Raw genomic sequence first — 115,343 nt, 5'->3', positions numbered from 1 at the left:
CAGAACACAGCGAGCGCTCGAGGCAATAGTCTGGTGACATGACCAACTCCGCCACATCGTCCGCGTCGTCGAAGGCCCAGATCGGAGTCACCGGCCTGGCAGTCATGGGTTCCAACATCGCCCGCAATTTCGCTCACCACGGTTACACGGTGGCTCTGCACAATAGGTCGATCGCCAAGACCGATGCCCTCATCGACGAGCACGGTGGCGAGGGCGACTTCATCCGCACCGAGACGATGCAGGAATTCGTCGATGCCCTCGAGAAGCCGCGTCGCGTGCTGATCATGGTCAAGGCCGGCGATCCGACCGATGCGGTCATCTCCGAGCTCGCCGACGTCATGGAGGAAGGCGACATCATCATCGACGGCGGCAACTCGCTCTACACCGACACGATCCGTCGCGAGGCTGCGATGGCCAAACGAGGGCTCAACTTCATCGGTGCCGGCATCTCCGGAGGCGAAGAGGGCGCACTCAACGGCCCCTCGATCATGCCCGGTGGCCCGGCGGTGTCCTACGAATCGGTCGGCCCGATGCTCGAGAAGATCTCCGCGCATGTCGACGGCGAGCCCTGCTGTACCCACATCGGGCCCGACGGCAGCGGCCACTTCGTGAAGATGGTGCACAACGGCATCGAGTACGCCGACATGCAGCTGATCGGCGAGGCCTACGACCTGATGCGCCGAGGACTCGGCATGGCACCTGCGGAGATCGCCGACGTCTTCGCCGAATGGAACAAGGGCGAACTCGAGAGCTACCTCGTCGAGATCACCGCACAGGTCCTCGCGCAGGTCGACGCAGAAACCGGAAAACCGCTGGTCGACGTGATCGTCGACCAGGCAGGTCAGAAGGGCACCGGCCGATGGACGGTGAAGGCCGCGCTCGACCTCGGCATTCCGGTCACCGGTATCGCCGAGGCGGTGTTCGCCCGCGCACTGTCGAGTGCCGCCGATCAGCGGTCTGCTGCGCAGTCGCTCGCCTCCGGCACTCTCGCAGAAGCTCCGAAGGACAAAGAGCAGTTCATCGAGGACATCCGCAGGGCGCTCTACGCATCGAAGATGGTGGCCTACGCGCAGGGATTCGATGAGATCAGTGCCGGCAGCAAGGAGTACGACTGGAACGTCGATCGCGGGGCGCTCGCGACGATCTGGCGTGGCGGTTGCATCATCCGCGCCAAGTTCCTCAACCGCATCCGCGACGCCTATGCCGACAATGCCGATCTGCCGAGCCTGTTGCTCGCGCCGTACTTCACCGACGCGGTGGAGTCGTCGCTCGACAGCTGGCGCCGGGTGGTCGCCGCGGCGACCATGATGGGTGTGCCCGTCCCGGCGTTCGCGTCCTCGATCTCCTACTACGACGGGCTTCGCAGCGACCGGTTGCCCGCCGCCCTGACGCAGGGCCTGCGCGATTACTTCGGCGCTCACACCTACAAGCGGATCGACAAGCCCGGCACCTTCCACACACTGTGGGGTCAGGACCGGACCGAGGTGCAGACCGACTGAACTCCGACAACGTGTCCCGGGTTCTGGTGATCTCGCCGCACCTCGACGATGCGGTCTATTCGGCAGGGGCCGCGGTGTCGGCCTTCGACGATGCCGTCGTGGTGACGATGTTGGCCGGTCGTCCCGACCCGCCACAGCACACCGAGTGGGATCGGTCCACAGGATTCGCCTCATCGACCGAGGCCCTCGACGTTCGGCGCGCCGAGGACGAGAAGGCTGTTTCGGTTCTCGGCGCGCACGCGGTTCATCTCGACTTCCTCGACCAGCAATACGGCGGGGCGGATCCGGCAGCGCTCACCCGGGCGGTCGAGGAACAGATCGAGCGTCATCGCCCGGACCTCGTGCTCGGTCCTCTCGGCGTCAAGCACGCCGACCACAAGCTCGTGCGCAACTCCGTACTCGGGGCGCGGATACCGATTGCCCTCTGGATGTATGCCGACCTGCCCTACTGCAACTACAGCCGCAGCGACGAGATGGCGGCCCGCGACGCTTTGCGCTGGCGTGGATGCCGCCTCGACGACGTCCGTCCCCCCGCGGGTTCGATGGAATCCAAGCGGACGGCGGTCGACTGTTATGCGACTCAGAACACTCAATTCGATCTCGACAAAATCGTTGCGCGTGAGCGATTCTGGGCGGTCACCCGGGATCTGTGAGGGTCAACGACCGCGTAACACCCGCGCATACGCCGAGGGCGACGCGGCCATGCCGACCGCGAATGCCGCCGAGCGTAACTGGCCACCGGCCACCAACGGGACCACGTCGATCAGTCTCGATCGCCGCCGCGACTCGGCGAGCAGCGAACGCACGACATCGGGATCACCGGTGCCGGCCTGCGCTGCGCGCATCGCCATGTGTGCCGCGGGGATGAGGACCTCCCGATACCGGAACGCGCGGGCAAGCGCTCTGTTGCGGCTCGATCCCCACAGTGCGTCCGTGTCGACGAGATCGGGCGACAAACATGCCACCTCGTCGCCCATCGCGAAGACATCGGCGGTGTGGGTACACGTCACCTGCGACGTGGAGTCGGAATGTTGCCGGTATCGGAGCATCGGGTCGTCGACGAGCGCCACCCGGCGAGCGCGCAACGCGATGCGCAGGGTTGCCGCCATGTCCTCGTATGCGCGGCGCTCGTCCCAGGGGGCGTCGCCGAGAACGCTGCGCCGGAACAGTCGCGCGGGCGGATAGGCCTTCACCCTGCCCCGCATCAGCATCCGGGCGAACTCGACACCGGTGACCGACGCCCGCCGTGGGTGCCGTCGCTCGGCGACGACGAGCTCGCGCCCGTCGAGGTCGACGAACATCGTCCGACAGGAGGCGAAGTCGGCGTTCTCGCGCATCATCGCAGCCGCCATGTGTTCGACGAACGCCGGTGCAGCGAGGTCGTCGCTGTCGAAGAACCACACGACGTCGCCGGTCGACGCTCGCAGACCTGCGTTGCGTGCGAAACCCGCACCGTGGTTGCGATCGAGTGCGAGGACGCGGTAGTCGATACGGGCGGTCTCGAGGATGCCCGTCGCGATCGCCATCGATCCGTCGCCGCCGTGATCGTCGACCACGACGATCTCGTCGACGGGCCGCGACTGACCGAGGATCGCACGCAGGGACGCCTCGATGTATTGCGCGCTCCGGTACACGGGTACGACCACCGAGACACGCACCGTACCCGGGGCAGCCGCCACCTCTCCCACCTCGTCTCCCCGGATGCCGATCCGCTCACAGCGATTTCCCAGACAGGTTAGCCTACCCTTTATCGAACGTGAAGAGTCCGATCACCCGACGCCGCCGACGCGAACACCACGCAGGGCGCGTGACGTACCGACCGGTACAGTGTGTGTACGTGCGCTTTCTCTCGGGACACTCCCCCGCCTACGACCTCACATACGACGACGTGTTCGTCGTCCCCTCACGTAGTGAGGTGACCTCCCGCTTCGACGTCGACCTCGCGTCGTCCGACGGTTCCGGTACCACCATCCCCGTCGTCGTCGCCAACATGACCGCGGTCGCCGGCAAACGAATGGCAGAAACCGTTGCTCGACGCGGCGGTCTGGTCGTCTTGCCGCAGGATCTGCCCATTCCGGCGGTCGAGTCGAGCATCTCGTTCGTGAAGTCTCGCGACCTCGTCGCCGACACCCCGGTCACGCTCCGCCCGGACGATTCGGTCAGCGACGCGCTCGCGCTGATCACCAAGCGGGCGCACGGCATCGTGGTCGTCGTCGACAACGGCGGCCGACCCGTCGGCACCGTGGACGAGGCGGCGTGCACCGACGTCGACCGGTTCACCCGACTCGGCGACGTACTCGATCGCGGTTTCGTGTCGGTCGACGCGGGCACCGAGGTCCGGGAAGTATTCGAGATCCTCGACGCCGCGCACCAGCACGCGGCCATCATGCTCGACGGAGACGGTCGTCTCACCGGCGTGGTGACCAGGACGGGCGCACTGCGCAGCGGCATCTACCGACCGGCCGTCGACGACGAGAACCGACTGCGGATCGCCACGGCGGTCGGCATCAACGGGGACGTCGTCGGCAAAGCGAAGGCACTTGTCGCCGCGGGATCGGATCTGCTGGTCATCGACACAGCGCACGGCCACCAGGAGAAGATGCTCTCGGCACTCGAAGCCGTCGCAACGGCCGATCTCGGCGTCCCCCTGGCAGCAGGAAACGTCGTCTCGGCCGCAGGCACGCGCGACCTGGTCAACGCAGGCGCAGACATCGTGAAGGTCGGCGTGGGTCCGGGCGCGATGTGCACCACCAGGATGATGACCGGCGTCGGGCGACCGCAGTTCTCCGCGGTCGCCGAATGCTCGACGACCGCGACGGAACTCGGCAAGCACGTGTGGGCGGACGGCGGGGTACGGCACCCGCGTGACGTCGCACTCGCCATCGCCGCGGGTGCGTCGAATGTGATGATCGGATCGTGGTTTGCCGGGACGTTCGAGTCGCCCGGCGACCTGAAGAGCGATTCCACGGGCGCGCTCTACAAGGAGAGCTTCGGCATGGCGTCCAAGCGCGCCGTGGCCGCACGCACATCCGGCGACAGCGGATTCGACCAGGCCCGAAAGGCCCTGTTCGAAGAGGGCATCTCCAGCTCACGGATCAAGCTCGACCCCGAGCGTCCCAGCGTCGAGGACCTGATCGACCACATCTGTTCGGGCGTGCGCAGCACGGCGACCTACACGGGCGCGAGGTCGCTCGGCGAACTACGTGAGCGGGTGGTTCTCGGTGTCCAGTCGCCCGCCGGGTTCGCCGAGGGCAAACCGCTACCGACGGGTTGGTGAGCGGTCGCGGTCGCCGCACCTAGAATGGTCCCCATTGCCCACGGAGTGCACCGACTCCGTGCCGCACTCCCCGCCACTCGGTGCGTCATGGAGGGATGGCCTGTGCCACAGGCACCGGACGTGCCCGCTCCACCACTGCCCGAAGGTGATTCGTCGTGCAGGCATTGATCATCGTCGGCAGCCTGATCGGGTTCATCGCGCTCACGCTCGGTACCGCGATCTTCGTTGCCGCCGAATTCTCGCTCACCGCGCTCGAGCGGTCCGCCGTCGAGTCCGAGGTCGCCCAGCGTGGCGACCGACGTTCGCGCATCGTGCAGCGTGCGCACCGAACGCTGTCATTCCAGCTCTCCGGCGCCCAACTCGGGATCACGATCACGACGCTGATCACGGGCTACATCGCAGAGCCGGTGCTCGCGCTGATCCTCGAACCCGCGTTTCGGGCCATGGGTGTCAGCGAGTCGGTGGCTTCGGTCATCTCGTTGATCCTGGCGCTGCTCATCGCCACCTCACTCTCGATGGTGCTCGGTGAGCTGGTGCCGAAGAACATCGCGATCGCCCGCCCGATGGCTGTGGCGCGCGCGACAGCGGGCCCGCTCGCCTATTTCTCGCTGGCGTTCCGTTGGGTCATCAAGGGACTCAACGGTGCCGCGAACTGGATCGTCCGCCGATTGGGTATCGAGCCCGCCGAGGAACTCCGCTCCGCTCGGTCCCCGTCGGAATTCGGCTCGCTCGTCCGCAACTCTGCGAAGCAGGGGTCCATCGATCCGGAGACGGCGATGCTCGTCGACCGGTCCCTCAAGTTCGGTGAGCTCACCGCGGAGGATCTGATGACACCCCGGGTGACGGTCGAGTACCTCGACCGCGACGACACGATCCGCGACCTGGTGATGGCGACGTCTCGGACGGGACATTCCCGCTTCCCCATCGTCAACGACGGCGACCTCGACGACATGATCGGCGTCGTCCACATCAAGCAGGCGTTCACCGTGGCCCCCGAAGAACAACTGTCGACAAGTCTCTCGTCGATCGCGCGGTCGGTGCCGACCGTACCGACCACCCTCGACGGCGACGCCCTGATGGAGCAGATCCGCGCCGACGGCATGGAGGTCTGTGTGGTGATCGACGAGTACGGGGGTACTGCGGGGATCGTCACCACCGAGGATCTGATCGAGGAGATCCTCGGTGACGTCACCGACGAGCACGACGACGAGCGCGCGGATGTCCAGGTCGACGACAACGGCTACCTGCTGTCCGGGCTGCTGCGCATCGACGAGGTCGCCGACGCCACCGGCTACCGCGCGCCCGATGGCCCTTACGACACCCTCGGCGGGCTCGTCATGCACGAGTTGGGCCGCATCCCGACCTCGGGAGACTCGGTCGACCTACCCGTGGTGGTGACCCTGCGCGAGGACGACGAGGACGAGTCCGACGAGGAGTTCGACACCACCCCGTGGAACGCCACGGTGGTGCAGATGGACGGCCGCCGCGTCGATGTCGTGCGCCTGACACCGATCGCCGTGGCCGACGGCGGTGCCGACGTCTCGGAGGCGCGCGATGAGTGACATCTGGGCGGTCGTCCTCACCGTCGTGTTGCTCGCGGGCAACGCCTTCTTCGTCGGGGCCGAGTTCTCCCTGATCTCGGCTCGACGTGACCGTCTGGAGGCGCTTGCCGAGAGCGGGAAGTCGCGCGCCAGGACTGTGATCCGTGCGAGCGAGCATCTGTCACTGATGCTCGCTGCCGCTCAACTCGGCATCACGATCTGTTCGATCCTGCTCGGACGTGTCGGCGAGCCTGCCGTCGCGCACATCCTCGAACTGCCCCTCGAGGTGGCGCACGTCCCCGACTCGCTGCTGCACCCGATCTCGTTCGCCGTCGCACTCGGCCTGGTTGCCGTACTGCACATCCTGCTCGGCGAGATGGTGCCGAAGAACATCGCACTCGCCGGACCGGAGCGGGCGGCGATGCTCCTCGTCCCGATACACCTGGGATTCATCAAGATCGTCCGACCACTGATCGCGTTCTACAACTGGTTGGCCAACATCACCCTGCGTGCGCTGCGCGTCGAACCGAAGGACGAACTCGACTCGACCGTGTCGCCGGTCGAACTCGCACAGATGCTCGGTGAATCGCGCGAAGAGGGACTCATCGACGCCGAGGAACACGAGCGACTGACCCGTGCCCTGCGGTCGGTGGCGCGCACGGTGTCGGAGGTCATGATCCCGCTCGATCAGATGCGCAGCGTCGACGTCGAGGTCGACCCCGTCACCGGTGGCGTCGGCCCCACCCTCGGGTCGGTCGAACGAGCTGTCAGCGATACCGGGTTCTCCCGCTTCCCGGTGCGCGGCCTCGACGGTACGTTCACCGGCTATCTTCATCTGAAGGACGTGCTCGACGACATCCTCGACGACAACGTCGGTCAGGATACGATCATCGGCGTAGACAAGATCCGACCGCTGCCGGTCATCGGGGCCGACACCCCACTCGACGATGCGACGAGAGCCCTGCGGCGAACCAGCTCGCACCTCGGCGCGGTGGTCGACGACTCAGGACGCACGATCGGCATCGTGGCGCTCGCCGACCTCGTCGAGGAGTTCGTTGGCACCGTCCGCGATGAGACGCACCGGGTGTGACCGTGAGTCGGCCGACAACTGCTGCAGCCGGTACCCGCGGCATCGTCGAACTCACGTCGGAGGAGTGGCTTGCGCGTGTCGACGAGCACGCGGCGCGCGTCGAGGCCCTCGTCGGCCCATACCTGCGATCTCGGGCACGTGGCGAGGCGCACCCGGTCCTCGACTTCCTGTTCACGTACTACTCGGCGCGCCCCTCACACGTCCGACGCTGGCATCCGGGCCACGGGGTCATGCTGAACCCGCCCGATCATCGTGTCGGTCGGGGTGATCGGGCGACGCGCATCCTCGACGAGATGTCGACGCTGCGCGGGTACACACGGACCCCGTCGGGCGGGGTGACGGTCGACGCCGCCTTCCTCGACGCACGGCGCGGAGCGCTTCTGTCGACCTGCGCGCTCCTCGACGCGACAGCCGCCCGCCCCGCCCGCCTGGGATGCTTCGGTCTGCACGAGTGGGCGATGGTCTATCGCACCGACAGTCCGCGCCACGAGGTGCCGCTGCGGCTCGGACCGGCAGCAACCGACGCCGTCGTCGAATCGATGCCGCTGCGGTGCACCCACTTCGACGCGTTCCGCTTCTTCACCGACTCCGCGCGCCCCCGCAACGAGACGGCGTTGACCCGCGATGGTCAGATCGACAACGAGCAACCCGGATGCCTCCACGCCACGATGGATCTGTATCGCGCATGCATCACACTGGCGCCGTTGGTCCCCGCCGATCTGACGTTCGCGGCCTTCGAACTCGCGCTCGTAGCACGCGAACTCGACATGCGGGCGAGTCCGTACGATCTTCGTGCACTCGGCTACGCCGCTGTCGAGATCGAGACACCGGCCGGCCGCGCCGAGTACGTCCGCGAACAGTCCGACATCGCCGTCCGTGGTGCTGACCTGCGGAGTCGGCTCCGATCCCACCTCGGAGCGCTCCTCGACGCCTCCTGATGGCGCGATTTGCCTCCCGAGTAACATGGAGCGCGTTCACGATCGCCCCTGTTGTCCCGATGAGGGCTGATGACGTGCGCGGATTCGACACCGAAACCTCGGCGACAACAGCCTCCGGGCCACCGGAGAAGGAAGGCTCTTATGTCGGACTCGACCCCCGCCCTTGACTCCACCGCCCGCACGAACGTGGAGGGCCTGCAGGTCGCCACCGTCCTCTACGACTTCGTCAACGACGAGGCGCTCCCGGGCACCGGAGTGGACAAGGACACGTTCTGGAAGGGTGCGGCCGCGGTCATCAACGATCTCGCGCCCCGCAACCGCGAGTTGCTCGCGGTGCGCGACGACCTCCAGTCGAAGATCGACACGTGGCACCGCGACCACAAGGGCGCCGACTTCACCGATCCGGCGGTGTTCGGCGAGTACAAGCAGTTCCTCACCGACATCGGTTACCTCGCCGACGTTCCCGCCGACTTCCAGATCCGCACGAGCAACGTCGACCGCGAGATCGCCGAGACCGCGGGCCCGCAGCTCGTCGTCCCGATCCTCAACGCACGCTTCGCGCTCAACGCCTCCAACGCACGGTGGGGTTCGCTCTACGACGCCCTCTACGGCACCGACGTCATCAGTGAAGAGGGTGGCGCGGAGAAGGGCAAGGGCTACAACAAGGTTCGCGGCGACAAGGTCATCGCGTACGCAAAGGGTTTCCTGGACAAGTCCGTTCCGCTCGAGCAGTGCAGCTACACCGACGTCACCAGGTTCGCCGTCGTCGACTCGGCTCTGCAGGTCACCCTCGCCGACGGTACGACCTCGACACTCGCCGATCCCTCCGCGTTCGTTGGGTTCACCGGCGATCCCGCGTCGCCCTCGTCGGTTCTGCTGCGCCACAACGGCCTCTACCTCGACATCGAGATCGACCCGTCGTCACCGATCGGGCAAACCGATCCGGCAGGCATCAAGGACGTGGTGATGGAGTCGGCAGTCACCACGATCATGGACTTCGAGGACTCCGTCGCCGCTGTCGACGCCGACGACAAGGTTCTCGGCTACCGCAACTGGCTCGGGCTGAACAAGGGCGATCTGTCCGAGGAGGTCTCCAAGGGCGGCAAGACCTTCACCCGCGTGCTGAACCCCAACCGCACCTACACCGCACCCGACGGATCGACCTTCGATCTGCACGGACGCTCGCTGCTGTTCGTGCGCAACGTCGGCCATCTGATGACCAACCCCGCCGTTCTCGACGCCGACGGCAACGAGGTGCCCGAGGGAATCCTCGACGCGTTGTTCACCTCACTCGCGGGCATCCACGGGCTCAACGAGGACGGCCTGCAGAACTCGCGGACCGGTTCGATCTACATCGTGAAACCCAAGATGCACGGGCCCGACGAGGTCGCGTTCACCGTCACGCTGTTCGACCGGGTCGAGAAGGTCCTCGGTCTGCCGGAGAACACCCTCAAGGTCGGCATCATGGACGAGGAACGTCGCACCTCGGTGAACCTCAAGGCATCCATCAAGGCAGCAGAGGATCGGGTGGTGTTCATCAACACCGGCTTCCTCGACCGCACGGGCGACGAGATCCACACCTCCATGGAGGCCGGTGCGATGATCCGCAAGGGCGAGATGAAGAAGGCCAAGTGGATGCTCACCTACGAGGATTCCAACGTCGACATCGGCCTGCATGCGGGGCTGCAGCACAAGGCACAGATCGGTAAGGGCATGTGGGCCATGACCGATCTGATGCGCGACATGGTCGAACAGAAGATCGCGCAGCCAGAGGCGGGCGCGAGCACCGCGTGGGTGCCCTCGCCCACCGGCGCGACCCTGCACGCGATGCACTATCACCTCGTCGACGTGTTCGAGCGACAGGACGAGATCGCCAAGCGCGATCCGGCATCGGTCGACGACATCCTGACCATCCCGCTCGCACCGAAGACCGACTGGTCGGACGCGGAGAAAAAGGAAGAACTCGACAACAACTGCCAGTCGATCCTCGGCTACGTGGTCCGCTGGATCGATCACGGTGTCGGATGTTCCAAGGTGCCCGACATCCACGACGTCGCGCTCATGGAGGACCGCGCAACGCTGCGCATCTCGAGCCAGCTGCTGGCCAACTGGATTCATCACGGCATCGTGACCGCAGACGACGTCGTCGCAGCGCTCGAGCGCATGGCACCGGTCGTCGACCGACAGAACGCCGACGACCCCACCTACTCCCCGATGGCCCCGGATTTCGACACGAATATCGCATTCCAGGCCGCGAAGGAACTTATCCTCGAGGGAGCGAAGCAGCCGAGCGGCTACACCGAGCCGATCCTGCATCGCAAGCGCCGCGAGTACAAGGCTGCTGCGGCCAAGGCGTGAGCACGCGTGAGGTCCCGGACAGGCGCGAAGTCTGTCCGGGACCTCACACGCGACAACGGAGGCGGTAGTGGCGCATCATCGGGTGACCGGTGGCGGAAACGGAATCAGGCAGCGGGGGGTCAGCCGCGGGCTGGTGTTCGCGCTGCTCGCAATCGTGCTGATCGCCGCGGTGATCGTCGCCTGGCAGCAACTCGGCGACCACCTCGACGAGCAGGCCGACAGTGCCGCCGCAGCGTGTGTGGAAGGGCCTGCGACGGTCGACGTCGTGGCCGACGCCGATGTCGCTCCCGCACTCATCGAGATCGCCCGCGCTTTCGGTGCGAGCAAACCCGTCGTCCGCGACCACTGCATCACCATCGCCGTCCGAGCCGGTGATGCCAAGACCACGCTCGACGCGCTGACCGGGACCTGGGACACGGGCTCGATGGGAGCGTTCCCCGCTGCGTGGGTTCCGCAGTCGTCCGTCTGGGCGGCGGAGCTGACACAGGCGAAGCCGTCGACCGTGGAAGGAAATCCGTCGTCGTTGGTAACCTCGCCGGTCGTACTCGCGACGTCGGCCGAACTCGGCGGCACCATCGACGGGAAGATCGACTGGGGCCAGGTTCCGACGCTGCAACAACGCGACGGCAGCCTCCGCGACTTCGATCTCTCCGACTGGGGTTCGCTGCGGATGGCGATGCCGCTCGGGGCTCAGTCCGACGCCTCGTCACTGGCCGCACAGGCGGTCGCGATGCGTGTCATGCGCACCAGCTCCTCCCTGACCAACGACGACGCGTCGTCGTCTCGGGTGTCCTCGAGTGTCGCCGCGATGCTCGAAGGCGCCCCGCAGTCGCCCGACGGGACCCCCGTCGGGGCGGCGACGGTGATGCGTGATGCCGACGACGCGAGAACCTCACCCATTCACGCGGTTCCGATCACCGAGCAGCAGCTCTACAAGCTCACCCGGGAGGATTCGACCGCGCGACTGGCCGAGATCGTGCCGACCGGTCCCACTCCGCTCGCCGACTATCCGATCATCCGGCTGTCCGGCGACCAGGTCCCGCCTGTCGCCAGCGCTGCCGTCGCCGAGTTCTTCTCGTTTGCCCAGGACCAGAAACACCTGTCCCTGCTGACCTCACAGGGCTTCCGCGGCAATGCACCGCTGCCCCCCGCGACGAAGACGGTGAGCTTCCCGATCACCAGGGAGCCAATGCCCCAGCCGGAGAACTCGGCCATCGTGACGATCAACAAGCTCGTATACGGCAGCGACTTCGGTCCGGCTTCCTGACGCTCGCCGACACCCTCCCCGGAGAGAGTCGGCGGCTCGGCGAGATCAGTGGGCGCTCAGTGTGCGAACGCCTCAATCGGCGGGCATGAGCAGACCAGGTTGCGGTCGCCGTACGTTCCGTCGATACGTCGCACCGCCGGGAACACCTTGGTGCGTGCACCTGCCGAAGGGAGCCCCTGCGGGTAGACCGCTTCTTCACGTGAGTACGCGTGATCCCACTCGCCGACAAGGCATTCCGCCGTGTGCGGTGCACCGCGCAGCGGATTGTCGTCGACGGTCCAAGTGCCGTCGGCCACCTTGTCGATCTCGGCGCGAATCGCGATCATCGCGTCGCAGAATGCGTCGATCTCGTCGAGATTCTCACTCTCGGTCGGCTCGACCATGAGGGTGCCCGCCACCGGGAAGCTCATCGTCGGCGCATGGAATCCGTAGTCGGCCAAGCGCTTTGCGACGTCGTCGACCGTCACTCCGGTCTCCTTGGTCAAGGTTCGCAGATCGAGGATGCACTCGTGTGCCACCCATCCACCGTCGCCGGTGTAGAGCACCGGGAAGTGGTCGGCGAGGCGCTTGGCGATGTAGTTCGCCGACGCTATCGCCGTCAGTGTCGCGCGACGCAGACCCGAAGCACCCATCATCGCAATGTAGGCGTAGGTGATCGGGAGAATAGATGCCGAACCGTACGGTGCAGCTGAAATCGTTGCCGCACCGGGCAATTCGTCGGCCAGAGGGTGTCCGGGCAGGAACTGCGCGAGATGCGAACGCACCGCGATCGGGCCGACGCCCGGTCCGCCGCCGCCATGCGGGATACAGAACGTCTTGTGCAGATTCAGGTGGCTGACGTCGCCGCCGAACCGTCCCGGACGTGCGACACCCACGAGAGCATTGAGGTTCGCGCCGTCGATGTAGACCTGGCCGCCCGCGTCGTGGACCGCCGCGCAGATGTCACGGATATCGTGCTCGAACACTCCGTGCGTGGAGGGGTAGGTGATCATGATCGCTGCCAGCGACTGCCCGTGCTGTGTGATCTTGGCCCGGAGGTCGTCGACGTCGACGTCCCCGTTCTCGCGGCACGCGACGACGACGACGCGCATGCCTGCCATCACAGCCGACGCCGCGTTGGTGCCGTGTGCACTCGAAGGGATCAGGCAGATGTCGCGCTCGGCCTCGCCGCGACTCAGATGGTACTGACGGATCGCGAGCAGTCCGGCGAACTCGCCCTGCGAACCCGCGTTGGGCTGGAGGCTGACCTTGTCGTATCCGGTGATCGTCACCAACCACTGCTCGAGAGTGGCGATCAACTCACGGATGCCTGCGCCGTCGCCCTCCGGTGCGAACGGGTGCAGCCGGGTGAACTCCGGCCACGTGATCGGCTCCATCTCCGTGGTGGCGTTGAGCTTCATGGTGCAGGAGCCGAGCGGGATCATACTGCGGTCGAGCGCGATGTCCTTGTCCGACAGTGCACGCAGGTAGCGCAGCATCGACGTCTCGGTGCGGAAGCGGTTGAACGCGGGATGGGTGAGGAACTCGCTCGTCCGGTTCTCGATCGGCTGTGCGAAATCGCGCGGCTCGACACCCGCGGCCTCGAACACCCTCAGCACCGTCTCGATGTCGGCGGCCGTCGTGGTCTCGTCACACGCGATGGACACCGTGTCGGCGTCCACCGATCGCAGGTTCACCCCGGCCCGGTGCGCGTCGGCCACGATGGCCTCCGCCCGACCTTCCGCACGCACCTGCACGGTGTCGAAGAAGTTCGCGTGCGCGACACCGAAACCTGCTGCGGTCAGACTGTTGGCGAGACCGGCCGCGAAGTCGTGCACCCGGCGTGCGATGGCACGCAGTCCGGCGGGCCCGTGATATCCGGCGTACATCGCGGCGACGATTGCGAGCAACACCTGGGCAGTACAGATGTTGCTGGTCGCCTTCTCGCGACGGATGTGCTGTTCGCGCGTCTGGAGCGCGAGGCGGTAGGCGAGATTGCCGTCGGCGTCCTTGGACACGCCCACGAGTCTGCCGGGCAGCTGACGGGAGTGTTTGGCGTGCACGGAGAGGTAACCGGCGTGCGGCCCACCGAAGCCCATCGGGACCCCGAAGCGCTGGGTGGTACCGAAGCAGACATCCGCGCCCTGCTCCCCGGGCGGGGTGATGAGGGTCAATGCCAGCAGGTCCGCACCGACGGCCACGAGCGCACCGGACTCATGTGCAGCCTCGACGATCGGCGCGACGTCGAGAATCCGACCCGATGCTCCCGGCGTCTGCATGACGACACCGAAGAACTCACCATCGGGCAACCCGCAGTGCGGCAATTCGGGATTCAGCGAGGCCTCGACGACCTCGATGCCGAGCGGTCGTGCCCGCGTGTCGATGACAGCCCGTGTCTGCGGAAAGAGGTCGGAGTCGACGACGACCCGATTCGATTTCGACTTCCCCGCGCGGCGCATCAGTGTCATGGCCTCGGCGGCCGCGGTCGCCTCGTCGAGCATCGACGCGTTCGCGACCTCCATCGCCGTCAGATCGGAGACCATCGTCTGGAAATTCAGCAGAGCTTCGAGTCTTCCCTGGCTGATCTCGGGCTGATACGGCGTGTATGCGGTGTACCAGGCGGGGTTCTCCACGACATTGCGCAGGATGACACCCGGCGTGAGCGTGTCGTAATAGCCCAAGCCGATCATCGACCGGTTCACTGTGTTCTTCGACGCCAGCGCGGAGAGACGCTCGAGTGCCTCCTGCTCGGTCAGCGGAGCGTCGAGAGCGGACAACCCGTTGTCGGACGGGTCGTCGAGAATCAACGACGGCACGACTTGGCGCGCGAGGTCGTCGAGCGAATCGACACCGAGAAGCGCCAACATTCTCGCGGTCTCGTCCGCGTCCGGACCGACATGGCGATCGACGAAGGCGGCAGAGGTGAATGGGGTCTCCCCCATCGGATGAGTCGAGGCATCGGCAGACGTCATGGGGCGAACCTCTCGCGCGCACCGGGTGGTATCCGGCGGGTCGGTCCTCCCCCTCTGTCATGCCGCTGCGCGGCGCCTGAGAGATTCAGTCGGCGTGTCAACGATGACACGACAACCTTTCACCGTGGGCGGATGGCGCTGATCGGCCATCTCTTTCCAGAGGCGCCGTCGACATCACGGTCCGGGTGCCTGAGAGTTTGACGAGGAGGTGTTGCTCCTTCGGCGGCCATTCGAGATGACGCTCTCCCGTGATGCAGCGACGCGTCGTTCAGTCTACCCGTACGCTCATCCGGTTCGGCGGGTGCGGTTCTTGCGACGCGCGGCGAGTTCGTCTTCGGGCGCGGATTCGGTCACGCCACCGTCAGCACGTTCACCCGGGAAGTCGGCGATGGCACCGGTCAATTCACGCATCGCGCCGTTCACGGCGATACCGAACACCCCTTGTCCACCCTGGAGGAGGTCGACGACCTCCTCGGCCGACGTGCATTCGTAGACGGTCGTGCCGTCGGAGAACAAGGTGATACCTGCGAGATCTTCGACGCCGCGCTGGCGGAGATGGTCGACGGCGACCCGGATGTTCTGCAGTGAGATCCCCGTGTCGAGCAGACGCTTGACGATCTTGAGGACGAGGATGTCCTTGAAGGAATAGAGCCGTTGACTGCCTGATCCAGCCGCTCCGCGGATCGACGGCACCACTAGGGAGGTGCGCGCCCAATAGTCGAGCTGTCGATAGGTGATCCCGGCAATCTGGCAGGCGCTCGGGACGCGGTAGCCGACGAGTTCGTCGGGAACGGTGTCGTTGGGGAACAAGCCGGGCGCGATGTCATCGAGGCTGCCCTGGCCCGGCCGGCGACGCGGAGCGGGCTCGCTCGCCGCGTGGGCGTCCGTCGATTCGGTGTTCTCCGAGTGTCCTGCCCGGACACCGACCTGATCGTCGGACGTCACTCCGCTGTCTGACGGCTGACCTTCTTCACCGTCGAACGGCATATCGCCCACTGCAGACTCCCTCGCCACGCTCGGATCGGACCGGTGCGGACCTGCAACCACGATACGCCGCCGGACCCGATCTGCTCTCCCTCGTCGGGCGTGTCCCCGACGATCACATGCGTGACGCTATGCCGGAGCCGCTCAGGTAATCAACGCGACGCGCCCGAAGGCTCAACCTCAACTTGAGATCGAGATGAACGGTGATCAGTGGGATACGCAACCGTGATGTGTCGCTGCGTTGTCACGTCGACGGCGGGCGCCTCAGGCTCCGCCGCTCGCCTTGAAGTCGTCCGGCGAGACGTTGTCGAGGAACTCGCGGAACTTCTCCACCTCGTCCTCCTTCTGGTCGGGCGCCTCGTCGGAGTCTTCATCGGGGATCAGCAGGCCCGCTTCGGCGAGCACCTCCTCGTCGGCGATGATCGGCACCTCGGCCCGCATCGCGACAGCGATGGAATCCGATGGCCGAGCCGACACCCGGACATCACCCGAGAAAACCATCTCGGCATAGAAGGTGCCCTCTTGCATGTCGACGATGCGGACCTCGACGAGGGTCTGGCCGAACTCTTCGATCAGGTTCACGATCAAGTCGTGGGTAAGGGGACGTGGCGGCTCGATACCCTTTTGCCGCAACGCGATCGACGCCGCCTCACTCTGACCGATCCAGATCGGCAGGTAGCGTTCACCATCGACCTCGCGCAGCAGCAGAACCGGCTGGCTCTGCGGCGGCTCGACCCGAATGCCCACCACACGCATCTCGCTCATCTCGCACCTCCCGAGCCGTCAATAATTGCCATCGACGCTACACCGACTGCGCGGGCAGCGGGCGCGACGGCGCCGCACCGCGGATGGCGGAGTGTCAGTCGAGGACGCCGCGAACGGCCTGCTTGACCAATTGCGTGTGCAAGGTGACCGAGAGCGCGGCGATCTCACGGATGAGTTCCTCGGCACGATCACGGGCACCGGTCCCCTTGCCCTTGGCGATGGGGTTGGCGATCTGCGCGACGAGTCCTGCCTCGCGATCGGCCGACACCTTGAATGCGCGCAGATGCCTGGTCTCGACACCGTAATTGGCAAGCGCCGCGGCAGCTTCGACGAGTCGCACCGCGTCCTCGTCGAAGAATCCCGCAGGCCCGGATGTCAACAAGCCGTTGCGTTGGAGCTCGGTCACGAAGGCGGAATCGACTCCGGTGCGCTCGATGAGCGTCTCCCGGGACACCCGGCCTCCCCGCGCGGAGAAGTCGGTCGCCGGCGCCACAACGCTGCGCGCAGTCGACAACACCGGGGTGCCGCCCGAGCCGAACCCACCGTCGCCGTTGTCGATGGCGTCGAGCTGCTCCTTGATGACCTTCAGCGGCAGATAGCGATCGCGCTGAGCAGTGAGCACGAAGCGCAGCCGCTCGCAGTCGGACTGACTGAACCGGCGGTACCCGGACGGCGCACGTTCTGGCGTCACGAGCCCTTCGGCCTCGAGGAATCGAATCTTCGAGATGGTCACATCGGGAAAGTCCTCGCGCAGCAACGCGAGGACCGACCCGATGGACATCGATCCCCCGCCGCGCGCATCCGCAGTCGAGGCCGGCACGGTGTCAGGCGCCGGAAGCGTCGCGCGGACCGCTCAGGAAGACCAACCGGAACTTTCCGATCTGGACTTCGTCGCCGTTGCTGAGCGTCGCACTGTCGACGGGCTCACGATTGACGTACGTGCCATTGAGGCTGCCGACATCGACGACCTGGAATTCGTTGTCTCCCAAGCGGAATTCGGCATGACGACGACTCACTGTGACGTCGTCGAGGAAGATGTCGCTGTCGGGGTGCCTGCCCGCCGAGGTGGTCGGCTGGTCGAGCAGAAAGCGCGAGCCGGCGTTGGGACCGCGCTTCACGACGAGCAACGCGGTACCGGGCGACAGCCGCTCGACACCTGTGTCGGCGGGCTCGCTCGAGGTCGCCGCTCCCGCGTCGAGTTCGTTGATGAACTCCTCACGGAACACCGATGTGGTTTCCACCGGCGCCTCGTAGCCGTTGTCGTTATCGCTCACCGCTTCTCCTTCGTCCCTCATACGTTCGTCACCTTGAGTGCACTCACCATCGGCGTCCACGCTCACGCGACGCGAGGCTCGCACCCGGTCGACGACGCCGCGGATGCGACGTCGTTTCCGCTGAGCTAAACCGTACCGCCTGTGCCGAATCCAGCGACGTCCGACTCGACGAGACACCGATGATCATACGTTCCCGCACCGTCGGAATGGTCAGCCTTCGATCACGTCCCGGTAGCCATCCGCGTCGAGCATGTCGGCCAGTTGAGCGTCGAGCGCCGAGGCGTCGTCGACGCTGATCTCGACCAGCCACCCCGAGTCGTAGGGCTCGGAGTTGACCAGATCAGGCGACGAATCGAGTTCGTCGTTGACCTTCGAGATCGTCCCGTTGAGCGGACCGAAGATGTCGGAGACACTCTTGGTCGATTCCACCTCGGCGAACGACTCCCCCACCTCGACCTCGCTGTCGATCTCGGGAAGTTGCACGAACACGACATCCCCCAACTGACCCTGGGCGTAGTCGGTGATTCCCACCCGGACCGTCGTCGGCCCCACCTTGCGCACCCACTCGTGTTCCGGGGTGTAGCTCAATTCGGCCGGCACATTGGTATCGGTCACGTCGACCCCTTTCTAGTCCCCCGAGACTTTAGGCCATGCCGCCGGTGGTCGGCGCGCCAGCACGCGGCATCGTCCGGACCACGGCGATCGTCTGTGCCCAGTACAGCAGGAACGACCACACATAGAGGCCGACACCCCATATGAGGAACGCCCAGCCGATCGGATAGCAGATCGTGCCGACAACCGAATCCAATTGTCCCGCAAGCAACCACGGAAACGCGCTCATCAGGGCGAAGGTCGCCGCTTTGCCGATGTAGAGCACCGGCAACGCCAGCAGCCCCCGACTGCGCAGCAACGGACCGGACGCGAACAGCAGAACATCTCGGGCGACGATCACGGCGATGATCCACCACGGGATGATTCCCCTGATCGCGAACGCCACCGGAATGATCACGATGTAGAGCCGGTCGGCAAGCGGATCCAGCAGTTCCCCGAGCCGCGACGACTGGTTGAGCAATCTGGCGAGCTTGCCGTCGGCCCAGTCGGTGAAGCCGGAGAACATGAGGATCCAGAATGCCCAGCCGTCGGCCTTGACGTCGAGCAGCAACCACAGGAACAGCGGGATCAACGCCAGCCGCAGCACGCTCAGCGCGTTGGGCACGGTGGCGATCCGCCACCGTCCCTGCGTCTCCGTCTCCACCGGGACGTCCACCGTCAGCGGAAGATGCCGATGACGCCCTGCAGGGTCTTCGCCCCACCTGACGCGAAGAGGTTGTCGTGCACCATGTAGGTCCAGGTCGTGGTCGACCGGTGCAGGTCGGCGGAACCCAGGTCGACGCCGTCCGCGGTGATGGGCACCTCACGGAAGGTGCGGCGGGCGTTCTCGACCGCTTCGCTGGGCATCTCACCGAACTCGGCGAGGATCAACCTATGGAACTCGTCGAGCGGGCTCTCTTTGCCGATCGCGCGGAGGTGGATACTCGCGCGCACGTCGGAGACGAACGCCAGATGGTCGGCCCAGGCCCGGTCGAGGTGATACAGCATGATCTCGCGGGCCGCCTGGACGAGGACGTCGCGGTCGACAGGCTCGACGGGGATCGCCCGGGTCGAGTCAGCCGCGTCGTCGGCCGTATCGGCTGTCGTGTCACCGGCCTCCTCGTCAGCGCTCGTCTTGTCAGCGCTCGCCGTGTCAGCTGACACCTTGTCAGCCGTCGTCTTGTCAGCAGCGTCTGACGAGGGACTCGCGGCCTCGGTCAGTTCGGCGTAGCGTTCCGGCTCGAGATCGGCGAGCTCCTCGAGCGCGGTGTCCGTGGTGAGCAGCTTCATCCGACGCGCGACGACGATCTCGCGCTGCTGATTCACCAGCTTGTTGTAGCGCCAGGTGTTGGCGTGCAGTTCGAGCATCACACCCTCGGCCACCCGCTGTGCCTGTTCGATCAGGTCGATGCCCTTCTGGCCCATCGATCCGTCGGGCTCCTGTGACACCGGATCGCGCTTGAACGCCAGGTTCTTGGTCACGACCGGGTCCTCGAGACTGCTGAAGAACACAGCCGAGCCGGGGTCGCCCTGTCGACCGGCGCGCCCGCGCAGCTGGTTGTCGAGTCGTTCGGTGTCGTGGCGACCCGTACCGACGACGCACAGGCCACCGAGTTCGACGACCTCCTCACGTGCGGCGGGATCGTCGTCGGAACCGCCGAGCCGGATGTCGGTACCGCGACCTGCCATCTGTGTCGAGACCGTGACAGCGCCCTTCACGCCCGCCTCGGCGATGATCTTGGCCTCTTCGATGTCGTTCTTGGCGTTGAGCACCACGCTGGGAACTCCCGCCTTGTCGAGGAAGTATGCGAGCTCTTCGGACTCGGCGACGTCATGTGTGCCGATCAGGACGGGTTGGCCCGTCTCGTGGATCTCCTTGACATAGTTGACGATTCCCTCGACCTTGTTGGCCTTGGTGTCGTACACGCGGTCGGGCAGATCGGTACGGACGTTGGGGGTGTTGGGTGGGATCTGCGAGACACGCAGTTCGTAGAACTGTCGGAACTGCTCGCCGGCGGCCAGTGCGGTACCGGTCATACCGCACACCCGCGGATACCGACCGATGAGCGCCTGCACGGTGAGTGTGTCGATCACCTCACCCGAGTCCGTCTGCGCGAGACCCTCTTTGATCTCCACCGCGGCCTGGACACCGTCCGGCCAGCGCTGCAGTTGCGCGACACGACCGCGCGACGCGTTGATGAGGTGGACTCCGCCGTCGCGCACGATGTAGTGGACGTCCCGCTCGAGCAGGTAGTGCGCGTGCATGGCGATGTTGACATGCACGAGGGTCGTGCCCACGTGCTCCTCGTCGTAGAGGTTGATGCCGCCGAGTTCCTCCTCGACGAAGGACGCACCCTCGTCGGTGAGCGTGACGTTACGGCCCTCGGCGTCGATGTCGTAGTGCTTGTTCTTCAGGCGCGCGACGACCTCGTGGATGGCCTGATCGGGCACCTCGGCCTCGGTGGACCCTGCGAGCACGAGCGGGATGAGAGCCTCGTCCACGAGTACGGAATCGGCCTCGTCGATGATCGCGACGTCGGGCGTCGGCGAGACGAGTTCGTCCTCGGACTGCGCGAGTTGGTCGCGTAGCACGTCGAACCCGATCTCGTTGACCGATCCGTAGGTGATGTCGCCGGCGTAGGCGCGCTTGCGCTCATCACGGGTCGAATTCTCCGAGACGGCGCCCGAGACGATGCCGAACGAATCGAACAGCGGCTTCATCCACTCCGCGTCACGGGTGGCGAGGTAGTCGTTGACCGAGATCACGTGGACCTGGTGTCCGTCCAACACGTACCCCACGGCAGCGATCGCGCCCGCGAGGGTCTTGCCCTCGCCGGTACCCATCTCGATGACGTCACCTTCGAGCAGACGCAGCGCGCCCTGCAACTGCACGTCGAAGGGACGCAGGCCGAGCGTGCGGTCGGCCGCCTCGCGGGCGAGTGCGAGGAACCTAGCCCTGTCCTGCTCGTCGGCCCCGATCTCGAGCTTCTCGGCCTCGGCGCGGAAGTCATCGGAGTCCAAGGCCGCAGCCCAGTCGGTGTGATTGTCGGCTTCTTTGATCAACCCGAGTGACTTGGACTGGTTGCGTGAGGACTGGGCTCCCAGCAACCGCCACATGCTGTTCGTCAGCTTTCCCACCGAACGATTCTCCTACCTCGTCGTGTCATCCGAACTCCGACGTCACGGCCCGGATCGACCACCACGGTACGCGGCCGCGCGCACACGAATCACGACACGTCCGGTCGGTGGTTTGGGCTACCGTGAATCCCGTGAGCATCCGACGCGATGGTTCGACCGGACGTGACCTCCACATGTGTGGTTCGGCACCACCGTCTGCCCCGATGCCGTGCCACGCCGGGGAGACGCAGTCGTCGCGCCGGCCGGGGGCGTCACCGCCTCGTCTGGTGTCCCGTGCCGTTGCGTTCGCCTGTGTCGTCGCGGCTGTCTCGATCGCGACGGCGTGCGGCGACTCCGGGTCATCGTCGGGTCAACTCGATCCGAATGTGATGGTGGGCAAGAACTATTCGTCGACGTCGGTCACCGGTACCCAGATTCCCGGCGGCGGACCGCTGGAGGTGTCGTTTCCCGAAGCAGGACGAATCTCGACGACGGCGGGCTGCAACCGTCACAACGGGGCGGTGACGTTCACCGACGAAACGTTCCGCGCCAACAAGCTGGCGTCGACGATGATGGCGTGTCCACCGCCACGCGACGGTGCCGACAACTGGCTGAACGACTTTCTGTCGGATTCGGTGACCTGGAAACTGGACGGGGCCAACCTGACGTTGTCGCACGGTGCCACGAAAGTCGTCCTCGCAGAGACGTCCGACCAGACCTGAGAATCACCCCGGGCGCGTGCAGACACCGACGACGTCGACGATGTGCCGTCTCGACGCCCGATTCAGCCAACTCACAACCAGGACAGGAAGTCGAAGATGACAGACACTCCAGTGGTCGTCACCGTGACCGGGGCCGCAGGCAGCATCGGATACGCAGCGGTGTTCCGCATCGCCGCGGGTGACATGCTCGGACCCGACCAGCCGGTTCGGCTACGCCTGCTGGAGCTCCCCCAGGCGGTCCCCGCGGCGCACGGCACGGCCATGGAGTTGCAGGACGGCGCGTTCCCGCTCCTCACATCCGTCGATATCTTCGATGACGCACGAGCGGCGTTCGACGGTACCGACTTCGGGCTTCTCGTCGGCGCCAAGCCGCGCACGAAAGGCATGGAACGGGCCGACCTCCTGTCGGCCAATTCGGCGATCTTTGCAGGTCAGGGAGCCGTCATCAATGAGGTGGCGGCCGACGACATCCGCGTCATCGTGGTCGGCAACCCGGCGAACACCAATGCAGCAGTCGCCGCCGCGAACGCGCCCGACGTGCCCGCCGAGCGATTCACCGCTCTCACCCGGCTCGATCACAACCGGGCCATAGCGCAACTCGCTGCGCACACCGGTGCGCCGGTGCGCGACATCAGCAAGGTGAGCATCTGGGGCAATCACTCGGCGACCCAGTACCCCGACATATTCCACGCGCGGGTCGGCGGGCGCAGCGGCGCCGAGATCGCCGAAGACACCGACTGGCTCGTCGACGACTTCATTCCCACCGTCGCCGCACGCGGCACCGCGATCATCGAGGCGCGTGGCGCGTCGTCGGCTGCGTCTGCCGCCAATGCAGCGATCGATCATGTACGGGACTGGGTGGCGGGCACACCGGCAGATGACTGGACGTCGGCAGCGGTGAGCTCCCCGGGCGTCTACGGGGTGCCCGAAGGGTTGATGTGTTCGTTCCCGGTCCGCGCGGTCGGCGGACGCTGGGAGATCGTCGAAGGCCTGGAGATCAACGAGTTCTCGAGGACGCGTATCGACGCTTCGGTGGCCGAGTTGCAGTCCGAACTCGACGCGGTGGCCGCGCGATCCTGACGCGCCGACTGCAGCCCCGCTAGCGGCGGACGGGACAAGCACACGGCAGCGCGATCACCGCAGTGACTCCGTTCATCGTTCTCTCCCTCTCAAACGGTTACGGCAGCTTAAACTTCCGACATGTCGAAGAAGTCGAAGTCGGCCGGGAACAAGCCGAAGAAGATCCCCACCGACGTCTACGAGGCGGAGCTCTTCCGATTGCAGACCGAGATGGTGAAGCTGCAGGAGTGGGTGCGCGAAACGGGCGCCAGGGTGGTCATCATCTTCGAGGGACGCGACGCCGCTGGCAAAGGCGGCACCATCAAACGCATCACCGAATATCTCAGCCCGCGTATCGCGCGCGTGGCCGCGCTTCCCGCGCCGAACGATCGTGAACGCGGGCAGTGGTATTACCAGCGCTACGTCGCACAGCTGCCCGCACCCGGCGAGATCGTCCTGTTCGACCGCTCCTGGTACAACCGTGCCGGAGTCGAGAAGGTGATGGGTTTCTGCACCCCGGAAGAGCACACACGTTTCCTCCGACAGACGCCTATCTTCGAGCAGATGCTGATCGACGACGGCATTCTCCTCCGGAAGTACTGGTTCTCGGTGTCCGATGAGGAGCAGCTCCGACGATTCCGGGCCCGCATGAACGACCCTGTGCGGCAGTGGAAGTTGAGTCCGATGGATCTCGAGTCCGTCTATCGGTGGGAGGACTACTCCCGCGCCAAGGACGAGATGATGGTGCACACCGATACCGCGATGAGTCCCTGGTTCGTCGTCGAATCCGACATCAAAAAGCATGCGCGACTGAACATGATGTCGCACTTTCTCTCGACGATCGACTACCACGAGGTGCCGCGTCCGCAGGTGTCGCTACCGAAGAAGCCCATCGAGAGCGGCAATTACCATCGCCCGCCGCGGTCGTTGTCGAAATACGTTCCCGACCACGTCGCTGAGCTCATGGGTCACGATGACTGAGTTCCGCACGCTCGGCCCCGTGCGTAGCATGATCGACGATGTGGATCGGTATCGCTGAATTCGAGTTCCTGCTCGGTGACGTGCACTCGCTCAGGTCGAAACGATCGCTGGTGCGGCCGATCGTTGCCGAGTGTCGCCGACGTTTCGCAGTCTCCGTGGCCGAGGTCGATCACCTCGACGCACACCGACGAACGTCGATCGGGGTGAGTCTCGTGGCGCCCGATCGCGCGCACGTCGTCGAGGTTCTCGACTCGGTGGAGCGATTTGCCGCCGCGCGCCACGAGGTCGAGCTGCTGTCGGTGCGTCGACGCGAACTCTCGTCGACGGACATCTGACGACCGTCGTCTGCCCGAACGCCGAGCGGCGAGACCTCAGGGTGCGTGAGATCTCAGGGTGCGAGAACAGCCGCCGCCACCGCCACCTCCCGATAGGCCGCTGCGAGGCTGTCGACCGTCTCGTGTGCGTTGAGTCCACTGGGATTCGGGACCACCCAGATCCTGGTCTCGCCCCAGCGTTCGGGTTGCTCACCCGACGTCGCACGACGGTCACCAAATGCGCTGCGGTAGGCCGTGATCCCGGCGACCGCCACGACATCGGGACCGATCTGTTCGACGCGGTCGCGGAGGTGTCGACCGCCCACGACCAATTCGGTGGCGCTCAATTCCGCGGCTGTCGCCGTCGCCCTGGCGACCACATTGGTGATCCCCACCCCGCGGCCGATCAGGTACTCGCTGTCGGCATCGCTCATTCCCGACGACGCGTCGACGAGGTGGTCGGTGATGCCTGCTCGATAGAGCGCGGGCCAGAATCGGTTTCCCGGGCGGGCGAAGTGAGCGCCGGTCGCTGCACTCCACAATCCCGGATTGATGCCGACGAACAGCAGCCTGCAGTTCGGCCCCACCAGGTCGGGGACCAGACGGTCGCCGCATGCTGCCAACTCGGCTCGGGTGAAACCCATCCGTCACACGCTACGCCCGGTTGACGCTCGCGACCTGAGCACATTCGATGGACGCATGAGCGCAGACGATGATCGACCCCTGCTGGTGGTCGATGCCGCCAACGTCGTCGGATCCGTTCCCGATGGATGGTGGCGTGACCGACGGGCCGCGACCGAGCGCCTCCTCGACAGGATCGCGGAATTGCCAACGACAGGTCTGGCGGACCTACCCGGCCCCCTCGACGTCGTCGTGGTCGTCGAGGGCGCTGCGCGCGGCGTGTGTCCTCGACAAGGGACCCGCATCGTCGAGGCCCCCGGGTCCGGTGACGACACGATCGTCGATGTGGTGTCGGAGAACGGCGACCGAGCTGTCACGGTCGTCACCTCCGATCGCGGATTACGTTCTCGCCTAGCGCATCTTGGCGCTCACTCGGTCGGCCCCCGTTCGATACGCTGATCAGGTAGGACCATTCGGTGGTGAGCAGAGACGACACGCATAGGATGTTGGTACGGGGAAACGCCGGGGGGCGACGAGAGGATGACAATGGCCCGCTATGACCTGCCTACGCTTGACGATCTTCGCGAGCTCGGGACGCGACGAGACAACGCGATCACGATCTACGCCGAGACCTCTCCTGCACCGGATGCACGCGAAGGCAGCTACCTCAATGCGAAGAGCGCGTTCGACCGCGCAATCCGCGAGCTCCGCGAGGAGGGCATCAGACACGCGACCGAGACCGCGCTGCGCGATCAGTGGGAGAAGGTTCGCACGGACGAGGCCTGGACGCGCCTGTCGAGTTCAGTGGCCATCTTCCTCTCACCCGACCAACTGCAGCTGTTCGTCCTGCCCAATCGGCTCGAGAACCAGATGCAGACCGGCGGACACTTCGACCTGGGGCAGATCGTTCGTGCGGTGACCACGCCGCAGAGTGCGTTCGCGTTGACGCTGTCGGCAAACGGCTGGAATCTCTGGCAGGCTACGCCGACGACAGTGGCGACCGAGCTGGAGCTCCAAGGCGATCACAGCACGGATGTGGCCGACGCCACCAACAGGGCGACCATCCGCGACCGCGGTCACGTCCGCAGGCTCGTCGGAGACGAAGGCAAGAAGGTTCTGCTCGAGCAGTACGCCAATCGTGTCGCCGAAGCGGTCAGCGCCGAACTGGCACTGGTCGACCGCAGCGGAGAGCGCCCACTGTTCCTCTTCGCCACCGACCCGCTACTGGACATGTTCCAGGCCGCCTACACCGACCGCACCGTGGTGCCGGTGCCCGGCGCACCCGACGAGCTCCGCGCCGACGAGATCGGCACCGCGATCCGGGCCGAACTGCCTGCACTGAACGCCGCGCAGAACAATGCTGTCGTCGCGCGTCTGTCCGACGGAGTGAATCGCGGTCTGGTCGCCACCGACCTGGCCGAGATCAGCAAGGCCGCCTCCGCCGGCGCCGTGGCGACACTCGTCTACGACTTCACTCGCGACATCCCCGGCGACATCGACTCGGAGACAGGCGAATTGACCTATGACGACAACGGGTACGACGTCATGTCGTCGATCGTGGTCACCGTACTCGACCGCGGCGGAGAAGTGATCGCCGTCCGAGCCGACGAGATCGACTCCCCGCTGTGGAACGACACGGCCATCGCCGGCCTGCGATTCTCGCTGATCGACACCGCACAGTAGGCACTAGTTCCACCGACGCCGTCGCACGGCCTGTAGAGCACACTGCAGAATTGTTCCGTGCGGCGGCGCCGCCCGCATCGCCGTACCACGCGCGTGAGGTTGGACGCGCGTGCCGACCAAGGAGTGTGCACCGTGGCTCGAACCGTCGCCGACAACATCATCGAAACGCTCGACCAGTCAGGGGTGCACCGGGTGTACGGCATACCCGGCGACTCGCTCAACGGCTTCACCGATGCGCTGCGCCGAGACGGGCGCATCGAGTGGGTGCACGCCCGCCACGAAGAGGGCGCAGCCTTCGCCGCGTCGGCGGAGGCGACACTCACCGGAGAACTCGCGGTCTGTGTCGGCAGTTGCGGACCGGGCAATCTCCACTTGATCAACGGCCTTTTCGACGCACAGCGCAGTCGTGTGCCCGTGCTCGCGATCGCCGCTCACATCCCCGAAGCGGAGATCGGGAGCGGCTATTTCCAGGAGACACACCCCGAACAACTCTTCGTCGAGTGCAGCGATTTCTGCGAACTCGTGAGCAACGCGGAACAACTCCCCCGGCTGCTCGACATCGCGATCCGCACGGCTGTCGAACGACGCGGGGTCGCGGTGCTGGTCATTCCCGGCGAGATCTTTCTGGCAAAGGCACATGAGCGTCGGGCCGGAGGTGCCATCAAGGCCATCGAGAAGATCGTGCGACCCACCGACGCGCAGATCCGTGACCTCGCCGAGGTGCTCAACATCGCGGAGAAGGTCACCATTCTCGGCGGCGCCGGCGTTGCGGGAGCCCACGACGCCGTCGTCGAACTCGCGGGTGCACTACAGGCGCCCATCGTGCACGCGCTACGCGGCAAGGAATTCCTCGAGTACGACAACCCGTACGACGTCGGTATGACGGGTTTGCTCGGATTCAGCTCCGGCTACCGCGCCATCGAGAAGTGCGACACGCTCCTGATGCTGGGCACCGACTTTCCCTACCAACAGTTCTTCCCGTCCAAGGCAAAGATCGTCCAGCTCGACATCCGAGGTGAACAGATAGGGCGTCGAACGCCGGTCGATCTCGGGCTGGTGGGCTCTGTCGCCGACACGATTCCCGCCCTGCTGCCGCTACTCGACCGCAACCGCAGCTCGGATCATCTGCGTTCATCGCGCGAGCACTATCTCAAAGCGCGGGCATCGCTCAACGATCTCGCCGTCGACGACGGCAAGACGCCGATCCATCCGCAGTACCTGGCCAAGTTGCTCTCCGATCACGCGACCGACGACGCCGTGTTCATCCCCGATGTCGGCTCACCGGTCGTGTGGGCTGCGCGCTACCTGCAGATGAACGGGTCACGTCGACTGATCGGCTCGTTCACCCACGGCTCGATGGCCAACGCCCTGTCGCAAGGTGTCGGCGCCCAGGCGTCGTTCCCCGGGCGACAGGTGATCGCCATGGCAGGTGACGGCGGTCTGGCGATGCTGCTCGGCGAACTGCTGACGCTGACACAGAACGCGCTTCCGGTGAAGATCGTCGTGTTCAACAACTCGTCGCTCAACTTCGTCGAGTTGGAGATGAAGGCGGCGGGTTTCGTGAACTTCGGCACCGACCTCGAGAACCCCGACTTCGCCGCGGTGGCGCGTGCGATCGGGATCAAGGGCGACCGCGTCGAGAATCCCGGCGACCTCGACTCCGCCGTACGTGAGTTCCTCGCGCACGACGGACCCGCGCTGCTCGACGTCGTCACCGCACGTCAGGAGTTGTCGATCCCACCGACGGTCTCGGCGGCCCAGGCGAAGGGGTTCACCCTGTATGCGATCCGAACTGTGCTCTCCGGGCGCGGCGACGAACTGATGGATCTCGCCGAGACCAACGTGTTCCGCCGCCTGTTCGACTGACCCGCCGGGCGCTGGTCCGCCTTCGCGAGTCAGTGCGGAATCCGGCTCAGATCGGCGCGGATCAGCATCACGTTGTAGTCGCTCCACCGTGAGGCGTTGAAGAACAGTTCGGGCGACGACCCGACGACCGCAGGCGACCGCGGTTGGATCATCGGACCGTAGAGGACGACGGCCCCCTTCTCCACGAGGTAGGTCGGCGCACTCCAGGGGCCCTCCGGCCGGTCTGCGGTACGGATGCGGATCCCGTTGTCCCCGTCGAGCATCATGTATTTGTTCAGGTAGGGACTCCACGCCACGGACAGTTCGGTAACGGGCGCCGGCACCACGATCGCCGATCCGTCGTCGGGCACGCGAGTGATGTCGTCCACCCACCCCAGCTCGCGACCCGCCCAGTACTGGTACTTCCCGCGATCGAGGATGTCGCGCGGAGCGAATCGGGCGAGAAAACCTGCGCCGAATCGTCCGTTGGGAGTGCCGAATTGGTACACGTAGTCGCTCTGCGCACCGTGGCCACGAACGTAGGCGTTCTGCTGGAACTTGCCGTTGTTGGGGTCAGCAGGTGGCAAGCCAAACGGAAGTGCCACCGACACAGGAGAATTCACGAGGAAGGTGCTCTGGGGCGTCGTCCACGTCTGACCGTTGTCGTCGGAGTAGGCGATACCCGAATAGTTGGTCACCCAATGCCCTGCCGAGCCCCAGGAACGTACCGACATGAAGTTCATGAACTGCCGATGACCCGAGCCCCACGGCAACGAGATCGCCGCGGTCGGGATGGTCGTCACCTCGACCGGACTGAATCCCAGTGCGGGGATCAGCTCGCGGGCATACGTCGGGCGCCCGGCGTCGACGGGACTGCCGGACCCGACGTCGCCCGGCACACCGGGTGGAACGCTCACGCCGTCGCCGAGTGTGGCGTCACGCGTCCGCAGCAGGGTGTTGTGTCGCCACTGTTGGCCTGGCGCATTGCAATCACCGAAGGTGTCGCCGAATGCCATCAGCGTCTGTCCGGACCCGTTGTCCCACGAGATGCCCAAGTCGGTGCCGCTGATCGAGTATCGGCTGAAGGTGCGGTTCATGCTGCGCGGACCGGTCACCCACGCGACTGTGCGGGCGCGTGGAGTGAGGTAGACGGGTAGCGGGCCCTGGGTTCCCAGGCCCGGCCGCGCTCCCGATGAACCCGACGAACCTGCCGATCCGGTGCCCAGCGATCCCGTGCCCAGCGAACCGGTACCGCCCAGCGACCCCGACGCGCTCCCGAGATCCGGCAGTGAGCCGTTGCCGGCATTGGCACACGGCGCTGCTGCCGCGTGTCCCCCACCCGAAACGAGCAGAGCACTCGTCGAGACCGCGACCATCCCGGCGACGAGCAGTCTGCGAGCGGCTGATCGGTGTCGGAGCATGGGTGACGGTCCTCTCGGTCAGCAGGGCAACCCCGCGTGTGACATCTGTGATAGATGTGACTTAAGAGGCCAGTGTGAACTATGCGCATCACCGTAGACCGCCGTAGACGGTCACGATCACGTCTCGGAGCGGGAGAACTCCGACGCCCGCGCGACTTGGTCGACGGTCACGACCCTGCCGGTGTACTTCTCGAATTGCGCCGCCGCCTGCAGCGCGATGACCTGAGCACCGGTGATGAGTCGCTTTCCAGCAGACTCTGCCGCGACGACCAACGGCGTCCGTTCCGGCAAGGCGACCACGTCGAATACGATCTCAGCTGCGTCGATCGCGTCGTCGTCGAACGACTGCACCATCTCATCGGCACCACGCATTCCCAGCGGCGTGACATTGACCAGTACCGATGCGCCCGGGACGGGCGCCGTGTCGATGCTGCGGTAGTCGTAGCGGCTCGCCAGGGACCGTCCGGCCTCCGCGTTACGTGCCCACACGATGAGGTCGTCGAAGCCTGCCCCACGAAACGCGGCGACCACGGCTTTGGCCATACCGCCCGAGCCGCGCACCACGACCGGCAGCCCCGGGTCGACGTCGGTGATGAGTGTGGCGACCGCCTCGTAGTCGGTGTTCGACGCCGTCAGCCGCCCGTCATCGTTGACGATCGTGTTCACCGACTCGATCGCTTTCGCGGACGGTTCCATGTGGTCGACGAGCGGGATCACCGCCTCCTTGAACGGCATCGACACCGAGCACCCGCGGATACCCAGTGCTCGTACTCCACCGATCGCGCCGTCGATGTCGGTCGTGGTGAACGCCTTGTAGATGAAGTTCAGGCCGAGTTCGTCGTAGAGATAGTTGTGGAACCGCGTGCCGATGTTCGAGGGCCGCGCGGCAAGCGAGATACACAACGTCATGTCTTTGTTCAATATCGGCATGCGAGAAACCCTAGGCCCCGACGCGATGTGACAGCGGCTCAGCGGAGGTCGTAGCCTCGTCGGGGTGACGAGACAAAGTCAGGAGGTCGATCACTGTGTCATGGAACACATATGTGGCACTTGGTGATTCGTTCACAGAGGGGGTCGGCGACCCGGATCGCACCCGCCCGAACGGGCTGCGTGGATGGGCCGATCGTGTCGCAGAGCAGCTCGCGCTCGGCAATCCCTCACTGCGCTATGCGAATCTCGCGATCCGAGGCCGACTGCTCGATCAGGTACTTGACGAACAGATCGACCGTGCGGTGGCCCTCTCACCGGATCTGATCACCATCTACGCGGGCGGCAACGATCTCATGCGCGGCTCACTCGACCTCGACGCGATGATGGGTCGCTACGAACAGGCCATCGCCCGTCTGCGGGCGACCGGCGCCCGGGTGGTGGTGTTCACCGCATACGACGCGGGATGGGCCCCGGTGTTCCGGCTCACCCGCGGGCGGTGTGCCATCTACAACGAACTGCTCCGCGAGATCGCGGATCGACAGGGCGTCCACATCCTCGACTTCTGGCGGCTCCGCGGCTATGACGACTACCGTATGTGGGATACCGACCGACTTCACATGTCGTCGCTGGGACACACGCGTATGGCAGCCGAGGTGCTCGATCTGATCGGCGCGCCGCACCAGATCGACGTGCCCGCACTCGCGCCCGCTCCTACTCCGACACGCGAGGAGCGTCGACGCGACAACCTCGAGTGGGCGCGGACGTTCCTCTATCCGTGGGTCATGCGGCGTGTCCGCGGGGTCTCCTCCGGCGATGGAATCGCGCCGCGCTGGGCCGAGCCCGTCGCGGCCGCCGAAGCACTCAGCTGAGTCGACGCCGATCGCGTAACAGTGGAAGCACGTGATCGGCGAGCAGGGGCGCCAACAGAACTGCGGGCGCGTCGATGTCGATCCACCTCAGTTCTGCGATCTCGGCTGCGGGCGCGTCGACGCACACAGGGGGATGTTCGAACACGGTGGCCTCGACGAGGTACCCGGCCTCGTTGGCCGCATCGGCAAGGAAGACACCGAGCTCGACGAGGTCGTCGTCGAACAATTCGACCGACAATTCCTCGCGCGATTCACGCAGCGCCGTCTCGCGACGACTCTCGCCGTTCTCTGGCTTACCGCCGGGCAGCATGAACCGGACGGCCCCGCTCTTACGGACGGTCAACAACCTCCCGGCACGGTCGACGATGACCACGGCGGCCACCGTGATCACCGGCATCGGTGTGCTGCTCGGCCTCATCGGCCGCCAACCGGCTCATGCCACCGCATACTGCGCGCCGCGGACGCTGTCACTTTCCGAAGCCGGCGTCGCGCAGCGCCTGAGCCATCGATCCGTTGAGGGGTTGGGACTCACGACGACCCCTGCCCTGACCGCCGCGTGTCTGACCGCCACCCTTCTGTGCACCATTCTTCTGGGCACCATCCTTCTGTGCACCATTCTTCTGGGCACTACCCTTCTGGCCGCCCGACCGTCCCCGTTCGGCCTGCGCGTTGTTGCGCCCACGTGCCGGCCCGCCAGACTCCTGGCCCTTGCGCGCGTCTGCGCGCCGCGCACCGCGGTCGGCGCCGGGGGTCCGGACCTCATCGTCGAGCCGCAGACTCAAGCCGATGCGCTGACGGTCGACGTCGACCTCGACGACCTTGACCTTGACCACCTGCCCTGATTTGACCACCTCGTGCGGGTCGGACACGAAGCGGTTCGCCATGGCTGAGACGTGGACCAGACCGTCCTGATGCACCCCGACGTCGACGAACGCGCCGAAGGCTGCGACGTTGGTGACCACACCCTCCAGCACCATTCCGGGTCTGAGGTCGGCGACCTTCTCGACTCCGGCGGCAAACGTCGCGGTGCTGAACGCCGGGCGCGGGTCGCGTCCTGGCTTCTCGAGTTCGCCGAGGATGTCGGTGATTGTCGGGATCCCGAATCTCTCGTCGGCGAACTCCGCGGGCTTGAGCGACTTCAGTGAACGCTCGTCACCGATCAGCTCGGCGAGTTGCAGGCCGGTACGCTCGAGGATCCGTCGGACCACCGGATACGCCTCGGGGTGCACACCGGAGGCATCGAGCGGATCGTCGCCGTCGGTGATCCGCAAGAATCCTGCGCACTGCTCGAATGCCTTGGGGCCCAAGCGCGGAACGTCGAGAAGCGCGCCTCGACTGCGGAAGCGACCGGCGGCATCCCGATGGCCGACGATCGCCTCGGCCAACCCGGGTGTCACCCCCGAGACGCGGGCGAGCAGGGGTACCGACGCTGTGTTCAGGTCGACGCCGACAGCGTTCACCGCGTCCTCCACCACCGCGTCGAGGCTGCGCGCGAGCGTGCCGGGCGTGACGTCGTGCTGATACTGGCCGACGCCGATCGACTTGGCGTCGATCTTCACCAGTTCAGCGAGTGGATCCTGCAGCCGACGCGCGATCGACACAGCCCCGCGCAGTGAGACGTCGAGGTCGGGAAGTTCGTCGGACGCGTACTCCGACGCCGAGTACACCGACGCGCCGGCTTCACTCACCGTCGCCTTGACCGGCGGCTGCGCTCCGGACGCCTTGATGTCCGAGAGCAGTTCGGCGGCAAGCGAATCCGTCTCCCGCGACGCGGTCCCGTTGCCGATCGCGATCAGTTCGACGCCGTGCCGTGCAACGAGTGCGGCCAACGTCGCTTTTGCGGCGTCCCACTGCTTCTGCGGTTGGTGCGGGTAGATCGCGCACGTGTCGAGCACTTTGCCCGTGCCGTCGACCACAGCCACCTTCACGCCGGTCCGGAAGCCCGGATCGAGGCCGAGAGTGGTCCGGTTGCCCGCGGGGGCAGCGAGGAGAAGGTCCTTGAGGTTCTTCGCGAACACCGCGACGGCGTCGTCCTCTGCGCGCTGACGCAGACGCACCCGCGCGTCGACAGCGGTGCTGATCATGAGTTTCGTCCGCCACGCCCAGCGCACGGTGGTGGCCAGCCAGTTCGACGCCGGCCCGTTCCCGGACAGGTCGACGCCGAGACTCGCCGCGACCATCGCCTGATAGCCCTCGTCGTCACCGCCGGTGAAGTCAACGGCGAGGACGCCTTCCTTCTCGCCGCGGAGCACGGCGAGGACTCGGTGCGACGGCATCTCCTCCAGCGGCTCGGAGAACTCGAAGTAGTCGCGGAACTTCTGACCCGCCGCACTTTTCGCGATCTCCTCCGAGCGTGGAGCGCTGCTGCACGACCCCTGGCGCCAGAAGGTCTCGCGCACCTCACCGACCAACTGCGCGTCTTCGCTGACCCGCTCGATGACAATGTGGCGCGCGCCCTCGAGTGCTGCGGCGGCATCGGTCACCGTGTCGGAGACGTACTCGGCAGCGACGACAGTCGGGTCGAGCGACGGATCTTCGAGCAGTCGGTCGGCCAGCGGTTCGAGGCCGGCTTCGCGCGCTATCTGCGCCTTCGTCCGACGCTTCGGCTTGTACGGCAGGTAGATGTCCTCGACTCGCGACTTCGTGTCGGCGGCCAGCAGAGCGTGCCGCAGTTCGTCGGTCAGCTTGCCCTGCTCCTCGATGGAGGCGAGCACCGCGGCTCGTCGTTCGTCGAGTTCACGTAGGTAACGCAGTCGTTCGTCGAGTTGGCGCAGTTGCGCGTCGTCGAGCGAGCCGGTCACCTCCTTGCGGTAGCGGGCGATGAACGGGACCGTCGATCCCTCGTCGAGGAGCCGGACCGTCGCGGCCACCTGATGCTCGCCGACCTGGAGCTCTTCGGCCAATCGCGCGTTGACCGACTTGATTCCGGAAACAGTCTCGGATGCACTCGAAGTCACTCGGAGCACCCTACCGAAGGGCGCCGACAGCGATTCGTGTGGAGGAGATGCGTGTCGCGGATGTCCGCGACGGCCCACAGGGGACGCGTTTTCGACCCGCGCTTCCGACACCGGCCGTAAAATCCCACGGTGGGGGTCATGTCACGACCGTCGCCCACTAGCGAGAATCGAGCCCCATGGGATTCCTGATCGGCTTCTCCCCCTGGATCATCTACTGGATACTCGTCGGCAACGCATCGTTTCGGGTCGCCGTGATCGTCGCACTTTGTCTCGCAGTCCTGGCCGTTCTCGTTCAGCGACTCCGCCGACAGCCCTGGCACACCCTGGAGATCGGGGCGGTGGTGGCGTTCGCAGCCTTCAGCGTCCTCGCCTTCACCGTCAGCGATTCCTTTCTGGAGCGCTGGCTGCAGCCGCTCGGAAACGCTGCGATCTTCCTCATCGTTCTCGTCGGCATGCTGATCCGACGGCCTTTCGTCCGCGAATATGCACGCGCGACGGTCACCGACGACGTCGCGCGCAGCGACGGGTTCCGCGTGATCACCGCCGCCATGACCTGGATGTGGATAGCCGTCTTCGCGATCATGACCGTTGTGTCACTGATCCCACCTCTCGTGCAGGGTGACGCGACCATCCACGACGGCGCATCGACGTTGTCGATCATCTGCTACTGGGTGATCCCGTTCACGATCATGGGCGTCGCCGGGACCGTCTCCGGGGTGTTTCCGGCATGGTTCTCCTCCCACACCGATGCAATCGACAAGCGCCAGGCTTCCGCTCGCCCCGGCGAGCCGGTCGCCCAGCCGACAGCACCCCCAGACGAGCTGGATCCACGTGTCGTCGTCCACGCGCCGTCGACCAGTCGCCACGACGAACCCTTCTCCATCGGCGTCGACGCACCGGGGATCGCCACGCTCGGCGTCACCGTCTCCGGTCAGGATCTCTACGGACGACTCTGGCGTTGGCAGGGCAGGCTGGCAGGCACCGGACAATCCGTCGACGACATCCTCTGCGGCATGGCATTCACAGGTGAACCCGATCGCGCCGACCTGTTCGTACCACCGGTAGAACCGTGGCAGGTGCGTATCGAAGTGAGCGGCGAACAGCACCGGACGGCGGTCACCCGGCTACGCTCGTCGACGGCCCCCGGCGTGCACGTGACCGAGGTCGACGTCGACGGACGTCCCGGCCTCCTCGCGCTACCGGTAGGCGGGCGCGCTCGTCAGGCAGTCGTCTGTTTCGGCGGATCCGAGGGCGGCTACGACTCACAGCGCGCCGCCATCTCGGCGCTGGCGTCGCGCGGCTTGGTCGCCCTCGCATACAACTGGCTCGACGCCGACCCCGAAGCAGTCCCCGTCGCGAACATCCCGCTCGAGCGTTTCGCCACCGCGATCTCGTGGCTGGCGGCACGAGCGGAAGTTGAATCGAACACGGTTGTCGCACTTGCTATTTCACGCAGCTCCGAGGGCGTGGCGGCTACTCTCGCACGCGAGCCAGACCTTCCGGTCAGCGCATTGATCCTGGTGAGTCCCAGCTCGGTGACCTGGCAGGCCATCGGCGCCGGCGGCGAGATACCCGACACCTCGTCGTGGACCCACCGCGGGCATCCGTGCCAGTACGCACCGCTACCCAGCGGAACCCTCATGCCGCAATTGGTCAGCAATGCCTGGCATCTCTCCCGCGACATCGCCCGGCACGAGCCGACGCTGCTGAGACTGGCGCCCGCCTACAGTGCCGGTCTCGACGCGCTGGGACGCAGCAAGACCGCAACCGGAGTGATCATCTCCGCGGAGAACATCCCGTGCCCGATCCTGTGTGTCAGCGGGTCAGACGACCACCTCTGGCCGTCTGAGCAGATGGCCGACACCCTCCTCGCCCGCCGCCAGACGGCATCGGACAAACACATCCGCTACGACGGCGCAGGTCACCTGCTCCGGCCGGGGCTCTATCCGTCCACAGTCCAGGTGGTCGGCGGCATCGACCTCGGCGGCCGACCCCGCGAGCACGGCCTGGCGTGCCTGGCCCTGACGGACGAGATCGTCGGGTTCGTCGGTTCGGCAGGCAACGTCGACGCCGTGCGCTCAGCGCGGTAGCCATCTCGCGCTCAGCGCGGTGACCACCCGAGCGCAGGGCCGAGGTGCTGTGCCATGTCGGTGATGATCTGCTCGTAATCCTCCGCGTCGAACGTGAACGGCAACGCGAAGGCAACCTCGGTGGCACGCTGGAATCCGGCGTGCGAGAACAACGTCTCGGCGAGTTGTGCCGAGCTACCGACGTAGTCGGGCGAGAACAACATCCCGCGCGGACCCTGCGGAGTGAGCGTGCGCTCGAAGCGGGCCGCCGCGTAGGCCTCGTACTTGCGTACCTGCTCAGGCGTCGCCGAGTCCGTCGGAATGACGACGAGACCCTGTGACACCCGCGCCGATGCCGGGTCGGCGAGGTTCGCCCGGTAGGCGTCGATGTGTTCGCCCTGGATCGTCGCGAAGTCGCGCGACGTCGTGCCCTCGGTGGTGACGACCGAGGAGGTGAGGTAGTTGAGGCCATTGCGCGCAGCCCATTTCGCCGATTCGAGACCGCCGCCGTACCAAACGCGATCGGCCAGTCCTGGCGACTGTGGCTGGACCTTGCGTGAGAACGTCTCGATACCGACAGTGCCCTCGAACGAACTGACCGGCTCGCCGCGCAGATGGGACAACAGTCGCAGGACGCGGTTCTTGGAGAAGTCCTCGAGCTCGTGGGTATCCGGATAGAGAGCGGTCTTGAAATCGTCGTAACGCATCGGAGTGCCCACGGACACGCCGGGATTGACGCGGCCACCGGAAAGGAGATCGACGGTCGCGAGGTCTTCGGCGAGACGAAAAGGGTTCTCGAGTCCGAGCGGGATCACCGCGGTGCCGAGTTCGATCCGACTCGTGCGCATCGACGCTGCGGCGAGCATCGCGACGGGCGACGAGATTCCGAACTGCAGGTGCCGGTCGCGCAGCCAGACGCTGTCGAATCCGAGTTCCTCTGCCGTCTCGATGGTCCGTAGCGTCTCGAGATGGCCTGCCCTCGGATCGGCTTCATCGAAGCGTCCGATGGTGAGGAACCTCATCTTCTCCAACCGTTGACCCTCGCGTGGCATCGTCTCTCCGATCGTGCTCGTTCTCTCGTGACAGTGATACCCGCTCACGCGGGTCTACGCGTCATCGATCTCCCGCCGCACACGACGCCGGACCGATGAGCGGCGGTGACCGCGCCGGACTTTGGCTCATGGGCGTCGAAAAGTCGGCGTCGACGCGTCAGCTCCGTTACGGTGCCGGGAATGACCAGATGTGCGACGGCCGGGTCGCGACCACGAGTACGCGTCGCCCCGAGGTCGATTCTGCTCGCCTGCGCTCTCGCGATCGGCACCGCGACCCTGCTGTTCCCGGCAGCTGCCGGCGCGGCAACCGAGGACGTCTACGCCCTCGCCAACACCTGCGTACAGATCACTGATCCAACGGGGACTCAGGTGGGCGGCCGGTCGGCTCCGTTCACGGCCAAGGCCGCAGGTCTGGGCAGCTACCTGTTCTCCGGGCGGGACGGCCGACTGCTCACCGCGTCCGCGGCCGGCGCTCCGACACTCGTAGCTGGCGCGACTCCCCGCGCCCAATGGAACGTCACCGGCAGCGGGCGTGACTTCACGTTGAGACCCGCGGTCTCGGACAGCGGCGGCGCGCACAACGTCCGCCTCACTCCCGCGACAGGATGCCGGGCGTTTCCCGAACCCGAGATCGACGTGACCGGGCCCGTCATGCGCGGCACCGATCCGCAGGGCAACCTCCGCGGTTTCGTCGATTCCCATGCACACCTGCTCTCCGAGCAGTTTCTCGGCGGAGAGCTGCACTGCGGCAAGCCGTTCGACCCGCTTGGGGTGACCGTCGCACTGCGCGACTGTCCCGACCACGACCCCGAGGGCATTCCGGCGGTGTCCGAACAGGTGCTGTCCCGTCCCGGCCCCCACGCAACCGACGGCTGGCCGACGCTGTCGCAGTGGCCGAGGTGGGACTCACTGACCCACGAGCAGACCTACTACCGCTGGATCGAGCGGTCATGGCGGTCAGGTTTACGCATGATCCAGAACTACTACGTGCAGAACCGCGTCCTCTGCGAGAAGTACTGGCGCGGCGATCAGCCGTGCGACGAGATGGAATCGGTACGTATCCAACACAAGCTGCTCCACCAACTCGTCGACTACGTCGACGCCCAGAACGGCGGCCCTGGAAAGGGTTTTCTCCGGATCGTGTCGTCGGCGGCTGATGCGAGGCGCGTCATCGCCGACGGCAAGGTCGCGGTCACACTCGGTATCGAGATCTCCGAGCCATTCGGATGTCGGGAGGTCTCCGGACGCTCACTCTGCTCGCGTACCGACATCGACCGCGGTCTCGACGAACTGAGGTCCATGGGGATCCGTCAGGTGATCCTCACCCACAAGTTCGACAACGCGCTCGGCGGAACACGTTTCGATCAGGGCGTCACCGGCGCCGCGGTCAACACCGGCGAGCAGATCTCCACCGGCCACACCTGGCAGGTCGAGAAGTGCCGCACCGCGGAGAAGGACAATCCGGTGCTCGGTTACCCGGGTGGGCAGCGCTGCAACGTCCGCGGCCTGACCGATCTCGGCGCGTACGCCGTCAACGGTCTCATCGCACACCGCATGGCCGTCGACGTCGACCACTTCAGCGCGAAATCTGCCGAAGCCGTCCTCGACATCGCCGCCGGGCGCCACTATCCGGGAGTGATCTCGTCACACACCTGGACCGACCCGCACAATTACCGACGTATTCTCGACGCGGGCGGGATCGTCGGACTCTTCGCGACGCCTGCCGAGGCCAGGCCTCGCGAAAAGGGACGCCACGGCGATCTGCCGCCCGATTTCCTGTCGGCGTGGCGGGTTCTCCGCGCGCAACGCGGCCCCGACCACTTTTTCGGCGTCGGCTTCGGTCCGGACATGGGCGGACTCGGTGCGCAGGCACACCCTCGACCGTCGGCGGCACGCAATCCGGTGCGGTATCCGTTCCGCGGCGCCGATGGGGTCACCGCGATCAGCAGGCAGGTCTCCGGACAGCGGGTGTTCGACGTGAATGTCGACGGCACCGCCCACTACGGTCTGCTCCCTGATTGGATCGAGAGTCTGCGCATCCAGGCAGGACCCGTCGACGGACCGCGCGTCGTCGGCGATCTGTTCGCTGCGGCCGAGGCCTATACCCGTATGTGGGAACGAGTCGAGGCCTACCGTGGGTGACCGATCGAACACAGCACCCGACCCCGACACGATCGGTCGGCGAACGCTGCTGTCGTATGCGGCAGGCAGTGTCGGTACCGGCGGATTCGGCACGCTCCCGGGACTGGTACTCGCGTACTACCTGACCGATACCCTGTCCGTCGCGGCGACGGTCGCCTCGGTTGTCGTGGTCGCTCCGAAGATCATCGACGTGGTGGTCAATCCGCTCATCGGAGCCCGCTCGGACGCCCGCGCGATACGTACCGGAAGTCGACGAGCGTTCATGTTGTTCGGCGCTCTAGCCCTTGTTCCGTTGTTCATCCTCATGTTCCTCGTGCCATCGGGCGCGTCACCTGCCCTCGCAGCGGTGTGGGTGTTCGTGTTCTTCACACTTGCCGCTATCGCCTACGGCTTTTTCCAGGTGCCCTACATAGCACTGCCCGCCGAGATCACCCACGATTACCACCAACGAACGCGCCTCATCACCACCCGGATTGCAGTACTGGCTTTCGCGATACTCCTGGTCGGTGCGGGCGGACCCGCGGTCCGCGACGCCGTGGGCGGTGGTCATCTGGGCTACGCGGTGATGGCTGTCGTTGCGGCACTTGTCCTCTGCGCCGGGATGGTCATCGCGACGTTCGGCGCCGCGCCGCGTAGCGGGGCCACGGACATCTCGACCCAGCAACCCCGCCATGCCCGACTGCGTGACGGGCTGACCGCGTTGAGCGAGGTACCCGACTTCAGACTCCTCGTCGCGCTCTTCGTCGTGCAGGCACTCGCGAGCGCGGTGATGCTCGGCGGCGCACAGTACGTCGCGACGTATCTGCTCGGCGATGCGTCGGCGCTGACGTACATGTTCGTCGCGCTTGTCGGACCGGCACTGATCGTGATGCCGCTCTGGTACCGACTAGGCCGCCGATTCGGAAAGGTAACCGGATTGGTGCTGGCGTCGGCGTTGTTCGTCACCGCGACCGCATCGTTGTCGATCGCGGTTTGGGCCCCGGGATGGTGGATGCTCGTATCCGTGGCCGTCGCCGGCATCGGATATGCGGGGATGCAGGCTTTCCCGCTGGCGATGCTGCCGGACATCATCGACACCGACAGACGTTCGACGGGCCACGATCGGGGAGGAGCGATGTCGGGCGTGTGGACCGCCTGCGAGACCGTCGGCCTTGCCCTGGGGCCCGGGGTGTTCCTGGTGATCCTGGCATTCGGCGGATTCGTGTCGTCGAGCGGTGATGCGACAGTCGCGCAACCGGACTCGGCGCTGACCGCCATCGCGTTCGCCTTCTCGGTGGTCCCTTCGCTTCTCGTCGCATGCAGCCTGCTACTCCTCCGCCACTATCGCGACCACACCACCGCCGGACTTCTCCCGGGCCGACCGACCGCAACCCGACACCTCGCACAGTGACCCGTAAGGACCGCCGCCGATGACCCCGCGCGACTCCCCCGCTCCCGGCACACCCGATCCCGTGGATATCCACCATCTGACGGAGCGAGCAGACGCAGCCCTGCAGCTACTGGCGACGTACCGATCGGCGGACGCTCCGACGCACGGTGGGCGGGTGCTGTCCTATGTCTACGACTCGGGGCTCGCCGTGCTCGACGAGGTCGCGGCCTCGGCGGCACGGATGGTGCAGTCGGTCAACGGACTCGATCCGACGGTCTTCGGTTCGGTTGCCGCGATGGAGCGCGACCTCATCGAATTCGGCCGCGTAGTTTTTCACGCTCCGGATGCCGTCGGTTCGGTGACGTCCGGTGGGACGGAAAGCTGTCTGCTCGCGGTGAAAGCTGCCCGCGATCGTGCCGGCGCGACCCCCGGACAGGCGTCCATGGTCCTGCCGACGACCGCGCACGCGGCGTTCCTCAAGGCCGCCGAGCTGTTCGGCGTCGAAGCGATCCGGGTACCCGTGCCGACGCCGTCGACCGCGGTGCGCGCCGACGACATCGCCGGCGCCATTCGCGACGACACGATCCTCGTCGTCGCATCGGCACCGAATTATCCGACCGGCGTGCTCGATCCGATCACGGAGATCGCTGAGGTCACCAGCTCGCACGATCTCGCATTTCACGTCGACGCATGCCTCGGAGGTTTCGCTCTGGCGTGGTGGGACGGGCTGCCGCCGTGGGACTTCCGAGTCGACGGAGTCACCAGCTTGTCGGCCGACCTGCACAAGTACGGCTACGCGCCCAAGGGATCGTCGATTCTGCTGCACCGTGACCGTGACCGGCACCGCGCCCAGTTCTTCTCGATCACTCGGTGGCCCGGCTATCCGATCGTGAACCCGACACTGCTGGGTTCGCGATCCGCCGCGGGGCTCGCGTCGGCATGGGCGGTCAGCCGGACACTGGGTGCCGACGGATATGCCGCACTCACCGCGCGCATCCGTCAGGCCTTCGATGCCGTCGTGGCGGCCATCGACGGCATCGACGGGCTGAGCGTGGTCGGCGCACCATCGGGGCCTGTGCTCGCGGTGCGCACAGATCCCGACGCGGACGAGCCCGTCGACACCCACTTGTGGGGAGCAGCCGTCACCAACCGGGGCTTTGCGCTGCAGGCGCAACCGGCGTTCACGCAACCAGACGGCACCGAACTGCCGGCCACGACACACCTGACCATCACTCCGGTCACAGAGGCTGTGCTCGACGAACTCGTCCCGACACTGAGGAGCGCCGCCGACGAGGTCCGCGGTACACCGCCGCCGGTGGCGCCGAGCGCACTGCGCGAGCTGGCAGCAGCGTTCGACAGCGGAGCCGTCACCGTCGAGCAAGCGCTCGGGTTACCCAGCGCCGCAGCGGAGGAGGTCCTGGTTTCAGCCGGAATCGATCCGCATCGGCACGGCGGCGCGGCGGACCTGGATATGCCCGCGATCATCGCCGCGGTCGAGTCGCTGCCGCGGGAGGTCACCGCACGCCTGCTCGCCGAATTCCTTGCCGCTTACTGCAATCCGTAGCTCGAACGGATCAGAACTCCTCGTAGGTCGCGGGGTCCTGATCATTGATACGGCCATCGGGGCGTCCCAGCGCGGTGATGGCGTCGATGTCGTCTCCGGACAAGGTCACCGACGGCGCCTCGAGGTTTTCCACCTGCCGCTCGGGCGAGGAGGCCTTGGGCAGAGGCAGCGCGCCCCGTGCGACCTGCCACGCCAGCACGACCTGGCCCGGCGAGGCATCGACACGCTCGGCGATGCCGGTGATGACGGGGTTCGTCAGAAGGTCGTTGCCCCGTCCCAGCGGACTCCATGCTTCGGTGATGATGCCGTGCGCACGGTCGTAGGCGAGCGTCTCTTCTTGCGGGAAGTACGGGTGCAGTTCTATCTGATTGACAACGGGCATCACCGAGGTCTCGGCGTGCAGGCGATCGAGGTGCTCCGGCAGGAAGTTGCACACACCGATCTCGCGGACCAGTCCTCGACGTCGTGCTTCGATGAGCGCGGTCCACGCCTCGACGTACTTGTCGACCTTCGGATTGGGCCAGTGGATCAGATAGAGGTCGAGATGGTCGAGACCGGTGCGGTAGACACTCTCCTCGATCGTCGCCAGCGCTTCATCATAGGCGTGATGGCGGCCGGGCAGTTTCGACGTCACGACCACCTTGCCGCGATCGATTGATGCGCGGCGGACCGCCCGGCCCACTGCGCCCTCGTTCTCGTAGTTGAAGGCCGAGTCGATGAGGGTGTAGCCGGTGTCGATGGCACGTGCGATGATCTCCGAGCCGTCAGAACCGTTGAGCTTGAACGTTCCGAAACCGATCGTCGGCAATTCGAACCCGTTGGCGGCGGTGAACACGTCAGGCATCTCGTCTCATCTCGTTTCGTGGCAATCTACTTCGCTGACAACACTCCAGAGTGGCGAAACACCGGCCGATGCGCCACCACAGTCCGACACAGTGCAGCGGAAGTGGCGCGCATTGAGTCGGCGACGTGTCAGTGGGAACGTGGGAGACGTGACCCTCACCTCGTTGCACGATGACACGCGGCATTCCTTCGCCAGCGACAACTACGCCGGAATCCACCCCGACGTCCTCGCGGCTCTGGCAACCGCGAACGGCGGACACCAACCGCCCTACGGCGCCGACGACTACACCCGCCGACTCGGCGACGTGGTCCGCGATCATTTCGGAGACACGGCCGAGGTGTATCCACTGTTCAACGGCACGGGCGCCAACGTCGTCGCGCTGTCGGCCGTGCTCCCCCGATGGGGAGCGGTCATTGCTCCGCTCAGTGCGCACATCAACACCTCCGAAGGGGCTGCACCCGAACGTCTTTCGGGAATCAAGGTGATCGGCGTGGACACCGCCGACGGCAAATTGACTCCCCCACAGATCGAGATGGAGGCGCTTGCCCTCGGCGACGAGCAACTCGCGCAACCCCTCGCCGTGAGCATCACGCAGGTGACCGAACTCGGCACCCTGTATACGGCTGTGGAGATCGCTGAACTCTGCGAGACCGCGCATCGCCTCGGGATGGCCGTCCACGTCGACGGCTCACGACTCTGGAACGCCGCAGCCGCACTCCGACAACCCTTTCGGGAATTCCTGACCGACGTCGGCGTCGACATCGTGAGCCTCGGTGGCACGAAGAACGGAACCATGGCCGCCGAGGCCGTCGTCGTCATCGACCCGGCCCGGGCGCCGGGGGCCGGGTTCCTGCGCAAGTCGACGACCCAGTTGTCGAGCAAGATGCGGTTCACCTCGGCACAGTTGCTCGCCCTGTTCGACGACGACCTCGGCATTCGCAACGCGACGCACTCGAACGCCATGGCGGCGCGGCTGCGCGCCGCGCTGGAGAGGGGAATCGCTGACGGTGCGCTGACCGGGCTCGCGTTGTCCCAGCGGACGGAGTCCAACACCGTCTTCGCGCGACTGCCCAACGAGACCGCCGACCGCATCCGCGAGAAAGTGCACTTCTACGACTGGGACCGAGGCGTGGGCGAGGTGCGCTGGATGACCGCCTGGGACACCACCGCCGACGACGTCGATCGATTCGTGGAGGCGATCCGCTGGGGATTCGCGCAGCGGTGAGCGCACCGTGAGAGGCCGATTCCTGCTCGACACACCGGTCAACCTTCCTGTCACAACTGTGCCTGCTACCACGTCGATGATGTGTGAACAGATATGAAAAGAGAAGCGGCATGGACGAGAGGCGCCCCGACCTCACCATCGAATTCGAACGTGAACGATCGCGACTGGTGCGGCTGGCGGCACGCGTACTCGGCGACGACACCGAGGCACACGACGTGGTGCAGCAGGCGTGGTTGCGGATGAACTCGACGGACGCCGTCATCGAGAACCTGCCCGCATGGCTGACGACAGTGACCAGCCGACTGTGCCTGGACCGGCTGCGCGCACGGGTTCCCGAGGCCGCGGAACCGACGGTGGACGAACGCTCCGACGACCCCGACCCGGCGGACACCGTGGCGCTCGCCGATTCCGTGGGACTCGCACTGACCATGGTGCTCGACCGCCTCACCCCTGCCGAGCGTGTGGCGTTTGTGATGCACGATTCCTTCGGCTTCGACTTCTCGACCATCGCGTCAGCACTCGACGTCACGCCGACCACAGCACGAAAACTCGCGTCACGCGCACGCGCCAAGGTCCGTCAGCCCACTCCTGACGATGCGCTCGCCGATTGGGAGATCGTCGACGCGTTCATGAATGCGGCTCGCGACGGTGATTTCGAGCGGCTGCTCGAGTTGTTGGCGCCAAACGCCGAGGTGCGGGCCGATGATGAGGCGATCGCAGCCGGCACCCCGGGCGCGATCGACGGCCGTCGCAGCATCGCGGAGTTCTTCAACGGCAGCGCCAGTGCTGCGCTGCCGGTCCTTGTTGACGAACGCCCGGCAGCGGCGTGGTTCCACCGCGGCGCCGCAGCCGTTGTGTTCGATTTCGAGCTGGTCGACGGTGACGTTGCCCGCATCACCTTCCGGGCCGACCCCGCACTTCTCTCGCGGGTTATCCGACGCGACCGGGACACGCCGCGAATCTGACCCCCGTCGCACCTCGGCCTCATGCGCCGGGTGCTCGGCAACCGCGTCACGTTTCCGGTCGCCGCGTCGTCAGCAATGTGTACCCCATCAGCAATCCGCGGCGGAGAACCGCTGTCGCGAAAACGAGGAGTAAGTCGATGAAGACCATGACCTGCATCCAGCTCGGAGGCCCCTGCGACCTGGCGCACCACGGTGCCACCGCGGACGAGATCATCAAGGCCCAGGATCAGCACCTGAAGGAAGCCGAGAAGCTCGGCGACGCCAGCCATCAGAAGGCGAGGGATGCGATGAAACGCCGGTGGCGCCACCCGCGGCAGTCACTGGGTTGGTACACGGGCATCAAGCAGACGTTTGCCGGACTACCCGAGGACTGATCACCGCGGGATCAGTCCAGCGTGTGAAATGCGCGATCCCGGTACACCATCGGTGCTCCCGCCGGGCCGAGCCGGGTCTCGATCACCTCGGCGAGCACCAACGTCGACGACCCGACGGCAACCGTCGAATCGATCACGCACCTCAGCGCCGCGTGCGCGTCCTCGAGAATCGGCTCACCCGAGTCGAATCGGGTCCAGCCCTGCTCCGGGGTGAATCGAGGCGCCCCCGGCTGCGCGAACGCCCGCGCAACGTCGACGTGGCGGGCGTCGAGCAGGCTGATCGCGATGCTGTTGGCCGACAGCGCCGCCCCCGCGCTCCCCCGCGAACTGGTGACCGAGAACGAGACCGCGAACGGGTCGACCGCCACGGAGGCGAGGCTGGAGACCGTCAGACCAACCAGACCATCGGGACCGTCTGCGGCAACGATCGCGACCCCGGCGGGATGGAGACGAAACGCGGTGGTGAAGGCCGTGCGTGCATCCACCACGTCAGACAATGGCTGCATGCCGTCGACGATAAGACTTCAATGCGACTTGAAGTCCACGGGTTGCGACGGAGATCACCCGAAGCCGTGTGGCCGTCGACTCCCCCGGCCGTTGGCTGGGGTCTACGACCAACCGTCGGACTCCGACTACTCCAGGACGAATACCGGGATCTGGCGATCGGTCTTGGTCTGATATTCCGCATAATCGGGGAACGCGGCGACGGCGAGTTCCCACCAGTGCGCGCGCTCGTCGCCGTCGACCTCGCGTGCGGTCAGTTCGTACACCTTGTCACCATCCTGGGCTGTGACCTGCGGGTGGGCCTTCACGTTGTAGTACCAAGCGGGATGCTCCGGTGCGCCGCCCTTGGATGCCACCATCGCGTACTTGCCGTTTTCCTCCACCCGCATGAGTGGCGTGTACCGCTTCTTTCCCGACTTGGCACCGGTTGTGGTGAACAGCACGACCGGGCGATCTCCGACCTGCACGCCGTCGGTGGTGCCCTGCTCGAGGATCTTCTTCGTCTGGTCGCGTACCCACTCGCTCGGGCTCAGTTCTGGTTGTTCGCTCATGGATCGCACAACGCGCGAGATGCGACCGGGATTCCGGCGCCGACGCAACGTTTCGATCACGAGTGGTAGGCATGGAATCAGACCCCTATGCGGAAGGACCAGTGACATGGCCATTGCCACCATCAACCCGGCGACCGGAGAGACCGTCCGGGAGTTCGATTCACTCACCGACGCACAGGTCGACGAAGCACTCGATCGTGCGGTACGCGGTTTCGCCGACTATCGCACGACCACGTTCGAGCAACGAGCGGCCTGGCTTCACGCGACCGCCGATCTACTCGAGGCCGAGGCCGACAGCGTCGCAGCGATGATGACGGAGGAGATGGGTAAGACCCTCGCCTCGGCGAAAGCGGAAACTCTTAAATGCGCGAAGGGATTTCGTTACTACGCAGACCACGGAGCCGCGATGCTCGCCGACGAGGCCGCGGATGCCGACGCCGTCGGCGCAAGCCGCGCCTACATGCGGTATCAGCCACTCGGTGTGGTGCTGGCCGTCATGCCGTGGAATTTTCCACTCTGGCAGGCCGTCCGTTTCGCCGCGCCTGCCCTGATGGCGGGCAACGTCGGCATCCTCAAGCACGCATCGAACGTGCCACAGTCGGCGCTCTATCTCGAAGACGTGTTGCGCCGTGCTGGATTTCCCGACGGTTGTTTCCAGACTCTGTTGATCGGCTCGAGCAAGGTCGAGTCCATTCTGCGCGATCCGCGGGTGGCAGCCGCGACGCTGACCGGTAGCGAACCGGCGGGCAGATCGGTGGCTGCGATCGCCGGTGACGAGGTCAAGCACACGGTCCTCGAACTCGGGGGCAGTGATCCCTACATCGTGATGCCCAGCGCCGAGATCGCGCAGGCGGCGAAGACCGCGGTGACCGCGCGCGTACAGAACAATGGCCAATCCTGTATCGCCGCAAAGCGATTCATCGTCCACACCGATGTCTACGACGAGTTCGTCGATGCCTTCACCGAGGGATTCCGCTCGCTCGTCGTCGGGGATCCGACCGACGAAGCCACCGACGTCGGGCCACTCGCCACCGAACAGGGACGTACCGATCTCGAAGAACTCGTCGACGATGCAGTCGGTAAGGGTGCCAAAGTCCTCATCGGGGGCAGCCGAGTCGACCGGCCCGGTTGGTTCTACGAGCCGACGATCCTCGCCGACATCACCGAGGAGATGGACATCTACTCGGCCGAAGCCTTCGGTCCTGTAGCCGCGTTGTACCGCGTCGAGAACATCGACGACGCCATCGCGATCGCCAACGACACCACGTTCGGTCTCGGTGGCAACGCGTGGACGACAGATGCTGCCGAGCAGGAGCAGTTCATCGATCGGATCGAGTCGGGCCAGGTGTTCATCAACGGCATGACCACCTCGTACCCCGAACTCGGATTCGGCGGGATCAAGCGATCAGGCTATGGACGCGAACTGACCTCGCACGGCATCCACGAGTTCTGCAACATCAAGACCGTCTGGATCGCTTGACTCCGGCACGGGCCTGGTCCGCGGCACCTGACCGACCCACATCGGCTTGCAGCGAGATCGTAGGCTTGAGTTGTGGTTGATTTCGCATATGTCATTGCCGGTTCGGAAGCGACGGGCGGCGCAGGTCTTCAGGTCGATCTGAAAACCTTCCAGGAACTCGGTGTCTACGGCGTCGGCACCATCACGTGCATCGTCTCGTTCGACCCCGGGAACGACTGGGCACACCGGTTCGTCCCGATCGAGCCACAGGTCATCGCCGACCAGATCGAGGCGGCCACAGCGACCCACGACCTCGACGTGGTCAAGGTCGGCATGCTCGGGACTCCCGCAACCATTGACGTCGTCGCCGACGCTCTCGCCGCGCGACAGTGGCGGCATGTCGTCGTCGACCCGGTACTCATCTGCAAGGGCCAGGAACCGGGCGCCGCACTCGACACCGATACGGCGTTGCGCGAGAAGATCATTCCGCTCGCGACCGTCGTCACACCGAATCTCTTCGAGGCACAAATCCTCTCCGGCATGGACGAGATCAGCAGCGTCGACGATCTCGCAGAGGCCGCCCGCCGCATCGCAGACCTCGGCCCGAAGTACGTTGTCGCCAAGGGCGGCGTCGAACTTCCCGGGGACGACGCCGTCGACGTGCTCTTCGACGGCTCCGAGGTGACCGTCCTCGCCGCACCCAAGGTCGGATCCGAGCGAGTCTCGGGGGCCGGATGCACACTCGCCGCGGCCATCACCGCCGAGTTGGCGAAGGGCGCGGAGATCGGTGATGCCGTCGCATTCGCCAAAGAGTTCACCACGGCAGGAATCAACGGGCGCGTCTCGGCGCACACACCATTCGACACGGTGTGGCAAGGCGCCTTCGTGGACGCCCTCGACGGCTGATCGCTTCAGCCCACGTGGACCCCAGCGGGCTGTCCGGACGTCGGCAAGCCGTCGTCCGCGAGTTCGCGGGCCTGACCGAACGCCGCGTCGGATGCGTCGGCGAACAACCGCCGGGTCTCGACGACGAATCGCCATCTCCCGACACCCAGGTCCCTGAGCGCACCACCGTGGTCGACGGCGACAAGCGCAGAGACCGCCAGCGCCAGCCCACGCCAGGCCGCAGCGATACCGGCGCGCTGCCACGTCGGAGTGCGCGCAAATCCCGCGCGCAGGCGGTGGCACTGAAACGGCACGTGGCGCAACTCGTCGGCGAGAACCCGCTCGGCAACCTCGGTGAGAAGAGCGTCGTCCCCCTCCGCGAGCGCACGGTAGTAGCGCAGCGCGATCACCTCGGCGATCGCGAGGATCATGATCTCCACCCGCAGCCCCATCGAGCGTCGGAGTCGCACGAACACGGCATCCGACCAGTGTCGATCGATTGGAACAGCGCCAGCGGCACATAGCAGTTCCTCGAGCATTCGCGCGTGATTGCGCTCTTCTGCGACGAACAGCCGCACCGCGTGTGCGTAATCCGTGTCGCCGGTCGAGTCCGCTTTGGCAATCAGGTGCGCACCGTCACCGCTTTCCCCAACCTGGAACTTCTGCAGACTCTTGACCACCGAGCGCGGCAGTCTCGAACCGCGCGCCCAGTCGGGTTCGCCTGCGCGCACGCGTCGCGGGATGGCATCGTCGAAGTCGTTACGCCAGTATCGGGACGGGTTCATCCGGCCAGGCTAGCGACTGCTGTCCGATGCTCATTCGGACAAACGATGCCAGCCTGGTGAGCGCGTGCACGAGGGGCTGCAGGGGCGGCCGACGCCGAGTCAAGGGTTGGACCCAGCGGGCGTCTGTGGGCATGACGGTCTACTCCTCGTCGTTGCAGTGGACGTCAGTAACGCGAACGATCCAGGGAGCATCGGATGACCCGAACAGTGTCCACATCGGCAACGTCTGCCGAGGATGGCTTCGCTGAGGAATGGCAGCAGTGGCACGCCGCCCGCGAGCGTGATCTCGCGGCACCGCTCGGTTGGCTCTCGATCAACCGTCTCGAATGGCTCGATACCGAGCCTGCCCGCTTCGACGGTCTGCCGGGACTCTGGTGGTTCGACGGCAGCACCGCCCACCTGCGCCCCGGCGACGCCGAAACGTTCGCCGCCCGTGACTTCGAGCTGCAGCCAACCGGTCCGGGCGAGGTGATCGAGGTCGACGGCGTTCACATCGAGGTTGCTCGGCGCGGCGACGGCTATGTGATCCGCGTGCACGACGCAGATGCACCGGCAGTCCGCGACTTTCACGGGGTGCCGGCGTATGCGCCCGATACGGCGTGGGTCGTCGAGGCGCGATTCGAACCATACGGGGAGCCACAGCCGGTGACGATCGGCGCCGTCGCGGAGGGCTTGGCACATGTGTACGTCTCCCCCGGTGAACTGGTCTTCGACTGGGGCGGGAACCAGCGCAGACTCGTCGCTTTCAACGGCAAGCAGGGTGGATTGAGCGTCCTGTTCACCGATGACACCTCGGGCGTGAGCACGTACGCGGCGAATCGGAGCCTGTCCGTCGACGCGACGGACGACGTTCTCCTGAACGGTGGACGCGTGGCACTCGACTTCAATCGAGCCGTCAACCTGCCGTGCGCGTTCATCGACTTCGCGACCTGCCCGCTGCCACCGGCGGGCAATCACCTGGACTTCGACGTGACTGCAGGTGAGAAGACGCCGTACGAACGCGAAACTCAGTAGAGCCAGGCCCGATAGGCCTCGTCACCGAACTCTTCGTCAGGTACGTCGTCGAGGCCCTCCATTACTTGTTTGGCAAGCGTCGCGGTGTTCGGCACGCTCTCGGGTTGCCACGTCTCCGGCTTCCAGAGTTCCGACCTGAGAAACGCTTTGGAGCAGTGGAAGAACACTTCTTCGACGGCGACCTCGACGGCGAGGATCGGCCGCTTACCCCGGACGGCCAGCTGATCGAAGTACGGGCCGTCGTCGACGATGCGCGCCGAGCCGTTGACCCTGAGGGTGTCGCCTCTGCCGGGAATCACGGCGATCGCACCCACGTGCGGGTTGGTGAGGATGTTCTCGTAACCGTCCACCCGTCGGTTGCCCGGCCGTTCAGGGATGGCGATGGTGCGAGCGTCGATGACGTGCACCACTTTTCCTGCGGGATCGCCTTTGGGCGAGACGTCGACGCGGCCGGAACTATCGGAGGTGGCCAGGAACAGCATCGGCGTCGCGACAAGCCAGTCGACGTGGGCTTGCAGGAGCTGCGACCGGACCTTGTTGGCGATGATCTCCGCGGGATGCCCGACGACGTCCCTCAATTGCTCTGACGTGGTGATCCGCATACCTCCATGATGCCGACTCAACCGGCGGTGACGGTCGGCAGTCCAGGTCGAGTTGAATTCCGGCTGAGGTGCGTCGCGCGCTGATGGTTCCGCCGTGCGCTTCCTCCGACGACACTCCGTCGCCTTCATCGATAAGACACCACGAGTGGTGCGTGGTCGGACAGACGCTGCTCGGGCGAGGGTTCTTTGTCCACGGCGACCGACACGGCCCGACGAGCGAGACCGGGTGTCGCGAGCTGATGATCGACGCGCCAGCCGACGTCCTTGGTGAACGACTCCCCCGCCCAGCTCCACCAGGTCAGCGGTCCTGGTTGGTCGCCGTGCACCTGTCGCACGACGTCGACCAGTCGACGACGGCCCAGGACGGAATCGAACCATGCGCGGTCTTCGGGGAGGAAGCCGTCCATCGACCTCGCTGCTCTCCAGTTGGTCACGTCGAACTCAGTGTGCGCGATGTTCAGATCACCGACGAGTAGGAACTCGCGACCCTTCCGCATCGCAGCCAGGCGATTCCGGCTCAGCTCTCGACCGAAACCCGCCAGAAAGCGTTGTTTGCGTTCGTACTTCGCGCCACCGTCCGGTGCGTTGCGCATGGCTCCGGGACGCTGCCGGTGTGCCGGGAGTCCACCCTTCGGCAGGTAGATGCAGGCGATGGTGACCGGACGATCGGACAGATCCACCTCGACGTATCGCCCCTGCGTGGCGAACTCGGAGAGTCCACGGGCGCGCGGCGGATGCGACACCCAGGTACGCGCCGCTGTCGGGCTCGTCCTGGTCAGAATCGCGACGCCGTTGCGGCCGGCCACCGATCCCACGTCGGCGGCGACCGCGTACCCGGGAAAGTCACCCAGTTCTGATGCAGGGCAACGTAATTCTTGGAGTGCAACGACGTCGGGCGCGCGTTCGGCGAGCCAGCGATCGAATCCTCGACGACGCGCCGCCCGAATCCCATTGACGTTGAAGGTAGCAACCGTGAAGGGTTCGGGGTCGGCAGGACGCATACCGAACACTGTGCCCGACCGCGGCGAGTCGCCCGCAGGTACCCGTATCAGATGCCGAACGGCTTCGCGTAGTGGATGAGGCCGCTCGGCAGGGGCTGATCGTCGAGGCTCATGGCCATCAGCGCGTCGTCGGGGACGTCGACGTTGAGGGTGATCCCGTGGCTGGACGCCCGCGTGAAGCCGAACCGGGGGTAGTAATCCGGATGTCCCATCACGGTGACGAAGTGTTCGCCCTGAGCCGCAGCAGCCGACAGCACTGCGCGAATGGCCGCCGATCCCGCCCCGGTTCTCTGATGTTCGGGTAGCACAGCACACGGCGCGAGACACAACGCGGGCGTCGTTCCGATGTGGCAGCGGGTCAGCAGCGCCTGACCGACGACCGCGCCGGCGTCGTCGGTGGCGACATACGACAGACCATCGATCCAGGCATCGGGATCGGCCCGCAGGGCGTCGACGAGGTCGGCTTCCTCCGCGGTGTCGAAGGCGGAGAGGACGACATGGCGGATCGCGTCGATGTCGGCGTTCGTCTCGGGGCGGGTGGTCCAGCGGCTCTTTGTCGATGAGTCTTTCATCGCGATCCTTTCGGTCAGAAATAGCTCGATGGATGACATCTGTTGCTGTGGAGTCGACCGACTCCTGCGCCAGGTCACTTGCACGTCACAGCTCTGCGACTCGTCCATCCTCGACGCGCCAGCGTGTGTCAAGGCGAACGCCGTCGATCATCCGCCGATCATGGGTGACGAGCAGCACCGCACCGTCGAAGGACTCGAGTGCCGATTCGAGCTGTTCGATCGCGGGGAGATCGAGGTGGTTGGTCGGTTCGTCGAGCACGAGCACGTTGACTCCTCGCGCTTGCAGCAATGCCAGTGCCGCACGAGTCCGTTCGCCCGGCGACAGGTCGGCGACCGGTCGGTCGACGTGATCGGCGCGCAGCCCGAATTTGGCCAACAGCGTGCGCACCTCGGCTGTCGTGAACTCCGGCACGAGTTGCTCGAAGCGCTCGGCGAGTAGCTGCGGTCCGGCGAATTGACCACGCGCCTGGTCGATTTCGCCGATCGCGACACTCGCGCCGAGCTGTGCGGTGCCCTCGTCGGGCACGATGCGACCGGTCAACACACCGAGCAGCGTCGACTTTCCCGCGCCGTTCGGTCCGGTGATGCCGATGCGCTGACCGGCGTTCACCTGAAGCGAGACGGGGCCCAGAGTGAAGTCGCCGCGTCGCACCACCGCATTGGTGAGTGTCGCGACCACTGAACTCGATCGGGGTGCTGACCCGATGGTGAACTCGAGCACCCATTCCTTGCGGGGCTCGGCGACCTCGTCGAGGCGAGCGATCCGGCTCTCCATCTGACGCACCTTCTGCGCCTGTTTCTCGCTGGATTCGCTTGCCGCTCTGCGTCGGATCTTGTCGTTGTCGGGCGCCTTGCGAATCGCGTTGCGCACGCCATGACTCGACCATTCCCGCTGAGTACGCGCTCGCGCCACGAGATCTGCCTTCTTCTCGGCGAACTCCTCATACTCCGCGCGACGATGCTGTCGGGTGATCTCCCGCTCCTTCAGGTAGCTTTCGTATCCGCCGTTGTAGACCGTGTTGGTGTGCTGGACGAGATCCAGTTCGACGATCCGAGTCGCGCTGCGCGCCATGAACTCTCGATCGTGACTGACAAGCACGACGCCTCCGCGCATACCGGCGACGACGTCTTCGAGGCGGGAGAGTCCGTCGAGGTCGAGGTCGTTGGTCGGTTCGTCGAGCAGCACGACGTCGAATCGTGAGCACAGCAGTGCCGCCAGTCCGACCCGTGCGGCCTGCCCACCGGAAAGGCCAGTCATCAGTGCAGAGCCCGCAGCGACGTCGCCCGCCGGCAGCCCGAGGTCGGCAAGAACTGCGGGCAGACGTTCGTCGAGGTCCGCGGCGCCACAGGCGAGCCAGCGATCAAGGGCGGTCGCGTAGGCGTCGGCCGGGTCGTCGGGCCCTGAGTGGTCGTCGTCGCCGAGGGCGGCCGCCGCAGCCTCCATCGCCTGCGTCGCGGCGGCACAGCCTGTTCGGCGTGCGACGTACTGCGCGACCGTCTCGCCCTGCACGCGTTCGTGTTCCTGCGGCAACCAGCCGACGAAGGCATCAGCCGGGGCGCGGGTCACAGTGCCTTCCAACGGTGCGAGCTCACCCGCGAGGACGCGCAGCAACGTCGACTTGCCCGCGCCGTTGGCCCCGAGTACCCCGACCACGTCGCCTGGTGCGACCGTCAGATCGAGGTGATCGAACAGCACCCGATGTGCATATCCACCGGCGATGTCCTTGGCGACGAGCGAGGCTGTCATGCCTCACATGGTCCCATTCACGGCTGCCGGGCACTGCCGGGGAGTCGTGTGTGCAACTCTCCGCCACCCGATGGATCATGCGGTCACCGATCACAGGACCTGCGAGAGAAAGGCCTTCAAGCGATCGGATTTTGCGTCGGTGAACAGTTGATCCGGCGTACCGGTCTCCACCACCTCGCCGTGATCCATGAAGACCACGTTGTCGGCCACGGTGCGTGCGAACCCCATCTCGTGGGTCACCACGACCATCGTCATGCCCTGCCCGGCGAGTTCGGTCATCAGCGCCAGGATGCCCTTCACCAGTTCCGGGTCGAGTGCTGAGGTGGCCTCGTCGAAGAACATGACCTGCGGCGCCATGGCCAGAGCGCGCGCGATCGCGACCCGCTGTTGCTGACCGCCGGAGAGGTTGGCCGGACGTACGTCGGCCTTTGCGCGCAGCCCCACGACGTCGAGCTCATCGATCGCGCGTGCCCGCGCCTCGTCCTTGGACAAACCCAGCAGTCTGCGCGGTCCGAGTGCCACATTGTCGGCCACACTCATGTGGGGGAACAGGTTGAAGTGCTGGAAGACCATGCCGATGCGTCGGCGCAGTTCGTCGGGATTGTCTTTCAGGACCGATCGGCCGTCGAGCAGGATGTCCCCGCTGTCGGGCTCGTGCAGTCGGTTCAGGACCCGCAGCAGCGTCGACTTTCCTGATCCGGACGGACCGATGACCGTCGTCGTGCTTCCGGCATCCACATCGAGACTGATGCCACGGAGCACGTGATTCTTGCCGAACGAGAGGTGTAGGTCTTTGCCGGTGAGAGAAACCGCGTCGCGGTGTTGTGTCGCGGCGGCACTCGAAGTGTCAGTTACGTCGGCCATGTCAGCTCTCCTGAAGGGTGCTCGCCGAGACCGGCGGCGTACTCTCGTCGACCTGTTTGCCGGTGCGCAGGCGATTGTCGACGTAGTTGACGAAGTGGGTCAGCGGAATGGTCAGACACAGGTACACGATGCCCGCGGCAACCAGTGGCGACAGATTCCCGGTCTGCGCGTTGAGATCTCGGCCCACCGCGAAGAGCTCGCGTTGGCTGGCCAGAAGACCGAGGAAGTAGATCAGCGAGCTGTCCTTGATGAGACTGATGAACTGATTGACCAGGGCAGGTAGGACCCGACGTACGCCTTGCGGGACGACGACCAATCGCATCGACTCGCGGTAGGAGAATCCGATGGCGCGCGATGCCTCCAGCTGTCCGGCGTCGACGCTCTGAATGCCCGAGCGGAAGATCTCTCCGATATAGGCGGCCGCGAGCAGGCCGAGCGCGAAAGCGCCCAGCCAGTACGGGTTGTTGCCCGTCAGATTCTTGACCACCGGCCCTATCCCGAGGCCGACGACCAGAATCACCACCACGGCGGGCAGCCCTCGGAAGATGTCGGTGTAGATGCGGGCGGGCCAGCGCAGCCACCGGGATCGGGAGATCCCGGCGACGGCCAGTAGCATGCCGAGCACGATGCCGATCAGACCGGAAACCACCGACAGGATCAACGTATTCGGCAGCCCGGTCTTGATCAGATCGGGGAACGCCTGCTTGTAGAGATCCCAGTCGAAGAACGTCGAGCGTAGTTGCGCGAGTGTGCTCTTCGGCTTCTCCGACGCACTCTCGTCGGGCTTCTTCGCCGCATTCTGCTTGGCGATGGCCGCGAAGTCGGGCAACTGCGGCGCCGGTGCCGCCTTGCTTCCCGGCTTCCACCCCTTGGGCAGTTCGCGTGGCACCCAGTCGGAGTAGAGCTTGGCGTAGGTGCCGTCGGCGATGACGGCGTCGAGACCCGAGTTGAGGGCGGCCACCAGTTTCGGCTTGTCGGGTGCTACCGCCCACGCGACGAAGTTGTTGACGCTGAACGTGTTTTCGATGATGGCGGTGCCGTCGCCTGGCTTGACGGCGCCCTCGGCCTGCTGCGACGGCGCAACCCACGCATCGATCTGGCCGCTCTTGAGGTTCGCGTATGCCGTGGCGTAGTCGGGAAACTTGACGGGCTCGAGGTGCAGGGTGTTGACAACGTAATCGTCTTGCACCGTGCCCTGGACGACGCCGATTCGGGTGTTCTGACCCAGACTGCCGAAGCCCTTGATGCGACCTCCGGTCGGCGCGACCAACGAGAAGTATCCGAAGTCGTATCCGTTGGTGAACGCGACAGTCCTGCGTCGCTCGTCCGTGGTCGTGATCGACGACGACCCGACGTCGAAGCGATGGTTGGCGACCTGGGCGAGCAGCCCGGAGAACTCGGTGCCCGAGAACTCGATCCGGAGACCGAGTTTCGCGGCGATCGCTCTGAGCAGTTCATTGTCGAACCCGGTGAACGTGCCCTTGCTGTTCACGCAGATGCTCGGTCCGGCGTCCGAGAGTGTGCCCACCGAGATCACGCCGGGCGTGCCCAGTCCCAGATCGTTGACGTTGATCTGATCCACTGGCGTGGTGTCAGCAGTGGTGTATCGGTCCTCGCCGCCCTGCTCGGCGGCAGCGAGGTTGGTGGGTGCCGCCGATGCCGAATTCTGGCCCGGCGGTGAACAATTGTCGGCGGGCGCAGCCGACGCCAACGGCACGGGACTCATTGCGGCTGTCATCAAGGCGACGAGTGCCACGACCACTCCGAGGACGGATAGTCGGGCGGCTCGTGTCGTCGACTGCGTGGGTGCAGAACTCATACGGCTCACCGGAGAACACTAGCCAGACAAGCGAGCGAAATCCCAAACGTTCGGCTCACGGTGAATGTAGAGGTGGTTCACGTCGCGGCTGAGGACCGGTGACGCGGTTACGCAGTGTGCGTGCCGACGTTGATCACCCGACCGTCCGACCCCCGGTAGAAGAATCGGGTGACACCCCAGGGTTCGTCGGTGAGCGGGTGCACGATTTCGAGTCCCGCAGCCCTCGCGTGCGCGAACGCCTCGCGAACGTCGTCGACGAAAACCGACACGTCGGGGTTCACCGGTGCCGACGCGTCTTCGGTCATGACGCTGAGCTGATGCCCGTCGTCGTCTCCCAGGGTCACGATCCAGCCGTGATCCATGAGGACACGCAGCCCGAGCACCTCGGAGTGCTCTGCCACGGCTCGACGGAGATCAGCCACGGTCAGATTCGGAACCACTCGATCAACACGCATGCGTCCACTCTCCCATCGAGCTCTTTCTCATCACCTCATCTCACGGACTCGACGGAGGGGCCGCCGCTCGGGTGCGGCAATGAACCCGTCGAGCGTCGTTGCCACGAAATAGACGACTCTGCGCATCGGACAATGCCCGCGCGGGCGAGCCCGTCGCAGCCGAAGGCACCACGAGGCTTGCGGCGACAATGCCCTAGCGTTGAGCCGTGGACACGAACAAGCCGGTGGCGCTGGTGACCGGCGCGACGTCGAGGATAGGCCTCGGCATTGCCCGCCATCTGGTGCAGGCCGGTTACCACGTGATACTGCACTCGCGGTCGTCGGTCGACGCAGGGCGGGCATTGGCAGCGGAGTTGGTCGACGCCACCTACCTCCAGGCAGATCTTGCGGACGACGAGCAGCGGGGTCGGCTCGTCGGCGAGAGCATCCGTGTCGCCGGACGCATGGACGTACTGGTCAACAATGCAGGTATCAGCTCGGTGATACCGCATGCAGATCTGCAGGCAGCGTCGGCTCAGGTCTGGCGAGAGATGTTTGAAGTGAACGCGATTGCCCCTTTCCGGCTGGTAGCCGAGGCCGAACCTCATCTACGCGCGGCAGCCGAGGACGGGCGACCGGCAGCCGTGGTGAACATCGCATCCCACGCGGGAGTACGGCCGAAGGGAGCGTCGATCCCCTACGCGGCGAGCAAAGCTGCACTGATCCATACGACCCGACTTCTGGCACTGACACTCGCGCCTGACATCCGGGTCAACGCCATCGCGCCCGGTCTCGTCGATACTCCGCTCACCGCGGAGTGGACCGACAGTCACACGCTGTGGCGTGAGCGGGCGCCCATGACCAGACCTGCTGGCGTCGACGATGTCGCGAAAACCGCACTGGCGCTGATCGAGTCGGACTACATCACCGGCGAGTGCGTGGTACTCGACGGCGGACTCGGCCTGACCTGATTGCAGAGGACACCAGACCCAAACCACCGTAGGCGCTGCAATCAGCTTTGCGTCACCCACTGCCAGGAGGTGTAGGCGTCGAGGTCCGCACTGCCGCCGAAGGCAGTGCCGTTGCCCGAGTGCCCAACACCGCCGAGCGGCGCCCAGGCGACGGCGAGTGAGGTGACGTCATTGATATGGATGTTTCCCGAGCGGATGTTGTCGGCAATGGCCATCGCACGTCCGGCATCGCTGGTCATGATCGAACAGGTCAGTCCGTATTCGGAGGCGTTGGCCAGGGCAATGGCCTCCTCATCGGTCTTGAAGGAAGTGATGCCCACGACCGGCGCGAAAGTCTCCTCGAGGAACAACGGGTTGTCCGCGGCGACATTGTCGTAGACGTGGGCCGAGAAGTACAGGCCCTCCGGCGGATCGCCGACGAGCTTGCGTGCGCCCGCGTCCTCGGCGCGCCGGGTGAGGTCTACCGCGTGGTCGAGTTGCTTCTGGTTGACCAGCGGCCCTTGCATCGCCTCGGAGTTGGTGCGCGGGTCCACGGCTTTCACGTCCGCCGCAGCTGCCGCGATCGTCGCGGCGTACTCCTCGGCGATGCTTTCGTGCACGAGGTGTCGCCCGATGACCAGGCATCCCTGGCCGTTCGCGAAGACGGAGCAGGCCAAGCCGATGTCGACTGCAGTCTCCAGGTTCGCGTCCTCGAGCACGATGTAGGCATTGTTGCCGCCGAGCTCGAGCTGGACGGGCTTGAGGTTCTCGCCGGCGGCGCGCCCGACAGCCCTTCCGATCGCGGTCGAGCCTGTGAAGGCGATCGAGTTGATGTTCGGATCAGTGGTCAGCGCTGCACCGGTCGGCCCGTCACCGGGGACCACCTGGAGCACCCCAGCGGGCAGGCCGGCCTCTTCGAAGATGCGGGCGATGAGGACGCCACCCGACACCGGGGTCTGTGGGGCCGGCTTCAAGACGACGGCGTTCCCGAGTGCGAGAGCTGGAGCCACGTTGCGCAGGGACAACATGAAGGGCGCGTTCCACGGACCGATGACGCCGACGACGCCCCGGGGCACACGGCGGGCGTAGTTCTTCTGGCCTGGCTTCATTGACGGCAGTATCTCGCCGCGGGGTGCGGCGCATAGTGCGGCGCCCTGACGGACGAGTTCGGTGCCGTACTGGATTTCAACGGCTGTCATGCCGGACACCGAGCCGACCTCTTTTTGGATCCATTCGCGGATCTCGTCGGCGTCTCGCTCGATGATGGCGGCCGCACGGTTGAACACGGCTACGCGCTCGTCGATGCCGAGGGCGTTCCACGCTCTTCCGGCGGCAGCCGCTGATTCGGCGGCGCGCGCGACGTCGCCAACGGAGGCTTCGCCCACCTCGGCAACAACCTCGCCATCGAGCGGGCTCACGATCTTGGTCGTGGCACCGCCTTCGGCGGGAATCCACCTGCCGTTGAAGATCATCCCGGTCCAACGCTGGTTCTGGGTCATTCGGTTTTACCTTGTCCCTTCATGCGCTCGATGACGTGCTTCGCCACATCGTCGCGGTCAAGCGATCGTCGGAATGACGGACGCCGCTTCGCATTCTTCGGGCGAGGACGCGGTCGGGGAAGAACAAAAGTCACGTGGTGAATGTGATTCAGCCGAGGGTCGACACGATGTACAAGCCGTTGGGATCATCGACGCGTAGACCCCACTCGGTGCGTGAGACCAAGCCACGTTCGCGGAGTTCTCGTAGGGCTCGGCCGACGACCTCCCGCACCGACCCGATGGCGTCAGCGATCTCCTGTTGGTCCTGCATGACAACCAACTCGCCGGATTGCTGGATCGCCAGGTCGAGCAGGTGGCGGGCCAGTCGGCGACGCACGGACCCGAAGACAGTCGCCGACATCATGTCGATGACCTCCGTCGCAACCGATCCGACGAGTTGCGCCAACGCCCACCCGACCTCTGGCTCCGACCGGGCAAACCGGCGCAGTCGGTCCACGTTGAGGAAGAGAACATCCAACATGGTGACCGCCTCGACGCTGACTGCCTGGCGATCGGTCACCACAGCTACCGCGCCCACCACGTCGCCGCTGCGTGCGTAGCGGATCGTCGCTTTGCGGCCTTCGGCGGACGAAGCAACAACGCGCGCGAGTCCGGACACCAGGAGCACGAAACGTGGCTGGTCGAACGCTCGGTATACGGTGTGGCCGGGAGGGATCGCCATCGGCAATGCGGTCGATCGCAGCTCCTCTTGCGCCTTCGTTGGCAACGCCGAGAGAAAGCTGGACGCCCATGCCGCGTCCGCACTGGATCCACGAGCTGACGGATGCGGCGGGGGTCTGTCGTTCATGCCTCTGCAGACTTCATCGGTGGGGTTTGAGTGTTCGATTTCCGGAGGCTCTAACCGTTGGGCTCGCCGACGTGAGGGGGCTGCGCGCTCATCGCACGAAAACGAATGACCAGCACCTAAGTGCTGGTCATGACGTCGGGCTGACAGGATTTGAACCTGCGACCACTTGACCCCCAGTCAAGTGCGCTACCAAACTGCGCCACAGCCCGTTGCCCTCTCGCGAGGGCCTCGACAACATTAGCGGACACCGACGGCTCGACGCTAATCGCCTGGTCGGAGCGTCGTCACACTCCATCCCACCGCCAGCCACCTCATCTGTGTGCCGCTACCTTCGGCAGTGGTGAAGGTAGCTGTACACAGACGAGGTGAGGACACCCGGACGCGGCGGCCCGATCACAACACCCCGCGCCCTTCGCTCAGCGCTTGCGACGGTCCCGCTTGTCGCGCACGCGCACGTTGATCCGCACGGGCGAGCCGTCGAAGTTGAACCCCTCGCGAAGCCGTCGCTCCAGGAAGCGCCGATACCCCGCCTCGAGGAACCCCGTGGTGAACAGGACGAAGGTCGGGGGCCGCACCGACGCCTGGGTGGCGAACAGCACGCGCGGCTGTCGTCCGCCGCGCAGCGGTGGCGGATTCGACGCGATGACGTCTTTGAGCCAGTTGTTGAGCTGGCCGGTGGAGACACGCTTGTCCCACGATTCCAGCGCACCTTCGAGTGCGGGCACCAGCTTCTGCACCGCGCGTCCGGTCATCGCCGAGATGTTGACCCGACGCGCCCACGGAACGCGTGCGAGTTCGCGGTCGATCTCCTTGTCGAGCTGGTAGCGACGATCCTCGTCGACCAGATCCCACTTGTTGAACGCGATCACCAGCGCGCGCCCCGTCTCGATGATCAGCGACAGCACACGCAGGTCCTGTTCGGTGATCGGCTGCGACGCATCGATCAGCAGGATCGCGACCTCGGCGGCCTCGAGAGCCGACCGCGTGCGCAGCGACGCATAGTATTCGTGCCCACTGGCGGTGTGCACCTTGCGGCGCAGACCTGCGGTGTCGACGAACAGCCATGGCCTGCCATCGAGTTCGACGACCTCGTCGACGGGGTCGACGGTGGTGCCCGCGACGTTGTCGACCACCGAGCGATCCGAGCCCGCGAGCTTGTTCAACAGTGAACTCTTGCCGACATTCGGCTTACCCACCAGTGCGACCCGACGCGGGCCGCCGAACGCGGGTGCCGACTCACGGGGCGTCTCGGGCATCTTCTCGAGGATCACGTCCAGCAGGTCACCCGCTCCCCTGCCGTGCGCGGCCGACACCGTGTGCGGCTCACCGAGTCCCAAGGACCACAAGGATGCCGCTTCGGCTTCGAGCTTCTCACTGTCGACCTTGTTGGCCACCAGGATCACCGGAGTCTTCGACCGGCGCAGAACACGTGCGACCGCCTCGTCCGTCGAGGTGGCACCGACGGTGGCGTCGACCACGACGACGATCACGTCAGCCGTCTCCATCGCCGACTCCGCCTGCCTGGCAACGGCCTGCTGCAGACCCTTGGCATCCGGTTCCCACCCGCCGGTGTCGACGACGGTGAACCGGTGTCCCGACCACGACGCCGGATACGACACGCGGTCGCGAGTCACACCGGGAATGTCCTCGACGACGGCCTCACGGCGACCGAGGATGCGGTTGACCAGAGTGGACTTGCCCACGTTCGGTCGGCCGACGATGGCGACGACGGGGAGACGTTCGGGTTCGCCGCCCTCCTCGCCGAGATCGAAGTCGGTGATCTCCCAGTCTGATTCGTCCGACCAGACCCCGTCCCCCGGTTGTGCGGTCACATCGGTTGTCACGAAATCATCGTGCTCGGTCACACGGCACCTCCGGTTCGTGTCTGGACCAGTCCGGCAAGTTCGTCGAGAACCTGCTCGAGTGACAAATCACTGGTGTCGACGATGACGGCGTCGTCTGCTGGCCGCAACGGCGATACGGTGCGCGTCGAGTCGAGATGGTCACGGCGATTCACGCTGTCGAGAACCTTGTCGAAATCGCTGTCGCGTCCGGCGGCGAGGTTCTGCCGATGTCGTCGCAGCGCTCGCGCCTCCGGCGTCGCCGTCAGGAATATCTTGACCTGTGCGTCGGGAAAGACGACTGTCCCGATGTCACGACCCTCGACGACAACGAAATCATTGACAGCATGGAGTCGTTGCAGCGCAACCATTTTCGTTCGGACGGCGGGTACAGCCGACACCGCTGACACAGCATTGGTCACCTCGTCGGTCCGTATCGGCCCGGACACGTCGACACCGTCGAGCAGCACGTGGGATCCGCCCGAGCCATCTGCGCGCAGTTCGATCTCGGCGTCGGACACGACGGAGGCGATGTCATCCGGTGCGTCAAGTGCTACTCCGGCGCGCAGCACCGCCAGGGTTGCCGCCCGGTACATCGCTCCGGTGTCGAGGTAGTGCGCACCAACGCGCTGTGCGAGAACCTTGGAGACACTGGACTTTCCGGTCCCGGCGGGTCCGTCGATCGCGATGACGCGCGAGGCGATCGAGGGGTCGCTCACAATCCCACCGCCTTGTAGAGCGCGCCGACCTCGTCGCGTCCGAGTACCCGCAGAGTGCCGGGACGCTGCTCACCGAGAGCTACATTGCCGATGTGCGTACGCACCAGCGAGGTGACCGGGAACCCGACAGCTTCCATGAGCCGACGCACGATCCTGTTACGCCCCTCGTGCAGGGTGATACGTACCAGCGACTGTCCGTCGTTGACGTCCATCACGGTGAACGCGTCGACGGCGACGGGTCCGTCATCGAGTTCGACGCCGTCACGCAGCGTGCGCGACAACGCGCGCGGGACTTCGCCCTTGACCGTCGCGAGATAGGTCTTGGGTACCTCGAAGGACGGGTGCATCAATCGGTGCGCGAGTTCGCCGTCGTTGGTGAGTAGCAGCAGGCCTTCGGTCTCGGCGTCGAGTCGGCCCACGTGGAAGAGGCGCTGACCCGACATGACGCGTTCTGCGACGATGTCGCCGACGCAGGGGCGGCCCTGGTCGTCGGCCATCGTCGACTGCCAACCCTTGGGTTTGTTGAGCGCAAGGTACTGCCTGGTCTCGTCGATGATGACGCGCGCACCGTCGACGCGGATGACAGCGGTGTCGGGGTCGATCCGCAGGCCCTGTTCGGTGACGACCTCACCGTCGACCTCGACGCGACCGGCAGCGATCATCTCCTCGGCGCCGCGCCGCGACGCGACGCCTGCCTGCGCGAGCACCTTCTGCAGGCGCACGCCGTCGTCGACGTACGTCGCATGACCGCTCTCGTCAGCGCCGACCTGGTGGCGGGCGGGACGGGCGTTGTTCAGCCTGATACGACCAGCTTCGACGTCGGGCGTCGAGCGACCCTTCCGGTGCTGCTTCTTCGCGGAGGGCTGCTGTACTCGGCCGGTACCAGCGGGAATGCTGCGGCCACTTGCGGATCGACCTGAGGCACCTCGCCCGGTTCCCGCCTTGCCGCCGGCGGTCCTGCCGGAGGAAGCGCGACCCGAGCCGCCCTTGGCGCCTGTCGACCGCTGGCCGCGCGGATCGTCGCCCGCAGTGTTCTTGCGGTCGGTGTTCTTACGGTTCGAGTTCTTTCGATCTGTGTTGTTTCGATCAGGGTTTTTTCGGTCGGTGCGTCCCGCATTTCTCCTGCGGTCGCCCGGTGTGCCGTCACGGCTAGCGGATGCCATATGTCAGTCCTGGTCGTCGATGGTTGCTCCCGACGAGGTGCCGGGTATGTCGTCTCCCTTTGAGTCTGACCGCCCACCGCTCAGTTTGGCGAATCGCGGGTCGGACGAGAGCTCTTCGTCGAGGTCGTCGATGACGTCGACGTCGGGCAGCAGCGGGGCCAGGTCGGGCAATTCACCGAGAGACGCCAAACCCAGGCGCTCGAGAAACAGCTCGGTGGTGCCGTAGGTGGTGGCGCCCGACGCCGGATCGGAGCCGACCTCGTTGATGAGTCCGCGGGCCACGAGCGTGCGGATCACGCCGTCGACATTCACGCCCCGGATCGCGCTGACGCGTGCCCGGCTGACGGGCTGCCGGTACGCGATCACGGCGAGTGTTTCGAGAGCCGCGCGCGTGAGCTTCGACCTGGCGCCGTCGAGCAGCAGCCGCTCGACGTACGGCGCGTATTCGGCGCGCGTGTAGAACCGCCAACCGTCGCCTGCGAACCGGAGATCGAAGCCGCTACGCGCCTCGGTCAGTTCCGCAGCCATGCCGGTGAGCATCGCGTGGACACGCGAGCGGTCGTCACCCACAGCGGTGGCCAGTTCGTCAGCGGTGACCGGCGTGTCGACAACCAGCAGCACGGCTTCGAGCGCAGAACGCAGCCGGTCGTCGTCGAGAACAGGCTCGGCCTCGACCTCGTCGACACCGATCTCGCCGACGTCGAGCGCGGTCTGCCCAGCTCCGGGCAATTCCGCTCCGGTCGGTTCTGTCTCGGCGGGCGCTGTCTCGGTGGGTTCTGTCTCGGCGGGTTCCGCAGCGGGGTATTCGGCGTTGCTCGGTTCCGCAGCGGTGTGCCCCTCGTCGGTCGGTTCGACAGCGTCCGTGGAGCCCGACTCCTCGTCGACGTCGGTCATTCGTAGTCCTCCGCTTTCTCCATACGCAGATCGTCGGTGTCGCGCTCGCCCGTCCACGACACCTGCAGCTCGCCGAGCGCCTCCGGCTGTTCGAAGACGACAGCGCGTTCGCGGAACAGTTCGAGCAAGCCGAGGAAACTGCCGACCACTTCGAGGCCGTTCACGCAGTCGGCGACGAGGACTCGGAATGTGAGCCACTTGCCGGGCGCTGCGGAGAGCAGCGTGGCCATGCGACGCGCCTGACCCGGCACCGAGACCCTGTGCATGTCGTGGAGGTGGTCGAGGCCGACCGTGGGTACCGGACGCGGAGTGAGTGCCGCGACCGCCACCTCGGCGAAGCCGTCGGCGTCGACGCCGAGTGTCACCTCGGGCAGCAGGTCGGTGAACCTCTGCTCCAGCGACACAGCACGTGGGTAGCGCTGGAGTGCCGCCGCTTCGAGTTCCCCGAACAGCGCTGCGACCTGCTTGTACGCGCGATACTGCAGAAGTCGGGCGAAGAGCAGGTCGCGCGCTTCGAGCAACGCGAGATCCTCCGGGTCGTCGACCTCGCCGGTCGGCAGCAATCGCGCTGCCTTGAGATCGAGCAGCGTCGCTGCGATGACCAGGAACTCCGTGGTCTGTTCGAGACCGAGCTGAGAGCCCATCTCGCGTGTGTATGCGATGAACTCGTCGGTCACGGCGTGCAGTGCGACCTCGGTGACATCGAGTCGGTGCTGGCTGATGAGATTCAGCAGCAGATCGAACGGACCCTCGAAGTTCGCGAGTTTGACCCGGAACCCCGGTTCCTGGTTCTGCTCATCAACGTTGTTCTGCTCAGCAACGGTCCCCGACGCTTCCTCGCGTGCGACGTCGGCGCTCTCGGCGCCCGATCTGTCGACGACGGTCCCGGCGTCGACGGTCCCCGCGTCTGCGGTGCCGGCCTCGGTCATGCCTGCTTGACGTTGCGCGCGATGACCTCGCGTGCCAGCGCGCGATACGCCTTGGCGCCCGCGGACTTCGGCGCCCACGACGTGATCGGTTCGCCTGCGACACTGGTCTCGGGGAACCGTACGGTGCGGGCGATGACCGTGTCGTACACCGCGTCGCCGAACACCTCGACGACGCGCGCCATCACCTCGCGCGAATGCAGGGTGCGGGCGTCGAACATGGTCACCAGGATGCCGCCGAGTGTCAGACGGAAGTTGAGGCGGTCACGCACCTTCTCGATGGTGTCGGTGAGCAATGCGAGACCACGGAGGCTGAAGTACTCGCACTCCATCGGAATGATGACGGTGTCGGCGCAGGCCAGCGCGTTCACGGTGAGCAGTCCCAGCGACGGCTGGCAGTCGATCAGCACGACGTCGTAGCGGTCGAGAACCGGGTGCAGCGCCCTGCCGAGCGCCTGCTCGCGCCCGACTTCGCTGACGAGTTGGATCTCCGCTGCCGAGAGATCGATGTTCGACGGCAGCAGATCGAGGTTGTCGACGCGGGTGCGCATCAGCACATCCTCGATGGAGGCGTGGGGCGGCACCAGGAGGTTGTACACCGTCTCGTCGAGTTTGTGATGCGGCACACCGAGACCTGCCGACAACGCACCCTGCGGATCGAGGTCGACGAGAAGCACACGGCGCCCGTACTCGGCGAGCGCGGCACCGAGGTTGATGGTCGAGGTCGTCTTGCCGACGCCACCCTTCTGGTTGCACACGGCGATGACGGTCGCCGGTCCGTGCCTGTCGAGCACAGCGGGTGTCGGGACATCACGGTAGGGACGTCCGGTCGGTCCGATCTCATCGTCGGCGTGTTCGGCTTCGTCCACGTCGAAACCGGGAGTCACATGAAGGCGGTACTGATCGTCGGCATGACCCCCCGACCGCGGCGTACTCGGTGTGCTCACGTACCCGCCTTCCTCACTGATCGTGGTCGTGCTCGCAGATCCTCGGCCCGCCGGAGATGATCCCCGAGTGTGTCGTGCGTTGGGGAATTGCTCGTAGAGAAGCCGCTTGTCAGCCTAGTAGGTCGCCGCGCCGATCCCGCGGAGCATCGCCGCAACGACCTCGTCTCGGCGCTCAGCGCGCCCGTGGATGGGCCGTGGCATACACCTCGCGCATCGTGTTGACCGTGACGAGTGTGTACACCTGGGTCGTCGTGACCGACGCATGTCCGAGTAACTCCTGCACCACCCGGACGTCGGCGCCACCGTCGAGGAGATGAGTCGCGAAGGAATGTCGCAGAGTGTGTGGTGACACGGCTGTGCCTACGCCCGCGCGCTCGGCGGTGTCGGCGAGTACCTGCCATGCGCCCTGGCGCGTGAGCCTGCCACCTCTGGCGTTGAGGAACAATGCGGGTGTCGACCGCGCCACGAGCGCGGGTCTGCCGCGCACGAGGTAGGCCTCGATGGCCTCCACTGCTGGTCCACCGACCGGAACGAGCCGTTCTTTTCCCCCCTTGCCGCGCAGCAGCACCGTACGGGCGTCCGTATCGAGATCGTCGACGTCGAGCGACGTCGCCTCGGAGATCCGTGCTCCGCAGCTGTAGAGGAGTTCCAGTAGGGCGCGGTCGCGCAGAGCGCGCGGATGATCACCTGCACCTGCGGTGTCGAGGATCGCGACGACGTCCTCGACGGGCAGCGCCTTGGGAAGTCGTCGGGCCGGCCGGGGCGGCCGGACACCGTGGGCCACGTCGCCGGGCACGACGCCCTCGGCCGCGGCGAACTTGTGAAAGCCTCTGGTGGCCACGAAGGTTCGTGCAACCGAACTGTCCGCCAGTGGCATGGTCCCTGCTGCGGCGTCGCCACGACGCAGGTCGACGAGGAACTCACGGACGTCGTTCTCGGTGACCTCCGCGAGGTCGGCGATCCCACGATCGGTGAGATAGCGCCGGTAACGGTCGAGGTCACGACCGTAGGACGCGAGTGTGTTCGCCGCCATGCCACGCTCGACGGTGAGGTGATCGAGGTATCTCGTCACCACGTCGTCCACGGTGCGGCCGACTCCCTGCGCGGTATCCGTCCTCACCCCGATGCCCGACCCGCCTTGCGATCGGCAAACGCGTGCGGCTGGTCACGCCACGGGGTGTCCGTCGTCCTGAGTGCGATGTCGGCGCGGTCGGCAGCGAACACCGCCAGGATGCCCGCTACCGCGGTCGCGTTCACGATCTCGCCCGAGAAGACCTTCGCGACAGCCTCGTCGAGGTGGAGCCACTCCAGCGACATGTCGGCTTCCTCGTCCTCGCGATCGGCGATGTGATGCTGCGACAATTCCTCCGCGAGGTACACGCGCAACGCTTCGTCGGTGAAGCCCGGCGAGAGATCGAGATCGACCAGCACCTGCCATCGCTCGGCGCGCAGGTCTGTCTCCTCGGCGAGTTCACGCTGCGCGGCGGTCAACGGTGATTCCGCTGAGCCCTTGTCGAGCAATCCCGCAGGGATCTCGAGCAGTCGGCGCCCGACGGGGTGCCGATACTGGCGCACCATCGCGATCCTGCCGTCGTGATCGCGGGCGACCACGGCGACTGCACCGTAATGCTCCACGACCTCACGCTCTGCTATCCGGCCCCCCGGCATCTCGACCTCGTCGAGTCGTAGCGCGAGAATGGCACCGTCATAGGCGACTTCACTAGACCGCACCACGAAGTCGTGCGTGCCCGGACCGGAGTTCTCACTCAATCGAGGTGTCCCTCGACCTCGGCACCGACGACGATGGCCTCGGCGTCACCGTCGGCCACCACGCCCTCCACGGCCGACGGCGGGTCATAGTCACCCAGATCCACCGGGAGTCGTTCTGCCGCCTTGTATTTCAGCGACGCATCGATGAACGAGCGGAACAGCGGGTGGGGCCGCGTCGGCCGACTCTTCAGTTCAGGGTGCGCCTGGGTGCCCACCAGGAACGGGTGAATCGACGTCGGGTACTCGACGAACTCGACAAGGTGACCGTCGGGCGAGGTCCCGGAGAACACGAGACCCGACGCAGCGATCTTGTCGCGATAGGAGTTGTTGACCTCGAAACGGTGCCGATGCCGCTCGGACACCTCGGTCGAGCCGTACGACTCTGCCACGATGCTGTCGGGCTTGAGTGTCGCGGGGTAGGCACCGAGACGCATCGTGCCGCCGAGATCTGCCTCTCCTGCGACCACGTCGGTCTGGTCGGCCATCGTCGAGATCACCGGGTACGGGGTGCCGGGATCGAACTCGGTCGAGCTGGCGTCCTCGAGACCAACCGAACGGGCGGCCTCGATGACGATGCACTGCAGGCCGAGACACAGACCCAGCAGCGGGATGCCCCTACGCCGCGCGTAGCGGATCGCACCGAGTTTGCCCTCGATGCCGCGGATGCCGAATCCACCGGGGATGAGCACACCGTCGACGTCTCCGAGCGCGGCCTGCGCCCCCGCCTCGGTGGCGCACTCGTCGGACGGAACCCACTTGATGTCGGTCTTGGCACGCCACGCGAATCCACCCGCGCGGATAGCCTCGGTCACCGACAGATAGGCGTCGGGCAGATCGACGTATTTGCCCACCAATGCGATTCGCACGGTCTCGCGAGGCTCGTGGACCCGGTTGAGCAGTTCGCCCCACACAGTCCAGTCGACGTCGCGGAAGGGCAGCCCGAGCTTGCGCACGACGTATGCGTCGAGCTGTTCGGAGTGCAGCACCTTGGGGATGTCGTAGATCGACGGCGCGTCCGGCGTCGAGATCACGCCGTCGATGTCGACGTCGCACATCAGCGCGATCTTCTTCTTGAGCCCCTCGGGGACGTCCCTGTCGCAGCGCAGGATCAGCGCGTCCGGCTGGATACCGACGTTGCGCAATGCAGCGACCGAGTGTTGCGTGGGCTTGGTCTTGAGTTCGCCCGACGGCGCGAGGTAGGGCACGAGTGAGACGTGGATGAAGAAGACGTTGTCGCGGCCGACGTCGTGACGGATCTGCCGGGCGGCCTCGATGAACGGCAGCGACTCGATGTCGCCGACGGTTCCGCCGATCTCGGTGATGACCACGTCTGGCGGTTCGCCGTCGTCGCCGGGAGCGCGCATCGCGAGCACCCGTGACTTCAGTTCGTCGGTGATGTGTGGGATCACCTGGACGGTCTCACCGAGGTACTCGCCGCGACGTTCCTTGGCGATCACGGTCGAATACACCTGTCCCGTGGTGACATTCGCCGATTGCGAGAGGTTGCGATCGAGGAACCGCTCGTAGTGCCCGACGTCGAGGTCAGTCTCCGCGCCGTCCTCGGTGACGAAGACCTCGCCGTGCTGGAACGGATTCATCGTGCCGGGATCGACGTTGAGGTACGGATCCAGTTTCTGCATGGTGACGCGCAACCCGCGCGCCGTGAGTAGTTGGCCGAGGCTCGACGCCGTCAGACCTTTTCCGAGCGACGATGCGACGCCGCCTGTAACGAATATGTGCTTCGTGCCTTCATGCACGTGGCGAAGTGGTCGCAAAACCCGTCTCTCCCGTCGGCTGGATCAGGCCGGAAAACCTGTTGACCTACGGGACTCCAGGGTAACACCCATCGCCGGTTCGGCGCTCCGCCACACCGGGCGGGGTCGCGGACGGACTGTGATCCTCGTCGTTCTCGGGGTGTCCTCCGGGACGACGACCGGCCCGCAGGCGCCGATTTCGGAGATCAGGTCGACGGGCGATCGTTTGCCGGCGCCCCGACGGTGATGGCCTTGGCGCCGGCTCCGGTGCCGTACGCACCGGTGCGACCCTTCTTCTCCTCCTGGAGAACCAGGATCGAGGTGATGCGCCCCGTCTGCTGATCGATGTTGTCGACGGTCGACACGGCGTTGCCGAGGCCCGGATCGGCTCGGACGACCGCGATCGGGGAACCGCCGTCGGTCGAACCGGTCCGACCGAGCAGCGCACCACCGTCACCGCGGCCCGACAGCGCTGCCGCGAAGCGACCGACGAGAGCTCCCTGCGCTCCGGAGTCCTTTGGGTAGCCACCACCGGTGACCACCACCGCGAGGTCGGCAGGTGCCGGGCCCGCACCGTCGTAGTCGATGAATCCGCCGTCGTGCAGTGCCTGAAGCCCGGTACGCCGGTCGTCGGCCGATGCCGCACCCTTGCCGCCACGATCGAGCGTCAACGCACCGAGCAGGTCGCCTGCCCGTCCACCGGAGTCGACGAGTTCGGCGCGCAGCGTCGATCCTGGAGGAATCGTCTGGTCGATGATCGTCGACAGCTGCTCGGACTTCTGGTCGGAGACGAACTGCTGGGTCAGACCGATCTGGCCCGATACCTTCGCTCCCGCGCCACCGATCGCGTCCTTGACGGCGGCGACGTCGGTGTCAGACGCGCCGGGTGCGGTGACCACCAGAACCGAGTCACCACGCAGTGCCCCGGCGATCACGCGACCGGTGATTGCGGTGTCGAAGCTGTTGGCGCTGTTGAGCTGATCATTGAGTTGATCACGCTCGTCCTGCAACGCGCCGATGCGATCACGGCTGGTGCCGGTCAACGAGTTCATCCTGTCGCCGACGAAGCCCGAGCCGATGAACAGGCCCAACGCGAGTGCCAGAAACACCGCGGCGAGCGAGATCGCATGCTGACGAACGGAAATCATTGCCTACCTGTTCCAGACCCCGCGGGCCCACTCGACCAGTTGATCCCATTGGGCGACGACCCAGTCGGTCACCTCGCCGCCCATGCTCGACAACATGACAGCTGCGATCACCGCGATCAGAGCAGCGAGGACGACGAACGCCACCGCTGCGGCCGACACGCGGCTGCGGTACAGCGTCGCAACAGCTTTCGCGTCGACGAGCTTCGGACCGACCTTCATGCGTGTGAGGAATGTCGACGGGTTGCTCTCACGGCGCGAACGATCGAAGAAGTCGTCGAGAGTACCGCCGTAGCCGACCGTGACAATCAAATCGGCGCCGTGATAGTCGGCGAGCAGCAACGCAAGATCCGACGCCGAGCCCGCCGCCGGGAATGTCGTTGCCCCGATGCCCAGATCCTGAATGCGCTCCAGGCCCGCAGCGTGTCCGTCAGTGTCGGCCGGAAGAACCAGTTGCGCACCGCATTTGAGTGTCGCCACCTTCATCTCCTCGGGGTCGCCGACGATCACCGATGGTTTGTAGCCGGCCTTCGTCAACGTGTCGGCACCGGCGCCGACACCGATGATCACCGGCGAGTACTCCTTGATGAACGGCTTGAGCGCGCGAAGATCCGCTGCGCGATCGGGCCCGTCCGCGACGATCACGACGTGCTTGCCGACCAGCGAGACATCGATGTCGGGCACTCCGACACCGTCGATCAGCAGCGGGGACTCGCTGCGAATGAACTCGATCGTGTTGCCGGAGAAGGCCTCCAGATGATCGACGAGGCCTGTCTTGGCCTCGATCATCATGTCCGCGATTTCGTGCTCGTCGAGCGTGGTGCCGCGGGCGAGTCGTCGTTCACCGACGAACACCTTGCCGTCGTCGACGCGCAGTTTCGCACCGTCCTTGACCCGCTTGAACACTTCGGGTCCGACCTCGTCGACCAGCACGATCCCCGCCCCGACCAGCACTTCCGGTCCGAGGTTGGGATACCGCCCGCTGATCGAGCGCGAGGCATTGACCACCGCGACGACATTGGCTTCGACCAGCGCGTCGGCAGTGACACGATCGAGGTCGACCTCGTCGAGAATGGCGATATCCCCCGGCCCGATCCGGTCGAGCAGACGGCGTGTGTTCTTGTCGATCCTGGCGATACCGGACACGCCAGGCAGTTCTTCGGAGTTACGTGCGAGCAGTGCGGGCATCTTCATGCACCACATGATTGACCGTGCACCGCGACTCCACGTGGAGGCGCGCCGCAACATGGGCAACTTTTGTCACACGAGTATCACGCGTCTCAGCGCTTCTGGCGGTCGCCCTTCGTCTTCTCCGCATCGGCCGTGGCCAGCAACTCCTCGGCATGTGCGCGCCCGGTGTCGGATTCGCCGAGCCCGGCCAGCATGCGCGCCAACTCGGCGATGCGTGCGTCACGGTCGAGTGTGCGCACCGTGCTCGTCTGCGCACGTTCTCCGGTCGTGGACGTCTTGCCGATCACGAGGTGGTTGTCGGCGAAGGCTGCGACCTGCGGCAGATGCGTCACGACGATGACCTGGTGTGCCCGCGCGAGTCCTGCCAGTCTGCGTCCGATCTCGACCGCAGCCCGACCGCCGACGCCCGCATCGACCTCGTCGAACACCATGACCGAGCCCGAGGTCGGCTCCGCGAGAACCACTTCGAGTGCCAGCATCAGGCGCGAGAGCTCACCGCCGGACGCCGATTTCGCGATCGGCTGCGGGTCGGCACCAGAGTGCGCGACGAGCGCGAACTCCACGCGATCAGCACCGACGGTTCCTGCGTGACAGGTCACACCGTCGACAGTGATCGCCAATCGGTCGTCGGAGCCGGCCACATCGTCGGTCACGTCAACCGAGAGTGCGGCGTCGCCCATCGCGAGCCCCTTCAGCTCCTTGGAGACTTTGGTGGACATGGATTTCGCCGCCTTGCGCCGAAGGGCCCGCAAGGTCGACGCTGCCGCCTCGACGTCGGCTCGCGCCGTCGCCGCCGCCGCCTCGAGTTCGTCGATCGACCCCTGTGGATCGTCGATCTCCGAGAGCCGACGCTCCGCGGTCTCACGCCACTCGATCACGCCGTCGATGTCGGGGGCGTACTTGCGGACCAGAGCCTTGAGTTCGCCCTGCCTGCTCAGCAGTTTGTCGAGTTCGTCGGCGTCGCTGGGGAGTCCCGACAGAAACGACGACAACTCGTCGCCGATGTCGGTGACCACCGTCAGAGTTTCCGACACCCGGTCGGCCAGACTCCGCAGTTGCGCGTCGGCCGCCGACTCGAGCAACGTGCGCACCTGCCCGAGCCCGTCGACGACCGATCCTCCCTCACCGGCGACGATGTCGTGCGATCCGAGGGCAGCAGACCGGATCGACTCGAGATCGGACAGGCGCCGAATGGTTTCGGCAAGTGCGTCGTCTTCCCCGGGTTGCGGGTCGACAGCCGCGATCTCATCGATACCGAATCGCAGCCGATCGGCCTCCTGCGCGAGCTCACGATGATTGGCACGTCTCGCGTCGAGCTCGTCGAGCACCCTTACCCATTGCTCGCGCGCCGTGCGATAGCGAGCCACGGCCGACGCCGCGCGATCACCGGCGAAGCTGTCGAGCGCATCGCGCTGGTGATCCGGGCGCAACAGACGCAGCTGGTCGTTCTGGCCGTGAATCGTCAGCAACGCACCCGTGAACCTGCCCATGACGCCAACCGGAACCGAGCGCCCGCCGAGATGTGCGCGCGACCGACCGTCGGACCCCACAGTCCGCACCGCGATCACCGAACCGTCGTCGTCGAGTTCTGCGCCCGACGACTCGACGATGTCGGCCACGTCGGCGCGTGTTGCCTCGTCGGCGGAGTCGGCGAGGCGGAAACGTCCTTCGACAGTGGCTTTCTGGCTTCCCGAGCGCACCCTCCCGGCGTCGGCGCGAGCACCGGACAGCAGGCGAAGGCTGCTGACGATCATCGTCTTGCCCGCACCGGTCTCGCCGGTCAGCACGGTGAAGCCCGGCGTGAACTGTGCAGCGGCTCGGTCGATGACGCCCAGGCCGGAGATCGAGAGCTCTTCGAGCACTGCTCCCCCTTATGCCTGTCGTCCGCGCCAGCCGGTCACCGGCAGGTCGAACTTGGTCACGAGACGGTCGGCGAACGGATCGGAGTCGATGCGCACCCAGAGCACCGACCGATCGCTGCGAACCACTTCAACGCGCCCGCCCGCAGGTACGTAGATCTGACGACGTCCGTCGCACAGGGCGATCGCCGACCGTCCGTGCTTGTCGATCTCCACGGCTATCCGCGACCTCGGACTGGTGACCATCGGGCGTGCGAAGAGCGCGTGTGCATTGCTGGGAACAATCAGGATCGCCTCGAGATCGGGCCACATCACCGGACCGCCCGCAGAGAACGCGTACGCCGTCGATCCTGTCGGAGTCGACACGAGCACACCGTCGGCACCGAACGCCGACACCGGCCGACCATCGACCTCTGTCACCAGTTCCAGCACGCCGTTGTTGGTCCGGTTGAGAATCGCAACCTCGTTGAGCGCCCAGCTGCGACGCACATCGCCGGGGCGGGCTGGATTGGTGATGGAGATGTCGAGGGTCATGCGCGGTTCGACACGGTAGTCGCGTGCGATGAGCTGCGCCATGACGTCGTCGATCCGATTGGCCTCGGCCTCCGCGAGAAATCCGATGTGGCCCAAATTGATCCCGAGGACGGGAACACCTGCGGGATAGGCGAGTTCCGCTGCGCGCAGGAACGTCCCGTCGCCACCGAGGACGATGACCACCTCGCACCCGACGGCTGATTCCGGCTCGCCCATCGCCACGGTGACGTCGACGCCCAGTTCCCGTAGGCCCTCGATGTCGAGAGGATGGCTCGGTGGCCGCCGCGGACCGTGATGGGTTTCTGACTGCTCGGCCGGGTCTTCTGGGTCTCGATCATCCGGTTCGGGATCGTCCTGTGTCGCGGGATTGTCGGCTGTGAGGTCGTGGTCGATGATGCGTAAACCGACACCCGCGGCAGCGCAGTGGCGTGCGATCGACTCGACCGTACGAGTCACCACGGCCCGGCCGGTGTGCGCCACCACCATGAACTCGCGCTGACCGGATGTGGCGACCACCGATTCGTTGATCACCTGGTTCCTTAAGTTCGTAGGTGCAGTTACGTCATACCGAGTTCACGATGAGGGAAAGCTCAGCGAGGTCCCTCGTCCACGGCCCGGTGGATCATCTCCCACAACCGACCGTCGCCTTCGCCCTCGCCATTCTCCTCGACAGTATCGTCTGCGTGAGCGGCGGGCCTCGACCGGTGTGCATCGGTGTGACGCTCACCGGTTGGGCGCTCGTCGAAGCGGTATTCGGCGCTGTCATTCTCGTCGGGTCGGTAAGTGAGCCACAAGAAGTACTCGACGTTGCCGGACGGCCCCGGCAGCGGACTGGCCACAACGTCCCTGGTCATCAGACCCAGGGATGCTGCGTCGCGTGCCACCCGATACACAGCTTCGGCACGCAGCCGGGGATCGCGCACCACGCCGCCAGAACCGACCCTCTCCTTACCCACCTCGAACTGCGGTTTCACCATGGGCAGCAGGTGGGCGCCCGGCCGCACACTCGCCGCGAATGCCGGAAGCACCAGTGACAGAGAGATGAAGGAGAGATCGGCGACGACGATGTCCACGGATCCGCCGATGTCCTCGCCGCGCAGATGCCGCACGTTCGTGCGGTCGTGTACGTCGACGCGCTCGTCGCTCTGCAGGCGCCAGACGAGCTGCCCGTAGCCGACGTCGACCGCAACTACCTCACTGGCTCCCCGCCGCAGCAGTACGTCGGTGAAACCGCCGGTGGACGCGCCCGCGTCGAGACACCGTTTGCCGGACACCGTGAGCCCTTGCGGTTCGAATCGTTCGAGCGCACCGAGCAGCTTGTGCGCACCACGCGAAGCCCAGTCGTCGCGAGGACCGTCATCGGACACGACGATCGGCGTGTCGCGCGAGACGTTGGTGGCCGGCTTCGCGGCGAGGACACCGTTGACTGTGACCTGCCCGGCCTCGATGAGATCGCGCGCCTGCTCACGCGAGCGCGCGAGCTTTCGGCGGACGAGTTCTGCGTCGAGCCGTGCGCGCGCGGCCACTCAGTCGGTCCTCGACGATCGGGAGCTCGATGATCGAATCGAGCGACTGCCACCCCTCATCGGGGATCCACCTCTGCCAGTGCAGCGGTGAGGACATCGTGAGCCTGCTCGAGCAGTTCGCTCTGCCGCGCGAGCGCAGCGAGGTCGAAGGCGTCGCCTGCCTGCTCACGGATCACGTCGACCTCGTTCAGCAGCGAACGAACAGTTTCGCCGACAGGGATCTGCGGCTCGGGCACCGCATACTCGGTGGACGGCCGCGCTCCCGGCATGAGGTGTGGTCCGGGAACCGGGGTGTTCTGGTGCTCGTCGTTCATGACACGACCACGCTAGCGCAGGGCACCGACACCGAGCTCGTCGATCTGCGCTTGCACGTCCGGATCGTCGCTGGTGATAGTCACGTCAGCCGGGTCGACCGATTCGGCCTCGACGTCGTGCCCGTCGAGCAGTGCCCACACCGAATGGGCGAGTGCCGGCAGCAGTGCAGCCCGTGCCGGCGTCGAGCCGGCAGCACTCACCGACACAGCGGCTCCCGAGACGGTGACATCCCAGCTCTGCTGGGCGGCGATACGAACCATGCTCTCCTCGTCGAGGAGGCCGGTGAGGTCGTCGATGACATGCGACGGCCGCTGCTCGGGAGGAGCCAGCAGCAGATCCTTCGCTGTGCTCACACCCGTCAGAACCAGTGCGCTGTCGAGGCCGACGGCGTGCGCTCCCTGTATGTCGGTGTCGAGACGGTCACCCACGACCAGCGGGTTCGACACCCCGCTGCGCTTCATCGCGTCCGACATCAGCGGGGCTGCCGGCTTGCCCGCCACGAGGGGCTCGGCACCGGTGGCATTCGCCACCGCGGCGACGAGCGAGCCGTTCCCGACCAGTAGTCCACGCTCAGACGGCAGAGTAGCGTCGGTGTTGGTGGCGATCCACAGAGCGCCCGCGCGAATGGCGAGCGCCGCCTCGGACAGGGTCGACCAGTTCGTGTCCGGCGAGAACCCTTGGATGACGGCCGCCGGGCGATCGTCGGCGCTGCGAGCAACACCAACGCCGACCTCACGGACCTCTTGAGCGAGTCCGTCGGTACCGAGCACGAGGGCACGGGATCCCGGCTCCACATGCTCGGACAACAACCGCGCCGCGCTCTGCGCGCTGGTGACCACCTGGTCGGGCGAAGCGGAGAACCCCATCGAATCGAGATGCGTCGCGACCTCCTGCGGACGCCGACTCGCGTTGTTGGTGACGAAGATCTGCGGGAGGTCGAGACCGTCGAGCGTTTCTCTGGCTCCGTGCGTCGGCTGCGCGCCGGCGAACACCGTGCCGTCGAGATCGAGGAGAAGCGCTTCGTAGTGATCAGCGAGCGATCCGTGAGGAGGTGCCTGGGGCTCGACGTGCTCGGGGTTGCCCACCACCGAAGCGGAAGTGGAGGAAGCGGCATCGGCAGTCGGGGACGCCGCACCCGGTGCCGAGGACGGTGTGATCGTCTCCGGCGGCCGCGACGTGCTCGTCGCAGACGGATCAACAGTGGTCGCAGTCGATTCACCGGGCGCAGTCGACGATTGCGCGCCTGAGCCAGAGGAATTATCGGACACAGCCCACTCAGCGGGGGAAGACGCCCCGGCGGGAACCGACGACTCAGCGGGAACGGAGGACTCAGCGGGAACGGAGGACTCAGCGGGAACGGAGGACTCAGCGGAAGACGACACCGCAGCGGACCGGCTCTCCGACTCCGACTGCCCAGCATTCGGCACTGAAGGCGACGACGACGGCTCGAGTGAGGACTCCACTGCCTCAGCGGCCCCGTCACTGCTGCCGTCGCCGGCACCAACACCTGTTTGCCCATTGTCTGCGCTGTCTTTAGCGGAGGAGGTCGCGTCGGGGCTCATCTCGTCGGAGAGCTCCATCAGTCGGAACTCCGCATCGGTCGCATCGTCGACATCTGCGGCTGCGGCGTTCATGTACCAGGTGACGGCGTCATCGCGGCGACCCGCTGCGAGTAGCGCCGACGCGTAGGCATAGAACAGGCGGGCGGCCATGGTCCCGGTACGGCCAGGGGCGAGGTTCTCCGCCTGTAGCGTCACCAAAGCCTTGTCGGCATCTCCTGCGTCGATGCGCGCTCCGGCCTCGACGATGCGCATCTCGGTGGCCTCATCGCCCGTGAGGGCCCGACCATCGTCGCTGCGTGCGATCTCGATCGCGCGCTCCGGACGTCCCAGTCCACGCTCGGCATCGGCGATCAGAGGCAGCAGGGCCGAGCTGCCACTTATCCGGCGTGCTGCCCGCAGTTCGGTGATGGCTTCTTGCCATTCGCCCGCGTTGTAGGCGGCAATCCCCGCGGTTTCCCGTACGAGGCCGACACGTGACGCCCGCTCGCGAGCAGCACGCGCGTGTGCCAACGCGAGCTGGGGATCGGATTCGAGGAGTTCGGCGACCATCACCAGGTGGCGCGCCACGCGGTCGGCGTTGGTCTTGTCGAGCGTCAGTAGATCGCGTCGGACTTCGGGATCGAGGTCCGACGCGGCCACGTCGTCGGGCAACGGTGGTCCCGAAGGCCGACCTTCGGCTCCCCGGCCGCGTCCACGTCGTCCCTGCTGTCCCCGATCGCGATCGTTCATGGTTCTCAATCTAGGCCTTGCGAGACCTGTTGGCGGAATCCGGCAACCAGTCCCGCTTCGCGGAAGTATTGCCGGTGGTTTAAGTGGTGAATGCAGTAATGCCCCGCACCACAGAGGGTGCGGGGCATTACTGGAATGTTGTGCTCGGCGGTGTCCTACTCTCCCACACCGATTAGAGTGCAGTACCATTGGCGCTGGTGGGCTTAGCTTCCGGGTTCGGAATGGGACCGGGCGTTTCCCCACCGCTATAGCCGCCGAAACAATGTGAAACACACACAGACGCGTGTTTGTTTATTTCTTCTGTGTGTTGTTTCAGAAGTGTCATAGTGGATGCGAAACACCTTCACAAGTTTCACGTGTTGGGTGTTGTTGGTAAGTCCTCGGCCGATTAGTACCAGTCACCTGAACCTATTACTAGGCGTACAGTTCTGGCCTATCAACCCCATGGTCTGTAGGGGGCCTTAACCCTTCAAGAGGGTGAGAAACCTCATCTTGGAACAGGCTTCCCGCTTAGATGCTTTCAGCGGTTATCCCTTCCGAACGTAGCTAACCAGCAGTGCTCCTGGCGGAACAACTGGCACACCAGAGGTTCGTCCGTCCCGGTCCTCTCGTACTAGGGACAGGTTTCCTCAAGTTTCTAACGCGCGCGGCGGATAGAGACCGAACTGTCTCACGACGTTCTAAACCCAGCTCGCGTGCCGCTTTAATGGGCGAACAGCCCAACCCTTGGGACCTACTCCAGCCCCAGGATGCGACGAGCCGACATCGAGGTGCCAAACCATCCCGTCGATATGGACTCTTGGGGAAGATCAGCCTGTTATCCCCGGGGTACCTTTTATCCGTTGAGCGACACCACTTCCACACGTTGGTGCCGGATCACTAGTCCCGACTTTCGTCCCTGCTCGACATGTACGTCTCACAGTCAAGCTCCCTTGTGCACTTACACTCAACACCTGATTGCCAACCAGGCTGAGGGAACCTTTGGGCGCCTCCGTTACATTTTAGGAGGCAACCGCCCCAGTTAAACTACCCACCAGGCACTGTCCCTGAACCCGATCAGGGTCCGAGGTTAGAAGTCCAATACGATCAGAGTGGTATTTCAACAATGACTCCATGAACACTGGCGTGCCCACTTCACAGTCTCCCACCTATCCTACACAAACCGAACCGAACACCAATACCAAGCTATAGTGAAGGTCCCGGGGTCTTTTCGTCCTGCCGCGCGTAACGAGCATCTTTACTCGTACTGCAATTTCGCCGAGTCTGTGGTTGAGACAGCAGAGAAGTCGTTACGCCATTCGTGCAGGTCGGAACTTACCCGACAAGGAATTTCGCTACCTTAGGATGGTTATAGTTACCACCGCCGTTTACTGGGGCTTAAATTCTCAGCTTCGCCCCCCGAAGGGAACTAACCGGTCCTCTTAACCTTCCAGCACCGGGCAGGCGTCAGTCCGTATACATCGTCTTACGACTTCGCACGGACCTGTGTTTTTAGTAAACAGTCGCTTCTCTCTGGTCTCTGCGACCCACACCAGCTCAAACAGTAAATGTCGTCACCAGGATGGGTCCCCCTTCTCCCGAAGTTACGGGGGCATTTTGCCGAGTTCCTTAACCACAGTTCTCTCGATCGCCTTAGTATTCTCTACCTGACCACCTGTGTTGGTTTGGGGTACGGGCCGTGTACCAACTCACTAGAGGCTTTTCTCGGCAGCATAGGATCATGGACTTCACCACAACGGTTACGCATCACCTCTCACACATACAGACGACGGATTTGCCTATCGTCAGTGCTACAGGCTTACACCAGGACAACCATCGCCTGGCACCACTACCTTCCTGCGTCACCCCATCGCTTGCCTACTACCAGCCAAGGTCCTGTGCATCACCCCACCCGAGACCCGAAGGCCTTCCTGGGGGATCTGGACAGTTAGTACAACTGATTCAGCATGGGCGCGGATACACGGGTACGGGAATATCAACCCGTTGTCCATCGACTACGCCTGTCGGCCTCGCCTTAGGTCCCGACTCACCCTGGGCGGATTAGCCTGGCCCAGGAACCCTTGGTCATTCGGCGGCAGAGTTTCTCACTCTGCTTTCGCTACTCATGCCTGCATTCTCACTCCCACACCCTCCACACCTGGATCACTCCGGCGCTTCCACGGATGCAGGACGCTCCCCTACCCACCCACACACCTAGCCCACAACCCGTAGATCATGGGCGGGCTTATGTGAGTGCCGCGGCTTCGGCGGTGTACTTGAGCCCCGCTACATTGTCGGCGCAGGATCACTTGACCAGTGAGCTATTACGCACTCTTTCAAGGGTGGCTGCTTCTAAGCCAACCTCCTGGTTGTCTTCGCGACCCCACATCCTTTTCCACTTAGTACACGCTTAGGGGCCTTAGCCGGCGATCTGGGCTGTTTCCCTCTCGACTACGAACCTTATCGCCCGCAGTCTCACTGCCCTGCTCTCACTTACCGGCATTCGGAGTTTGGCTGACGTCAGTAACCTAGTAGGGCCCATCGGCCATCCAGTAGCTCTACCTCCGGTAAGAAACACAGAACGCTGCACCTAAATGCATTTCGGGGAGAACCAGCTATCACGGAGTTTGATTGGCCTTTCACCCCTACCCACAGCTCATCCCCTCCATTTTCAACTGAAGTGGGTTCGGGCCTCCACGACGTCTTACCGACGCTTCACCCTGGCCATGGGTAGATCACTCCGCTTCGGGTCTAGACCCGGCGACTCCACGCCCTATTCAGACTCGCTTTCGCTACGGCTACCCCACACGGGTTAACCTCGCCACCGAGCACTAACTCGCAGGCTCATTCTTCAAAAGGCACGCCATCACCCACCACCCACCAAAGGGTGCACAGGCTTTGACGGATTGTAAGCGTCCGGTTTCAGGTACTATTTCACTCCCCTCCCGGGGTACTTTTCACCTTTCCCTCACGGTACTAGTCCGCTATCGGTCACCAGGAAGTATTCAGGCTTACCGGGTGGTCCCGGCAGATTCACAGCAGATTCCACGAGCCCGCTGCTACTTGGGCACCCATCACGCAAGACCACACATTTTCAGCTACCGGACTCTCACCGTCTACGGCAGACCATTCCAGGCCACTTCACCTAACATGCAGCTTTATCACTCACGCCCCGACAGGTAGATCGGAGAAGATGAACCCCACAACACCACACACACAACCCCTACCCGGTATCACATGCGCATGGTTTAGCCTCCTCCGCTTTCGCTCGCCACTACTCACGGAATCACAATTGTTTTCTCTTCCTATGGGTACTGAGATGTTTCACTTCCCCACGTTCCCCCCACACAGCCTATACATTCAGCTGGTGGTAACACGACATCACTCGTGCTGGGTTTCCCCATTCGGACACCCTCGGATCACAGCTCGTTTGACAACTCCCCGAGGACTATCGCGGCCTACCACGTCCTTCATCGGCTCCTGGTACCAAGGCATCCACCGAACGCCCTAAAACACTTACAACAACACCTACAAACACACCCCACACAAAGCAAGGCACGAATGTAGACACACAAAACTCGAACAAAACACACAACCAAAAAACTTGTATGCATTGCAAAAATAAAGATGCTCGCATCCACTATGCACTTCTCAAACAACACACACCCGTAACCGAAACTCCCTCCGGAGGCCATCACAGCCACCATCAGCAAGACCTTCTGCATCACGGGCACAGAGAAAACTCAGTGTGTTCTCTCAGAACCCCGATAGTGTATTGACAGCATGCCGGCCTCACGACCGACAACAACCAGCAAGACATCCGCGAGTGCGGAGTCTGCTCGGCTTGTCTGATGTTTCACCCGTGAACACACGTTTGCCGTACCACGATCGGGTACAGAAACAAACAGTGTTGTGTGCTCCTTAGAAAGGAGGTGATCCAGCCGCACCTTCCGGTACGGCTACCTTGTTACGACTTCGTCCCAATCGCCGATCCCACCTTCGACAGCTCCCTCCACAAGGGTTAGGCCACCGGCTTCGGGTGTTACCGACTTTCATGACGTGACGGGCGGTGTGTACAAGGCCCGGGAACGTATTCACCGCAGCGTTGCTGATCTGCGATTACTAGCGACTCCGACTTCATGGGGTCGAGTTGCAGACCCCAATCCGAACTGAGACTGGCTTTAAGGGATTCGCTCCACCTCACGGTCTCGCAGCCCTCTGTACCAGCCATTGTAGCATGTGTGAAGCCCTGGACATAAGGGGCATGATGACTTGACGTCATCCCCACCTTCCTCCGAGTTGACCCCGGCAGTCTCCTGCAAGTCCCCGGCATAACCCGCTGGCAATAGAGGACAAGGGTTGCGCTCGTTGCGGGACTTAACCCAACATCTCACGACACGAGCTGACGACAGCCATGCACCACCTGTACACCAACCACAAGGGAACAGCCATCTCTGACTGCGTCTGGTGTATGTCAAACCCAGGTAAGGTTCTTCGCGTTGCATCGAATTAATCCACATGCTCCGCCGCTTGTGCGGGCCCCCGTCAATTCCTTTGAGTTTTAGCCTTGCGGCCGTACTCCCCAGGCGGGGTACTTAATGCGTTAGCTACGGCACGGATTCCGTGAAAAGGAACCCACACCTAGTACCCACCGTTTACGGCGTGGACTACCAGGGTATCTAATCCTGTTCGCTACCCACGCTTTCGCTCCTCAGCGTCAGTTACTACCCAGAGACCCGCCTTCGCCACCGGTGTTCCTCCTGATATCTGCGCATTTCACCGCTACACCAGGAATTCCAGTCTCCCCTGTAGTACTCAAGTCTGCCCGTATCGCCTGCACGCCTGCAGTTAAGCTGCAGAATTTCACAGACGACGCGACAAACCGCCTACGAGCTCTTTACGCCCAGTAATTCCGGACAACGCTTGCACCCTACGTATTACCGCGGCTGCTGGCACGTAGTTGGCCGGTGCTTCTTCTGCTCCTACCGTCACTCGCGCTTCGTCGGAGCTGAAAGAGGTTTACAACCCGAAGGCCGTCATCCCTCACGCGGCGTCGCTGCATCAGGCTTGCGCCCATTGTGCAATATTCCCCACTGCTGCCTCCCGTAGGAGTCTGGGCCGTGTCTCAGTCCCAGTGTGGCCGATCACCCTCTCAGGTCGGCTACCCGTCGTCGCCTTGGTAGGCCATTACCCCACCAACAAGCTGATAGGCCGCGGGCCCATCCCCAACCGCAAAAGCTTTCCACCAAACCCCATGCGAGGAAAAGTGAATATCCGGTATTAGACCCAGTTTCCCAGGCTTATCCCAAAGTCAGGGGCAGATCACCCACGTGTTACTCACCCGTTCGCCACTCGAGTACCCAGCAAGCTGGGCCTTTCCGTTCGACTTGCATGTGTTAAGCACGCCGCCAGCGTTCGTCCTGAGCCAGGATCAAACTCTCCATGAAAACCTATCAAAAACCCACCAACCACACAGGCCAGCAGACTTTCAACACAATCTCAGATCAGAGAGAAAAACCTGACCAAATCAATCCAAAAATCTGGCATCAAAAACTCCGATGCCACTATAAAATATGGCATCAGACTATCCATCAATACACTATCGAGTTCTCAAAGAACACACACCTACCAGCACTACTTCCGATGAGGGGAGCGTTACCAGTAAGCTGGTGTTTCGAAGTGTCGACCCCGTCTCCGGAGCAACTCTTCCAGCGTACCAGACCGGTTTCTCGCTTGCAACCCGTGGTTGCCGGCGTGTTTGCGATCCGGCCCGCAGCGCGTGTTCCAGACTACATGGTCTGGACACTGCATTTCCCCCGGTTCCTGTTGGCCCCGGGGTCTTGCTCGCTGCGGTGCAACAAGAAAGTTACACACGTAGGAACAGGGCGTCAAATCGCCTGGTCAGAGGCTCAAACGCGCGCCACCGAAACTCTTCTTGCCACGGCGGATGACCAACCAACGGCCGTGCAACAGGTCTTCTGAGGTCGGCCGCCACTCGGCGTCGGTGATCTTGACGTTGTTGACGTACGCGCCACCCTCGCTGATGGCCCGTCGCGCTGCTTTGTTGCTCTCGGAGAGTCCGCTGTCTACCAGCAGTTCGATGATCGTCGGCGCGTCGCCGCTGTAATCGGCGACCGTCGTCTCCCCCAGCGCCGCGGCGAGCGTCGACTCGTCGAGCTCGGTCAGCTCGCCGCGACCGAACAAGGCCTGGCTGGCCAGTTCGACGGCGCGGGTGTTCGCAGCCCCGTGGATCAGTGTGGTCATCTCGGCAGCGAGTCGCTTCTGGGCGAGACGCAGATGCGGTGTCTCGCTCGTGGCCCGCTCCAGCTCGGTGATCTCGTCGCGGGAGAGGAAGGTGAACCACTTCAGGTAGCGGACGACGTCGGCGTCGGACGTGTTCACGAAGTACTGGTACCAGGCATATGGGCTGGTGAGCTCCGGATCGAGCCACAGACTGCCGCCGCCGGTGGATTTGCCGAACTTCTTGCCATCCGACGAGGTCACGAGGGGGACCGTCAGCGCATGTACGGTGTCGCCGGTGATCCTGCGGGTCAGGTCGACGCCGCCGACGATGTTTCCCCACTGATCAGATCCGCCGACCTGCAGGCTGCAGCCGTGACGACGATGCAGCTCGAGGTAGTCGTTCGACTGCAGGAGGAGGTAACTGAACTCGGTGTAGCTGATGCCATCGCTCTCGAGGCGTCGCCGTACCGTCTCGCGCGCGAGCATGACGTTGACCGAGAAGTGTTTACCCAGGTCGCGCAGGAACTCGATCGCACTGAGCCCTGCCGTCCACTCCATGTTGTTGACCAATAGGGCACTGTTCTGGCTGTCGTCGAATCGCAGAAAACTTGCCAGCTGGTCACCGATACGTCCTGTCCAGCCACTCACCGTGTCGACGGAGTTCATGGTCCGCTCCCCGACATCGCGCGGATCGCCGATCAACCCGGTCGCACCTCCGGCAAGCGCGATAGGGCGATGACCTGCGAGCTGAAAACGTCGCAGCGTCAACAGCGGCACGAGGTGGCCGGCGTGGAGACTCGAGGCGGTCGGGTCGAACCCGGCGTACACCGTGATCGGGCCGTCATCGACCGCCGTCCGCAGCTCGTCGAGGTCGGTGGATTGTGCAATCAGTCCTCGCCACTGCAGATCGTCGAGAATGTCGAGTCCGGAAATCCGGTCTTCAGAGGTCTCTGTACTCACACATCGATCTTGTCATCCACACGTGCACGAGCGTCGACGACCCGACCCCTGCCGATCGGACCTGACTGATCAACCGGCGGTGAGCCGCTCATGCTCCGCGTCGTCGACCGGCCGCGCTTCGCTGGTCAACATAACCGGAATGCCATCGGCATCGATGCGGTAGGCAACACGCAGGCGGGGGTTGTAGAGTTCGTCGCCCGCATCGAGCAACGGGCCATGATCCTGCGGGCACACCAGGCGTTCACGTACGAGCGGATCCAGTGACTGCGCGCGAGAACCCATCGTGGTGCATACCTCTCTGCGAGAATTCGGTGCGCCGTCCGGGCACCATCGCAAGCCTATCGACGCTCATCGATGTCTTCGGCAGTGGGCAGGCCAAGGCGCTGGCTCAGCCGACCGGCACCGGGTCGCACGGCTCAGCGACTTCCGGTCGCGGCCCCAGTCCCGTCGGTGGTCGCCGCCGAGGACGCGCGTTTCCCCGCGACACGACCGTTCCCGGCCGACGAATGACTCGCCGACCTGACCGAACTCGACGATGCGTCTTTGTCCGGCAACCACTCCAGCCCTGCCGCCGCGGTCGCGGTGAACCGACGATAGCGGCCGTCGGCGTCGCGGTACCAGACCTTCGCACCGGGTTTCGGCACACCGCGCGCGGCGAGCGCGGCCGCCTGCGGGCGGTACGACTCGGACACGGGGATCTCGTCCACGACCCGGACCAGGTGTGGGCGCCGATGCGCGGGCAGCGCCCCCAAACCCAGTCGAAGCTGGGTGACCGTCAGCGAGTCGACGTCGGAGCGCATCGTCACCGCAGCCACGACGATCTGGTGTCCCGGACGTCCGAGCCGGTAGGCGACAGCTTCGTCGACCCCGGGCATACGGGAGAGCAATTGCGCGATCGGCGGCAGGTAGACAGGTCCGTCCGGAGTGTGCGCAACGGTGTCGACCGAACCCATGAACCACAGGTCGTCGTCGGAATCCCGATAAAAAAGATGCCCCGACACCTCCCACCGGTCCTTGGGTGAGAAGACGTCCCTCAGGACGGTCGCGGTCGTGTCGAATCTGTGTCGCGAGCGCGCGAGCAGCAACCCGACCTCGCCCTGCGCGGCTCGCTCCACGAACCCGCTGTCGCCTACCACCAGTCGCTCGGCCTCGACATCGTAGGCGGCGATGGCGACCTCGTTGGTCTCGGGAAGTGCCCGACCCATCGACCCGACCTTGTCGGCCGCGACGTTGGCGAGGATCGCCGAACCATCTGCGGTGGCGAAGAACTCGAGGACACGCGCCCGCGGAAAACGCTCCCCGATCTCGTCCCAGAGACCAGCAGGCAGTCCAGATCCCATGAACAACCGGATGGGGTTGTGCTCATTTAGCTGAGAGTTTTTGTCGTGCAATACTTCTCGAAGCATCGACCACGTGTAGGAGACCACGGTGACGCCATATCGGTGAACCTCCGTCGCGAAGTTCGCCGGATCGACACCTTCGGACAGCGCGATACGGGAACGTCCGACAGCGGTCGCGCCGAGCGTGGTCAACAACCCGGACGCATGATGGAGCGGCGGGATGCAGTACACGGTGTCGCGGTCGGTCAGGCCGGCCGCAGACGCGGCACCGAATGCCGACATCGCGAACCGGTGGTTGGTCACCGGCCAGACTGCGAGCTTGCCGCGCGAACGCGTGAAGAGAATGAACGCGAGATCGCCCGCCAACCCAGGGTCCGGGCGGTACCACGCGGGCATCTCCACGACGTCGGGGTCGATCTGCTCCATGTCGATGATGGTCTGACCGTCGGCGCCGTCGATGTCGCGAGCAGAACCGCTGCCGCCGCCGAGCACGAGGACTCGATCGCTGTGTGCGGTGGCCGTCTCGAGGTGCACGGGGTCGCAGATCACGACGTTTGCGCCGGAGAGTCGGAGCATCTCACCCACATCGCCCTCACCGGCGAGTAGCACGGCCACGGCGCCGAGCCGCGACAAAGCGGCCACCGCGACCAGCGCGCTCGGGCGGGTGTCCATCAACACGCCGATGTGCTCGCCGGGGCGGATTCCGCATTGCACCAAGCCTGCAACGACGTTGTTGATGCGGGTGTCGACCTGCGAGTGGGTCAGTACGCGGTTCTCGAACAGGAAAACCTCGCGGTCGCTGCCCCAGTCGGTGTTCTCGGACATCAGCTTGCCCAGCGAGATACGCGTACCGGACTGGATCTGCCCGAGTCGAAACAGCCGGGGTACGGTTCGAACCGACTCCTGCGCGACTGCGAGGGACGTCCGTTGTACGGCACCAGCCATCTCGAGCAGATCACGCGACGCACCGGCACCCGCATCGGCGACCGAGCCGATGCCGTGCGTGATCCTGGACAGCAGTCCGACCCCGGTGCCCTTCCCCTCGATCGGCGCCTCCATCGGTTCGATCTGCTCGGGTTCGGGTCCGAGCCCTTCCTGCCAGTTGATCCACGCCGCGGTTGTCGGCCACGTGCGTGAACCGGACGTACTTCCCACGACGAGGCCGAAGTGTCCTACCGGTAGCCGTGATTCGTAGACGCGGGCTCGCGGCGCAGCGCGGACGACACCCCGGATCGCGACCGGCTGCCCGATGTCGTCGATCTCTCCCACGAATGCGAGCACAGGTGCCGTGATCTCGGCGAGCGTCACCAGTTCGCCGTTGATCACGAAGCCGCCCGAGACCATGCGATTGTGCGCGACGAACTGACGCAGGAGTTCGGCAACCGCGGGGCCCGACCAGGCGACCCACCCCTCCGCTTCGAGAAAACGACGCTGATCTTCTCGGGGTAGAAGCGCGTCGCGGTCGTGCAGCTGCCGAAGGAAGTCGAGTCGACTCCGTGCCGTCTTCACCGGATCGAGCAACTGGAACCCGAGACGGGCCAACCAACTCGGCACCCACAGATGCGGAAACACCTTGTCGGCGAGGACTTCTGCACCGGGCGCGACCAGCGCTGCGGGAAGACCGAGTGGTAGCGCCGCGAGAACGTCGACGGGACTGCCGAATGTGATCACACTGGCCACGCCACGCGATCGCCGATATGCCGCGGCCTGGTAGGCGAACATCCCGCCCTGCGAGTAGCCGCCCACGTGGACATCTCGCCCGGTGGATTCGATGATCCAGTCGACTGCGCGGCTCACCGCGACCACATGGTCGGCGAGATTGCGTTCCATCCCGCCCTCTTCGTGGTCGGGAGAACCGAAGTCGATCACCCACGGCGTGATGCCGTTGCTATGGAGCACCGAGACCGCACCGTTGTGCTCGGTGACGTCATAGACGTTGGCCGACACCATCATCGGCGGAATGAGCACGATGTTGGGGCCGGTCGCGGGCGTGTCCGGGAAGTAGCGGCGGAGGCGGAACATACGCGTGGTCTCGACCACCGTGAACGGCGCAGGCTCTGTACCGGTCTGCAGACCGCCGTACCTGAGCACCTCCAGTCCGTTCTGTGCGGTGGCGAAAACGCGCTCGGCGAACGCCTTCACATCGGGAATGCCGCTCGCCATCAACCAGCTCCTCCCCCACACCAGATGGTGATGTGCATCACTCTACTTGTCCGGTCCGTTCGCACGGTACACCGCCTGATGCTCAGACGTGCTCACGCGATGATCACAGCGACCATGGTGAGCAGAACATCACAGCGACCATGGCGAACAAGCGTCACAGCGACCACCGGGAACGCAAGGCCGGGATCTCGCGATCGAGCACGTCGAGTTGACGACGCACCTGCGACGGCGCGGTACCGCCGTAGGCATCGCGCGATTCGATGGACCCGCGGACGGTGAGTACCTCGCGCACCTGCGGTGTGAGCGCCGGGTCGATAGAAGCGAAGGTAGCGTCGTCGAGCTCATCGAGCCCGACACCCCGGCTCTCCGCTTCACGCACGCATGCGCCCGCGACCTCGTGGGCCACGCGGAAGGGCACGCCTTGGCGCACAAGCCATTCAGCAATGTCGGTGGCCAGTGTGAATCCTGCCGGCGCGAGCTCGGCCATCCGATCCTCGTGGAATTCCAACGTGGCGACCATGCCGGCGATGGCGGGAAGCAGCAGCTGCAGCTGGGCGACGGCGTCGAACACCGGCTCCTTGTCTTCCTGTAGGTCGCGGTTGTAGGCGAGCGGCTGTGCCTTCAACGTCGCCAGGAGGCCCGTCAGGTCCCCGATCAGTCTGCCCGCTTTGCCGCGGGTGAGCTCGGCGACGTCGGGGTTCTTCTTCTGGGGCATGATCGAGCTACCGGTCGACCAGGCATCGGCGAGCGTCACGTAGCCGAATTCTGCTGTGCTCCAAAGGATCACCTCTTCCGCGAGCCTCGACAGATCGACGGCGATCATCGCGAAGACGAACGACGCCTCAGCCGCGAAGTCGCGAGCCGACGTCGCATCGATCGAGTTCTCGGCTGCAGCAGCGAATCCGAGGTCGGCGGCGATTGCTTCCGGATCGAGGCCGAGTGACGACCCCGCCAACGCGCCGGAGCCGTACGGCGACACCGCTGTTCGACGATCCGCGTCGGCAAGACGGTCGACGTCGCGGATCAGTGGCTGCGCGTGCGCGAGTAGTTGGTGCGCCAGCAGTACGGGTTGCGCGGCCTGCAGGTGCGTCTTGCCGGGCATGACGGCGTCCGGGTGTGCACGCGCCTGAGCAGTCAGCGCCTCGACGACGTCGAGCACACCCGTTGCGACCGAGCGCATCGCAGCACGCAACCACATGCGGAACAGGGTGGCGACCTGGTCGTTTCGCGACCGGCCGGCGCGCAACCTGCCACCGAGTTCGGCTCCGACGCGTTCGATCAGCCCACGCTCGAGTGCGCCGTGCACGTCCTCGTCGGACTCTGCCGCCTCGAAGGTTCCGTCAGCGACATCACTCGCAAGCTGGTCGAGACCGGAGAGCATGGCAGCCAGATCGTCGTCGGAGAGCAGACCGGCACGGTTCAGTACACGCGCATGGGCCTTCGACGCCTGGATGTCGAACGGTGCGAGCACCCAGTCGAATTGTGTCGACTTGCTCAGCGCCGCCATTGCATCGGCCGGACCCGACGCGAAACGACCACCCCAGAGCGATCCCTGGTTGGTGGTGCCGGGAGCGCCGCCGCCCTGATCACTCACTGAGGAGGTCCCGCTTCGCGGCGATCTTCGACGAGAGTCCGTGCAGTTCCACGAATCCGCGTGCAGCGGACTGGTCGAAGCTGTCGCCCTCGTCGTAGGTGGCGAGGTTGAAGTCGTACAGCGACTCACCGCTGCGGCGGCCGTTCACGGAGATGTGGCCGCCGTGCAGGACGAGTCGGATCTCACCGGAGACGTGCTCCTGCGTGGAGTCGACGAAGGTGTCGAGCGAGCGCTTCAACGGCGAGAACCAGAGACCGTCGTACACCAGCTCGGCCCACTTCTGATCGGTGCGCCGCTTGAACCGACCGAGTTCACGTTCGAGGGTGACGTGCTCGAGCTCTTCGTGGGCGGTGATCAGCACCATCGCGCCGGGAGCCTCGTAGATCTCCCGACTCTTGATTCCGACAAGGCGGTCCTCGACGACATCGAGACGACCGACGCCCTGAGCGCCCGCGCGACGGTTGAGTTCCTCGATCGCACCGAGCACACTCACCGGTCGCCCGTCGATCGCGATCGGACGTCCCTTGTCGAAGGTGATGATGACCTCGTCGGGGGAATTCCAGTTGACCGTCGGATCCTCGGTGTAGCTGTAGACATCCTTGGTCGGCGCGTTCCACAGATCTTCGAGGAAGCCGGTCTCGACTGCGCGGCCCCAGACGTTCTGGTCGATCGAGAACGGCGACTTCTTGGTCACGTTGATCGGGATGTCGTTCTCCTCGGCGAAGGAGATCGCCTTCTCGCGTGTCCACGCGTAGTCGCGCACCGGCGCGATGACCTGGAGATCGGGTGCCAACGAGGCGAAACCGACCTCGAAACGGACCTGGTCGTTGCCTTTACCCGTGCAGCCGTGCGCGACGACGGTGCCGCCGTGATCGCGTGCGGCGGTGACGAGATGCTTGGCGATCAATGGTCGCGACAGGGCCGACACCAGCGGGTAGCGGTCCATGTAGAGGGCGTTCGAGGTGATCGCGGGCAGGCAGTAGTCGTCGGCGAACTCGTCGCGCGCGTCGACGAGAACAGCCTCGACGGCGCCGCAGTCGAGCGCGCGCTGGCGAACGACCTCCATGTCCTCGCCGCCCTGTCCGAGGTCGAGCGCCACGGCGACGACCTCCTTACCGGTCTCCTTGCCGATCCAGCTGATAGCGACCGAGGTGTCGAGGCCGCCGGAGTATGCAAGTACGACGCGTTCCGCCATGGTGGTGTGTGCTCCTATGTCGTGGATTCGACATCCATCATCGGATGTCGTGCCCGATGCGATCGGGCTGGGGTCTGGTTGTCGGTCGGGATACGGGCCTCACGGGCGTCGCTCACCGGTGTTCACCGGAGCGGGCGTCACACGAGACCCTCGATTCGTCGTGCGAGTTCTGCACCGTCGATGGGTGCGCGCGCGCACACGAAGATCGTGTCGTCGCCCGCGATCGTGCCGACGACGTCGGGAAGACTGGCACGATCGATCGCGCTGGCGAGATAGTGCGCCGCCCCGGGTGGGGTACGTAGGACTGCGAGATTGCCACTGGCGTCGGTCGACACCAGCAGGTCGCTGAGTAGCCGGGACAGTCGTGCAGTGCCCCCGAAGACCCCGCGGACGGGGGCTCCGTCCTCGGGGACGACGTAGACGCCGACACCGCCATCGGCCGCGCGCAGCTTGACGGCGCCCAGTTCGTCGAGGTCACGGGACAACGTGGCCTGCGTGGCGTCGACTCCCCTGTCGGCGAGCAGTTGTTGCAGTTCCGACTGCGATCTGACCTGATGCGACCCGAGGACCTCGACGATGAGCGCGTGCCGGCCGGCGCGGGTGCTCGCGAGGCGGGTGTCCGACTGGTCACCGGACCGGCCACCGGTGTCCGCGTCATCGACCACTTGGGTCTGCTTGTGGGTGGAGATCTGCCTTTCGGTGGTCATTGTTTCCCCAACAACCAGATGAGCAGCGCCTTCTGTGCGTGCAGGCGGTTCTCTGCCTCGTCGAACACGGCGCTGGCCGGACCGTCGATGACCTCGTCGGTGATCTCGTCACCGCGATGGGCGGGCAGACAGTGCAAGACGAGCGGATCCGCCGCGGCGACCGACAGCAATTCGGAGTTGATCTGATACGGCCGGAACGGTGCTCGACGATCCTTGCCGTCGTCCTCCTGTCCCATCGAGACCCAGGTGTCGGTGACCAGCACGTCGGCGCCCTGCGACGCGGTCTGCGGGTCGGCGTCGAGACGGACCGATCCGCCGGTCATGGCTGCGCGCTTCTCCGCGTCGGCGATGACCTCGGGATCTGGTGCGAAGCCGTCGGGCGCGCTGATCGTGACGTGCATGCCCGCCGTCACCCCGCCGAGTGCCAACGAGTGCGCCATGTTGTTCGCACCGTCGCCGAGATAGGTCATCTTCAGTCCCGCGGTGCGACCCTTCCGTTCGACGATGGTCTGCAGGTCGGCGAGCACCTGGCACGGATGGAACAGGTCCGAGAGAGCGTTGACGATCGGGATCGTCGCTGTCGAGGCCATCGCTTCGAGGCGCTCCTGCCCGAACGTCCGCCACACCACTGCCTCGACGAACCGCGACAGCACGCGACCGGTGTCCTCGAGCGACTCGTCACGACCGAGCTGCGTCGTGCGTCCGTCGACGACGACGGCGTGACCACCCATTTGCGCGATACCCATCTCGAAGGAGAAACGCGTCCTGGTGGAGTTCTTGTCGAAGATCACGCCCACTCCGCGCGGCCCGTCGAGGGGCCGGTAGGCGAACGGTTGGCGTTTCACCTCGGCGGCGAGGTCGAGTACCTCGGCCTGCTCCTCGGGGGTGAGGTCGTCGTCACGGAGGAAATGGCGTGTCACTGTGCACTGCTCTCGTCGGTTGCGGCGTCGAGGATCTCGGGTAGTACGTCCACGAAATCGCGGGCCTGGTCCTCGGTGATGATGAGTGGCGGCGCCAATCTCAAAACGTCAGGTGCGGGCGCGTTGATCAGGAAGCCCTTGTCCCGGGCGCTCGCCTCGACCTTCGCCGAGATCGGCGCGGTCAATACGACGCCGAGCAACAGACCCGATCCACGAACGTGGGAGATGAGCGGATGGTCGAGGTCTTCGATGCCCGTGGCTATCGATTTGCCTACCGCGGCAACGTGTTCGACGAGGTCGTCACGATCGAGCGTGTCGAGAACCGCGAGCGCTGCTGCCGCCGACACCGGATTGCCACCGAACGTCGTACCGTGTTGTCCCGCTGTGAACAGGTCCGCTGCCTGACCGGTGGCGATACACGCCCCGATGGGCAGTCCGCCGCCAAGTCCCTTGGCGAGCGTCATGACGTCGGGAACCACCCCGGCAGCCTGATGCGCGAAAAACGTTCCGGTCCGGCCGATTCCGGTCTGTACCTCGTCGAGGATGAGCAGTGCACCGTGTTCGGCGGTGAGAGTGCGGGCGTGCGCGAGGTAGTCGGCCGGCGGAACGACCACCCCGGCCTCGCCGAGTATCGGCTCGAGGATGACCGCTGCGGTCTGCGATGACACCGCGGCGGTGAGCGCGTCGAGGTCGCCGTACGGCACGAAGTCGACGCCCGCGGGCATCGGCTCGAACGGTTCGCGCTTGCCGGGCTGCCCCGTCATCGCCAGCGCGCCCATCGTGCGACCGTGGAACGCCTTCTCCGCAGCGACGATCTGTGGCCGCCCGGTGCGCCTGGCGAGTTTGAACGCCGCCTCATTGGCCTCGGTACCCGAGTTGCAGAAGAACACCCGCCCGGGCTGCCCGAACTTGTCCAACAGCCGTTCCGCCAACTCGACCACGCGCGGATTGATGTACAGGTTCGACACATGGCCCAGGGTCTCGAGCTGCTCGGTCACGGCGGCGACGATTGCGGGATGCGCATGTCCCAACGCGTTGACCGCGATACCGCCGAGCAGGTCGAGGTAGCGGTTGCCGTCGGCATCCCAGACGTAGGCGCCATCACCTCTGGTGAGCGCGAGGGGCGGCGTGCCGTAGTTCTTCATGAGGGCGGTCGACCACCGCTGCTGCCATGGTCCGGTCATGAGTGTGACGCTCCATCTATCGTTGTGGGAGAGAGACTTTCGGGTGCGACAACCGTCGTTCCCGCACGTGCCCCGGTCAGCAGTTCAGCCAACACGGCGTGCGGCACACGGCCGTCGATGACGTGGGCACGGCCCACTCCACCGTCGACGGCGCGTAGGCACGCCTCCATCTTGGGAACCATGCCGGAGTCGAGGCTCGGGAGCAGTTCGGCCAGGGCGTCGGTGGAGATCTGCGACACGAGTGAGGAACGGTCAGGCCAGTCGGTGTAGAGGCCTTCGACGTCGGTGAGCATCACCAGTCGGTTCGCGCCCAGCGCCTCGGCGAGCGCTCCCGCGGCCGTGTCGGCGTTGATGTTGTGGACGACGCCGTCGCGGTCGGGCGCGATCGTCGAGACGACCGGGATACGCCCCGCGCCGACGAGATCGAGGACAGCGGAGGTGTTGACCGAGGTGATGTCGCCGACCAGACCGATGTCGGTCGCGACCCCGTCGACGAGCACCGTGCGCCGCGTTGCCGTGAACAGATGGGCGTCCTCGCCGGTGAGGCCCACGGCATACGGGCCGTGCGCGTTGATCAGTCCAACGAGTTCGCGGCCGACCTGACCGAACAGAACCATCCGGGCGACATCCATCACCTCGGGTGTGGTCACCCGGAAGCCTCCACGGAACTCGCCGGACAGTCCGAGACGGGACAACATGGCCGAGATCTGCGGTCCCCCACCGTGAACCACGATCGGGTGCATTCCGCACGCTCGGAGATAGACGATGTCGGCGGCGAAGGCTCGTTTGAGTTCGTCGTCGATCATCGCGTTGCCGCCGTACTTCACGACGACGGTGGCACCGTGCATCGCCTGCAGGGCAGGCAGCGACTCGGCGAGGATTGCGGCTCTCTCGATACCGCCGATCGAGTGTGTCGACGTCATGAGGAATACGCCGAGTTCTCTTCGACATAGGCGTGCGAGAGATCGGTGGTTCGAATGCTCCCGCTCTCGACGCCGAGTCCGAGGTCGACGAGGACGGCGACCTCGGGGCCGGAGAGGTCGACGTCGCGCGCACCGTCGACACCGGTTCCGTTGACGCACACGGCTTGGCCGTTGAACGACACAGCGATCCGATCAGGGTCGATGGTGACCGGCGCGATCCCCGCTGCGGCGAGCACTCGTCCCCAGTTGGCGTCGGAGCCGAAAAGTGCTGTCTTGACGAGGCTGTCACGCGCAATGGTCCGAGCGACGGCTATCGCGTCGTCCTCGGTCGCGGCACCGGTCACCGTGATGACGATGCGTTTGGTGACACCCTCGGCGTCGGCCATCAACTGAGCGGCGAGATCGTCGCAGACGGCGAGCACCGCGGCGTCGAGTTCTGTCTGGTCGACGGGGATCTGGCTGGCGCCGGAGCTGAGTAACAGCACCGTGTCGTTCGTCGACGTCGAACCGTCGATGTCGAGTCTGTCGAACGTCTTCGACGTCGCGCGCCGCAGGGCGAGGTCGAGTTGCTCGGCGCTGGCACGCGCATCCGTGGTGAGGACGCAGAGCATCGTCGCCAGTGAAGGCGCCATCATGCCCGCACCCTTCGCCATACCCCCGATGTTCCAGCCCTGAGGGTGGTGGAGCGCAACCTGTTTGGGCACGGTGTCGGTCGTCATGATCGCGTAGGCGGCGTCGGTGCCGCCCGACAAACCGCCGCCCATGTCCTGCACGATCTCGACGACACCCGCACGGATCTTGTCCATCGGCAGGCGGTCGCCGATGAGCCCGGTCGAGCACACCGCGACCTCCACCGCTCCGGTTTCGGTTCCCCAGTTGCTCAGCGCCTCCGCGACAGCCTCCGCCGTCGTGTGCGTGTCCTGGAAACCGAGCGGGCCGGTGCAGGCATTGGCGCCTCCGGAATTGAGGATGACCGCACGCAGACGGCCGGTGGTGAGAACCTGCTTGCTCCAGAGCACCGGAGCCGCCTTGACCTGGTTGCGGGTGAAGACGCCCGCCGCCGCGTAGTCGGGTCCCTCGTTGAAGACCAGCGCGAGGTCGGCAGCCCCAGATGCCTTGATACCGGCGGCGATTCCGGCAGCCCGGAATCCGAGCGGCGCCGTCACACCCTGATTGCGGACGAGTCGCGGCCCCGTTGCGGGCGCGCCACCTGTGATCCGGTCGTCTGTGTCGGCTGAAGTGATGTCGGCGGAAGTGGTGCCGGCCGACTCGTCGTTGGTCGAGTTGCTGTTCGTCGACTTGCTGTTCGTGCTCACGGTGCGACTCCCACGGTGCTCAGTCCTTCGGCCTCGTCCCAGTCGAGTGCGAGATTCATCGACTGGACCGCTGCGCCGCCGGTGCCCTTGGCGAGGTTGTCGATCGCGCCGACTGCAACGAGCGTGCCCGCTCGCTCATCGACGGTGACAGCGAGCTGCACGGCATTCGAGCCCATCACCGAACCCGTCGCCGGGAGCCGACCCTCGGGCAGCAGGTAGACGAATTGTTCGTCTGCGTATGCCTTCTCGTACACCGCGCGAACATCCGCGGCTGATGCGGTGGTGCGTGCCGTGCAGGTCGCGAGAATCCCGCGCGACATCGGGACGAGGACCGGCGTGAACGACACCGACACCGGCTGGTCGGCCGCCGCCGACAGTGCCTGTGCGATCTCCGGGGTGTGTCGATGCGACCCACCGACGCCGTAAGCGCGGGCAGAACCGATGACTTCCGATGCGAGCAGGTCGACCTTGGGTGCCCGTCCGGCGCCCGACGTCCCGCTCACCGCGACAACGGTCACGTGAGGCTCGACCAGGCCAGCGGCCAGTGCGGGAAGAAGCGACAGAATCGAGACCGTCGGATAGCACCCGGGCACCGCGATCCGGCTCGCATTCCGCAGGACCTCACGGTTGCCAGGGATCTCGGGGAGTCCGTACGGCCAGGTGCCGGCATGGTCACCGCCGTAATAGGCGACCCAGTCCTCGGCGTCGCGAAGCCTGAAGTCGGCACCGCAGTCGATGATCAGCGTGGTCGGCGGGAGCGCATCGGCGATCTGTGCCGACGTTCCGTGTGGCAGCGCGAGGAACACGACGTCGTGACCGGCGAGAACCGCGGGCGTTGTCTCCTCGAGTTCACGCTCGGCCAGCGGCAACAGGTTGGGGTGATGCGCTCCGAGGAGCGTTCCCGCATTGCCACCCGCGGTCAACGAACCGATCTCCAGGTCGCCCGACCGGAGGCGGGGATGCCCGCACAACAGTCGGAGCACCTCTCCACCCGCATAGCCACTCGCGCCGGCCACTGCCACCCTGATCGTCATACACATCATTATGCATGGCGGCGCAAATCAATACAGCACGGACCCACCAGGGGTCGCGCGCGACAACCATCCACATCGTCGCACGCGACGGGGCACGCCGCAGCGCCGTCGAGCGGCGCCGCTCAGCGCAGACGCGCGCCGACCACCTCCGACGCCCGAGCAACCGCCGCCAACTTCGCCTCGGTCGCCTCGTCCTCGGTGAGGGTCCTGTCGTCGGCCCGGAAGGTCAGCGCGAACGTCAAGGACTTGTTGCCGTCGCCGACCTGCGCGCCCGTGAACACGTCGAAGAGCTCTATCGAGTCGAGGAGCTCGCCGGCGCCCTCGCGAAGCAGTGCCTCGACGTCGGCAGCGGGCACCTCGTCGGAGACCACCACTGCGACGTCCTGCAATACGGCCGGGAACACCGAGATGTGCGGCGCCGGCAGTGCGACGTCGAGCGGTAGCGCATCGACGTCGATCTCCACGGCGCATGTCCGCTTGGGTAGACCGGCTCGCTCGAGCACAGCCGGATGCAGCTCGCCTGCGTGCCCCACGACTCGCCCGTCGACGACGACCGCCGCACAGCGCCCGGGATGCCACGGGGCATAGGCGTCGGAGACCAGCGTGACCTCGACACCCGAGGCGGTACCGATCTCGCGGGCAGCCTCGAAGGCGTCTAGGTAGTCGGCGCGACGGCCGGGACCCCACGGGCCGGCGGGGTCGCGCACACCTGTCAGCGCGACAGCCACGTGCAGCGGCTGAACCGGAAGCGAATCGTCGAGCTCGGCGATCTGTTCGTCTGTCGGACGTCTGGTGACATCCAACTCGGCGACCGGGCGCATCTGCTCGGTCGCGAGGACCACCTGGCCGACGGTGTAGAGCGAGAGATCCCGTTGACCGCGGGCGATGTTGCGGCCCACCATTTCCAACAGTCCCGGCAACAGAGTGGTGTTCAGCTCCGGCCGGTCGGACTCGAGCGGGTTGAGCACCTTCACCGTCCGGCGGCGCGGGTCGTCGGACGGCAGGTCCCAGAGGTCGAGAACGCCCGCAGGCATGAACGGGAAGGGCAGAACCTCGACGTAGCCGTCGAGTGCGAGCGTGCGTCCGATGCTGCGCCGCCGACGTTGGCTCGGCGTCAGCCCACGTCCGCCCGGAGCCGACGGGAGAACGGCCGGAATGTCTTCGAGGCCTTCGAGTCGCAAGACTTCTTCGACGAGGTCGGCGCGCTGACGCAGATCCGGTCGCCACGACGGAGGCGTGACGGTCAGCGGGTCGGTGCCGGTGACCGTGCACCCGACCTCGACCAGCCGGGCGGCTGTGGTGCCCTCCGGGTAGGTCACGCCTGCGGTGCGATCGGGCTCGTCGGCGGCGATGACGATCGGAGCGATCTCCGCGACCGCGATCCGCTCCTCGGAGAGTGGCGACGCAGCCGCGCCACCGGCGAGCTCGACGATCAGCCCCGTTCCACGATCAGAAGCGGCAGCGGTGATCTCGGGATCGACGATGCGCTCGAACCTCTTGCTCGCCTCGGAGGTGAGTTTGTGCCGCTTACCCGTCCGGAACACGCGCACCTGGTCGAAGGTCGCCGATTCGAGCAGGACACGAGTCGTCGTCGGACCGACCTCGGTGCTCTCGCCACCCATGACTCCGGCAAGTGCGATGGGCCCGCTGTCGTCGGCGATGACGACGTCCTCGGGGTCGAGGTCGCGGGCGACCCCGTCGAGGGTTGTCAGCTTCTCCCCTGCCCGCGCGTTGCGCACGACGATCGTTCCGGACACCTTGTCGGCGTCGAACGCGTGGAGAGGCTGTCCGAGTTCGAGCATCACGTAGTTGGTGACGTCGACGATCGCTGAGATCGGGCGAACCCCGGCGACCATGAGCCGCTTCTGCATCCACCACGGCGACACCGCCGTCGGATCGACCCCGTCGATCAGGCGTGCGGTGTACCTGGTTGCGCCCGAATCCTTGTCGATCGCCACCGGCCACGGCTGCCCTCCCGAGACCGCGACAGTGGCGACCGAGGTTCCCGGGTCGACGAAGGGCAGGGCGAAGCTGCTCGCCAATTCGCGACCGAGGCCTCGGATGGAGAATGCGTATCCACGGTCGGGGGTGACGTTGACGTCGATCGCGGCGTCGTCGAGTCCGAGCACGGCACGAGCGTCGGCACCCGGCTCGGCGGTGCCAGGAGCCAGCACGAGAATGCCGCTGTGGTCGGTGCCGATTCCCAACTCGGACACCGAGCAGATCATGCCGTCGGAGATGTGCCCGTAGGTCTTGCGCGAGGCGATTTCGAACGGGCCCGGCAGTACGGTGCCGGGAAGCGCAGCGACGATGAGGTCACCCTCGGCGAAGTTTCTTGCCCCACAGACGATTCCGCGGGGCTCGGACTCGCCCACGTCGACCTGGCAGAAACGAATCGGCTTCTTGAACCCGGTCAGCTCCTCGATGTGGTCGACATGCCCGATCACCAGCGGTCCGGTGATCACTGGGAACGGGTCGATGTCTTCGATCTCGAAGCCGACGCGGACGAAAGCCGCATCGATCTCCTCCGCACTGGCCGACCAGTTCGGGTCTGACGCCCGGAGGACCTCGGTGTACCAGGACTGCGGTGCACGCATCGGTCAATCAACTTCTTTCATGGGATCGAATCACGGGAAGGACGTGTGGCGACGGGGGTGAGTTCAGGCCGCGGGGCCGAAGGGAAGGGTGAAGCGGACGTCACCTTCGACCATGTCGCGCATGTCGGTGATGTCGTTTCGGAACTGAAGTGTGCGCTCGAGACCCATCCCGAACGCGAACCCCGAGTACACGTCCGGATCGATTCCACTGGCGCGCAACACGTTCGGGTTGACCATTCCGCACCCGCCCCACTCGACCCAGCCCGCACCGCCTTTCTTGGCGGGGAACCAGACGTCGACCTCGGCCGAGGGCTCGGTGAACGGGAAGTAGCTGGCGCGCATACGCGTCGTGGTCTCCGGCCCGAACAGTGCCCGGGCAAACGCTTCGAGCGTGCCGCGGAGGTTGGCCATCGTCAGACCCTTGTCGACGGCGAGTCCCTCGATCTGGTGGAACACCGGCGTGTGCGTGGCGTCGAGTTCGTCGGTGCGGAAAGTGCGCCCGGGGCAGGCCACATAGATCGGCAGATCCCGCGACAGCATCGAGCGCACCTGGACTGGAGAGGTGTGCGTGCGCAGCACCTGACGTGAACCCTCGGGCGCAATGTAGAAGGTGTCCTGCATCGACCGTGCCGGATGGTCGGGTAGGAAGTTCAGTGCGTCGAAGTTGTAGTGCTCGCTCTCGACCTCGGGCCCCTCTGCGATCTCCCACCCCATGCCGACGAAGACATCGGCGACTTGCTCGGAGATCACCGTGATGGGATGTCGTGCACCGGCCGGGCGACGTCGACTCGGCAGCGTGACATCGACGGATTCCGAGACGAGCACCGCGGCATCGCGCTCTGCCTGCAGTGTCGCCGTGCGGCTCTCCAGGTCGGCGTTGACCCGGCCCCGCACCTCGTTGACCAGCTTGCCCGCCGCCGACCGTTGGTCCTTGGGTAGCGAGCCGAGGGCTCGGCGGGCCAACGCGATCGGCGAACGGTCACCGAGGTGTGCGGTCTTGGCGGCCGCGAGGGCGTCGAGGTCGGCAGCCGCGGCGAATGCCGTCGTCGCTGCGGCGGCGGCAGCGTCGAGTTCCTGAGGTTCCGGGAAACGCAACTCCGCGTTGTCCCGGTCGTCGTTTCCCTGGTCTGTGTTCCGGGGACCTGGGGTTGATGCTGCCACGGGCGACGAACTCCTCGATCGGGTGTGTGTCGGGTCTGTCGACCACGTCACCGACCACAACGGCGCCGGTCAGTGCACGTGATGACTGCGATCAAGGGTAGTCGACCGACTCACCGCAGCGACTGCCCGGGCACCGGCCGCCGCACAGATCCCCGACGCCAGCCACCCCCACTCTTCGACGATCCCACCGCGGGCGACGAGGAGTGTCGACACCGCGACCACCGCGAGCAGCACGAGCACGGCCACGTCGCGGCATGTCGTGGTGGCACGTGCCAGAGGCTCGTCCCACCAGGGCAGCCGGCGATTCTCGAGAACCGAGAGGACACCGGTCACCGGGACCATCGCTGCGAGCAGCAGCATTGTGGTGACCACAACGGTCGGCCAGAACAAGGCCGACTGCGGATCTCGCGTGAAGCCGCACAGGTGAGCGACACCGATGATGGCGCCGAGTACGGGCAGATGCCACAGGTACAGCGTCATCGCGCCGCGGTTGCCGAGTGCGACCCACCACCAGACGCGTGGGTGAGCGACGACGCGTGCGAGCGGTGTGCGCAACACGATCGCGAATGCACACAGGACCACGGTGTGTCCGGCCAGTAGCAGGCTCGGCGGACTCATGTTCGACAGATGCTGGCCCGGCACGGTCACCAACGACATCTCGTAGGGGCCGAGGCTGACCAGCAGGATGTCGATGATCAGCGCGACGAGTCCGAGCACCGCCGCTTCGAAGCGCGTGAACAGACGCTTCGCGTAGGCGACGCCCAGGATTGCCGGGATGATCCAGACACTCAGGAAGTTGACGTAGCCGAGGCCCGACGCGCCGACGGCCAGCCGTGTGACGTCGACGCCGGCGGTCACCGTCCAAGTGACAGCGGTTGCGACGAGGACGGCTCGTCGTGACGACAGGCGTTGCAGCGCAGGTACGGCCGCAAGAACCAGAACATAGGCGCCGAGGAACCACAGCAACTGCACGCCGAGATGAGCGACGACGTCAGCGACCGCGGATGCGCCGATCGATGTACAGACCGCGTATGCGGTGAGCACAGTTGCCAGGTACCACGCAACCGGGCGGAACAGTCGTTGTGCCCGGCACAGCAGCCACTGTCCAGGTGACGAATCGGGTCGCCAGCCATACGTCGACGCAGCGGCGCCGGCAAAGAAGAACAGCGGAAGGATCTGCAGGAGCCACGTCATCGGTTGCAGGATCGGGACGTCGGAGAGTGTGTTGCCCAACGTGACTCGACCGTCGTGGACCGAGACGGTGAGCATCAGCGAGTGGCCTGCGATGACGACGATCAGTGAGGTCAGTCGGATCAGGTCGACGACGCGGTCGCGGTTGCCGGTGATGGCGTCGAGTTCGGCGGGCGAAGGCCTCTGTGTGGAAGCCGACCTGGCGCGGCGAACCGACGGTCGGGACGGCACAGGTATCGGGGAAGAGTGTTCACGCACTCCGACGAGTCTTCGCCGAGAAGCCCGCCGAGCCCTGAGTGCGAATACTCAACTGCCCCGCGCATTTCGACCCGCGAGTAGTCTGACGAGTCATGCGCTACACGCTCGAGGATTCCATCGACATCCACCGGTCGGCTGCTGATGTGTACGCGGTGATCAGCGACGTCACACGTACCGGGGAGTGGAGCCAGCAGTGTCATACCGTCGAGTGGGTCGGGCCTGAACGCGGCGTCGGCGCCAGATTCGCCGGACACAACCGGACCCCTACGCGCGAGTGGACGACCACCTCGCAGGTCACCGTCGCAGACCCGGGGTCCAGGTTCGAGTGGACCGTCGGAACGAGCGGGACAACGTGGGGCTATCGACTCGAGCCGATCGATGACGCCACCACGCGACTCACCGAGTACACCGCGTTCACCGGCGCCGGCGAGGACTTCTTCAGCGAGAGGTTCGGTGACGACGCCGACAACCAAATCCAGATACGGCTGACCGCCGCGGCGACCGGTATCGGTCCCACGTTGGCGCAGATCAAGAAGATCGTTGAGGCGTGAGCGCCTGACCTATCGGCGCGCCTGTACTCGCGCACTCTCGTAGAGGCAGATCGAGGCTGCCGCAGCGAGATTGAGACTCTCCGCACGACCACGGATCGGGATGGACACCCGGTGGTCGGCGGCTGCCGCATGGACCGGCGACAATCCGTGTGCCTCGTTCCCGAACAGCCATGCGGTCGGCTCGACGAGCACGTCGGCAGCGTCGTCGAGGATCAGTTCTCCGTCGGCCGCGGTCGCCAGCAGTGCGATACCCGCTGTGCGCACGGACGCCAGTGCCGCGTCGACATCACGCTCTCGGACGATCGGCAGGTGGAAAACGCTTCCGGCGCTGGCGCGCACGCACTTGCCGTTGTGTGGGTCGACCGAGTCACCGACCAGCAACACGGCGTCGGCGCCCATGGCATCGGCTGTCCGGATCAAGGTCCCGACGTTCCCGGGCTCCCGTGCCTCGACGGCGACCGCGAGCAACCAGGGACCGCTGGACAGTACGTCGGCGAGTGAGGCGTCGAGCAACTCGGCGACTGCGAAGATTCCGGGAGGGGTTGTCGCTTCGGAGAGCTTCTCGGCGGCGCGGTCGGACAATCCGACGACGTCAATCCCGGCGCCGAGCGCGTCGGCGAGGATGTCGGCATGCCGGTCCGCGTCGCTCTCGCGGACGAGAACGAGCCCCGCGTGCCCACTGCCGAGCGCAGCGCCGACCGAATTCGCTCCTTCGACGAGGAACCGACCTTCCGCGCGGCGCGTGGCGGCCCGCTGCAGCTTGGCATACGACACGACCCGCGAGGATCGTTCGGACAGGATCTCCATCAGAAGATGTCCGTGATCACTCGCGGGTCGTGTGCGTTGTCGATGTGAACGCTCAGGCTGCGGGAGCGTTGACGTCGGTGGGCAGCGCCTTGCGGGCCACCTCGACCAGGCCGGTGAAGGCCTCCGGATCGGTGACGGCGATGTCGGCGAGCACCTTGCGGTCGACCTCGACACCCGCGGCCTTCAGGCCCTGGATGAAGCGGTTGTAGGTGATGTCGTTGGCGCGGGCCGCAGCGTTGATACGCGCGATCCACAGCTTGCGGAATTCACCCTTGCGGGCACGGCGGTCCCGGTAGGCGTAGGTCATCGAGTGGAGCTGCTGCTCCTTGGCCTTGCGGTACAGGCGCGAGCGCTGCCCGCGGTATCCCTTGGAGGCCTCCAGCGTCGAACGACGCTTCTTCTGGGCGTTGACAGCCCTTTTCACGCGTGCCATGTCAGTTCCTCTTGTTCGTCAGATGTGGTGGTCGGATGCGTCAGCGGTTGAGCAGTCGCTTGATACGCGGTGCGTCGTTGGGGCTCACGACGGTGATGCCGTCCAGACGGCGGGTACGGCGAGAGGACTTGTGCTCGAGCAGGTGGCGGCGGTTGGCCTTCTGGCGGACGATCTTGCCGCTGCCGGTCACCTTGAAGCGCTTGGCTGTGCCCTTGTGGGTCTTGCTCTTCGGCATGTTGTGTTCCTTCATTTGAGCGAACAGCAACCACACCCGCGGTGATCGGGTGCGGTGCGTCCGCAGTGGTTCTCCGACGGTCCGTTCGGACCGGGTCGGCTTAGCTGGTCGTGTCGTCCTTCGCGCCCTGCTGGCGAGGTGCGCGGTCGTCACGGGTCTGCTGGGCTTTCACGCGGGTCTTCGCGCCCTTGTGCGGGGCGAGGACCATGGTCATGTTGCGGCCGTCCTGCTTGGCCGAGGTCTCGATGAAGCCGTAGTCGGCGACGTCGTTACCGAGTCGCTGCAGCAGGCGGTATCCGAGTTCGGGTCGCGACTGCTCGCGGCCGCGGAACATGATGGTGACCTTCACCTTCGAGCCTGCCTCGAGGAACCGGATGACGTGACCCTTCTTGGTCTCGTAATCGTGGTCGTCGATCTTCGGCCGGAGCTTCTGCTCCTTGATGACGGTCAACTGTTGGTTACGACGCGATTCGCGTTGCTTCTGTGCTGCTTCGTACTTGAACTTGCCGTAGTCCATGATCTTGCACACCGGCGGTCGGGCGTCGGGTGCGACCTCGACCAAGTCCAGGTCGGCCTCGTAGGCCAGGCGCAGCGCATCTTCAACACGCACGATGCCCACCTGCTCCGAATTCGGTCCGACGAGTCGGACCTCCGGTACGCGGATGCGCTCGTTGATGCGGGTCTCAGTGCTGATGGGGCCTCCTTGATAAATCCTGACAGGGTGGCCGTCGCGGAGCGTTCGGTGGCCGCGCATGGAGAGGGCGCTCTCAGCAGAAGAGCCCCGGGATGGTGTTGTCCATCCTCAGGGCTCCGATACCGACCGGTCCGGCATCGACGACGATGCGCAGCGCCAACAGACCGGATACATCCGTTGCCTGTCGGCGGGACCGGACCGCACAACTGCGTGAACACTGGTGCGTAAAGCGCACTGATTCGACGCGTCGTAGCGGTGGGAGCGGAACTCCACTTGCGACCCCGGCGCCAACCGGGGCGGTCGTGCTATGGAAGTCTATCAGCCATGCCCGAAAACACCTATTCGCCTTCGGGCGATGATGCAGGTGACGACCTCACCACCGTCCGGAACGACGCTCTCGGCGATACCGAACGTGTCGACGTGACAACTTCCGTAGACGCGATGGACAACGTCCGCGACCTCGTCGACATTCCCTCGATCGAGATCGTCACCCGAGCCATCGTCATGCTGATGAGTGCATCGGCCGAGAAACTCGGATTGGCGCCCGGAGCATCCGAGGACGACGCCGACCTCGACGAAGCCCGCAAACTCATCACTGCTCTGGCCGGGCTCGTCGACGCGGCGAAGCCCGACCTCGGCGTTCACGCAGCCCCGATTCGCGACGGCCTCAAGCAACTGCAACTGGCGTTCCGCGACGCGAGCGCCTACCCCGACGAGCCGGGTGAAGGCCCGGGTGAGAAGTACACCGGACCGGTTCGCGATCGTCGTCGGTGACCGGTCGGATCGTCCGCGATCCGCCTACTGTCTCGAGTGCACAGCCACCGCGGTGCGCATCGGCGCGGGCGAGAGTTCCGACGCCGCCAACTGTCTGACCTACTCCCCTCGCTGACCGTCCTCCACGGAGGACTGCTCCTCCGTGGAGAACACGGCAGCACCCTCGCAGACCACCTCTGCAGCCCGTCGACGGACGTCGTGGCGACCATCAATCCGGTCGCGACGGCGTCCGTCGTCGTGTGTAGGAGGGCCGCAATGTCTGAGGAGCGGACTAGCCTGGGTCCATGACCTCCGACGGCAGCCCCGACGACCACGTCGACCCGAAAGACCCCTCCCCCGCGTCGGCCGGAGAGCAACCGCCCCTCGGGGACGTCGTCGACGCCGAGATCCTCGATGCGGACGTCGTCGAGCACGGGCCCACTGGCTCCGGTTCCGCGGGTATGCCCTCGGTGTCGGGCACCGCACACGTCGACCCCGATTACAACGAGCAGGGGGTACCGAGCTTCGACTTCGTCCGCGACAAGATCGAGAAGCGCATCTCGACGGCGATCGGATCGCACGAACTCGCCGACGCCTCGCCTGAGGGGCGCAGCATCGACGAGATGGTGCGCAAGCGGGAGGAAGCCGCGAAGAAGAAGCTCGACGAGATCAGGAAGTCCATGGGTTCCTGACCTGGATACTTTCCTGACCCGTCACCCAGCGGTGGCGACGGACTCCTCGGTGTCGAGGACCTCGGCGAGGAACTTTCCGGTGTGACTTCCCGGGGTGAGTGCGATGTCCTCGGGCGTTCCTTCCGCGATCACCGTGCCGCCGCCGGTTCCGCCTTCGGGCCCCATGTCGATGACCCAGTCGGCGGTCTTGATGACATCGAGGTTGTGCTCGATCACGATGACCGTGTTGCCCTTGTCGACGAGCCCGTTGATCACGTCGAGCAGCTTCTTGATGTCCTCGAAGTGCAGTCCGGTCGTCGGTTCGTCGAGGATGTAGACGGTGCGTCCGGCGGATCGCTTCTGCAACTCGGCCGCCAGTTTCACGCGCTGAGCCTCGCCGCCGGACAGCGTCGGCGCGGGCTGTCCTAGACGGACGTAACCGAGGCCGACGTCGACCAGGGTCTTGAGATAGCGGTGGATCGAGGTCACCGGTTCGAAGAACTCGGCAGCCTCCTCGATCGGCATGTCGAGGACCTCGGAGATGGTCTTGCCCTTGTAGTGCACCTCGAGCGTCTCACGGTTGTACCGCGCGCCATGACACACCTCGCACGGAACGTACACATCGGGCAGGAAGTTCATCTCGATCTTGATGGTGCCCTCGCCCTGGCACGCCTCGCAGCGCCCGCCCTTGACGTTGAACGAGAACCGACCCGGCTGGTAGCCACGGACCTTGGCCTCGGTCGTCGCAGCGAACAATGTGCGGATCTTGTCGAAGACACCGGTGTAGGTCGCTGGATTCGAACGCGGCGTCCTGCCGATCGGCGACTGGTCGACCTGCACGAGTTTGTCGAGGTTGCCCAGTCCGTTCACCCGCGTGTGGCGACCCGGAACCTGCCGCGCACCGTTGAGCTTGTTCGCGAGCACCGTTGCAAGGATGTCGTTGACCAGTGTCGACTTTCCCGATCCGGAGACCCCGGTGACGGCGGTTAGTACGCCGAGCGGGAACGAGACGTCGATGCCGCGCAGATTGTGCTCACGCGCCCCGACAACCATGAGCTGGCGGTTCTTGTTGATCGGACGTCGGATCGGCGGGACCGGCAACGTGTCGCGACCGGCAAGGTAGTTGCCCGTCAACGACTTCCGGTTCTTGAGCAGGTCCTTGTAGCTACCCGAGTGCACGACGTGGCCGCCGTGCTCGCCGGCACGGGGTCCGATGTCGACGATCCAGTCGGCCGCTCTGATCGTGTCCTCGTCGTGCTCGACGACGATCAGCGTGTTGCCGAGATCGCGCAGGCGGGTGAGGGTGTCGATCAGTCGACGGTTGTCGCGCTGATGCAAACCGATCGACGGTTCGTCGAGGACGTAGAGCACACCGGCCAGGCCGGACCCGATCTGTGTCGCCAGCCGGATGCGCTGCGCTTCACCACCGGACAGCGACCCCGCAGCACGAGACAGCGACAGATAGTCGAGGCCGACGTCGAGCAGGAACGTGATGCGTGCCTGCACCTCTTTGAGTACGCGTCCGGCGATGGCCTGCTGGCGTTTGTCGAGTGTGAGTCCCCCGAGGTAGTCGGCGGCATCGGCGACCGATAGGGCCGACACCTCGGCGATCGACTTCGGCCCGTACTGGGGGTGGTCGAGTGTCACCGCGAGTATCTCCGGACGCAGACGCGCACCCTGACACACCGGACACGGCACGTCGCGCATGTAGCCCTCGTAGCGCTCCTTCATCTGCTCGGACTCGGTCTGGTCCATGCGCCGGTTCAGGAACGCCATCACACCCTCGAACTCGGTGTAATACGACCGTGTGCGCCCGTACCTGTTGCGGAACTTCACGTGGACCTGATGGTCGCTGCCATTGAGCAACGCGTTGCGCGCCTTGGCCGGCAACTTCTTCCACGGGGTGTCGACGTCGAAGCCCATCTGATCGGCCAAACCGGACATGAGCCGCAGGAAGTAGTCGGCGTTGTGTCCGGTCGACCACGGCGCGATGGCGCCTTCCGACAACGACAGGTCCGGATCGGGAACGACGAGATCCTCGTCGACCTCCTTGCGGATGCCGAGGCCGTCGCATTCCGGACACGCCCCGTAGGGCGAGTTGAAGGAGAACGATCGGGGCTCGAGGTCGTCGATGGCGATCGGATGGCCGTTCGGGCACGCCATCCGCTCGGAGAAACGGCGCTCGCGCTTCGGGTCCTTCTCGTCGACGTCGACGAAGTCGAGAACCACGATGCCGTCGGCCAAGCGCAGCGCCGTCTCGACCGAATCGGTGAGGCGCTGCTTGGCGCTCGACTTCACGACGAGACGATCGACGACCACGTCGATGTCGTGCTTCTCCTGTTTCTTCAGCTTGGGCGGGTCCGCCAGCGAGTGGACTTTGCCGTCGACACGGGCGCGGGAGAAGCCCTGCGTCTGCAATTCGGCGAACAGATCGACGAACTCTCCCTTGCGGGTTCGCACAACCGGTGCGAGCACCTGGAAGCGGGTGCCCTCCTCCATCGCGAGCACCTGGTCGACGATCTGCTGAGGCGTCTGCTTGGCGATCTCCGCGCCGCAGATCGGACAATGTGCGACTCCCGCGCGTGCGTACAGCAGGCGCAGGTAGTCGTACACCTCGGTGATCGTGCCGACCGTCGACCGCGGATTCCGGTTCGTCGACTTCTGGTCGATCGACACGGCGGGCGAGAGTCCCTCGATGAAGTCGACGTCCGGCTTGTCCATCTGGCCGAGGAACTGTCGCGCGTAGGCCGAGAGCGACTCGACGTAGCGGCGCTGCCCCTCGGCGAAGATCGTGTCGAAGGCCAACGACGATTTTCCCGATCCGGACAGTCCCGTGAACACGATCAGGCTGTCGCGGGGTAGATCCACATCGACACCGCGAAGGTTGTGTTCGCGGGCACCACGGACGATCAAACGATCAACCACTCTTGTCCTATCTCACATGTCTCGGTCAGCCGTCGGCGCGGGATCGCCGCGCGCCCGGCCGTCGGCGCGCATCAGTCGTCGCCTGATGTCGCGCAGGGCGTGTCCGTGGCAACCATAACGGCGACCACCGACAAGAATTCTCGACGCTGAACCCGACCTCGACGGGCAGCGCCACAACACTTGTCAACGATACGCGGCCCACCTGGTGTTCCCGACGCCGTCGACGCCGACCAGGTCCACTGCGGATACGTGCGTGACTAGGCTGAATCCATGACCTCGCCCGACCTCACCATCACCGACGACTACACCGGCGACCTCTCCGAATCCGGTCCACAACGACGCACACTCGGCAATGCCTCGATCGTGAAGGTGTCGGTCGGTCCGATGGACAACAACGTCTACATCGTGACCAGCACCGCAACCGGCGACCAGCTCATCATCGATGCAGCCAACGACACCGACACGATCCTCGCCGCCCTCGCCGTGATCGGCGGTACGCCGCGCATGATCTTCACCACCCATCAGCACTACGACCATTGGCAGGCGCTCGCCGATGTCGCGAAGGCCACGGGCGCGTCCACCGCCGCGGGCCGGATCGACGCACCCGAACTGCCGGTGCAGCCCGATGTTCTCCTCGACGACGGCGACGCCCTGACGGTCGGAGACCTCCATTTCGACGCGATCCACCTCGTCGGCCACACCCCCGGTTCGATCGCGCTGGCGCTCACCGATCCCGCGACAGGAGTCGTTCACCTGTTCACCGGAGACTCACTGTTCCCGGGCGGGGTCGGCAAGACCTGGGCGCCGGGCGACTTCGAGACTCTCGTCGACGACGTCGAAGCGAAAGTGTTCGACCGCTATCCCGACTCGACGGTCGTCTACCCCGGCCACGGCAAGGACACGACGATCGGCACAGAGCGCCCGTCCCTGTCGGAGTGGCGCGAGCGGGGCTGGTGATGCTGGCCGAGACCGACCGGCGACCACGGCAGTTGCGGGAAATCATCAACTCTCGGGAGCGTCCCCGGGGCAGGCGGGTAGCCTCGGAGAGTGCCGTCGTCCCGGTGGGCGGGGTGCTCCACCGCACCCACCACGGCCGATGACCGAGTTAGAGATGACCTAGCAACATCAGCACCGCGCCAGACCATCACGGCGAGACCATCCGGTACACCCGTGAGCGAGACCAACAGTGACCATCGAAGGGACCGTGTCAAGAAGATGATCCTCCGCCGAATCGCCCGACCGATGCTCGCATCGGTATTCATCGTGTCCGGCTTCGAGGCCCTGCGCGATCCGCAGAAGCGGGCCGAAGTCGCCGAGCCGTTCCTGGAGAGCACCGTCGGAGTACTGCCCGACGAGGTGACCTCCGTCATCCCCACCGACCCCGTCACCCTCGTCCGGGTCAACGGCGGCGTTCAACTGGCGAGCGGCGTTCTGCTGGCGTCGGGCAAGTTCCCGCGCTTCGCATCCGCGGTCCTCGCGGCCTCCCTCGCACCGACGACCTTCGCCGGTCACCCGTTCTGGGAGGAGTCCGATCCGGTGGCACGGAACATGCACCGCACTCACTTCCTCAAGAACCTGAGCCTGATGGGCGGTCTGCTGATCTCGGCAGCTGACACCGAGGGCAAGCCGTCACTCGCCTGGCGCGGCCGACGCAAGGCCGACGCCGCGCTCGCAGCGCTGCCACTCGGCGCCAAGGCGGGCACGACCGCGTGGGACTCGTTGCGTGACCACGCCCAGGAATCGGCGTCGGTCCTCGGCGAGAAGTCGAGTGAGGCCGCAGACCTGCTGAAGCAGGATGCGCACAAGCTCGGGGAACGCTCGGCCGAAGCCGCGGAGAAGGTCCGCGACCGCGCACCCGAGATCGCCGAAACCGCCCGCGAACGCTCCGCCGACTTCGCCGACAAGGTCCGCGACCGCGCACCCGAGATCGCCGAAACCGCCCGCGAGCGCTCCGCCGACTTCGCCGACAAGGTCCGCGACCGCGCGCCGGAGATCGCAGAGACCGCCCGGGAGCGTTCGGCAGAGCTGGCTGAACTCGCTCGCGAGCGCTCAGCAGAGCTGGCCGAATCGGCGAAAGAACTCGTCTCCACGGCGGGCGACAAAGCCGATTCCGCTGTGGCCGACGGCAAGAAGCGCTGGCGCAAGGCGCGATCCTGATCCCTTCGCTCGACGCGCGGACCCCATCGGCCCCACCGGAATCCTCTCCGACACGGCGGATGGGGTCCGCGGTATTTCCACCGCACCGTTACCCGTGGCTGACAGATCCCGTCGACGACGTTCCGCTTGCCGATCGACCCGACGGACACACGTTGATGGTCGCGGTCGGCTCCAATGCCTCGACTGCGGTCCTGCGTGCGAAGCTCGCCGACCACCGAGGCGCCGACATCCGCCCGACGCGCGTCGTCGTCAGTGGCATCGCACTCGGGTATTCGGCGCATGTGGC

At 65.4% G+C, this 115,343-nt stretch carries 96 protein-coding genes, 1 tRNA gene, 3 rRNA genes and 1 riboswitch (1 of these 101 only partly in view); of the genes, 33 read left to right on the top strand and 67 right to left on the bottom strand.

Annotated features, from left to right (window positions below; all coding sequences use genetic code 11):
* The first annotated feature begins 38 nt into the window (after positions 1-38).
* Both gndA and LK459_RS20520 read left to right on the top strand, forming a co-directional pair.
* On the top strand, positions 39-1,499 hold the full coding sequence (gndA, locus tag LK459_RS20525; protein WP_227920409.1) for an NADP-dependent phosphogluconate dehydrogenase: 1,461 nt from the start codon (positions 39-41) through the stop codon (positions 1,497-1,499).
* An 11-nt stretch (positions 1,500-1,510) separates the two neighbouring features.
* Positions 1,511-2,152, top strand: a complete 642-nt coding sequence (locus LK459_RS20520) for a PIG-L deacetylase family protein (protein WP_227920406.1) — start codon at positions 1,511-1,513, stop codon at positions 2,150-2,152.
* Positions 2,153-2,155: 3 nt separating this feature from the next.
* Here LK459_RS20520 and LK459_RS20515 read toward each other — a convergent pair whose 3' ends face one another.
* Positions 2,156-3,178 carry a glycosyltransferase family 2 protein gene (locus tag LK459_RS20515; protein ID WP_227920403.1) on the bottom strand — a complete coding sequence of 341 codons (1,023 nt, stop codon included), beginning with the start codon at positions 3,176-3,178 and terminating at the stop codon, positions 2,156-2,158.
* Positions 3,179-3,336: 158 nt separating this feature from the next.
* On the opposite strand from LK459_RS20515, the gene guaB1 reads away from it, so the two are divergent.
* The 6 genes from guaB1 (at position 3,337) to LK459_RS20485 (ending at position 11,970) form a co-directional block, all read left to right on the top strand.
* Positions 3,337-4,776: a GMP reductase gene (gene guaB1, locus LK459_RS20510; protein WP_227920401.1), complete on the top strand. Its 1,440-nt coding sequence runs from the start codon at positions 3,337-3,339 to the stop codon at positions 4,774-4,776.
* 155 nt (positions 4,777-4,931) lie between these two features.
* Complete coding sequence (locus tag LK459_RS20505; RefSeq protein ID WP_227920398.1) at positions 4,932-6,338, top strand: hemolysin family protein; 1,407 nt, start codon at positions 4,932-4,934, stop codon at positions 6,336-6,338.
* Positions 6,331-7,407, top strand: a complete 1,077-nt coding sequence (locus LK459_RS20500) for a hemolysin family protein (RefSeq protein WP_007237637.1) — start codon at positions 6,331-6,333, stop codon at positions 7,405-7,407. Before LK459_RS20505 ends, LK459_RS20500 begins: the two co-directional genes overlap by 8 nt.
* A complete protein-coding gene (locus LK459_RS20495; RefSeq protein ID WP_227920396.1) occupies positions 7,404-8,345 on the top strand; it encodes a 3-methyladenine DNA glycosylase in 942 nt (313 codons plus the stop codon). The genes LK459_RS20500 and LK459_RS20495 overlap by 4 nt, the downstream gene beginning before the upstream one ends.
* A 141-nt stretch (positions 8,346-8,486) precedes the next feature.
* On the top strand, positions 8,487-10,703 hold the full coding sequence (locus LK459_RS20490; RefSeq protein WP_007237639.1) for a malate synthase G: 2,217 nt from the start codon (positions 8,487-8,489) through the stop codon (positions 10,701-10,703).
* Between the two features lie 67 nt (positions 10,704-10,770).
* Positions 10,771-11,970, top strand: coding sequence for a substrate-binding domain-containing protein (locus LK459_RS20485; protein ID WP_227920393.1), 1,200 nt, complete (start codon positions 10,771-10,773; stop codon positions 11,968-11,970).
* A gap of 56 nt (positions 11,971-12,026) precedes the next feature.
* Here the strand turns inward: LK459_RS20485 and gcvP are convergent, their stop codons facing one another.
* From gcvP to secA2, 8 genes are all read right to left on the bottom strand, one after another.
* Positions 12,027-14,921, bottom strand: a complete 2,895-nt coding sequence (gene gcvP, locus LK459_RS20480; RefSeq protein ID WP_227920388.1) for an aminomethyl-transferring glycine dehydrogenase — start codon at positions 14,919-14,921, stop codon at positions 12,027-12,029.
* A 167-nt stretch (positions 14,922-15,088) separates the two neighbouring features.
* Positions 15,089-15,180, bottom strand: a riboswitch (glycine riboswitch).
* Positions 15,181-15,206: 26 nt separating this feature from the next.
* On the bottom strand, positions 15,207-15,917 hold the full coding sequence (locus LK459_RS20475) for a MerR family transcriptional regulator (protein WP_227920387.1): 711 nt from the start codon (positions 15,915-15,917) through the stop codon (positions 15,207-15,209).
* A 252-nt stretch (positions 15,918-16,169) separates the two neighbouring features.
* On the bottom strand, positions 16,170-16,670 hold the full coding sequence (locus LK459_RS20470) for a bifunctional nuclease family protein (protein ID WP_007237643.1): 501 nt from the start codon (positions 16,668-16,670) through the stop codon (positions 16,170-16,172).
* A 94-nt stretch (positions 16,671-16,764) separates the two neighbouring features.
* On the bottom strand, positions 16,765-17,451 hold the full coding sequence (gene ftsR, locus LK459_RS20465; protein ID WP_007237644.1) for a transcriptional regulator FtsR: 687 nt from the start codon (positions 17,449-17,451) through the stop codon (positions 16,765-16,767).
* A gap of 43 nt (positions 17,452-17,494) precedes the next feature.
* Positions 17,495-17,965, bottom strand: coding sequence for a glycogen accumulation regulator GarA (gene garA / locus LK459_RS20460; protein WP_039993567.1), 471 nt, complete (start codon positions 17,963-17,965; stop codon positions 17,495-17,497).
* 189 nt (positions 17,966-18,154) lie between these two features.
* Positions 18,155-18,559 (bottom strand): glycine cleavage system protein GcvH, encoded by a 405-nt coding sequence (gene gcvH / locus LK459_RS20455; RefSeq protein WP_227920386.1) that lies wholly within the window; start codon positions 18,557-18,559, stop codon positions 18,155-18,157.
* A gap of 28 nt (positions 18,560-18,587) precedes the next feature.
* Positions 18,588-19,199: a CDP-alcohol phosphatidyltransferase family protein gene (locus LK459_RS20450; protein ID WP_227920384.1), complete on the bottom strand. Its 612-nt coding sequence runs from the start codon at positions 19,197-19,199 to the stop codon at positions 18,588-18,590.
* 14 nt (positions 19,200-19,213) lie between these two features.
* Complete coding sequence (gene secA2, locus LK459_RS20445; protein ID WP_227920381.1) at positions 19,214-21,673, bottom strand: accessory Sec system translocase SecA2; 2,460 nt, start codon at positions 21,671-21,673, stop codon at positions 19,214-19,216.
* A gap of 131 nt (positions 21,674-21,804) precedes the next feature.
* On the opposite strand from secA2, the gene LK459_RS20440 reads away from it, so the two are divergent.
* From LK459_RS20440 to LK459_RS20425, 4 genes are all read left to right on the top strand, one after another.
* Entirely contained in the window at positions 21,805-22,374 is a 570-nt protein-coding gene (locus LK459_RS20440) for an META domain-containing protein (protein WP_227920380.1), read from the top strand.
* A 96-nt stretch (positions 22,375-22,470) separates the two neighbouring features.
* Complete coding sequence (locus tag LK459_RS20435; RefSeq protein WP_227920378.1) at positions 22,471-23,454, top strand: malate dehydrogenase; 984 nt, start codon at positions 22,471-22,473, stop codon at positions 23,452-23,454.
* 120 nt (positions 23,455-23,574) lie between these two features.
* Entirely contained in the window at positions 23,575-24,414 is an 840-nt protein-coding gene (gene ppk2, locus LK459_RS20430; protein WP_227920375.1) for a polyphosphate kinase 2, read from the top strand.
* A gap of 38 nt (positions 24,415-24,452) precedes the next feature.
* Positions 24,453-24,749 carry a DUF503 domain-containing protein gene (locus LK459_RS20425; RefSeq protein ID WP_227920373.1) on the top strand — a complete coding sequence of 99 codons (297 nt, stop codon included), beginning with the start codon at positions 24,453-24,455 and terminating at the stop codon, positions 24,747-24,749.
* 53 nt (positions 24,750-24,802) lie between these two features.
* Here LK459_RS20425 and mug read toward each other — a convergent pair whose 3' ends face one another.
* On the bottom strand, positions 24,803-25,372 hold the full coding sequence (gene mug / locus LK459_RS20420; protein ID WP_227920372.1) for a G/U mismatch-specific DNA glycosylase: 570 nt from the start codon (positions 25,370-25,372) through the stop codon (positions 24,803-24,805).
* 55 nt (positions 25,373-25,427) lie between these two features.
* Between mug and LK459_RS20415 the strand changes: the two genes are divergently transcribed.
* The 3 genes from LK459_RS20415 to poxB all read left to right on the top strand — a co-directional run bounded on the left by LK459_RS20415 (position 25,428) and on the right by poxB (position 28,898).
* Positions 25,428-25,808 (top strand): NYN domain-containing protein, encoded by a 381-nt coding sequence (locus tag LK459_RS20415; protein ID WP_227920370.1) that lies wholly within the window; start codon positions 25,428-25,430, stop codon positions 25,806-25,808.
* A gap of 87 nt (positions 25,809-25,895) precedes the next feature.
* A complete protein-coding gene (locus LK459_RS20410) occupies positions 25,896-27,032 on the top strand; it encodes a baeRF11 domain-containing protein (protein ID WP_227920369.1) in 1,137 nt (378 codons plus the stop codon).
* Positions 27,033-27,164: 132 nt separating this feature from the next.
* Complete coding sequence (gene poxB, locus LK459_RS20405; RefSeq protein WP_227920368.1) at positions 27,165-28,898, top strand: ubiquinone-dependent pyruvate dehydrogenase; 1,734 nt, start codon at positions 27,165-27,167, stop codon at positions 28,896-28,898.
* Between the two features lie 29 nt (positions 28,899-28,927).
* Here poxB and LK459_RS20400 read toward each other — a convergent pair whose 3' ends face one another.
* Together LK459_RS20400 and LK459_RS20395 are read right to left on the bottom strand one after the other, a co-directional pair.
* Entirely contained in the window at positions 28,928-30,298 is a 1,371-nt protein-coding gene (locus LK459_RS20400) for a DUF4185 domain-containing protein (RefSeq protein WP_227920366.1), read from the bottom strand.
* 117 nt (positions 30,299-30,415) lie between these two features.
* Entirely contained in the window at positions 30,416-31,228 is an 813-nt protein-coding gene (locus LK459_RS20395) for a shikimate 5-dehydrogenase (RefSeq protein WP_227920365.1), read from the bottom strand.
* Positions 31,229-31,323: 95 nt separating this feature from the next.
* Between LK459_RS20395 and LK459_RS20390 the strand changes: the two genes are divergently transcribed.
* Positions 31,324-32,097: an SGNH/GDSL hydrolase family protein gene (locus LK459_RS20390; RefSeq protein WP_227920363.1), complete on the top strand. Its 774-nt coding sequence runs from the start codon at positions 31,324-31,326 to the stop codon at positions 32,095-32,097.
* Here the strand turns inward: LK459_RS20390 and LK459_RS20385 are convergent.
* The gene (locus LK459_RS20385) at positions 32,090-32,494 is read right to left on the bottom strand and encodes an NUDIX hydrolase (RefSeq protein ID WP_227920359.1); all 405 of its coding nucleotides are present in this window, start codon (positions 32,492-32,494) and stop codon (positions 32,090-32,092) included. The genes LK459_RS20390 and LK459_RS20385 overlap by 8 nt on opposite strands.
* Before the next feature lie 70 nt (positions 32,495-32,564).
* Positions 32,565-35,054 (bottom strand): Tex family protein, encoded by a 2,490-nt coding sequence (locus LK459_RS20380; protein ID WP_227920358.1) that lies wholly within the window; start codon positions 35,052-35,054, stop codon positions 32,565-32,567.
* Positions 35,055-35,230: 176 nt separating this feature from the next.
* On the opposite strand from LK459_RS20380, the gene LK459_RS20375 reads away from it, so the two are divergent.
* Complete coding sequence (locus tag LK459_RS20375) at positions 35,231-37,144, top strand: acyl-CoA thioester hydrolase/BAAT C-terminal domain-containing protein (RefSeq protein ID WP_227920355.1); 1,914 nt, start codon at positions 35,231-35,233, stop codon at positions 37,142-37,144.
* 11 nt (positions 37,145-37,155) lie between these two features.
* Here LK459_RS20375 and LK459_RS20370 read toward each other — a convergent pair whose 3' ends face one another.
* Complete coding sequence (locus tag LK459_RS20370; RefSeq protein WP_227920354.1) at positions 37,156-38,175, bottom strand: LLM class flavin-dependent oxidoreductase; 1,020 nt, start codon at positions 38,173-38,175, stop codon at positions 37,156-37,158.
* A gap of 180 nt (positions 38,176-38,355) precedes the next feature.
* Here LK459_RS20370 and LK459_RS20365 point away from each other — a divergent pair, with 180 nt between their 5' ends.
* From LK459_RS20365 to LK459_RS20355, 3 genes are read left to right on the top strand one after another with little or no spacing between them, the layout of a single operon-like run.
* Positions 38,356-40,317, top strand: coding sequence for an amidohydrolase family protein (locus tag LK459_RS20365; protein WP_227920352.1), 1,962 nt, complete (start codon positions 38,356-38,358; stop codon positions 40,315-40,317).
* Entirely contained in the window at positions 40,310-41,707 is a 1,398-nt protein-coding gene (locus LK459_RS20360) for an MFS transporter (protein WP_227920350.1), read from the top strand. The genes LK459_RS20365 and LK459_RS20360 overlap by 8 nt, the downstream gene beginning before the upstream one ends.
* A 19-nt stretch (positions 41,708-41,726) precedes the next feature.
* Positions 41,727-43,250, top strand: a complete 1,524-nt coding sequence (locus LK459_RS20355; protein WP_227920349.1) for a pyridoxal phosphate-dependent decarboxylase family protein — start codon at positions 41,727-41,729, stop codon at positions 43,248-43,250.
* A gap of 10 nt (positions 43,251-43,260) precedes the next feature.
* Here LK459_RS20355 and LK459_RS20350 read toward each other — a convergent pair whose 3' ends face one another.
* Positions 43,261-44,094: an aldo/keto reductase gene (locus tag LK459_RS20350; RefSeq protein ID WP_227920347.1), complete on the bottom strand. Its 834-nt coding sequence runs from the start codon at positions 44,092-44,094 to the stop codon at positions 43,261-43,263.
* 148 nt (positions 44,095-44,242) lie between these two features.
* On the opposite strand from LK459_RS20350, the gene LK459_RS20345 reads away from it, so the two are divergent.
* The 3 genes from LK459_RS20345 to LK459_RS20335 all read left to right on the top strand — a co-directional run bounded on the left by LK459_RS20345 (position 44,243) and on the right by LK459_RS20335 (position 46,658).
* Positions 44,243-45,319: a threonine aldolase family protein gene (locus tag LK459_RS20345; protein ID WP_227920345.1), complete on the top strand. Its 1,077-nt coding sequence runs from the start codon at positions 44,243-44,245 to the stop codon at positions 45,317-45,319.
* A gap of 110 nt (positions 45,320-45,429) precedes the next feature.
* The gene (locus LK459_RS20340) at positions 45,430-46,284 is read left to right on the top strand and encodes a sigma-70 family RNA polymerase sigma factor (protein ID WP_227920344.1); all 855 of its coding nucleotides are present in this window, start codon (positions 45,430-45,432) and stop codon (positions 46,282-46,284) included.
* A gap of 137 nt (positions 46,285-46,421) precedes the next feature.
* Positions 46,422-46,658: a hypothetical protein gene (locus LK459_RS20335; RefSeq protein ID WP_227920342.1), complete on the top strand. Its 237-nt coding sequence runs from the start codon at positions 46,422-46,424 to the stop codon at positions 46,656-46,658.
* An 11-nt stretch (positions 46,659-46,669) separates the two neighbouring features.
* On the opposite strand, the gene LK459_RS20330 is transcribed toward LK459_RS20335, so the two are convergent.
* Together LK459_RS20330 and LK459_RS20325 are read right to left on the bottom strand one after the other, a co-directional pair.
* Entirely contained in the window at positions 46,670-47,164 is a 495-nt protein-coding gene (locus LK459_RS20330) for a flavin reductase family protein (protein WP_227920332.1), read from the bottom strand.
* Between the two features lie 126 nt (positions 47,165-47,290).
* Positions 47,291-47,713 carry a nitroreductase family deazaflavin-dependent oxidoreductase gene (locus LK459_RS20325; protein ID WP_007236568.1) on the bottom strand — a complete coding sequence of 141 codons (423 nt, stop codon included), beginning with the start codon at positions 47,711-47,713 and terminating at the stop codon, positions 47,291-47,293.
* A 106-nt stretch (positions 47,714-47,819) separates the two neighbouring features.
* Between LK459_RS20325 and LK459_RS20320 the strand changes: the two genes are divergently transcribed.
* Together LK459_RS20320 and thiD are read left to right on the top strand one after the other, a co-directional pair.
* Positions 47,820-49,193: an NADP-dependent succinic semialdehyde dehydrogenase gene (locus LK459_RS20320; protein ID WP_227920330.1), complete on the top strand. Its 1,374-nt coding sequence runs from the start codon at positions 47,820-47,822 to the stop codon at positions 49,191-49,193.
* A gap of 72 nt (positions 49,194-49,265) precedes the next feature.
* Positions 49,266-50,078 (top strand): bifunctional hydroxymethylpyrimidine kinase/phosphomethylpyrimidine kinase, encoded by an 813-nt coding sequence (gene thiD, locus LK459_RS20315; RefSeq protein ID WP_227920328.1) that lies wholly within the window; start codon positions 49,266-49,268, stop codon positions 50,076-50,078.
* A gap of 5 nt (positions 50,079-50,083) precedes the next feature.
* Here the strand turns inward: thiD and LK459_RS20310 are convergent, their stop codons facing one another.
* Positions 50,084-50,842 carry a ferritin family protein gene (locus LK459_RS20310; RefSeq protein ID WP_227920325.1) on the bottom strand — a complete coding sequence of 253 codons (759 nt, stop codon included), beginning with the start codon at positions 50,840-50,842 and terminating at the stop codon, positions 50,084-50,086.
* A gap of 195 nt (positions 50,843-51,037) precedes the next feature.
* Between LK459_RS20310 and LK459_RS20305 the strand changes: the two genes are divergently transcribed.
* The gene (locus tag LK459_RS20305) at positions 51,038-51,856 is read left to right on the top strand and encodes a DUF1684 domain-containing protein (protein WP_227920324.1); all 819 of its coding nucleotides are present in this window, start codon (positions 51,038-51,040) and stop codon (positions 51,854-51,856) included.
* Here the strand turns inward: LK459_RS20305 and LK459_RS20300 are convergent.
* The 7 genes from LK459_RS20300 to LK459_RS20270 all read right to left on the bottom strand — a co-directional run bounded on the left by LK459_RS20300 (position 51,850) and on the right by LK459_RS20270 (position 58,916).
* Entirely contained in the window at positions 51,850-52,458 is a 609-nt protein-coding gene (locus tag LK459_RS20300; protein ID WP_227920322.1) for an MSMEG_1061 family FMN-dependent PPOX-type flavoprotein, read from the bottom strand. The genes LK459_RS20305 and LK459_RS20300 overlap by 7 nt on opposite strands.
* A gap of 125 nt (positions 52,459-52,583) precedes the next feature.
* Positions 52,584-53,459 (bottom strand): exodeoxyribonuclease III, encoded by an 876-nt coding sequence (locus LK459_RS20295; protein WP_227920320.1) that lies wholly within the window; start codon positions 53,457-53,459, stop codon positions 52,584-52,586.
* 47 nt (positions 53,460-53,506) lie between these two features.
* Entirely contained in the window at positions 53,507-54,031 is a 525-nt protein-coding gene (locus LK459_RS20290; RefSeq protein ID WP_007236575.1) for a GNAT family N-acetyltransferase, read from the bottom strand.
* Positions 54,032-54,116: 85 nt separating this feature from the next.
* Positions 54,117-55,778 carry an ABC-F family ATP-binding cassette domain-containing protein gene (locus LK459_RS20285; protein ID WP_227920313.1) on the bottom strand — a complete coding sequence of 554 codons (1,662 nt, stop codon included), beginning with the start codon at positions 55,776-55,778 and terminating at the stop codon, positions 54,117-54,119.
* 90 nt (positions 55,779-55,868) lie between these two features.
* Positions 55,869-56,642, bottom strand: a complete 774-nt coding sequence (locus tag LK459_RS20280) for an amino acid ABC transporter ATP-binding protein (RefSeq protein ID WP_227920311.1) — start codon at positions 56,640-56,642, stop codon at positions 55,869-55,871.
* A gap of 1 nt (position 56,643) precedes the next feature.
* Complete coding sequence (locus LK459_RS20275; RefSeq protein ID WP_227923915.1) at positions 56,644-58,380, bottom strand: ABC transporter substrate-binding protein/permease; 1,737 nt, start codon at positions 58,378-58,380, stop codon at positions 56,644-56,646.
* Positions 58,381-58,568: 188 nt separating this feature from the next.
* Positions 58,569-58,916 (bottom strand): VOC family protein, encoded by a 348-nt coding sequence (locus LK459_RS20270; RefSeq protein WP_227920310.1) that lies wholly within the window; start codon positions 58,914-58,916, stop codon positions 58,569-58,571.
* A gap of 206 nt (positions 58,917-59,122) precedes the next feature.
* On the opposite strand from LK459_RS20270, the gene LK459_RS20265 reads away from it, so the two are divergent.
* Positions 59,123-59,866: an SDR family NAD(P)-dependent oxidoreductase gene (locus tag LK459_RS20265; protein WP_227920308.1), complete on the top strand. Its 744-nt coding sequence runs from the start codon at positions 59,123-59,125 to the stop codon at positions 59,864-59,866.
* A 41-nt stretch (positions 59,867-59,907) separates the two neighbouring features.
* Here LK459_RS20265 and LK459_RS20260 read toward each other — a convergent pair whose 3' ends face one another.
* From LK459_RS20260 to LK459_RS20085, 36 genes are all read right to left on the bottom strand, one after another.
* Positions 59,908-61,344, bottom strand: a complete 1,437-nt coding sequence (locus LK459_RS20260) for an aldehyde dehydrogenase family protein (protein ID WP_227920306.1) — start codon at positions 61,342-61,344, stop codon at positions 59,908-59,910.
* A 148-nt stretch (positions 61,345-61,492) separates the two neighbouring features.
* On the bottom strand, positions 61,493-62,191 hold the full coding sequence (locus LK459_RS20255; RefSeq protein WP_227920305.1) for a Crp/Fnr family transcriptional regulator: 699 nt from the start codon (positions 62,189-62,191) through the stop codon (positions 61,493-61,495).
* Positions 62,192-62,326: 135 nt separating this feature from the next.
* Positions 62,327-62,400 (bottom strand) — tRNA-Pro (locus LK459_RS20250).
* A 207-nt stretch (positions 62,401-62,607) separates the two neighbouring features.
* Positions 62,608-64,056 carry a ribosome biogenesis GTPase Der gene (gene der / locus LK459_RS20245; RefSeq protein ID WP_227920304.1) on the bottom strand — a complete coding sequence of 483 codons (1,449 nt, stop codon included), beginning with the start codon at positions 64,054-64,056 and terminating at the stop codon, positions 62,608-62,610.
* A complete protein-coding gene (gene cmk, locus LK459_RS20240; protein ID WP_227920303.1) occupies positions 64,053-64,751 on the bottom strand; it encodes a (d)CMP kinase in 699 nt (232 codons plus the stop codon). The genes der and cmk overlap by 4 nt, the downstream gene beginning before the upstream one ends.
* Positions 64,748-65,914, bottom strand: a complete 1,167-nt coding sequence (locus tag LK459_RS20235) for a pseudouridine synthase (RefSeq protein ID WP_007236584.1) — start codon at positions 65,912-65,914, stop codon at positions 64,748-64,750. Before LK459_RS20235 ends, cmk begins: the two co-directional genes overlap by 4 nt.
* Positions 65,915-65,917: 3 nt before the next feature.
* Positions 65,918-66,808 (bottom strand): SMC-Scp complex subunit ScpB, encoded by an 891-nt coding sequence (gene scpB / locus LK459_RS20230; protein ID WP_227920302.1) that lies wholly within the window; start codon positions 66,806-66,808, stop codon positions 65,918-65,920.
* Entirely contained in the window at positions 66,805-67,737 is a 933-nt protein-coding gene (locus LK459_RS20225; RefSeq protein ID WP_227920301.1) for a segregation and condensation protein A, read from the bottom strand. Before LK459_RS20225 ends, scpB begins: the two co-directional genes overlap by 4 nt.
* Complete coding sequence (locus tag LK459_RS20220; RefSeq protein WP_007236587.1) at positions 67,734-68,681, bottom strand: ParA family protein; 948 nt, start codon at positions 68,679-68,681, stop codon at positions 67,734-67,736. Before LK459_RS20220 ends, LK459_RS20225 begins: the two co-directional genes overlap by 4 nt.
* Positions 68,682-68,853: 172 nt before the next feature.
* Positions 68,854-69,714: a site-specific tyrosine recombinase XerD gene (locus LK459_RS20215; RefSeq protein WP_265416882.1), complete on the bottom strand. Its 861-nt coding sequence runs from the start codon at positions 69,712-69,714 to the stop codon at positions 68,854-68,856.
* Between the two features lie 83 nt (positions 69,715-69,797).
* Entirely contained in the window at positions 69,798-70,451 is a 654-nt protein-coding gene (locus LK459_RS20210; protein WP_007236589.1) for an NUDIX domain-containing protein, read from the bottom strand.
* Positions 70,448-72,226: a CTP synthase gene (locus tag LK459_RS20205; protein WP_227920299.1), complete on the bottom strand. Its 1,779-nt coding sequence runs from the start codon at positions 72,224-72,226 to the stop codon at positions 70,448-70,450. The genes LK459_RS20210 and LK459_RS20205 overlap by 4 nt, the downstream gene beginning before the upstream one ends.
* A gap of 185 nt (positions 72,227-72,411) precedes the next feature.
* Entirely contained in the window at positions 72,412-73,353 is a 942-nt protein-coding gene (locus tag LK459_RS20200) for a copper transporter (protein ID WP_007236591.1), read from the bottom strand.
* Between the two features lie 3 nt (positions 73,354-73,356).
* Positions 73,357-74,538, bottom strand: a complete 1,182-nt coding sequence (gene steA, locus LK459_RS20195; RefSeq protein ID WP_227923909.1) for a putative cytokinetic ring protein SteA — start codon at positions 74,536-74,538, stop codon at positions 73,357-73,359.
* A 92-nt stretch (positions 74,539-74,630) separates the two neighbouring features.
* The gene (recN, locus tag LK459_RS20190) at positions 74,631-76,403 is read right to left on the bottom strand and encodes a DNA repair protein RecN (protein ID WP_227920297.1); all 1,773 of its coding nucleotides are present in this window, start codon (positions 76,401-76,403) and stop codon (positions 74,631-74,633) included.
* A 9-nt stretch (positions 76,404-76,412) separates the two neighbouring features.
* Positions 76,413-77,465 (bottom strand): NAD kinase, encoded by a 1,053-nt coding sequence (locus LK459_RS20185; RefSeq protein ID WP_007236594.1) that lies wholly within the window; start codon positions 77,463-77,465, stop codon positions 76,413-76,415.
* A gap of 59 nt (positions 77,466-77,524) precedes the next feature.
* Entirely contained in the window at positions 77,525-78,460 is a 936-nt protein-coding gene (locus LK459_RS20180; RefSeq protein WP_227920295.1) for a TlyA family RNA methyltransferase, read from the bottom strand.
* Positions 78,461-78,516: 56 nt separating this feature from the next.
* On the bottom strand, positions 78,517-78,774 hold the full coding sequence (locus LK459_RS20175) for a hypothetical protein (RefSeq protein ID WP_227920293.1): 258 nt from the start codon (positions 78,772-78,774) through the stop codon (positions 78,517-78,519).
* A 12-nt stretch (positions 78,775-78,786) separates the two neighbouring features.
* Positions 78,787-81,066: an HAD-IIA family hydrolase gene (locus LK459_RS20170; RefSeq protein WP_227920291.1), complete on the bottom strand. Its 2,280-nt coding sequence runs from the start codon at positions 81,064-81,066 to the stop codon at positions 78,787-78,789.
* 142 nt (positions 81,067-81,208) lie between these two features.
* Positions 81,209-81,325, bottom strand: a 5S ribosomal RNA gene (gene rrf, locus LK459_RS20165).
* 109 nt (positions 81,326-81,434) lie between these two features.
* Positions 81,435-84,567, bottom strand: a 23S ribosomal RNA gene (locus tag LK459_RS20160).
* A 403-nt stretch (positions 84,568-84,970) separates the two neighbouring features.
* Positions 84,971-86,492: ribosomal RNA gene (locus LK459_RS20155) — 16S ribosomal RNA — on the bottom strand.
* Together the 16S, 23S and 5S rRNA genes form the textbook arrangement of a ribosomal RNA operon.
* A 454-nt stretch (positions 86,493-86,946) precedes the next feature.
* Entirely contained in the window at positions 86,947-88,248 is a 1,302-nt protein-coding gene (gene tyrS, locus LK459_RS20150) for a tyrosine--tRNA ligase (protein WP_227920289.1), read from the bottom strand.
* A 69-nt stretch (positions 88,249-88,317) separates the two neighbouring features.
* Positions 88,318-88,530 carry a Trm112 family protein gene (locus tag LK459_RS20145; protein ID WP_007237047.1) on the bottom strand — a complete coding sequence of 71 codons (213 nt, stop codon included), beginning with the start codon at positions 88,528-88,530 and terminating at the stop codon, positions 88,318-88,320.
* 134 nt (positions 88,531-88,664) lie between these two features.
* Complete coding sequence (locus tag LK459_RS20140; protein ID WP_227920287.1) at positions 88,665-91,751, bottom strand: AMP-binding protein; 3,087 nt, start codon at positions 91,749-91,751, stop codon at positions 88,665-88,667.
* Between the two features lie 154 nt (positions 91,752-91,905).
* The gene (gene argH, locus LK459_RS20135; RefSeq protein WP_227920285.1) at positions 91,906-93,345 is read right to left on the bottom strand and encodes an argininosuccinate lyase; all 1,440 of its coding nucleotides are present in this window, start codon (positions 93,343-93,345) and stop codon (positions 91,906-91,908) included.
* A complete protein-coding gene (locus tag LK459_RS20130) occupies positions 93,338-94,540 on the bottom strand; it encodes an argininosuccinate synthase (protein WP_007237044.1) in 1,203 nt (400 codons plus the stop codon). The genes argH and LK459_RS20130 overlap by 8 nt, the downstream gene beginning before the upstream one ends.
* 137 nt (positions 94,541-94,677) lie before the next feature.
* Positions 94,678-95,247, bottom strand: coding sequence for an arginine repressor (locus tag LK459_RS20125; RefSeq protein ID WP_007237043.1), 570 nt, complete (start codon positions 95,245-95,247; stop codon positions 94,678-94,680).
* The gene (argF, locus tag LK459_RS20120; protein WP_007237042.1) at positions 95,244-96,167 is read right to left on the bottom strand and encodes an ornithine carbamoyltransferase; all 924 of its coding nucleotides are present in this window, start codon (positions 96,165-96,167) and stop codon (positions 95,244-95,246) included. Before argF ends, LK459_RS20125 begins: the two co-directional genes overlap by 4 nt.
* Positions 96,164-97,351 (bottom strand): acetylornithine transaminase, encoded by a 1,188-nt coding sequence (locus LK459_RS20115; RefSeq protein WP_227920283.1) that lies wholly within the window; start codon positions 97,349-97,351, stop codon positions 96,164-96,166. Before LK459_RS20115 ends, argF begins: the two co-directional genes overlap by 4 nt.
* Positions 97,348-98,274, bottom strand: a complete 927-nt coding sequence (argB, locus tag LK459_RS20110) for an acetylglutamate kinase (RefSeq protein WP_227920281.1) — start codon at positions 98,272-98,274, stop codon at positions 97,348-97,350. The genes LK459_RS20115 and argB overlap by 4 nt, the downstream gene beginning before the upstream one ends.
* Positions 98,271-99,518, bottom strand: a complete 1,248-nt coding sequence (gene argJ, locus LK459_RS20105; RefSeq protein ID WP_227923907.1) for a bifunctional glutamate N-acetyltransferase/amino-acid acetyltransferase ArgJ — start codon at positions 99,516-99,518, stop codon at positions 98,271-98,273. The genes argB and argJ overlap by 4 nt, the downstream gene beginning before the upstream one ends.
* A gap of 68 nt (positions 99,519-99,586) precedes the next feature.
* Positions 99,587-100,624 carry an N-acetyl-gamma-glutamyl-phosphate reductase gene (argC, locus tag LK459_RS20100; protein WP_227920279.1) on the bottom strand — a complete coding sequence of 346 codons (1,038 nt, stop codon included), beginning with the start codon at positions 100,622-100,624 and terminating at the stop codon, positions 99,587-99,589.
* 122 nt (positions 100,625-100,746) lie between these two features.
* Positions 100,747-103,221: a phenylalanine--tRNA ligase subunit beta gene (pheT, locus tag LK459_RS20095; RefSeq protein WP_227920277.1), complete on the bottom strand. Its 2,475-nt coding sequence runs from the start codon at positions 103,219-103,221 to the stop codon at positions 100,747-100,749.
* A 63-nt stretch (positions 103,222-103,284) separates the two neighbouring features.
* Positions 103,285-104,316, bottom strand: a complete 1,032-nt coding sequence (gene pheS, locus LK459_RS20090; RefSeq protein ID WP_227923906.1) for a phenylalanine--tRNA ligase subunit alpha — start codon at positions 104,314-104,316, stop codon at positions 103,285-103,287.
* Positions 104,317-104,451: 135 nt separating this feature from the next.
* The gene (locus tag LK459_RS20085) at positions 104,452-105,831 is read right to left on the bottom strand and encodes an acyltransferase family protein (protein WP_227920275.1); all 1,380 of its coding nucleotides are present in this window, start codon (positions 105,829-105,831) and stop codon (positions 104,452-104,454) included.
* A gap of 92 nt (positions 105,832-105,923) precedes the next feature.
* Between LK459_RS20085 and LK459_RS20080 the strand changes: the two genes are divergently transcribed.
* Complete coding sequence (locus LK459_RS20080; protein WP_227920273.1) at positions 105,924-106,382, top strand: SRPBCC family protein; 459 nt, start codon at positions 105,924-105,926, stop codon at positions 106,380-106,382.
* Positions 106,383-106,391: 9 nt separating this feature from the next.
* Here the strand turns inward: LK459_RS20080 and LK459_RS20075 are convergent, their stop codons facing one another.
* From LK459_RS20075 to infC, 4 genes are all read right to left on the bottom strand, one after another.
* A complete protein-coding gene (locus tag LK459_RS20075; RefSeq protein ID WP_227920272.1) occupies positions 106,392-107,189 on the bottom strand; it encodes a TrmH family RNA methyltransferase in 798 nt (265 codons plus the stop codon).
* Positions 107,190-107,241: 52 nt separating this feature from the next.
* Positions 107,242-107,622, bottom strand: coding sequence for a 50S ribosomal protein L20 (rplT, locus tag LK459_RS20070; protein WP_007237032.1), 381 nt, complete (start codon positions 107,620-107,622; stop codon positions 107,242-107,244).
* A gap of 40 nt (positions 107,623-107,662) precedes the next feature.
* Positions 107,663-107,857 (bottom strand): 50S ribosomal protein L35, encoded by a 195-nt coding sequence (gene rpmI, locus LK459_RS20065; protein ID WP_007237031.1) that lies wholly within the window; start codon positions 107,855-107,857, stop codon positions 107,663-107,665.
* A 100-nt stretch (positions 107,858-107,957) separates the two neighbouring features.
* Positions 107,958-108,611, bottom strand: coding sequence for a translation initiation factor IF-3 (gene infC / locus LK459_RS20060; RefSeq protein WP_007237030.1), 654 nt, complete (start codon positions 108,609-108,611; stop codon positions 107,958-107,960).
* Between the two features lie 264 nt (positions 108,612-108,875).
* Here infC and LK459_RS20055 point away from each other — a divergent pair, with 264 nt between their 5' ends.
* Together LK459_RS20055 and LK459_RS20050 are read left to right on the top strand one after the other, a co-directional pair.
* Positions 108,876-109,325, top strand: a complete 450-nt coding sequence (locus LK459_RS20055) for a DUF1844 domain-containing protein (RefSeq protein WP_007237029.1) — start codon at positions 108,876-108,878, stop codon at positions 109,323-109,325.
* Positions 109,326-109,609: 284 nt separating this feature from the next.
* Positions 109,610-109,996 carry a hypothetical protein gene (locus LK459_RS20050; RefSeq protein ID WP_007237028.1) on the top strand — a complete coding sequence of 129 codons (387 nt, stop codon included), beginning with the start codon at positions 109,610-109,612 and terminating at the stop codon, positions 109,994-109,996.
* Positions 109,997-110,017: 21 nt separating this feature from the next.
* Here the strand turns inward: LK459_RS20050 and uvrA are convergent, their stop codons facing one another.
* Complete coding sequence (gene uvrA / locus LK459_RS20045; RefSeq protein WP_227920270.1) at positions 110,018-112,900, bottom strand: excinuclease ABC subunit UvrA; 2,883 nt, start codon at positions 112,898-112,900, stop codon at positions 110,018-110,020.
* Positions 112,901-113,170: 270 nt separating this feature from the next.
* Here uvrA and LK459_RS20040 point away from each other — a divergent pair, with 270 nt between their 5' ends.
* The 3 genes from LK459_RS20040 to LK459_RS20030 form a co-directional block, all read left to right on the top strand.
* Positions 113,171-113,857, top strand: coding sequence for an MBL fold metallo-hydrolase (locus LK459_RS20040; protein ID WP_227920268.1), 687 nt, complete (start codon positions 113,171-113,173; stop codon positions 113,855-113,857).
* 258 nt (positions 113,858-114,115) lie between these two features.
* Positions 114,116-115,057 (top strand): DoxX family membrane protein, encoded by a 942-nt coding sequence (locus LK459_RS20035; RefSeq protein WP_227923904.1) that lies wholly within the window; start codon positions 114,116-114,118, stop codon positions 115,055-115,057.
* Between the two features lie 59 nt (positions 115,058-115,116).
* Positions 115,117-115,343: the 5' portion of a hypothetical protein gene (locus LK459_RS20030; RefSeq protein ID WP_227920267.1), read on the top strand. 529 nt of this gene lie beyond the right edge of the window; the window shows 227 of its 756 coding nt (coding positions 1-227); it begins with the start codon at positions 115,117-115,119; its stop codon lies beyond the right edge, outside the window.

Origin of the sequence: Gordonia otitidis (genome assembly GCF_020735545.1) — a bacterium.
Classification (GTDB): domain Bacteria; phylum Actinomycetota; class Actinomycetes; order Mycobacteriales; family Mycobacteriaceae; genus Gordonia; species Gordonia otitidis.
This window is presented reverse-complemented; position numbering and strand designations above follow the sequence as displayed.

Bases quoted from the DNA above. Each gene is read 5' to 3' on its own strand.
- gndA (WP_227920409.1), top strand. From the start codon at position 39: ATGACCAACTCCGCCACATCGTCCGCGTCGTCGAAGGCCCAGATCGGA.
- LK459_RS20500 (WP_007237637.1), top strand. From the start codon at position 6,331: ATGAGTGACATCTGGGCGGTCGTCCTCACCGTCGTGTTGCTCGCGGGC.
- LK459_RS20490 (WP_007237639.1), top strand. From the start codon at position 8,487: ATGTCGGACTCGACCCCCGCCCTTGACTCCACCGCCCGCACGAACGTG.
- gcvP (WP_227920388.1), bottom strand. From the start codon at position 14,921: ATGACGTCTGCCGATGCCTCGACTCATCCGATGGGGGAGACCCCATTC.
- LK459_RS20470 (WP_007237643.1), bottom strand. From the start codon at position 16,670: ATGAGCGAGATGCGTGTGGTGGGCATTCGGGTCGAGCCGCCGCAGAGC.
- ftsR (WP_007237644.1), bottom strand. From the start codon at position 17,451: ATGTCCATCGGGTCGGTCCTCGCGTTGCTGCGCGAGGACTTTCCCGAT.
- garA (WP_039993567.1), bottom strand. From the start codon at position 17,965: ATGAGGGACGAAGGAGAAGCGGTGAGCGATAACGACAACGGCTACGAG.
- LK459_RS20435 (WP_227920378.1), top strand. From the start codon at position 22,471: ATGACAGACACTCCAGTGGTCGTCACCGTGACCGGGGCCGCAGGCAGC.
- ppk2 (WP_227920375.1), top strand. From the start codon at position 23,575: ATGTCGAAGAAGTCGAAGTCGGCCGGGAACAAGCCGAAGAAGATCCCC.
- LK459_RS20425 (WP_227920373.1), top strand. From the start codon at position 24,453: ATGTGGATCGGTATCGCTGAATTCGAGTTCCTGCTCGGTGACGTGCAC.
- mug (WP_227920372.1), bottom strand. From the start codon at position 25,372: ATGGGTTTCACCCGAGCCGAGTTGGCAGCATGCGGCGACCGTCTGGTC.
- LK459_RS20415 (WP_227920370.1), top strand. From the start codon at position 25,428: ATGAGCGCAGACGATGATCGACCCCTGCTGGTGGTCGATGCCGCCAAC.
- LK459_RS20410 (WP_227920369.1), top strand. From the start codon at position 25,896: ATGGCCCGCTATGACCTGCCTACGCTTGACGATCTTCGCGAGCTCGGG.
- LK459_RS20400 (WP_227920366.1), bottom strand. From the start codon at position 30,298: ATGCTCCGACACCGATCAGCCGCTCGCAGACTGCTCGTCGCCGGGATG.
- LK459_RS20395 (WP_227920365.1), bottom strand. From the start codon at position 31,228: ATGCCGATATTGAACAAAGACATGACGTTGTGTATCTCGCTTGCCGCG.
- LK459_RS20385 (WP_227920359.1), bottom strand. From the start codon at position 32,494: ATGCCGGTGATCACGGTGGCCGCCGTGGTCATCGTCGACCGTGCCGGG.
- LK459_RS20375 (WP_227920355.1), top strand. From the start codon at position 35,231: ATGGGATTCCTGATCGGCTTCTCCCCCTGGATCATCTACTGGATACTC.
- LK459_RS20370 (WP_227920354.1), bottom strand. From the start codon at position 38,175: ATGCCACGCGAGGGTCAACGGTTGGAGAAGATGAGGTTCCTCACCATC.
- LK459_RS20365 (WP_227920352.1), top strand. From the start codon at position 38,356: ATGACCAGATGTGCGACGGCCGGGTCGCGACCACGAGTACGCGTCGCC.
- LK459_RS20355 (WP_227920349.1), top strand. From the start codon at position 41,727: ATGACCCCGCGCGACTCCCCCGCTCCCGGCACACCCGATCCCGTGGAT.
- LK459_RS20350 (WP_227920347.1), bottom strand. From the start codon at position 44,094: ATGCCTGACGTGTTCACCGCCGCCAACGGGTTCGAATTGCCGACGATC.
- LK459_RS20340 (WP_227920344.1), top strand. From the start codon at position 45,430: ATGGACGAGAGGCGCCCCGACCTCACCATCGAATTCGAACGTGAACGA.
- LK459_RS20335 (WP_227920342.1), top strand. From the start codon at position 46,422: ATGAAGACCATGACCTGCATCCAGCTCGGAGGCCCCTGCGACCTGGCG.
- LK459_RS20330 (WP_227920332.1), bottom strand. From the start codon at position 47,164: ATGCAGCCATTGTCTGACGTGGTGGATGCACGCACGGCCTTCACCACC.
- LK459_RS20325 (WP_007236568.1), bottom strand. From the start codon at position 47,713: ATGAGCGAACAACCAGAACTGAGCCCGAGCGAGTGGGTACGCGACCAG.
- LK459_RS20320 (WP_227920330.1), top strand. From the start codon at position 47,820: ATGGCCATTGCCACCATCAACCCGGCGACCGGAGAGACCGTCCGGGAG.
- LK459_RS20310 (WP_227920325.1), bottom strand. From the start codon at position 50,842: ATGAACCCGTCCCGATACTGGCGTAACGACTTCGACGATGCCATCCCG.
- LK459_RS20305 (WP_227920324.1), top strand. From the start codon at position 51,038: ATGACCCGAACAGTGTCCACATCGGCAACGTCTGCCGAGGATGGCTTC.
- LK459_RS20300 (WP_227920322.1), bottom strand. From the start codon at position 52,458: ATGCGGATCACCACGTCAGAGCAATTGAGGGACGTCGTCGGGCATCCC.
- LK459_RS20295 (WP_227920320.1), bottom strand. From the start codon at position 53,459: ATGCGTCCTGCCGACCCCGAACCCTTCACGGTTGCTACCTTCAACGTC.
- LK459_RS20290 (WP_007236575.1), bottom strand. From the start codon at position 54,031: ATGAAAGACTCATCGACAAAGAGCCGCTGGACCACCCGCCCCGAGACG.
- LK459_RS20285 (WP_227920313.1), bottom strand. From the start codon at position 55,778: ATGACAGCCTCGCTCGTCGCCAAGGACATCGCCGGTGGATATGCACAT.
- LK459_RS20280 (WP_227920311.1), bottom strand. From the start codon at position 56,642: ATGGCCGACGTAACTGACACTTCGAGTGCCGCCGCGACACAACACCGC.
- LK459_RS20275 (WP_227923915.1), bottom strand. From the start codon at position 58,380: ATGACAGCCGCAATGAGTCCCGTGCCGTTGGCGTCGGCTGCGCCCGCC.
- LK459_RS20270 (WP_227920310.1), bottom strand. From the start codon at position 58,916: ATGCGTGTTGATCGAGTGGTTCCGAATCTGACCGTGGCTGATCTCCGT.
- LK459_RS20260 (WP_227920306.1), bottom strand. From the start codon at position 61,344: ATGACCCAGAACCAGCGTTGGACCGGGATGATCTTCAACGGCAGGTGG.
- LK459_RS20255 (WP_227920305.1), bottom strand. From the start codon at position 62,191: ATGAACGACAGACCCCCGCCGCATCCGTCAGCTCGTGGATCCAGTGCG.
- LK459_RS20235 (WP_007236584.1), bottom strand. From the start codon at position 65,914: ATGGCATCCGCTAGCCGTGACGGCACACCGGGCGACCGCAGGAGAAAT.
- scpB (WP_227920302.1), bottom strand. From the start codon at position 66,808: ATGACCGACGTCGACGAGGAGTCGGGCTCCACGGACGCTGTCGAACCG.
- LK459_RS20225 (WP_227920301.1), bottom strand. From the start codon at position 67,737: ATGACCGAGGCCGGCACCGCAGACGCGGGGACCGTCGACGCCGGGACC.
- LK459_RS20215 (WP_265416882.1), bottom strand. From the start codon at position 69,714: ATGGCGGCGAACACACTCGCGTCCTACGGTCGTGACCTCGACCGTTAC.
- LK459_RS20200 (WP_007236591.1), bottom strand. From the start codon at position 73,353: ATGATTTCCGTTCGTCAGCATGCGATCTCGCTCGCCGCGGTGTTTCTG.
- steA (WP_227923909.1), bottom strand. From the start codon at position 74,538: ATGCCCGCACTGCTCGCACGTAACTCCGAAGAACTGCCTGGCGTGTCC.
- LK459_RS20175 (WP_227920293.1), bottom strand. From the start codon at position 78,774: ATGAACGACGAGCACCAGAACACCCCGGTTCCCGGACCACACCTCATG.
- LK459_RS20170 (WP_227920291.1), bottom strand. From the start codon at position 81,066: ATGAACGATCGCGATCGGGGACAGCAGGGACGACGTGGACGCGGCCGG.
- LK459_RS20145 (WP_007237047.1), bottom strand. From the start codon at position 88,530: ATGGGTTCTCGCGCGCAGTCACTGGATCCGCTCGTACGTGAACGCCTG.
- LK459_RS20140 (WP_227920287.1), bottom strand. From the start codon at position 91,751: ATGGCGAGCGGCATTCCCGATGTGAAGGCGTTCGCCGAGCGCGTTTTC.
- LK459_RS20130 (WP_007237044.1), bottom strand. From the start codon at position 94,540: ATGGCGGAACGCGTCGTACTTGCATACTCCGGCGGCCTCGACACCTCG.
- LK459_RS20125 (WP_007237043.1), bottom strand. From the start codon at position 95,247: ATGACCACCGAAAGGCAGATCTCCACCCACAAGCAGACCCAAGTGGTC.
- LK459_RS20115 (WP_227920283.1), bottom strand. From the start codon at position 97,351: ATGACCGGACCATGGCAGCAGCGGTGGTCGACCGCCCTCATGAAGAAC.
- argB (WP_227920281.1), bottom strand. From the start codon at position 98,274: ATGACGTCGACACACTCGATCGGCGGTATCGAGAGAGCCGCAATCCTC.
- argC (WP_227920279.1), bottom strand. From the start codon at position 100,624: ATGACGATCAGGGTGGCAGTGGCCGGCGCGAGTGGCTATGCGGGTGGA.
- pheT (WP_227920277.1), bottom strand. From the start codon at position 103,221: ATGCGTGCACCGCAGTCCTGGTACACCGAGGTCCTCCGGGCGTCAGAC.
- LK459_RS20080 (WP_227920273.1), top strand. From the start codon at position 105,924: ATGCGCTACACGCTCGAGGATTCCATCGACATCCACCGGTCGGCTGCT.
- LK459_RS20075 (WP_227920272.1), bottom strand. From the start codon at position 107,189: ATGGAGATCCTGTCCGAACGATCCTCGCGGGTCGTGTCGTATGCCAAG.
- rplT (WP_007237032.1), bottom strand. From the start codon at position 107,622: ATGGCACGCGTGAAAAGGGCTGTCAACGCCCAGAAGAAGCGTCGTTCG.
- rpmI (WP_007237031.1), bottom strand. From the start codon at position 107,857: ATGCCGAAGAGCAAGACCCACAAGGGCACAGCCAAGCGCTTCAAGGTG.
- infC (WP_007237030.1), bottom strand. From the start codon at position 108,611: ATGCGCGGCCACCGAACGCTCCGCGACGGCCACCCTGTCAGGATTTAT.
- LK459_RS20055 (WP_007237029.1), top strand. From the start codon at position 108,876: ATGCCCGAAAACACCTATTCGCCTTCGGGCGATGATGCAGGTGACGAC.
- LK459_RS20050 (WP_007237028.1), top strand. From the start codon at position 109,610: ATGACCTCCGACGGCAGCCCCGACGACCACGTCGACCCGAAAGACCCC.
- LK459_RS20040 (WP_227920268.1), top strand. From the start codon at position 113,171: ATGACCTCGCCCGACCTCACCATCACCGACGACTACACCGGCGACCTC.
- LK459_RS20035 (WP_227923904.1), top strand. From the start codon at position 114,116: ATGATCCTCCGCCGAATCGCCCGACCGATGCTCGCATCGGTATTCATC.